This window comes from Mycobacterium sp. NGS63, from assembly GCF_059812295.1.
Genome location: NZ_JCALCJ010000009.1, coordinates 1 through 110,520, shown reverse-complemented (window position 1 = coordinate 110,520; position 110,520 = coordinate 1). Strand labels below are relative to the sequence as shown.

Here is a 110,520-nt window from a genome sequence, read left to right as displayed (position 1 = left end):
CCGAGCGTCGGCATCGCGGGTCTGGCGCTGGGCGGCGGGGTGGGCGCCGATTGCCGCCATGCCGGGCTGACGTGCGACGCGCTGCAGTCGGCCACCGTGGTGTTGCCCAGTGGTGACGTCGTCACCGCGTCCGCGACCGACCACCCGGACCTGTTCTGGGCGCTGCGCGGCGGGGGCGGCGGCAATTTCGGGGTGACGACTTCGATGACGTTCGCGACGTTCGCGACCGCCGACAGCGACGTGGTGCGGCTGGACTTCCCGCCGGCTTCGGCGGTGCAGGTGCTGGGCGGCTGGCAGTCGTGGCTCAGCGCCGCGGACCGAAACACCTGGGGGATAGTGCATCTCTCGATCGGCAACCAGCCGAACTGCCACGTGCTGGCGACCTGCCCGGCGGGCGCCGGCCCCGGTGTCGTCGACGCCATCAAGACCGCGGTCGGGGTCGCGCCCACGGCGGTGCAGAACAAGACGCTCGGCCACATGGACCTGGTGACGTATCTGGCCGGTGGCAGCTCGACGACCTCGCCCGTCGGGTTCGTGGCCGGCTCCGACGTGCTCACGACGATCAATTCCGCTGCGGCCCATGCCATCGCGACGGCGATCGGGCAGTGGCCGGCCTCGGCCGGCAAGGCGTCGGTGCTCGTCGACCCGCTGGACGGCGCCGTCGGCGACGTGGCGCCGGGCGACACGGCCTTCCCGTGGCGCAAGCAGTCGGCGCTGCTGCAGTGGTACGTCGAACCGGCGGCCAACCAGGTGCCCGCGGCGACGCAGTGGCTCAGCTCCGCACACCAAGCCGTGCAACAGTTCTCGGTGGGCGGCTACGTCAACTATCTGGAGGCCAACAGCGCGGCATCGCGGTACTTCGGCCCGAACCTGTCGCAGCTGACGGCGGTGCGCCAGAAGTACGATCCCAACCGCGTCATGTTCTCGGGATTGAACTTGTGAGCGCGCCGGGCTCCGGCTCGATGTGAGGGATCGTTCCTCGACTTTTCGTTTCTTTCGTTTTACTCTGGATTCCGTGACTGCCGCCCCAACCGTAGAAGAACGGACCGTATTGCCGCCCCCGGAGCCTACGGACCTAACCCCGCTGCTGGCGGCGCTTGCGTCGGGGCAGGTCTCGGTTTGTGCGGGTGATCGCGAGCCGATCATCCTTCCCGCGCCGGTACGTGAGGCGCTGTACAGCGTTGTCTGCGCGCTCGCTGACGGCAAGGGCATCACACTGGTGCCGCGTCAGCAGAAATTGACTACGCAAGAAGCGGCCGACCTCCTGAATATATCCCGTCCAACTTTGGTGAAACTGCTTGAGTCCGGCTTGATCCCATATGAGAAGCCGGGGCGACACCGCAAGGTCAGCCTCGATGCATTGCTGCAATACCAGCGGGAGACCAGGACTCGACGACGTGCAGCCCTGGACGACATGACCCGGGATTCTGCGGAAGAGATAGCTGCACTCCTCAAGGAACAGTAGGGATTCGGAGTATATGGCGTTTCCAGTTTTGTTGGACGCTTGTGTACTCGCCCCGTATCCACTTGCCGATGTTCTGCTCCGCCTGGCCGACGAGGGGATCTACCGGCCATTGTGGTCCGAAGACGTACTCAACGAGACTCGGCGCACCATGGTCGAGAAGTTGGGCGTATCTCCGAACAAGGCCGACAAACGCCTGCATGCGATGCGAAGCAACTTCATCGATGCCGAAGTCACCGGCTATCAAGAGCTGATTTCCGCCATGCGCAACAACGAGAAGGACCGACATGTGCTTGCCGCAGCGGTCCGCGAGCGTACCGAGGTAATCGTCACGACGGACAGGACCGGATTTCCCGCCGCGGCCGTCGCACCCTACAACATCGAAGTGCGGCACCCGGACGAGTTCCTGCTCGACCAGCTCGATCTCTATGAGGAGGCAACGCGCGCAGCGCTTTCTGGAATGATGGCAGCGTGGCGGAATCCGCCGTTCAGCGCACACCGGCTACTCGATGCGCTGGCGGCCAGCGGCGTTCCCAACTTCGCTGCCACAGCCCGCAGGCTATTGCCGCTGCACGGATTCGGAATAACTCCTCTGTGACGAACGCCGCCATAGCGCTTATGTCAAAAGTGGAATGACGAACGGGGCCGACAAGATGACCCGCGAAGCGTTCGGTGCGGAGTTCGTCGGCGCCGAAGGATTCCTCGACACGCCCACATTCGGGCTGCCGCCGCGGTTTACGACCGGGGCGCTGCGCGACTGCATCCGCGAATGGGAAGAGGGCGAGCTACAGATCGGCGCCTTCGACGAGCCGCTGCGCGCCAGCCGGGCGGCGTACGCGTCGCTGGTCGGCGCCGACACGCACCGGGTCGCGGTGGGGACCAGCGTGTCGTCGTCGATCGGCCTGGTCGCCGCGGCGATCCCCGACGACGCCCGGGTGGCGACCTTGCGCGGCGAGTTCGCCAGCGTCACCTTCCCGTTCGCCGCCCAGGCCGCACGCGGCGTCACCGTCACCGAGCTGGCACCCGGCCGGTTCGAGGCAGCGGCCGGCGATTTCGACGTCGTGGCGGCCAGCCTGGTCCAGTCCGCCGACGGCGCCGTGCTCGATCTCGAGGCCCTGCGGGCCAACGTCGCGGAATCGCGCACCATCACCGTGCTCGACGTGAGCCAGGCCCTGGGCTGGAAGAACGTCACGCTGCCGTGGGTCGACGTCACGGTCGCGGCGAGCTACAAATGGCTGCTCGGCCCGCGCGGGGTCGCGTGGATGTCGTTGAGCCAGCGCATGTTCGACGCGATGGTGCCGCACGCGGCCAACCCCTACGCGGCCGCCGACATGTGGGCGTCGCTGTACGGGCTGCCGATGCGGCTGGCCGGCGACGCACGGCGGTTCGACGCGTCGCCGGTGTGGTTCAGCGTGCTGGGCGCGGCGATCTCGTTGAGGTGGCTTGCCTCGATGGATCGGGCCGCGGTGCAGGCCCACACGCTGCGATTGGCCAACCGGCTGCGTGACGAACTGCGGTTGGCGGCATCCGAATCGGCGATCGTGGCCTTCCCCGCCGACCGCGCGACCGATGCCCTGCAGCGGGCCGGCATCCGGGCATCGCCGCGCGCGGGCGCGACCCGCGTCGGATTCCACCTGTACAACACCGACGAAGACCTCGACCGGCTTCTCGACGCGCTCCGGCCGTAGGTCCTCACCGCCTGCTGCGCCCAAAGTCACGCCTGGCGTCCCGGCCGCGAGTACCCTCACAGCCACCCGTGTTCGCTCCCGCAAAGAGGCGCCAGTGTCGTACGTCCTCGTAACACCCGAATGGTTGTCGGCTGCTGCGGAGGACTTGGGCGGCATCGGGTCCGCGGTCGACACGGCGAATGCGGCGGCTGCGAATGCCACGACGTCGCTGGTGCCCGCGGGCGCCGACGAGGTGTCTGCCTGCATCGCCGGGTTGTTCGGGGCGCATGGCCGGGAGTTCCAGGCGCTCACCGCCCAAGCGGCGCAGGCGCAGGAAATGTTCGTGCACACCGTGGCGGCGAACGCGAACACCTATCTGACCACCGATATCGCGACGGCCGAGACGCTGCTGGGGGGCCCGCCGGCCCCGGTCGCGGCGGCGGGTACGCGGATCACGGTTCCCGGCGCCGGACCGCTTTACTACCCGAACTTCATCACCGAGCTGCCCTACCTGGGGCAGTTGGTATATGCGGGCAGCATCCCGGGGCCGCTGTCCCTCTCGGTGCTGCAGGGCTACGACCTGCTCAACCACGCCATCGGGGAGAACTGGTTCCCGGGCACCACCGCTCAGGTGGTCAACTACCCGGCCAGCATCGGCATCGTGAGCGGTAGCCTGGCCGCTCCCGGCGTCAACGCCGCCGTGGCCATGGGGCAGCGGGCGCTCAACGACCAGATCATGAATGCGTTTCTGAACGGCAATGGTTCGCCGGTGCACATCGCCGCGCTGTCGGAGGGAACCATCGTCGTCAACCGCGAATTGGCTTACCTGGCAGCCGATCCGACCGCGCCACCGCGCAGCGCCCTGCAGTTCGCCGAGTTCAACGGCCCCGAGACCGGCCTGTTCCGCACGTATTTGCCGAATGGGTTTACCGTGCCTTTCGTCGACTACACGGCGCAGGGACTGCCGAACACCCAATACGACGTCAGCGTGGTGTTCGGGCAGTATGACTTCTTCGGCAATCCGCCCGACCGGCCGTGGGATCTGCCGGCCTGGGTGAACTCGCTGTTCGGCGGGATCTACCACCACAACACGACGTCGCTGGCCTCGCTCTCGGACGCGGTGGAGGTGTCCAGTACGACCACCTCGCTGGGCGGCACGGTCACCACGTACATGGTCCCGTCACCGACTTTGCCGATGTTGTTGCCGCTTCAGCAGCTCGGTGTCCCACAACCAATCGTCAACGACCTCAACGGGTTCCTGCGGCCGATCGTCGATTACGGCTATTCGTCCCTGACGCCGGGCGCCGGACCGTACTTCTCCCAAGGCGCACTGGTCGGCTTGCCCTAGACCGTCACCCCACCAGCGCCGCGCGGATGCAGACGGTGACATACGGCAGGGCCAAACCGGTCGAATTCGTCAGCGCCGGATGGGTGGCCAGCAACTCGCGCACCTGCTCGAGCGTCCGGGCGCGGACCTCGGTCGGCGAGGTGATGCAGTAGCTGCGCGAGGCCACCAGGTCGATCAGCGCTTGCGGCGTAAGGTAATTCGTCCACTCGACCTGATGCCGCTCCGGCAACGTGAACGACTCGGACAGGCTGACGTCGAAGCGGCCGTCGCCGTCGGAGCCGATGATCTCGCCCAGCTCGCGCACCCAGCCCAGCCGTTCGTCACGGGTGTTCCACACCAGCCCGAGCCGCCCGCCCGGCCGCAGCACCCGGGCCACCTCGGGAATCGCGCGCTCGGGATTGACCCAGTGCCACGCCTGCGCGACCAGCACGGCGTCAACGCTGTTGTCCTCCAACGGAATCTCCTCGGCGGTGCCCAGCAGGGCACGGGTTTCCGGCAGCGAGGCGCGCAGCACTTCCAGCATGTCGGGAATCGGGTCGACGGCCACCACGTCCAGGCCGCGCTCCACCAGCCGGGTGGTCAGCTTGCCGGTGCCCGCCCCCAGGTCGAGCACCTGGCGCGCCCCGCGCGGCAGCAGCCAGTCGATGGCCTCCGGCGGATAGGAGGGTCGGCCGCGCTCGTAGGCCGCGGCCGCCGAGCCGAACGACAGCGAGCGGTCTTGGCCGGCCCGGGTCACCGTGCGTCGGCCAATCCGAGAGTCTTGCGGATCAACTCGCCGACGGCCTCGGACTCCACCAAGAACCCGTCGTGCCCGCAGATCGACTCGACCACATGCAGTTCGGCGCAGCCCGGCAGCAGCTCGGCCAGCTCCTCCTGCAGGCGCAGCGGGTAGAGCCGGTCGGAGGTGATGCCGCCCACCACCACCGGCACCGGGCAGCCGCGCAGCGCCGCTTCGACGCCGCCGCGGCCGCGGCCGACGTCGTGGCTGTTCAGCGCCTCGGTCAGGATGACGTAGCTGCCGGCGTCGAAGCGGGCCAGCAGCTTGTCGCCCTGATGTTCCAGGTAGCTCTGCACGGCGTAGCGGCCTCCGTTCGCCGGGTCCTCGTCGCCCTGGCTGTCGTTGGCGAACCGGGTGTCCAGCTCGGCCTCGCCGCGATAGGTCAGGTGCGCGAACCGGCGCGCGATCGTCAGGCCGGCGGCCGGCGCCCTGCCCGTCTCGTAGTAGTCGCCGCCCTGCCAGTCGGGATCGGCCTTGATCGCCGCGATCTGCGTGGTCTGGGTGCCGATCTGGTCACCGGTGGCACGCGCGCCGACGGCCAGCAGCAGCCCGGCCCGCACCCGCTCGGGATGGCCGACGATCCACTCCAAAGCCCTTGCGCCGCCCATGGATCCGCCCACCACGGCGGCCACCTGGTCGATGCCCAGCGCGGCCAGCGCCGCGATGTCCGCCGCCACTTGGTCGCGCACCGAGATCAGCGGAAACCGTGAGCCCCAAGGCTTTCCGTCGCGCGCGAGCGAGCTGGGGCCGGTGGAGCCGCGGCAGCCGCCCAGCACGTTGGTGGCCACCGCGCACCAGCGCTCGGTGTCGATCGGCGCGCCGGGCCCGGCCACGCCGTCCCACCAGCCCGGCGTGGGGTGCCCGGGCCCGGCGGGCCCGGTGATGTGCGAGTCGCCGGTGAGCGCGTGCAGCACCACCACCACGTTGTCGCGCGTGGGCGACAGCTCGCCCCAGCGCTGGATGGCGATGCAGACATCGTCGATCACCTCACCGCTTTCCAGCCGCAGCGAGCCGATGTGGACAAACCCGACTTCGCCCTCAGCCGGCAGGGTCTGGGTTCCAACCTCGGAGATCGTCATGTCAGGTCCTCAGAACGCCGCCACGCTGTGCGAATCACCGCTGAACTTGCGTGCCGCCGCGAAACCGAGCTCCAGGTCGGCCAGGATGTCGTCGATGCCCTCGATGCCGACGGCCAGCCGCACCAGGCCGGGGCTGACTCCCGTCGTCAGCTGCTCCTCGGGGCTCAGCTGGGCATGGGTGGTCGACGCCGGGTGAATCACCAGCGAGCGCACGTCGCCGATGTTCGCGACGTGGCTGTGCAGCTGCAGCGCGTTGACGAACGCCTTGCCGGCGTCGACGCCGCCGGCCAGCTCGAACGCCAGCACGGCGCCGGTTCCCTTGGGCGCCAGCTTCTTTCCGCGTTCGTACCACGGCGAGCTGGGCAGCCCCGCGTAGTTCACGGACACCACCCCGTCGTGGCCGGCCAGGAATTCGGCGACCCGTCGGGCGTTGGCGACATGGCGCTCCATGCGCAGGCTCAGTGTCTCCAGACCGTGGGCCACCAAAAACGCGTTGAACGGCGACGCGGCCGAACCCAGGTCGCGCAGCAGCTGCACGCGGGCCTTCAGCGCGTACGCCGGCGGCCCCAGCTCGGCGTACACCACGCCGTGGTAACTGGGGTCGGGCGTGGTGAACCCGGGGAAGCGGCCCTGCGTCCAGTCGAACGTCCCGCCGTCGACGATGACGCCCGCGATCGCCGAGCCGTGCCCGCCCAGGTACTTGGTCGCCGAGTGCACGACGACGTCGGCGCCCTGGGTGAACGGCTGGATCAAATACGGCGTGGCGATGGTGTTGTCGACGATCAGCGGCACCCCGTTGGCGTGGGCCACCCCGGCGACCCCGGGGGTGTCCAGCACGTCGATCTGCGGGTTGGAGATGGTCTCGGCGAAAAACGCCTTGGTGTTCGGCCGGACGGCGGCCTGCCACGAATCGAGGTCGTCGGGATCGTCGACGAAGCTGACCTCGATGCCGAGCTTGGCCAGCGAGTAGTGGAACAGGTTGTACGTGCCGCCGTAGAGCCGCGGGCTGGAGACGATGTGATCCCCGGCACAGGCGAGGTTCAATATGGCGAATGTCTCAGCCGCCTGCCCGGAGCTCAGGAACAGCGCGGCGACCCCGCCTTCGAGCGCGGCGACGCGTTGCTCGACGACGTCGGTGGTCGGGTTGCCGATCCGCGTGTAGATGTTGCCGGGAACCTCGAGCCCGAACAGCGCTGCGGCGTGTGCGGTGTCGTCGAAGGTGTAGGAGGTGGTGGCGTAGATCGGCAGGGCGCGGGCGTGGGTGGTCGGGTCGGGCTGCTGGCCGGCGTGCACCTGCTTGGTCTCGAACGACCAATGCGCGGTCGGGTCGGTGGTATCGGTCTCGCTGTTCTCAGAGCTCACGTGCGGTGGTGCTTTCTTCTCGGAAGGGCATGAATTCGGGCATCGGAAGTGCGCGGTCGACTAGCGACGGCAGGCAAAACGCCGCGAATGAGCTTGATGAATGCACATCACGTTTCCCCTCTAGTCAGGGGGCCCGGTATGGCGGACCCGCGCTTGCCGCGCAGCCTGTGGCTACTAGACCTGGTCTTTCACCCGGGGCACCCCACCGCGGTTGGAGGGTTGCCGGCCAGCAAGCCGGGGCTTAGCGCTGGCGCTCATGACCGATGTGAAGCCTATCTCATAGCGGCGAGTCCCCGCCAACTCGAGCCGGCTCCGAGGGCCCGGCGTCCGCCGGTGCCGCAGTTCAGCGCGCTGGCCTGCGGTCGACACCTGTCCAAACACCCTTGATAACGTGGCAAGCAGAACGCTGAGCCCCATCGATATCTGATCAATGACGCCGGGAGAGATGGACCGTGTGCGCCGAACAGCCGACCGTCATCTACACGCTGACCGACGAGGCGCCGCTGCTGGCGACCTACGCTTTCCTGCCGATCGTGCGGGCCTTCGCCGAGCCGGCGGGCCTCAAGATCGAGACCGCTGACATCTCCCTGGCCGCCCGGATCCTGGCCGAATTTCCCGATCACCTGACCGAAGAGCAGCGGGTGCCGGACGACCTGGCGGAACTGGGCGCGCTGACGAAGCGGCCCGACACCAACATCATCAAGCTGCCGAACATCAGCGCCTCGGTGCCGCAGTTGATCGCCGCGGTCAAGGAGCTGCAGGCAAAGGGCTTCAAGGTCCCGGACTTTCCGCAGAATCCGAAGACCGACGAGGACAAGGCGATTCGTGAGCGCTACGCCAAATGCCTTGGCAGCGCGGTCAACCCGGTGCTGCGTGAGGGCAACTCCGACCGGCGCGCGCCCAAGGCCGTCAAGGAGTACGCGCGCAGGCACCCGCACAGCATGGGGGAGTTTTCGCCGGCGGCGCGCACCCACGTCGCGACCATGCGGCACGGCGACTTCTACCACGGGGAGAAGTCGATGACGCTGGATCACGCGCGCAACGTGAAGATGGTGCTGGAAACCAAAGGCGGCCGGACCCTCGAGCTCAAGGAAAAGGTCGAGCTGCGCGACGGCGACGTCATCGACAGCATGTTCATGAGCCGCAAGGCGCTCTGCGAGTTCTACGAGGAGCAGCTGCAGGACGCCTACGAGACCGGCGTGATGTTCTCACTCCACGTCAAGGCGACCATGATGAAGGTCTCTCATCCCATCGTCTTCGGCCACGCCGTGAAGATCTACTACAAGGACGCGTTCGCCAAGCACCAGGAGCTGTTCGACGAACTCGGCGTCAACGTCAACAACGGGTTGGTCGATCTCTACGACAAGATCGAGTCGCTGCCGGCGTCGCTGCACGAGGAGATCATTCGCGACCTGCACGCCTGCCACGAACACCGTCCCGAGCTGGCGATGGTCGATTCGGCCAAGGGCATCACCAACTTCCATTCGCCCAGCGACGTCATCGTGGATGCGTCGATGCCGGCGATGATCCGCGCCGGCGGCAAGATGTGGGGCGCCGACGGCCGGCAGAAGGACACCAAGGCCGTCAACCCCGAGTCGACCTTCTCCCGCATCTACCAGGAGATCATCAACTTCTGCAAAACCCACGGGCAGTTCGACCCGACGACGATGGGCACGGTGCCCAACGTCGGCCTGATGGCGCAGCAGGCCGAGGAATACGGCAGCCACGACAAGACATTCGAGATCCCCGAGGACGGCGTCGCCAACATCGTCGACCTCGACACCGGGGAGGTCCTGCTCAGCCAAAACGTGGAAGAGGGCGACATCTGGCGGATGCCCATCGTCACCGACGAGGCGATCCGCGACTGGGTCAAGCTGGCCGTCAACCGGGCGCGAAACTCGGGCATGACGGTGGTGTTCTGGCTGGACACCGAACGGCCGCACGAGGTCGAGCTGCGCAGGAAGGTCAAGGCGTACCTGAAGGAGCACGACACCGAGGGCCTGGAAATCCAGATCATGCCGCAGGTGTGGGCCATGAGGTACACGCTGGAGCGTGCGATGCGCGGGCAGGACACCATCGCCGCGACCGGGAACATCCTGCGCGACTACCTCACCGACCTGTTCCCGATCCTGGAGTTGGGCACCAGCGCCAAGATGCTGTCCATCGTCCCGCTGTTGTCCGGCGGCGCGATGTACGAGACGGGAGCCGGCGGTTCGGCACCGAAGCACGTCCACCAGCTCGTCGAGGAAAACCATCTGCGCTGGGATTCCCTCGGTGAGTTCCTTGCTCTGGGAGCGTGTTTCGAGGACGTCGGCATCAAGACCGGCAACGAGGGCGCCAAAATTTTGGGCAAGACGCTGGATGCGGCGATCGGCAAGCTGTTGGAGAACAACAAGAGCCCGTCGCGCAAGACCGGCGAACTCGACAATCGCGGCAGCCAGTTCTACCTGGCGCTGTACTGGGCCGAGGAACTCGCCGCGCAATCCGACGACGAACAGTTGCGCGAGCACTTCGCCGCGCTGGCCGACGAATTGAGCCGCAACGAGGACACGATCGTCGCCGAACTCGCGGCGGCGCAGGGCGAGGCGGTCGACATCGGTGGCTACTACCGCCCGGACACGGACAAGACGACTGCAGTGATGCGGCCGAGCAAGACGTTCAACGAAGCGCTGGCAGCTTCGCAAAACTAAGGGCCGCGAGAGGAAGTCGAGCTCGATATGACAGGCGAATCCAAGATCAAGGTCAAGGGCCCGGTAGTCGAGCTCGACGGTGACGAGATGACCCGCGTCATCTGGAAGCTCATCAAGGACATGCTGATCCTGCCTCATCTCGACATCAACCTGGAGTACTACGACCTGGGCATGGAGCACCGCGACCGCACCGACGACCAGGTGACGATCGACGCGGCCTATGCCATCAAGAAGCACGGCGTGGGCGTCAAGTGCGCCACCATCACCCCCGACGAGGCCCGCGTCGCCGAGTTCAACCTGAAGAAGATGTGGCTGTCGCCCAACGGGACCATCCGGAACATCCTGGGCGGCACCATCTTCCGCGAGCCGATCGTGATCTCCAATGTGCCGCGCCTGGTTCCGGGCTGGACCAAGCCGATTGTCATCGGCCGTCACGCTTTCGGCGACCAGTACCGGGCGACCAACTTCAAGGTCGACAAGCCCGGCACCGTCTCGCTGACGTTCACCCCCGCCGACGGCAGCGAGCCGATGGTGCACGAGATGGTGACCATCCCCGAGGACGGCGGCGTCGTGATGGGGATGTACAACTTCAAGCAGTCCATCCAGGACTTCGCGCGGGCGTCGTTCACCTACGGCCTGAACGCCAAATGGCCGGTGTACTTGTCCACCAAGAACACCATCCTCAAGGCCTACGACGGCATGTTCAAGGACGAGTTCCAGCGCATCTACGACGAGGAATTCAAGGAGCAGTTCGAGGCCGAGGGCCTGACCTACGAGCACCGGCTCATCGACGACATGGTGGCCGCCTGCCTCAAGTGGGAGGGCGGCTACGTGTGGGCCTGCAAGAACTACGACGGCGACGTGCAGTCCGACACCGTCGCGCAGGGCTACGGGTCACTGGGCCTGATGACGTCGGTGCTGATGACGGCCGACGGCAAGACGGTGGAGGCCGAGGCCGCGCACGGCACCGTCACCCGCCACTTCCGCCAGTACCAGGCCGGCAAGCCGACGTCGACCAACCCGATCGCCTCGATCTTCGCCTGGACGCGCGGGCTGCAGCACCGCGGCAAGCTGGACGACACCCCCGAGGTCACCGACTTCGCCCAGAAGCTGGAGGAGGTCGTGATCTCCACCGTCGAGGGCGGCAAGATGACCAAGGACCTCGCCATCCTGATCGGGCCCGATCAGGAGTATCAGAACAGCGAGGACTTTCTCAATTCGATCGCCGAGAACCTGGAGAAGGCGCTAGCCGGCTGACTCCCGGCGGGGCGCCTCGCCCTCGGTGCATCCGTCGAGGAAGTCGGTGATCACCCCGGCGACGCGCTCGGGTGCCTCCAGCATCGGGACATGACCGACGCCATCGAGCGTCGTCACCTTCGTTGACTTGGGCAGGAAATCGGTGAAATGCCGGCTGAACCGCTTGGGCGGGAAGATTCGATCCTTCTCGCACAGCACCAGGTGGGCCGGGACGGCCGTCTCGGCCAACTCCAGCAGCCCGGGCTGCGCCAGCGCCTTGACCATCAGCTGGAAGTAGGCCGGGCAGTGCCCGGCGTCGTCGACGATGCCGGACAGCTGGCGCTCGCTGACGCCGTCCGGCGATCCGCTCAACGGCAGGGTCGCCAGCCGACGGCTGAAGGGCAGCCGCAGCGCCCGTTGCCCGAGCAACCGAGACGCCAGCAGGATCGGCATCAAGGCGACGAACTTGCCGATCACCTGGAATTTGCCCGGGGTCCAGCGCGTCCACCCGCCGGCCGGCGCGATGCCGGTGATGCTGCGGGCGCGCCCGCGCCGCTCGAGTTCGAACGCGACCCAGCCGCCCAGCGAGTTGCCGACGATGTGCGCGGTCTTCCAGCCCAGCTCGTCCATCTGCCGCTCGACGCCGTCGGCCAGCACCGCGGAGCTCAGCAACCAGGTGCCGGCGTACGGGCCGCCGTTGTGACCGGCCATGGTGGGGGCGAACACCTCGTAGCGGCCGGTGTCGGCCACCCGCTGCGCCACGTCCTCCCACACGTTCTGGGACAGCAGGAAGGGGTGCAGGAACAACACCGGTTCCCCGGAGCCGAGGTGGATGGGCGCTCTAGACGTCATTCCCCGACAGTAAAGGCGGTACCGCCGGTACCGCAACAAGGGGTGACCAGTGGTCGAAGCCCGTGGTGCCCGTCGTGAAAAGATCAACGGCATCATGAGCACCGCTACCGGATCCAGCCGGATCTTCTCCGGCGTGCAGCCCACGTCCGACTCGCTTCACCTCGGCAACGCGTTGGGCGCGATCACGCAGTGGGTCGGGCTGCAGGACGACCACGACCCGTTCTTCTGCGTCGTCGACCTGCACGCGATCACGATTCCGCAGGACCCCGAGGCCCTGCGCCGCCGCACCCTGGTGACCGCCGCCCAGTACCTGGCGCTGGGCATCGACCCCGGCCGCAGCACCGTGTTCGTGCAGAGCCACGTGCCCGCCCACGCCCAGCTGGCGTGGGTGCTGGGCTGCTTCACCGGCTTCGGGCAGGCGTCGCGGATGACGCAGTTCAAGGACAAGTCGACGCGCCAGGGCAGCGACTCGACGACGGTGGGCCTGTTCACCTATCCCGTTCTGCAGGCCGCGGACGTGCTGGCCTACGACAGCGACCTGGTGCCGGTGGGGGAGGACCAGCGTCAGCACCTGGAGCTGGCGCGCGACATCGCGCAGCGGTTCAACGCCCGCTTCCCGGACACCTTCGTGGTTCCCGACGTGCTCATCCCGAAGGTCACCGCCAAGATCTACGACCTGCAGGATCCGACGTCGAAGATGAGCAAGTCGGCGGCCACCGACGCCGGGCTGATCAACCTGCTCGACGACCCGGCGTTGTCGGCCAAGAAGATTCGCTCCGCCGTGACCGACAGCGAGCGCGAGATCCGTTACGACACAGCGGCCAAGCCCGGTGTGTCGAACCTGCTGACCATCCAGTCGGCGGTCACCGGGGTCGGCATCGACAAGCTCGTCGAGGGCTACGCCGGGCGCGGCTACGGCGATTTGAAGAAGGACACCGCCGACGCCGTCGTCGAGTTCGTCGGGCCGATCAAGGCGCGTGTCGACGAATTGATGGCCGACCGCGCCGAATTGGAGTCGGTGCTCGCGGCGGGCGCGCAGCGCGCCGAGGATGTGGCCGGCAAAACCGTTCGGCGGGTTTACGATCGGTTGGGTTTTCTTCCGCTAGCCGAATAGGTTGACCATGAGCGCGCCGACCAAGCCGGGGATTCTCGACCGGCTGCGGGCCCGGTTCGGGTGGCTCGACCATGTCGTGCGCGCTTACCAGCGCTTCGGCGACCGCAACGGCGGCTTCTACGCGGCCGGCCTCTCGTACTACACGATCTTTGCGCTATTCCCGTTGCTGATGGTCGGTTTCGCGGCGTTCGGGTTCCTGCTGACGCGCCGCCCGCAGCTGCTGGCCACGATCGACGACCACATCCGGTCCGCGGTGACGGGCTCCCTTTCCCAACAGCTCGTGGACCTGATGAACTCGGCGATCGAGGCGCGGACCTCGGTCGGTGTGATCGGCCTGGCGACCGCGGCGTGGGCCGGCCTGGGCTGGATCTCGCATCTACGCGGGGCGGTGACCGAGATGTGGTGGTCTCAGCGCGTCGAGTCGCCGGGCTTTGTGCGCGAGAAGCTTTCGGACCTGCTGGCGATGGTGGGGACGTTCGTGGTGGCGCTGGCGACCGTCGTACTGACCGCGCTCGGGCACGCCGCTCCCATGGCCGCGGTGCTGAGATGGCTTGGAATACCCGAGTTTTCGGTGTTCGACTGGCTGTTCCGGCTGATCTCGATCCTGATCTCGCTGCTGGTGTCGTGGATGCTGTTCACCTGGATGATCGCGCGGCTGCCGCGGGAGAAGGTCAACGTCGCCGACTCGATGCGGGCCGGGCTGCTCGCGGCGGTCGGCTTCGAGGTGTTCAAGCAGGTGGCGTCGCTCTACCTCAAGACGGTGCTGCGCAGCCCCGCGGGCGCCACCTTCGGGCCGGTGCTGGGGCTGATGGTGTTCGCCTACATCACCGCGTATCTGGTCCTGTTCGCCGCCGCCTGGGCGGCCACCGCGTCCGACGATCCGCGCGCCGAGTCCGTCGAGCCCCCGCCGCCGGCGATCATCGCGCCGCGGGTGCAGGTGGACGAGGGGCTCAGCACGCGTCAGACGCTGACCGCGGTCGGCCTGGGGGCCGTTGGGGCGCTGGCATTTTCCCGGCTGGCCCGGCGGCTGCGTTAGCCTACGCGCCGAGGGCCGCGCGCATCTTTTCGGCGAACACGATCGCCGCCTTCAGCGGGCGCACCATCACCGTGATCTCGTCGATCAGGCCGTCGTCGCGGGTGTGCACGAAGTCGCAGCCCTGGATTCGCAGCCCGTCCACCGTGGCGCCGAACAGCAGCGCGTGATCGCGGCCCGCGGGCAGCTCCTTGTCGAAGCGAAAGCCCTCCAGCACCTCGCCGACCGCGGCGACGATGGCCGCGATCGCGCCGCGGCCGTGGTAGGGCCGGTGGGCGATCGGGCTGTTGAGCACCGCGTCCTCGGCGAACACGCGTCCGATGTCGGCGAGTTCACCGGACTCGACGGCGGCGCGGAAGGGGTGCGGGCTCACAGCCCGACCGCCCTGCCCACGGCCACCGTGACGGCGGCGACGAAGATCGCGACGTTCACCGCGACGCTGCGGGGTTCGCGCAGATGCGCGTGCGCGGCCATGGCGCCGACCATGACGATCGCGAGCCCGCCGGCGGCGGCCGGGATGAAGAACTCCGCGATGCCGACGAGCCGCGGCAGCACAAGCCCTATGGCGCCCAGCAGTTCACAGAACGCGGTGGCGCGCACCACCGGCATGGGGAAGGGCGCGATGCCCGTTTGTCCGGTCGCGAGCAGCCGGTCCCTCGGCATGCTGATCTTGGCCAGCCCGGAGGCGAGGAAGATCGCGGCGAGCAGGCCCTGCAACGTCCATAGCAACGTATTCATGTAAACCCTCCGTGGTCGATGGCGGTTCACAGGTATGACGAGGCGGCGGCGCGACATGTGACATGCCGCGCCGGGCTACCCGTCGGCCAGCCAGTCGCCCCTGGCCATGACGGCGGCCACGCGCAGATCGTCGTCGAGCACCACGAGGTTGGCGTCAAAGCCGGGTCGCAGCGCGCCCACGCCGTCCAGCCCGAGCGCCCGCGCCGGCGTCGCCGCGGTCATCCGCGCCGCGGCGGCCAACCCGGCCAGCCTCGCGATCGTGCGGAACAGCTCGTCCATGGTGGCGGTGCTGCCGGCGATCGTCGACGCCCCGCGCACCCGGGCCACACCGGATGCGACGTCGATCGGCACCGCGCCGAGCCGGAACGCCCCGTCGGCGCAGCCCGCGGCGGCGATCGCGTCGGTGACCAGGGCGACGCGGTCGGGTCCCGCGGCGCCGGTGACCGCGCGCACCACCTCGGGGTGCACGTGCACGCCGTCGTCGATGAGTTCGACGGTCACCCGCGGGTCCTGCAGCAACGCGAGCGCGGGCCCCGGCTCGCGGTGGTGCAGCGGCGGCATCGCGTTGAACAGATGGGTGCCGACGGTGGCGCCGATATCGATGGCCCGCCTCGTCTGCTCGTAGGTCGCGTCGGTATGCCCCAGGGCCACAACGACATCCGCGTCCAGGAAACGCCGGATCGCGTCCTCGGCGTCCGTTAGTTCGGGGGCGAGCGTGACCATCCGGATCGCGCCGCCGCCCGCGGCGAGGACGGCGTCGATCTCGGCGGGGTCCGGGTCGCGCATCCGGGCCGGGTCGTGCGCACCGCAGCGCGCCGCGCTCAGCCACGGCCCCTCCAGGTGGATGCCCGCCACGGTGCCCGCCCGCGTCGCCTCGGCCAGCGCCCGCACGCCGGCGATCAGTTCGTCCGGCGCGGCGGTGACCAGGCTGGCCAGCGTCGTGGTGGTGCCGTGCCGCCGGTGAAACGCGGCGGCCGCGGCGATCCCGTCGGCGTCGGTGTAGGAGGCGCCGCCCCCGCCGTGCACGTGCATGTCGACAAAGCCCGGAACCACAACGCAATCCGGGAATTCCCGGTCGGCCGGCCGGGGCGGCGGGCCGGCCTCGCAGGCGAGGATGCGCCCATCGGACGCCTCCAGCCATCCCGGCCGGGCGACCCGCCCGTCGAGGACCATGGTGCCCGCGGAGATCAGTCCCACCGGCCGCCGTTTTCCCAGAAGTGGCTGATCTCCTCGAGTTGGCGGCCCTTGGTCTCCGGCGCGTAGCGGTAGACGACGCCGGCGGAGATCACCGCGAGCACACCGAACAGCGCGAAAGTCCCTGCGCCGCCGAGGGAGTGCAGCAGGGTCAAGAAGACGGCGGCGACGATCGCGTTGGCCACCAGGTTGGAGGTGAGCATCGTGGAAGACCCGAGGGACCGCAGCCGCGACGGGAAGCTCTCGCTGGCGTACACCCAGCCCAGCGAGCCGAAGCCCATGGTGTAGCCGATGATGAACACCAGGATGCCGGCGAACCCGAATACCAGTCCGGCGCCGCCCAGGCCGGCGGCGAACACCACCGCCAACACGATGTCGGCGGCGATCATCATGGCGATGCCGCACAACAGGATTGGGCGGCGGCCCACCCGGTCGACGAGGAGCAGCGCGGCGCCCACGGCCCCCAGCCCGGCGACCTGAACCAGCGCGGGCAGCCCCAGCAGCGCGAAGTTGCCGGTGAAGCCCATGGCCTCGAAGATCCGGGGGCTGTAGTAGATGATCGCGTTGATGCCGGTGATCTGGATCAGGAAGCCGAGCGTGATCACGAACGCGGTGGCCCGCAGGTACGGCGGGCGCAGCATCTCGGAAAACCCGCCCCGGCCAGATCGGTCCGAGCCCAGGCCGCGTTGGATCTCGGCGAGCTCCGCGTCGACGTCCGCGTCCGGCTCCACGCGCAGCAACGCGCGGCGGGCGTCGTCGGCGCGGCCCTTCATCAGGTACCAGCGGGCGGTGTCGGGCAGCCGAATCGCCAACGGCAGCAACAGCATTGCGGGCACCACGGCCAGGCCCAGCATCCACCGCCAGCTGTGGGTGCCGGCCAGCAGGTAACCGGTCAGGTAACCGACGATCAGCGCGCCGACGATCGCCAGCTGATAGGCCGTCAGCAGCGACCCGCGCACCGCGGCCGGCGCCGATTCGGCCACGTAGACCGGGACGGCCACCACCGCCAGGCCCAGGGTCAGGCCCAGCAGGAAGCGCGCCGCGAGCAGCATCGGCAGCGACACCGACACCGCACCCAGCAGGGCGAAGGCCGCGTAGGCGGCGAGGATCAGCACCACCGAACGCTTGCGCCCGATCGCGTTGGCAAGCACCCCGGCGCCCAGCGCCCCGGCGATCTGGCCGATCACCACCATGGTCGTCAGCAGCTCCTGCTGCCGGGTGGACAGCCCGAAGTCCTCGGTGACGAACAGTTGCGCGCCGGCGATGATGGACAGGTCGTAGCCGTAGACGACGCCGACGCTGGCCGCGGTGAGCCCGACCAGCAGGCTGCGCCGCGAGACGGCGGGCCGCGACGTCAACGGTGTTGCGGTCGGCGGTTCATCGAGCGAGCGACCATGATCAAACTAAACACGATGATCGTTCCGATCACCGCGACACCCACCCGCACCGGCAGCGCGTCCGCGCTCGGCATCAGCCCGGCGGCCTGGGGCGCGGCGCCCGGCCGGTCGGCAGCGCCGTCGTGGCGCGTGCTGATCAGCGAGGGGTCGGGCTCGATCAGCGTGCCGACCTGGGTGCCCTGCGGCGTGGAAAAGCCGTAGTCCAGCAGGTGTGCGGCCTGCTCCCACGGGGCGATCGGCTGGCGCGTGCCGTGCAGCAGCACCGCCATCAGCCGTCGTCCGTCGTGGTTGGCCGCGCCGACGAAGGTCTGACCGGCGTCGTCGGTGTAGCCGGTCTTGCCGCCCATCGCGCCGGGATACTTGTAGAGCAGCTGGTTGTCGTTTTCCAGCTCGTAGCCGGGGTGGTCGCCGTGGCCGGGGAAGTCGAAGGTGCGCGTGGCGACGATGCCGGCGAAGGTGGGGTTGCCCCAGGCGTAGCGGTAGAACAGGCCGATGTCGTAGGCCGACGTGCTCATGCCGGGCCCGTCCAGCCCCGACGGCGTCGCCACCCGGGTGTCGCGGCCGCCGAGCTTGGCGGCCAGCACGTTGATCTTGTCCAGCGCCTGCTGCATGCCGCCGAGTTGCATGGCCAGCGCGTGGGCGGCGTCGTTGCCCGAGTGCATCAGCAGCCCGTGCAGCAGCTGGTTGACCGTGAAGACGCCGCCTTCGGTGACGCCGACCTTGGTGCCCTCGGCGGCCGCGTCGTCGGCGGTGCCCTCGACGGACTTGTTGAGCGGCAGCGCGTTGATGGACGCCATCGCGACCAGGACCTTGATGACGCTGGCCGGGCGGTGCCGGCCGTGCGGATCCTTGGCGGCGATGACGGCGCCGCTGTCCAGGTCGGCCACCACCCACGCGTCGGCGGACACGTCGCCCGGCAACGGCGGGGTGCCCGGCGCGACGACGATGCCGCAGCCGCCCAGCGCCTCCCCGCCGACGGGCTTGGGGGGCACCGCCAGCGGGATCGGCGGGTCGCCGGCCGCCGGGACCTCCGAGGAGTCCACCGCGGGCGGGGTGTTCACCTGGTACGGGCAGGCCGGCGGCCCCGCGTTGGGGCCGGCGCCGGGTTCGGCCCGAGCGACCGGGGCCAGAGCGACGAAAACGGCCGCGACCAGGCACGACATCGAACGTAGGAAGCTCATCGTGTGTGCAGACTAGGCGATCGGCCGCCCAATTCCGGGGAGCCGCGCTGTGGCCGGTGGGGCAGATGTGACAAACTCGCCGGTGCATTACGCTGACACCATCCAAAACAATCGATTCTTCTCGAGATGGCGGCGCGACGGTGATGGCTCGCGATCGCTGAATGATCTGCTCAAGCAGGTCGAGAAGGGGACCCAGGTGCGGCACCGCTCGGCCGACCGCGTGTTGGCCGAGCTCGAGCAGCATCGCGACGCCACCCCCGACGCCGACCTGCGCTCCGCGCTCACCTGGCTGTGCAACGCGCAATCGCGGCTGGCGAACAACCCGTCTCCCGCGCATTCCCGGGAGGTGTTGCTGGCCGTCTACGAGGTCAATCGGGTCCTCGCGGTCGGCTAGCACCGGCGCCGGTCAGAGGCGCGCCGACTCGTCGCTGAGCACGCCGCGCAACGCCGCCTCGATGGTGTCGAACTCGGCCTGGCCGCTGATCAGCGGCGGCGCCAGCTGGATGACGGAGTCGCCGCGGTCGTCGGTGCGGCAGTACAGGCCCGCCGCGAACAGCCCCGCCGACACCCGCCCGAGCAGCGCGCGGCGTTCGTCGTCGCCGAAGGTCTGCCTGCTGGCCTGGTCCCTGACCAGCTCCACGCTGTAGAAGTATCCCTCGCCGCGCACGTCGCCGACGATGGGCAGGTCGTAGAGCCGCTCCAGGGTGGCGCGGAACGCGGGCGCGTGTTGCCGGACGCGGTCGTTGAGCCCCTCGCGCTCGAAGATGTCGAGGTTGGCCAGCGCGACGGCGGCCGACACCGGGTGGCCGCCGAACGTATAGCCGTGCGGGAACATGGTTTTGCCGTCGTTGAACGGCTCGAACACTCGGTCGCTGGCGATCATCGCGCCCAGCGGTGAGTAGCCCGACGTCAGTCCCTTGGCGCAGGTGATCATGTCGGGCACGTAGCCGAAATCGGCACAGGCGAACATCGATCCGATCCGGCCGTACGCGCAGATCACCTCGTCGGAGACCAGCAGCACGTCGTACTCGTCGCAAATCTGGCGCACCCGTTCGAAATAGCCCGGGGGCGGGGGGATCGAGCCGCCCGCGTTTTGCACCGGTTCCAAAAAGACCGCGGCGACGGTTTGGGGTCCCTCGAACTCGATCGCCTCGGCGATGCGGTCGGCGGCCCACTGCCCGAAGGCTTTTGGGTCGTTGCGGAACGGCTCGGGCGCGCGGTAGAAGTTCGTGTTAGCGACCCGGAAGCCGCCGGGCGTCACGGGTTCGAACGGCGCCTTGTACAACGGCAGCCCGGTGATCGCCAGCGCCCCCTGGGTGGTGCCGTGGTAGGCGACCGCGCGCGAAATCACTTTGTGCTTACCGGGTTTGCCGGTCAGCTTGAAGTACTGCTTGGCCACCTTCCACGCGGTCTCGACGGCCTCGGTGCCGCCGGTGGTGAAGAAGACCCGGTTCAGATCGCCCGGGGCGTAGCGCGCGAGGCGCTCGGCGAGCTCGATCGCCGTCGGGGTGGCATACCCCCACAGGGGGAAGTAGGCCAGCGTGCCGGCCTGGCGCGCCGCGACCTCGGCGAGTTCGGTGCGGCCGTGCCCGACCTGCACGGTGAACAGACCGGACAGCGCGTCGAGGTAACTCTTGCCGCGGTCGTCGAAGATGGTGACGCCCTCGCCGCGGGTGATGATCGGCGGCGCGATGTCCGGCCCGTGCCGGGCGAAGTGCAACCACAGATTTCTCGACATTCTGCCCGCGAGCGTAACTAAGATCCTCAGCTACATGACACAACCACCGGGTTATCCGCAGCCGGACCCGCCGCAGCGCACCACCAGCGGCTGGGCGGTCGCGGGGTTCGTGCTCGGGCTGCTGAGTTGCGCGCCGCTGGGTGTGGTCTTCGGGATCATCGGGCTGGGCCAAACCAAGGGCGGGAGGCGGTCCGGGCGCGGGCTGGCCATCGCCGGCATCGTGCTCTCCGCCCTGTGGGTGGTGGCGGCCATCGTCGCGGCGGTGATCGGGTTGATGGGCAAACCGTTGGTCACCGGTACGGCCCAATCGTCGCCGCTGGTGCGGGTCGGTCAGTGTTTCGACCCCGACATCAACACCTCGGTCGGCTGCGATCAGCCGCATTCCGACGAGGTTTTCGCGGTGCTGACGCTGTCGCGCTTCCCGGACGGCGGCGGCGACGAGAACGCGCTGAAGGATCGCTGCAAGGCCGAGTTGCAGACGTATTCGCCGGCGGCCAGCCGCGACCCCAAGGTTCAGGTTGTCACGTGGGGACCGGGGACCGACTGGAAGTACATGAACAACCACACCACCGCGTGCGCCGCGCATTTCACGCCCGATCGGGTCGGATCGCTCAAGGGCTGACTCGTAAGCTGGCGTCATGACCGCCGCCCAGCGAGTCGACGAATTCGAGGCGCTGCGCTCCCAGCTGCTGTCGGTTGCCTACCGCCTGACCGGCACGTTCTCCGACGCCGAGGACATCGTGCAGGAGGCCTGGCTGCGCTGGGACGCCCACGACCAACCGATCGCCAATTTGCGGGCGTGGCTGACCACGGTGGTGAGCAGGCTGGGCCTGGACCGGTTGCGCTCGGCCGCGCACCGTCGCGAAACCTACACCGGCAACTGGCTGCCCGAGCCGGTCGTCACCGGCTTCGACCAGGCCGATCCGCTGTCGGCCGTGGTGGCCAGCGAGGACGCGCGGTTCGCGGCGATGGTGGTGCTCGAGCGCCTGTCGCCCGACCAGCGGGTCGCGTTCGTGTTGCACGACGGCTTCGCCGTGCCCTTCGCCGAAGTGGCCGAGGTGCTGGGGATCAACGAGGCCGCCGCGCGGCAGCTGGCGTCGCGGGCGCGCAAGGCCGTCGCCGCGCAACCCCCGCCGGAGCCCGACCCGTCGCACAACGAGGTGGTCGGCCGGCTGATGGCCGCCATGGCGGCAGGGGACATCGAGGCCGTGGTCGGGCTGCTGCACCCGGACGTGGTCTTCACCGGCGATTCAAATGGCAAGGCGCCCACCGCGGTTCACGTCATCAACGGGGCGGACAAGGTGGCGCGGTTCATCTTCGGCCTGGCGCGCCGGTACGGCCCGGCGTTCTTCACCGCCAACCAGCTGGGGCTGGTCAACGGCGAACTCGGCGTCTACACGGCCGGCAGCCCCGGCGATGGCGACCACCGCGAGATGCTGCCGCGGATCCTGGCGATGACGGTGCGCGACGGAAAGGTCTGCGCCCTATGGGATATCGCCAACCTCGACAAGTTCACCGGCTCCCCCTTGCGGCGCCGATCCTGACGCCAGGGCGAGGCCGAGGCGCAGCGCGGCGGCCGCCTCGGCGGCGGCTTCGGCGAACCGGCCGCCCAGCCCGACGAAGTTGAGGTAGGCGTGCGGCAGGTCGGATTGCAGGCTCGATACCACCGCTACGCCGCCGGCCCGCAGGGTGTCCGCGTAGGCCACGCCGTCGTCGCGCAGCGGATCGAAGCCGGCGATGCCGACGTACGCGGGCGGCCCGCCGGTCACGTCGCCGCGCAGCGGTGACAGGCGCGGGTCGCTCCGGTCGGTGCCCGACGGGAGGTAATTGTCCAGCGCCCATTGCAGGTTCCGGTCGGTGAAGGTCGAGGCCTCGGCGAACAGGTCGTGCGAAGGCCGGCGCGCGCTCAGGTCCGTCGCCGGGTACATCAGCAGCTGAAACGCGGGGACGGCGCCGCCTCGTCGCACCGCCTGTTGCGCGGTGACGGCCGCCAAGTTCCCGCCGGCGCTGTCGCCGCCGACCGCGACCCGGCCGGGTTCCGCGCCCAGCTCCGCGGCGTGGCGGTGCGCGTAGTCGAACGCGGCCATCGCGTCCTGCACGGGGGCGGGGAACGGGTGCTCGGGCGCGCGCCGGTACTCGACCGACAGCACGCGGACGTCCGCGTGGCCGGCCAGGTAGCGGGCGACGGGGTCGTGGCTGATTCGTGAGCCGACGCAGAAGCCGCCGCCGTGGAAATACACCAGCAGCCCCGGCGGCTCGGGCGGGTCCGCCGGGGTGTACAGGGTGGCCGGGATCTCGCCGTGGTCGGCGGGAATGACGACCTCGCGCGTCGCGACCGGGTTGGGTGGCTCGTATGCGATCAGCCGCGGCAGCTGCTCATAGCGCGCCCGCGCGTTGTCCACGGGGTCTGCGAAAACGTCGGAGCCCGAACGGTTTTTGAGACGGATCATCAGCTGGGCGTCGAGCGCCAGTTCCTGGCCGTCGATGCGCACCGGCGGGCCCGCCAAGAACCGTCGAACCGGCCCGGGCAGTGCGAACACGGCGCGGAGCGCGGCGGCCTGAGCGTGGATACCGAGCTGTGCTGCCATGTCCCCAGCGTGGGCCGGTCTCGGCCCGAACGCTTGTATGGATCCGTCAAACGGATTCGCGAACCGCCCGCGCGAGGTCGCGCGGGGCCGAACCCGTCATCTCCCAGCACACCCGGTTGGCGTGCGCGCCGTCGGCGAAGCCGGCCATGTGCGCCGCATCGGTGACCGAGCGACCCTCGATGAGGTGACCCATGGCCGTCACCAGCCGAGCCCAGCGGATCGTGGCGGACAGCGACACCCCGGTCTGCTGGCGGCACAGCCGCCCCAGGTAATCCGGCGACAGGGCGATGGCGTCCGCGACGGAGGCCACGTCGACGGGGCTCGGCACCCGGTCCGACACGACCTCGATCGCCCGCCGCAGCTGCGGGTGCATCGGCCGCGGGTCTGCGGTCCCACACAGCCCGTCGAGCAGGAGGTCGGCCGCGGCGCGCGGGCCGTCGGCGGCCAGCGCCCGCGCCGTGGCGGCGGCCAGTTCCCGCCCGTCGTCGACGATCCAGATGCCCCGACCGCGGTTGTGGCTCAACGCGTTCAGCGCGGCGCCGGGCGACGTCTGGGGGCCGAGGTACAGCGTCAGCGCCGCGGAATTTCGATCCGAGCGCACGGCGTGGCGGACCCCGCTGCCGACGACGACCAGCCGGGCCACGTCGCGGCGGCCGCCGTCGGCGGCGACCGTCAGCGGACCCCGACCGCCGACGGTGACCTGAACCGCGGGGTGATGGTGTACGGCGAGGTCGGAGAAGACACCGGCCACCATGAGCCGGCCGGGCCCCAAGTCCCAGACCTGCATGCCGCCACTCTAGCGCCGCGCCGCCTCGGCCCACGGAATCCGGCAGGCGTCACCGGAATTGAAGCCCTGCTCGGTGATGCCCAGCGCGGCGTTGACCCGCGCCCGCATGTTCTCCAGCCCGATCTGGTAGGTCAGCTCGAAGACGCCGGCGTCGCCGAACCGGGCCTGAAGGTCGGCGACCTGCTCGTCGGTGACGGTGTGCGGGTCGGTGGTGATCGCGGCGGCGTAGGCGATGGCCGCGCGCTCGTCGGCGCTGAAGGCCGTAGACGTGGCGTAATCGTCGATGTTCTTGAGCCGCTGGATGTCCAGGCCGTCGAGGCGCTGCAGCATCGACCCGAAGTCGACGCACCACGAGCAGCCGATCTGGCGCGCGGTCCAGTACACCGCGAGCTCGCGCACGCTGGGCGGCAGGGTCTTCGACGCCCGGTCGACCAGGGTTTCGTGGATGGCGCTGGCGATCATCAGTTTGCGATGGTGGGCGGCCACGGCGAACGGTTCGGGGACCTGGCCGTAGCGCCGCCTGGCGACGCGGTACATGGCCCGGGTCAGCAGCCCGGCGCGCTTGGGGGGCAGGGGTTCGAGGCGGGTTTTCTGTGTCATACCCGTCAGACGAGACAGGTCCCTGATGTGTGACGAGCAGACACAAAAGCACCCGGCGCGCCGAGGAAAATGGTGCTTTTGCGTCTGCTCGCGCCGGGAAATCAGCGCGAGAACATGATCGCGCGCTTGACCTCCTGGATCGCCTTGGTGACCTCGATGCCCCGCGGGCAGGATTCGGTGCAGTTGAACGTGGTGCGGCACCGCCACACGCCGTCGACCTCGTTGAGGATGTCGAGGCGCTCGGCGGCGGCCTCGTCGCGGCTGTCGAAGATGAAGCGGTGCGCGTTGACGATCGCGGCCGGCCCGTAGTAGCTGCCCTCGTGCCAAAACACCGGGCAGCTGGTGGTGCAGCACGCGCACAGGATGCACTTGGTGGTGTCGTCGTAGCGGGCGCGGTCGGTCGGGCTTTGGATGCGTTCCCGCGTCGGGGGATTGCCGGTGGTGATCAGGTAGGGCTTCACCGCCCGGTAGGCGTCGAAGAACGGCTCCATGTCGACCACCAGGTCCTTCTCCACCGGCAGCCCGCGGATCGGCTCGACGGTGATGGTGAGCGACTTGCCGGGTTTTTCGGGCAGCAGGTCGCGCATCAGCACCTTGCAGGCCAGCCGGTTGACGCCGTTGATGCGCATGGCGTCCGACCCGCACACCCCGTGGGCGCAGGAGCGCCGGAAGGTCAGCGTCCCGTCGAGGTAGCTCTTGATGTAGATGAGGAGGTTGAGCATCCGGTCGCTGGGCAGACACGGCACCCGGAAGCTTTGCCAGCCACCGGTTTCCGCGAACGCATCGGGCTGGTCGGGGTTGAACCGGGCGATCTTGACGGTCACCATCACCGCGCCGTCGGGGACCGGCGGCAGGGGCGGCTCCAAAGGTTCGACGTCCGGCTCGACCGACATCAGTACTTCCGTTCCTTGGGTTCGTAGCGGGTCTGCACGACGGGCTTGAAGTCCAGCGCGATGTCGCTGAGCAGGTCGGTGCCCTGCTTGTAGGCCATGGTGTGGCGCATGTAGTTCACGTCGTCGCGGTTGGGGTAGTCCTCGCGCGCGTGCCCGCCGCGCGACTCCTTGCGGTTCAGCGCGCCGACCACGGTGACCTCGGCCAGCTCCAGCAGGAAGCCGAGCTCGATGGCTTCCAGCAGGTCGCTGTTGAAGCGTTTCCCCTTGTCGTGCACGGTGATTCGGGAGTACCGCTCCTTCAACGCGTGGATGTCCGTCAACGCCTGTTTCAGCGTCTCCTCGGTGCGGAACACCGCGGCGTTGTTGTCCATGGTCTGCTGCAGGGCGCCGCGGATGTCGGCGACGCGCTCGTTGCCGTGCTCGGACAGGATGTCACCCACCCAGCCGACGACCATCGCCGCCGGCTCCGGCGGCATGTCGACGAAGTCGTGGCCCCGCGCGTACGCGGCGGCCGCGATGCCGGCGCGGCGGCCGAAGACGTTGATGTCCAGCAGCGAATTGGTGCCCAGCCGGTTGGCGCCGTGCACCGACACGCACGCGCACTCGCCGGCCGCGTACAGGCCCGGCACCGTGGACGTGTTGTCCCGCAACACCTGTCCGGTGACCGTGGTGGGGATGCCGCCCATCACGTAGTGACACGTCGGGTAGACCGGGACCAGCTCGTGCACCGGGTCCACGCCCAGGTAGGTGCGGGCGAACTCGGTGATGTCGGGCAGCTTGGCCTCCAGCACGTCCTCGCCGAGGTGGCGGACGTCGATGTACACGTAGTCCTTGTGCGGGCCGGCGCCGCGGCCCTCCAGCACCTCCAAAACCATTGAGCGGGCGACGATGTCGCGCGGCGCCAGGTCGACGATCGTCGGCGCGTAGCGCTCCATGAACCGCTCGCCCTCGCCGTTGAGCAGCCGGCCGCCCTCGCCGCGCACGGCCTCGGAGATCAGGATGCCCAGTCCGGCCAGACCCGTCGGATGGAACTGGTGAAACTCCATGTCCTCCAACGGAAGTCCCTTGCGGAAGACGATGCCGATGCCGTCGCCGGTCAGGGTGTGCGCGTTCGAGGTGGTCTTGTACATCCGGCCCGAGCCGCCGGTGGCGATGACGACGGCCTTGGCGTGAAACACGTGGATCTCGCCCGTCGCGAGCTCGTAGGCCACCACGCCGGTTGCCACCGGGCCGGTCGGGGTCTGCGTCAGCACCAGGTCCAGCGCGTAGAACTCGTTGAAGAACTGCACGTCGTGGCGCACGCAGTTCTGGTACAGCGTCTGCAGGATCATGTGGCCGGTGCGGTCCGCGGCGTAACAGGACCGGCGCACCGGGGCCTTGCCGTGGTCGCGGGTGTGCCCGCCGAAGCGGCGCTGGTCGATGCGGCCCTCGGGGGTGCGGTTGAACGGCATCCCCATCTTTTCCAGGTCGAGCACCGCGTCGATGGCTTCCTTGCACATGATCTCGACGGCGTCCTGGTCGGCGAGGTAGTCGCCGCCCTTGACGGTGTCGAAGGTGTGCCATTCCCAGTTGTCGTCCTCGACGTTGGCCAGCGCGGCGCACATGCCGCCCTGGGCGGCGCCGGTGTGGCTGCGGGTGGGGTAGAGCTTGGTCAGCACCGCGGTGCGGACGCGCGGACCCGCCTCTACCGCCGCGCGCATGCCGGCCCCGCCCGCGCCGACGATCACCACGTCGTATCGGTGTTCTTGGATCATGCTCATCCCGAGACGTTCGCGTCGAATGTCACCAGCACGTAGGTGCCCAGCACCAACGTGAACCCCATCGACAGCAGCAGCAGGCTGTTGAGCCAGAACCGGGTGGAGTTCTTGCGGCTGTAGTCGTCGATGATGGTGCGCAGGCCGTTGCCGCCGTGCAGCTGCGCCAGCCACAACAGCGCCATGTCCCAGATCTGCCAGAACGGCGAATGCCAGCGCGCCGCCACGTAGTTGAAGTCGATGCGGTACACGCCGTCGTCCCACATCAGCATGATGAACAGGTGCCCGATCGCCAGGAACACCAGCGCGATCCCGGAGAACCGCATGAACAGCCACGCGAACTTCTCGAAATTGGGGATGCCCGCCCGGCGGCGCGGCGAGCGGGGGTTGTCCAGGCTGGCGGGGCGGTCGTAGAAGCGCTGCCTGACCGGGGCCTGCTGGCCGCGACCGAGCTGCAGGTCGGGGCTCACCGGAAGTGCTCCAGGATGTGGATGGCGGTGACCACGCCGGCCGGCACCATCAGCAGCAAGAACACGATGCCGACGATCCAGAACATCAGCCGCTGGTAGCGGGGACCCTGTGACCAGAAGTCGATCAGGATGACCCGGATCCCGTTCAGCCCGTGGAAGAGCACCGCCGCGATCAGGCCGTATTCCATCAGCCCGACGATCGGGGTCTGGTAGTCACCGATCACGGCGTTGTAGGTCTGCGGATTGACCCGCAGCATGGCGGCGTCCAGGACGTGGACGAACAGGAAGAAGAAGATCGTCGCGCCGCTGATGCGGTGCAACACCCACGCCCACATGCCGGGATCGCCCCGGTACAGGGTCCGGGGTGGTCGCCGCTTGCGCGAAGGCGCCGGCGCCTGCGTGCTCACCAAGTCCTCACCCCTTCGGACGAACTCCAGCCAGCCGATTCAGCCTAACCCTGCCAGTGGCGGCCGCCGCCGAACAGTCCCGCAGGCGAATTGTCGTGTCAGGGTTAGGGTGGCTCTCACAACTGGGCCGATACGGTGAGGTGGTCGGTATGCCCGAAGTCGATTGGAATGCGCTGCGGGACAAGGCGATCCAGGCGGCGGCGGGGGCCTACGCACCCTACTCGCGATTCCCGGTGGGCGCGGCCGCACTGGTCGACGACGGGCGCGTCGTCACCGGCTGCAATGTGGAAAACATCTCATATGGCCTTGGTCTCTGCGCCGAATGCGGCGTGGTGAGCGCCCTGCACTCCACCGGCGGGGGCCGGCTGGTGGCGCTGGCGTGCGTGGGCGCGGACGGACGCCCGCTGATGCCGTGTGGGCGCTGCCGGCAGGTGCTGCTGGAGCACGGCGGCCCCGGGCTGCTCGTCGACCATCCGGCCGGGCCGCGCCGCCTCGGCGACCTGCTGCCCGACGCCTTCACCGCCGACCTGCCGCGGGAGCGCCCGTGAAATTCGATGCGCCGACGGTGATCCGGATCAAACGCGACGGCGGGCGGCTCTCCGACGCCGCCATCGACTGGGTCATCGACGCCTACACCGACGGCCGCGTCGCCGACGAACAGATGTCGGCGCTGCTGATGGCCATCGTGTGGCGCGGCCTGGACCGCGGCGAGCTGGCCCGATGGACGGCGGCGATGCTCGCCTCGGGGGACCGGCTGGACTTCGGCGACCTGGGCGTGCCCACCGTCGACAAGCACTCGACGGGCGGCGTGGGGGACAAGATCACCCTGCCGCTGGTGCCCCTCGTCGCCGCCTGCGGCGCCGCGGTGCCCCAGGCGTCGGGCCGCGGGCTGGGGCACACCGGCGGCACCCTGGACAAGCTGGAGTCGATAGCCGGGTTCACCGCACGGCTGTCCAACCGGCGGGTGCGCGACCAACTCGCCGGCGTCGGCGCGGCCATCTTCGCCGCCGGGGAGCTGGCCCCGGCCGACGCCAAGCTGTACGCGCTGCGCGACATCACCGCGACCGTCGAGTCGCTGCCGCTGATCGCCAGCTCGGTGATGAGCAAGAAGCTGGCCGAGGGGGCGGGCGCGCTGGTGCTCGACGTGAAGGTCGGCTCCGGGGCGCTGATGGCCTCCGAGGCGGCCAGCCGCGAGCTGGCCCACGCCATGGTGGAGCTGGGCGCCGCGCACGGGGTGCCCACCCGGGCGCTGCTGACCGACATGAACCGCCCGCTGGGCGCGACCGTCGGCAACGCGCTCGAGGTGGCCGAGGCGCTCGAGGTGCTGGCCGGCGGCGGCCCTCCCGACGTGGTCGAGCTGACTTTGCGACTGGCCGCCGAGATGCTCGAGCTGGCCGGGATCGGTGACCGCGATCCCGCCGCGGCGCTGCGCGACGGCACCGCGATGGACCGGTTCCGCCAGCTCATCGCCGCCCAGGGCGGCGACCTGTCGGTGCCGCTGCCGGTCGGTTCGTGTGCCGAGACCGTGACCGCCGCCCGGGGCGGCAGAATGGGCGATATCGACGCGATGGCGGTGGGGCTGGCGGCTTGGCGGCTCGGCGCGGGCAGGTCCCGTCCGGGCGATCCGGTGCAGCCGGGCGCGGGGATCCGGATCCACCGCCGCCCCGGGGACCCGGTCGCGGCCGGTGAGCCGCTGTTTACCCTCTACACCGACACCCCCGAACGCCTCGGCGCCGCGCTGGCCGAACTGGACGGCGGCTACAGCGTCGACCAGGAGCCCCCGGCCGCGCGGCCGCTGATCATCGATCGGATCGCCACGTGACATCACCACTGGACCTGAACCAGATCAAAAAAGCCCCCAAGGCGCTGCTGCACGACCACCTCGACGGCGGCCTGCGCCCGTCGACCGTGATCGACATCGCCGGCCAGACCGGCTACGACGGGCTGCCCGCCACCGAGGTCGACGAGCTCGCCAAGTGGTTCAGCACCCGCTCGCACAGCGGCTCGCTGGAGCGCTACCTGGAGCCGTTCTCGCACACCGTCGCGGTGATGCAGACGCCCGACGCGCTGTACCGCGTCGCCTACGAGTGCGTGGAAGACCTGGCCGACGACTCCGTCGTCTACGCCGAGGTCCGCTTCGCCCCGGAGCTGCACATCGACCGGGGCCTGTCCTTCGACGAGATCGTCGACGCCGTGCTGGACGGTTTCGCCGCCGGCGAGAAGGCGTGCGCCGCGGCCGGCCGCCCGATCAAGGTGCGGCTGCTGGTCACCGCGATGCGCCACGCCGCGGTGTCCCGCGAGATCGCCGAGCTGGCGATCCGGTTCCGGGACAAGGGCGTCGTCGGGTTCGACATCGCCGGCGCCGAGGCCGGCAACCCACCGACGCGGCACCTGGACGCCTTCGAATACATGCGAGACCACAACGCGCGCTTCACCATTCACGCCGGTGAGGCGTTCGGGCTGCCGTCCATCCACGAGGCGATCGCGTTCTGCGGCGCCGACCGGCTGGGCCACGGGGTGCGCATCGTCGACGACATCGAGGTCGCCGAAGACGGGCGGGTACGGCTGGGCCGGCAGGCATCGATCTTGCGGGACAAGCGAATTCCGCTGGAACTGTGTCCCAGCTCGAACGTGCAGACCGGCGCGGTCAACAGCATCGCCGAGCACCCGTTCGACCTGCTCGCCCGTACCCGGTTCCGCGTCACCGTCAACACCGACAACCGGCTGATCAGCGACACCACCATGAGCCTCGAAATGTCGCGGCTCGTCGAGGCTTTCGGCTACGGGTGGAGCGACCTCGAGCGGTTCACCATCAACGCGATGAAGTCGGCGTTCATCCCGTTCGACGAGCGGCTGGCGATCATCGACGAGGTGATCAAGCCGCGGTACGCGGTGCTGATCGGCTAGCGCGTCAACCGGGTGCCGGAACGGCGGCCCATCAGTGCCTCGTAGATCGCGATCAGCACGACCGCGGCGCCGACCCCGATGAAGAAGGGAATCCAGGCGATTCCGCCGTTGGCGTTGTGGTAACCGAACTGACCGGCCACAACCGAACCGATCAGCCCGCCGACGGCGCCGAGGAGGACCGTCATGATCATTCCGATGTCTTGCTTGCCTGGCATGACCAGACGCGCCACCACACCGATGATCGCGCCCACGATGATCGCCAGGATGATTGAGCCAATCATTGCTGCTCCCTTGCTGCTCCTGCTGTCGCGGCTCCCCGAGTGGGCGCCGTTACGACAGCGGGTTCCCCTAACCGCCGCGCTTGTAACACAATTCGGCCGGGCCCATGCGCCGCCGCCGGTTGACGAATAGGCTGACTCGACATGAGGCTGCCGCTGCTGGGCCCGGTGTCGCTGACCGGCTTCCAGAACGCCTGGTTCTTCCTGGTGTTGCTGGTCGTGTTGCTGGTGATCGGGATCTACGTCGCGGTGCAGTTCGCGCGGCGCCGCCGCGTGCTGCGGTTCGCCAACATGGAGGTGCTGGAACGGGTCGCGCCGCTGCGCTCCGGGCGGTGGCGCCACGTGCCGACGATCCTGCTGGCCACGTCGCTGGTGCTGCTGACCACCGCCATGGCGGGGCCGACGTCGGACATCCGGATTCCGCTCAACCGCGCGGTCGTGATGCTGGTGATCGACATCTCGGAATCCATGGCCTCCAACGACGTCGCCCCGACCCGGCTGGCCGCGGCGAAGGAGGCCGGCAAGAAGTTCGCCGACGAGCTGACCCCGGCCATCAACCTCGGGCTGGTCTCGTTCGCGGCCAACGCCTCGCTGCTGGTCTCCCCGACGACCAACCGCGGCGCGGTCAAGGCGGCGATCGACAGCCTCAAACCGATGCCGAAAACCGCGACGGGGGAAGGGATTTTCACCGCGCTGCAGGCGATCGCCACGGTCGGCTCGGTGATGGGCGGCGGCGAGGGGCCGCCCCCGGCGCGGATCGTGCTGGAGTCCGACGGCGCCGAGAACGTGCCGCTGGACCCCAACGCCCCGCAGGGCGCGTTCACCGCCGCGCGGGCGGCCAAGGCCGAGGAAGTGCAGATCTCGACGATCTCCTTCGGCACGCCGTACGGCACCGTCGAGTACGAGGGCGCCACGATTCCCGTCCCCGTCGACGACCAGACGCTGCAGGAGATCTGCAAGATCACCGACGGCCAGGCGTTCCATGCCGACAGCCTGGAATCGCTGGAGAGCGTGTATTCGACGCTGCAGCGCCAGATCGGCTACGAGACCGTCAAGGGCGACGCCAGCGCGGCCTGGATGCTGCTCGGGGCGGTGCTGCTGGCCGGTGCCGTCCTGGCCGGCCTGGCGCTGAACAGCAGGCTGCCGTCGTGAGCCTTGAGGCGTTGAGTCTGCGCTGACGGCGGGCCCCACTCGCACTTTTCCTGCGCGGGCGCAGAATCAACCGCAATCAAACGGGCAGGCGCCGGTTGATCAACAGGGCCAGCGCCGTGGCGATCAGCGCAGCGATCACCCCCAGGCGCAGCCACCCGGCGCTGCCGGGCCCGGGCACCACCCGAAACCCGATGTCGTTCTCGATGGCGTCGTAGCTCTTGTTGAGCTCGCCGAGGTTGGTGGCGGTGTAGGACTGGCCGCCGGAGAGCCGGGCGATCGTTTTCATCTGGTCCGTGGACACGGGAACGGCGACGCGCTGCCCGTCCATCTCGATCTCGCCGCCCTTGGTGCCGAACGAGATCGTCGAGATGGGCACGCCCTGGTCCTTGGCCAGCCGCGCGGCGGTGTAGGCGCCGTCGTGCGGGTCGCTGGGGTTGGTGGGCTTGTTCTCGCCGCCGTCGGACAGCAGCACGATGCGCGCCGGCGGCGGGGTGTCGCCGCCGGTGATGGCCGCGGCGCCGACGGCGTGCAGGGCGGTGAAGATCGCCTCGCCCGTGGCGGTCCCGTCGGCGAATTCGAGCTTCTTCAGCGCGTCGATCGTCGCCTGGTGCTGCGGGGTCGGGGGCACCAGCAGGTAGGGCGTGCCGGCGAAGCCGACCAGCCCGAGGTTGATGCCCGGCGTCAGCTGGTTGGCGAACTGGGTGGCCGCCTGCTCGGCCGCCTTGAGCCGGTTGGGTTCGACGTCGGTGGCCCGCATCGAGTTCGACATGTCGATGACCAGCACGATGCAGGCGCGGTTGCGCGGGATGCGCATGTCGTGGGTGGGGGTGGCCAGCGCGATGGTCAGCAGCAGCAGGGACAGCAGCGCGGCCGCGATCGGAAGGTGCCGCCACCACGACTGCGGCACCTCGGCCTCGGTGAACCGGCGCAGTCGGCGCAGGCGCCGGGCCTGGACCACGACGTAGAACGCGAGCAGCGCCACCGGGACGAGGGCGAACAGCAGCATGCCCGGGCGGTGAAACCCGTACAGCGGCAGTGGCCCGATCCCGGGAAGCGACACGTGCCTATTCCCGCCTGAGCCGACCCTCGACGAATTGCTCGAGCTTCTCCCACTCGCGGACCGCCGCCGCGTACGGCGGCGTGGGCTTGGCGACCTCATCAGGCTCCAGCACGTGGCCCACCAGCTTGCCCAGCGGCCGCCCGGCGTCCAGCGCCTTGTCGACCGCGGGATCCTCGGAGTAGTCGCCGATGTCGCGGAGCAGCTCGACGGCCAGGTCGAGCTGGTCGCGGTCCACGGCGTCGGGCCCGTCGGCGAAGTCGTCGGCCAGGCCGCTGAGCACGTAGATGTTGTCGTCGGTGACCTCGACGGCCAGCGAACCGTCCGTCGCGGCGGTGCGGATGTCGTCGTAGGTGCTCAGGTCGGCCAGGTCGTGGTCGTGCTCGTCGGCGAGGTAGCGCGCCAGCGCCCGCTCGGAGCTGAACACGCTGATCCTCCCGTTGCGGCCCAGGAAGATCGGACGGTCGTCCAGGTAGCAGCGCAGCGTGTGGAACGTCCCCGCGCTGGTCATGATCCGGATCGGGTCGATGCCCACCTGGACCCAGAAGTCCTCGTCGCTGCCCAGCACGACGGTGTCGCCGGCCGCGCGGGTCTCGTCTTCCTCGGGGTCCTCGTCGTCCGCGGCGTCCTCGGGTTCTGCCGCGGACTCCTCGACCGCCTCCTCGACTTCGTCTTCCTCGGGCTCTTCGGGGGGTTCTTCCGCCAGTTCCTCGGCGGCCTTGGCCGAGTACTCGACGTCGACCTCGGGGGAGCTGACCAGCTCGTCGATCGCGGCGAGCACGTCGTCCCAGCTGCGCCCGATGACCTCGGCGATCGCATTCCAGCGCTTCTGGCCCGCCTTCCCGGTGAAGGTGTCGATCCCGCCGGCCACCGTGCCCAGGTTGGGGTTGCCGTTGAAGAACTTCGCCACCGCCGGCAGCTCGCACACCGACCCGATCGACGACACGATGGACAGCGCGCCCGCCAGCGAGGTCACCGACTCCTCCGTCGGCTTCTCGGACACCAGCTCCTCCACGGCGACCAGGTCGAACTGCTTGTCCGCCGCGGGCTGGAAGGCGTGGGCGTGCGCCGACGTCAGGTCCGGCCACCCCGGGTGGTCGACCAGGTCGTTGTCGGTGTCGCGGCGCACGAATGCCACCAGATCGGCGATGGACTCGAAACCGTAGAGGTCCTCGTCCTTGCCCAAAAACGCCTCCCACTCGTCGCCGGCGTCGCGCCAACGGGGTGCCCACACGGTGTAGCGGTCACCGGCGGACAGGCTCAGGCGGATCGGCACGAGGTCAGCAGCCATGCGGCACAGAATAGCGACGGACGGCGAAGGTGCCCGGCTCGGCCATCACGGCGCCCGGTGTCAGGCGGCCCAGATCGTCGCGATCGGGGCCGCTCCGGCCGCGTAACCGATCTTGGGCAGCCCGTACATCTGCTCGAGCGTGGCCAGCACGCTGTAGTGGTTGATCTGCTCGGTGTAGGTGCCGGGCTGAACGTGCCCGCCGTAGATCAGCGTCGGGATCTGGTTGCGGGGGCTGCCGTCGTCCTCGTCCCACGTCACGATGAGCAGGCTGTTGTTGGCCGCCGCCCAGTTGGCGTACCCGGACAGCGCCCGGCCCAGCCACGCGTCGCCCTGCGCGATCGAGCCGTCGTGCATGTTGTTGTCGTTGTTGGGGATGACGAACGACACCGTTGGCAGGCTCGCGTAGTTGCCCATCGGGAAGGCCGAGAACGGCACCGAGGCGGCCGGCGGCACGTTGCTGAAGTTGGCCCAGGGCACGTGCTTGCGCGCGTACTTGCCCGCGCTGCACACCGGCGAGCCCACGGCGGGCAGGCTTTCGGCGTAGCCGACGAATGTGTAACCGGCGGAAAGCAATTGGGACGCCAGGTTGGGGGTCGCGCCGGCGTTGACCGGGCACACGTCCTTGGTCACCCCCAGCGTGCTGCCGGCGAACAGCGCCAGGTAGTTCGGCTCGCTCGGGTGCGTCTCGGCGAACGACTGCGCCATCATGGCCCCGTTTGCGGCCAGCGCGTTGAGGAACGGCGCCGACTTGTTGCCGACGATGTTGGTCTGGGAGCGGTTCTCCTCGATGACGATCACCACGTGCGCCGGATGCGGCAGCGCGGCCGCCCGCAACGCCACCCGCGGCGACATCGACACGAGGGTCACCAGCGCCGCCAGCGTGACCGCGCCGACCAGCCGCAGCGCACCCTCGATTCGGCTCAGCACGCGGGGAGTATATGGGCGCATTCGGCGCTGAGCCGGCGCCGACGCGAGCGTGTCCGCGCGGCTTTAGCCAACCGGGGCCGGATCGTTATATAGGGTCAAACCCCGTGGAGGTGCGCGTCGTCGATCACCCGCTGGCCCTCGCCCGGCTGACCACGCTGCGCGACGAACGCACTCCCAACGCCGCCTTCCGCGCCGCGTTGCGCGACCTGACCCGGATGCTGGTGTACGAGGCCACCCGCGACGCGGGCCGCGAGACCTTCCCGATCCGCACGCCGGTCGCCGAGACGCTCGGGGTGCGGCTGGCCAACCCGCCGCTGCTGGTGCCGGTGCTGCGCGCCGGGCTCGGCATGGTCGACGAGGCGCTCGAGCTGCTGCCGGAGGCGCGGGTGGGGTTCGTCGGGGTCGCCCGCGACGAGCAAACCCACCGGGCCACGGGCTATCTCGCGTCGCTGCCCGACGACCTGGCCGGCCTGCCGGTGATGGTGCTCGATCCGATGCTGGCCACCGGCGGGTCGATGACCCACACGATCGACCTGCTGCACCGCCGCGGCGCGTCGGGGATCGCCGTGTTGTGTGTGGTGGCCGCGCCGGAAGGCATTGCCGCCCTGGACAAAGCGGCGCCCGACGCGCGGCTGTTCACCGTGGCCGTCGACGACGGGCTCAACGAGATCGCTTACATCGTGCCCGGTCTCGGCGACGCGGGCGACCGCCAGTTCGGTCCGCGCTGACTCACCAGCGGCGCACCTCGGCCACCAGTGCGTCGCGCAGGGCGCGCGCCCTCGCCCGGGCCGCCGGCAGGTCGTCGGTCGGGGTGCGGCGAATCTCCAAGTAGCACTTCAGCTTCGGCTCGGTTCCCGACGGGCGCACCACCACCCGCGCCGACGTGTCGCCGTCGCCGCCGGTGAAGATCAGCGCGTCGCCGATGTCGTCGACGGTCGCGGGGAAGCCGGCCATGCTGTCCGGCGGGGCCGCCCGCAGCCGCCGCATCAGCTCGGCCGCCTCGGCGGGGTCGGCGACGCGGCGCGATACCGCGGCGACGTCGTGCACGCCGTGGATTCGCGCCAGCTCGTCGAGCCGGTCGGGCACCGAACTGCCGGCCCCGTGCAGCGCGGCCACCAGGTCGCACACCAGCACCGCGGCGCTGATGCCGTCCTTGTCGCGCACGGCGTCCGGGTCGGCGCAGTGGCCGATCGCCTCCTCGTAGGCGTAGACCAGGGTGCCGCCGGGCACTTCCGCGTCGGCGCGCGCCAGCCACTTGAAACCGGTGCGGGTCTCGACGTGGGTGGCGCCGTAGCGCGCGGCGATCGCGGCCAGCATCCGCGACGACACCACCGTGCTGGCGACTACCGGCGTCCCGAGTGGCTGCTGTTGCGACAGCAGGTAATCGCCCAGCAGCCAACCGGTTTCGTCGCCGGACAGCATCCGCCAGCGCGTGGCTTCGGGTATGCCGACCGCGCACCGGTCGGCGTCGGGGTCCAGCGCGATCGCGACGTCGGCGCGCACCTCGGCGGCCAGGGCCAGCAGCGCGTCGGTGGCCCCCGGTTCCTCGGGGTTGGGGAACGCGACGGTGGGGAAGTCGGGGTCGGGCGCGAACTGGGCGCCGACGGTGTGCACCTGCTCGAATCCCGCGCGGTGCAGGGCCTCGACGGCCACCTCGCCGCCCACCCCGTGCAGCGCGGTCAGCGCCACCCGCACCGATCCCGTCGCGCGGCGCACCGCGGCCGCGCGCGCGACGTAGCGCTCGACCAGGTCGCCGTCGGTGGGTGCGACGGGTGTGCGGGCGATCCGGTCGGCCGGGGGAGCGGCGGCCATCGCGGCCTCGATCCGGCGGTCGGTCGGGGAGACGATCTGGACGCCGCCATCGAAGTACACCTTGTAGCCGTTGTCGGCCGGCGGATTGTGCGACGCGGTGATCTGCACCCCGGCGGCCGCGCCGGTGTGGCGCACCGCGAACGCGACCACCGGCGTGGGCACCGGCCCCGGCAGCAGCAGGACGGAAAACCCTTCGGCGGCAAGCACTTCGGCGGTGACGGTGGCGAACGCCGCTGAGCCGTGCCGGGCGTCGCGGCCGACGATCACCGTCGCGCCGGCGTGGCCGTGCTCGGTGAGCACGCGGGCCACCGCCCACGTCGCGCGCGACACCACCGCGACGTTCATGGCGTCCGGCCCGCCGCGCACCGGGCCGCGCAACCCCGCCGTGCCGAACGTGAGCGGGCGGGCGAACCGCGCCGCGAGGTCCTCGGGGCCGCAGGCGGCCAGCTCGGCCGCCGTCCCGGGGTCCGGATCGTGTGCGATCCACTCCTCGGGGGTCACGTGCCTACAGCCGGCTCACGACGCCGGCCAGCAGTGCGCCCATCCGGCCGGCCGACGCGGTCCCGACGGCCAGCACGTCGGCGTGGGCCAACGGCTCTCCGGTGATCCCGGCGGCCAGGTTGGTCACCAGCGACACCCCCAGCACCTCGGCGCCGGCCTCGCGTGCCGCGATCGTCTCGTGCACCGTGGACATGCCGACCAGGTCGGCGCCCAGGACGCCCAGCATCCGGATCTCCGCGGGCGTCTCGTAGTGCGGGCCGGGCAGGCCGGCGTAGACGCCCTCGCTCAGCCGCGGGTCGGTCTCGCGCGCCAGGTCGCGCAGGCGCGGCGCGTAGGCGTCGGTCAGGTCCACGAAGCGCGGGCCGACCAGCGGCGAGCGGGCCGTGAGGTTGAGGTGGTCGCTGATCAGCACGGGCTCGCCGATGGCGAGGTCGGGGCGCAGCCCGCCCGCGGCGTTGGTGAGTACCACCGTGCGCACGCCGGCCGCGCAGGCCGCGCGGACCGCGTGCACAACGTGACACAGGTCGTGCCCCTCGTAGGCGTGCACCCTCCCGACCAGCACCAGCACCCGGTGCGCGCCGATGCGCATCGACAGCAGCTCGCCGGTGTGCCCGACGGCGGTCGGTGGCGCGAAGCCGGGCAGTTCGGCCTGGGGCAGGGCGGCGGTCGGGGATCCCAGGGACTCCACCGCCGGCCGCCAGCCGGACCCGAGAACGACGGCGACGTCGTGCTCGTCGACCCCGGTGCGTTCGGCGATCGCGACCGCCGCCCGCCGCGCCAGGTCGTAGGGGTCGCTCACACTGGGCGAGCTTAGTTGCCGAAGAAGCCCGCCAGCGCGTCGCGCAGGTTGGAGATGCCCGACGTGAAGCCGGTGGGCGCCGAGTTCAGCAGGCCGCTGATCGCGCCGAGGCCCGAGTTGAAGACGCCCGAGACGTAGTCGCCGGTGTTGCCGATCCCGGAGGCGTTGTCGCCGGAGTTGTCGAAGCCGGAGCTGCCCACGCCCGCGTTGCCGAAGCCCGAGCTGACGCCCGGCCCGGTGAACAGGTGGCCCACCCCGGTGTTCAGGTCGCCGGAGTTGAAGATCCCCGTGTTGATGCTGCCCGAGTTCCAGAAGCCGGTGTTGTAGTTGCCCGCGTTGAACGCGCCGGTGGCGTAGTCGCCCGAGTTGAACAGCCCCGTGTCCGTCGAGCCCGAGTTGAACAACCCCGTGGCGAAGTTGCCCGCGTTGGCGAGGCCCGAGTTGAACTGGCCCGAGTTGCCGATGCCGATGTTGCCCGTGCCCGAGTTGAAGAAGCCGATGTTGTTGGTGCCCGAGTTGCCGAACCCGATGTTGCCGACGCCGGAATTCAGGCCGCCGGCGAAGTTGATGCCGATCTGGTGGTCGCCGCTGAGCCCGATGCCGATGTTTCCGTTGCCGGTGTTGCCGAAGCCGAAGTTGCCGCTGCCGAGGTTGCCGAAGCCGAAGTTGTTGCCGCCGAAGTTGCCGAAGCCCAGGTTGTAGCTGCCGTTGTTGCCGCTGCCCAGGTTGTAGCCGCCGATGTTGCCGCTGCCGAAGTTCAGGTTGCCGATGTTGCCGCTGCCCAGGTTCCAGAAGCCGAAGTTGCCACTGCCCAGGTTGACGTCGCCGAGGTTGCCGCTGCCCAGGTTGAGCCAGCCGCCGTTGCCGCTGCCCAGGTTCCACGCGAGCTGGTTGCCGATGCCCAGGGTCAACAGCTTGAGGTTGCCGACGCCCCCGATGTTGATGCCCGGGATGTTGTCCAGCGGCCCGAAGAAGTTGTCCAGCATCTTCAGGGGCGGCCACGACGCGATCTGGTCGGCCGCCGCGGACGCGCCGGCGTGGTAGTCGACCATCGCGGCGATGTCCTGGGCCCACATCTGCTCGTACTCGGCCTCGGTGGCCGCGATCGCGGGGGCGTTCTGGCCGAACAGGTTCGACATCACCAGCGACACCAGTCCGCTGCGATTGGCGTCGACCACCGCCGGGTGCACGGTCGCCGCCAGCGCGGACTCGAACACCGCGGCCACCGACTGGGCCTGCGCGGCCGCGTTCTGGGCCTGGGCGGACGCCGCGCTCAAGAAGCCCGCGTACGGCGTGGCCGCCGCCATCATCGCCGCCGACGCCGGGCCCTGCCACGCCTGACCCGTCAGGCCGGAGGTCACCGACGCGAACGACGACGCCGCCGTCGCCAGCTCGGAGGCCAGCCCGTCCCAGGCCGCCGCGGCCTCCAGCATGGGTGCCGACCCCGCCCCGATGAACATGCGCAACGAGTTGACCTCGGGGGGCAGCACCAAAAAACTCATCGGGGATCCCTTCTGCTGGAGACCGGCTAATTGAACAGACGTCATATAGATAGCAGAATTACATACTTTCAGTCCACTCGAACGCGCTACAGCAGGTTGAACGGTTTGGTTGACCGGGCGGGATCGCGGCGGTGGGATACTGCGAGGGTGCCCACCGCCCCGATAGACCCCCTGGACACGGTCGAGGACCTCGTGCGGCGGCGTGGCGGCGATCTCGTCGAGTTGTCCCACGCCATCCACGCCGAGCCCGAGCTGGCGTTCGCCGAGCACCGCAGCTGCGCCAAGGCCCAGGCGCTGGTCGCCGAGCGCGGCTTCGAGGTCACCGCGCGGGCCGGCGGCCTGGACACCGCGTTTCGCGCCGACTTCGGCAGCGGGCCGCTTGTGGTCGGGGTGTGCGCCGAGTACGACGCGCTGCCGGAGATCGGGCATGCGTGCGGCCACAACATCATCGCGGCGTCGGCCGTGGGCGCCGCGCTGGCGCTGGCCGAGGTGGCCGACGAGCTGGGTCTGCGGGTGGCGCTGCTGGGCACCCCGGCCGAGGAAGCCGGCGGCGGCAAGGCGCTGCTGCTGCAGGCCGGGACCTTCGACGACGTCGCGGCGGCGGTGATGGTGCATCCGGGGCCGACCGACATCGCCGCGGCCCGCTCCCTGGCCCTGTCGGAAGTGGTGGTGGACTACCGTGGCAAGGAATCGCATGCCGCCGTCGCGCCGTTCCTGGGCGTCAACGCCGCCGACGCCGTGACCGTCGCGCAGGTGGCCATCGGGGTGCTGCGCCAGCAACTGGCGCCGGGCCAGCTGGCGCACGGGATCGTCACGAACGGCGGGCAGGCCGTCAACGTCATCCCCGGCCGCGCGACGTTGCAGTATGCGATGCGGGCCGTCGACTCGGATTCGCTGCGAGAGCTGGAGGGCAGGATGTTCGCGTGCTTTGCCGCTGGTGCGTTGGCGGCCGGCTGCGAATACGAAATCGACACCCCGGCACCGCCATACGCGGAACTTCGGCCCGACCCGTGGCTGGCCGGCGTTTGCCGCGACGAGATGCGCCGGCTCGGGCGCGAGCCGCTGGCCCCCGAGATCGAGGCCGGGATTCCGATGGGCAGCACCGACATGGGCAACGTGACGCACGTGCTGCCGGGGATCCACCCGGTGATCGGGGTCGACGCCGGCGGGGCCACCGTGCACCAGCGCGCCTTCGCCGCGGCGGCCGCCGGACCCAGCGCCGATCGCGCGGTCGTCGACGGCGCAATCATGTTGGCGCGCACCGTCGTTCACCTCGCCACGGATCCCGGCCAGCGCGACCGTGTTTTGGCGGCCCGCGAGCAACGGGCGGCGTCATGAGCCTCGTCGACACCGCCGAATCGTGGTTGGCCGCGCACCACGACGACCTGGTCTCGTGGCGCCGGCACATTCACCGCTATCCGGAGCTGGGCCGGCAGGAGTTCGCCACCACCCAGTTCGTCGCCGAGCGGTTGGCGGATGCGGGGCTCAACCCGAAGGTCCTGCCCGGCGGGACCGGGCTGATCTGCGACCTCGGCCCCGAGCACGAGCCGCGGATCGCGCTGCGCGCCGACATGGACGCGCTGCCCATGGCCGAGCGCACCGGCGCGCCGTACACCTCGACGATGCCCAACGTCGCGCACGCCTGCGGGCACGACGCGCATACCGCCATCCTGCTGGGCACGGCGCTGGCGCTGGCGTCGGTGCCGGAGCTGCCGGTCGGGGTGCGGCTGATCTTCCAGGCCGCCGAGGAGCTGATGCCCGGCGGGGCGATCGACGCCATCGCGGCCGGCGCGCTGGCCGGGGTGACGCGGATCTTCGCGCTGCACTGCGACCCCCGGCTCGAGGTGGGCAAGATCGCGGTGCGGCAGGGCCCGATCACCTCGGCGGCCGACCAGCTGGAGATCACGCTGTATTCGCCCGGCGGGCACACCTCGCGCCCGCACCTGACCGCCGACCTCGTCTACGGCCTGGGCACGCTGATCACCGGGCTGCCGGGGGTGCTGTCGCGCCGCATCGACCCGCGCAACGGCACGGTGTTGGTGTGGGGCGCGGTCAACGCCGGCGTGGCGCCCAACGCGATCCCGCAGACGGGCGTGCTGGCCGGCACCGTGCGCACCGCGAGCCGCCACACCTGGGTGGCGCTCGAGGAGATCATCCGCGAGACCGTGACGGCGCTGCTGTCGCCGCTGGCGATCGAACACACGCTGCAATACCGCCGCGGCGTGCCGCCGGTGGTCAACGAGGATGTGTCGACGCGCATCCTCACCCACGCGATCGAGGCCGTCAGTCCCGACGCGCTGGCCGACACCCGGCAGTCCGGCGGCGGCGAGGACTTCTCCTGGTACCTCGAGGAAATCCCCGGCGCGATGGCGCGGTTGGGCGTGTGGTCGGGCGTGGGGCCCCAGTTGGACCTGCACCAGCCGAACTTCGATCTCGACGAGCGGGCCCTGGCGATCGGCCTGCGCGCGCTGGTCAACATCGTCGAGCAAGCCGCGCTCTTCTAGCTCCTCTAATCCGCGAGCGTGCGCGTCTGTACGCGACACGCCGCGTGCGGGTGGCATTTTGGGGTCGCTCGGCGGGTGAATTGTGGGCGTTGACGTTTGGCTCGACCATTGCCGGCATGCATTCAGGGCTCGACCGATTACTCGATGCACAGGGCGGAGTGGTCACATCCGCCCAGTCGCTGGCGTTTGTCACCCGCCGCGAACTAGAGCAACTGCTGAAATGCGGTGTACTGCAAAAGGTTTGGCATGGCATTTACGGCCATGGCGAGGTTACCGTTGCGTTGCGATTGCGCGGGCTGGACCTTTCGACGCGCACGAGAGTCGCCGTATGCCTCTGCACCGCGGCGGCCGCTTACGGCTTCGATACCGAACGACCGGGGGAGTTGCACGTCCTCAATCCCGGCGGCCGCCACGTGCGATCCGCCGACGGGCTGTTCGTGCACCGGCGCGACGGGGCGCCGCTGACCCTGGTTGAAGGACGGCCGGCGACGACGCCCGCCTGGACGGCAATCGAAGTCGCCCGGGCCCTGCGCCGGCCCAGGGCGCTGGCGACGCTGGACGCCGCGCTGCGCAGTGGCACGTGCGACCGCCCGGCACTGACCCGGGCCGTCCGGCGGCAGTCCGGCCGGCGCGGGATCGTCATGGTCCGCGAATTGCTGGATCTGGCTTCGCCGCTGGCCGAGTCGCCGATGGAAAGTGAAGCGCGGCTGGTGATGATCGACGGCGGCCTGCCCCCGCCCGTTCTGCAGTACGAGGTGGTGGATTTGCGGGGGCGCGTCTGGCGGCTCGACTACGCGTGGCCGGAATATCGGGTCGCCGCCGAATACGACGGCGTGGATTGGCACAGCGGGCCGGAGGCGTTCCGGCGGGACCGGTTCCGGACGGCCGCGCTTCAGGAGCTGGGTTGGACGATTGTGCCGGTCGTTTTCGAGGATGTCCGTTACCGGCCCGACGAACTGGTGCAGCGGCTCGACGCGCAGTTGGGGCGTGCGAAGGTGGCCTGAGCGCCCGCAAAATGCCAGGCGCACCGGCGTGTCGGTGTACCGACACGGGCGCTCGCGCGAGCGGAGGCTAGGGCTGCCCGTTGGCGCCGAACAGCAGCCCGCCGGTGCCGCCGGGGCCCGGCGCGCCATCGGTTGCTCCGGTCCCAGCGACGCCCCCGTTGCCGCCGATGCCGATCAGTACGGCGTTGCCGCCCGGGCCGCCATTTCCTCCCATAAGCCCGCCGAATCCGCCCGCCCCGCCCGTGCCACCGCTGCCGATGAGCCCGGCCGTCCCGCCGGCCCCACCGATCCCGCCGAATGGGCCCAGGATGCTGAGCCCGCCGATACCTCCGGCTCCGCCGGAGCCGAAGAGCATGCCGCCGACGCCACCGTGTCCACCGGGGCCGCCGCTGCCGGTGCTGGAGACTCCGCCTGCACCGCCACCACCGCCCGAGCCGATCAGCCCGGCGGCGCCGCCGGCGCCGCCGGTGCCGCCCATGCCGGTGCCCGTCGCAACGCCCCCGTCACCACCGGTTCCGCCGGAGCCGTGCAGCAGGCCGCCGGCCCCGCCGATGCCGCCCGCGCCGGCGGTGCCGGTGCTGGACTGTCCGCCGGCCCCGGCGGCCCCGCCGTTGCCGAACAACACGGCGTTGCCGCCGGCTCCGCCCAGGCCGCCGCTGCCGCCCAGGGCGGCTATCCCGCCCGGCCCGCCAAGCCCGCCGTTGCCGAAGAGTCCCGCGTTGCCGCCCGGCCCGCCGGCCCCGGCGTTGCCGGGGCTGGCGCCGCCGGGCCCGCCGGGCCCGCCGTTGCCGACCAGCAGCCCACCGGCCCCGCCGGCGCCTCCCGTCCCGCCGACCCCGCCCGCCCCACCGGCGCCGCCGTTGCCGAACAGCCCGCCGGGCCCGCCGGCGCCGCCGGGCACCCCGGCCGAAGTGCTGGCGCCGCCGTTGCCGCCGTCGCCGTACAACAGACCCCCGGGGCCGCCGGCCTGGCCCACCCCGGCGACCGTCGTCCCGTTGGCGCCGTTGCCGATCAGCGGGCGTCCGAACAGGGCCTGAGTGGGCGCGTTCACCGCGCCCAGCAGCTCCTGCTCCAGGGCCTGCAGCGGCGACGCGTTGGCGGCCTCGGTGGCGGCATAGGCCCCCGCACCCGCGGTCAAGGCCTGCACGAACTGGCCGTGGAACGCCGCCGCCCCGGCGCTGATCGCCTGGTATTCGGCGGCGTGCGCGCCCAACAGCGCCGCGACGGCCTGGGACACCTCGTCGGCGGCCGCGGCCACCAGCCCCGTTGTCGGGGCCGCCGCCGCGGCGCTGGCCGTGGCGATCGTCGAACCGATGCCGGCCAGATCCGTCGCCGCCGACTCGACCATTCCGGGTGCCGCGAAAACAAACGACATGGCGTGGCCTCCGCTCTCGTCGCGCTTTAGCCGCCGGTGCCCGGGCCGATGTTGCGGGCCGGGCGCGTCCGCAGGCCGTGCACGTAATCCTCTGGCGCACCGGCAATTTCGGCCGCGTCGGCCATCACCCCGAGGTAACGCGCCGACGGCAGGCCGCCCTCCCAGGCGTCCAGCACGTACAGCCACGCCAGCACCGGGTCGGTGGTGGTGTCCGACGAGATGCGTTCCACCCGGCAGCGGATCTTCTTGTGCACCCCGAACTCCGAGCCCTCCCAGCGGTCGAGGTTGTACTCGTCGGCCGGCGTCATGTCGTAGAGCACGACGAACACCTTCGAACCCGGGTCCTCGACAATCGTGGCCAGCGCGCCTTCCCAGCCGATGTCCTCGCCGCCGAACGTCAATCGCCACCCGTGCAGCCACCCCGTACCGGCCATCGGCGAGTGCGGTGCGCGCTTGAGCATCTGCTCGGGATCCATGTTCGACCCGTACGCGGCGTAGAGCGGCACGGGGAAAGCTTAAACGCCGCGCGCCCGCGCGCTATTCACCCGAGGGTTTCGCGGCGTCCATTAGGTTGGGAAACGTGGTGACCCGCATCGTGATCCTCGGCGGGGGGCCGGCCGGTTACGAAGCCGCGCTGGTCGCCGCGACCTCGCATCCGGACACAACTCACGTGACCGTGATCGACTCGGAAGGCATCGGCGGGGCGGCCGTGCTGGACGACTGCGTGCCGTCGAAGACGTTCATCGCCTCCACCGGGCTGCGCACCGAGCTGCGCCGGGCGCCGCGGCTGGGCTTCGACATCGACATCGACGACGCCAAGATCTCGTTGCCGCAAATCCACGCCCGGGTCAAGACGCTGGCCGCCGAGCAGTCGGCCGACATCAAGGCCCAGCTGCTCGGCATGGGCGTGCACGTGGTCGACGGCCGGGGCGAGCTCGTCGACTCCACGCCCGGCCTGGCCCGCCACTGCGTCAAGGCCACCGCCCCCGACGGCACCACCAGCGAGCACGACGCCGACGTCGTGCTGATCGCCACCGGCGCCAGCCCGCGGATCCTGCCGTCGGCCGAGCCGGACGGCGAGCGGATCCTGACGTGGCGGCAGCTCTACGACCTCGAGGCGCTGCCCGAGCACCTCGTGGTGGTGGGCTCCGGGGTCACCGGCGCCGAATTCGTCAGCGCCTACACCGAGCTGGGCGTGCAGGTGACCGTGGCCGCCAGCCGGGACCGGGTGCTGCCCTACGAGGACGCCGACGCCGCCCGGGTGCTCGAGGAATCCTTCGCCGAACGCGGCGTCAGGCTGGTCAAGAACGCCCGGGCCGAGTCGGTCACCCGCACCGACGCCGGGGTCCTGGTCACCATGACCGACGGGCGCACCGTCGAGGGCAGCCACGCCCTGATGACGATCGGGTCGACCCCCAACACGAGCGGCCTGGGCCTGGAGCGGGTCGGCATCGAGCTGGGCCGCGGCAACTACCTGCGGGTGGACCGGGTGTCGCGGACGTCGGTGGCCGGCATCTACGCGGCGGGCGACTGCACCGGGCTGCTGCTGCTGGCGTCGGTGGCGGCCATGCAGGGCCGCATCGCGATGTATCACGCACTCGGCGAGGGCGTCAGCCCGATCCGGCTGCGCACGGTGGCGGCGACGGTGTTCACCCGGCCCGAGATCGCCGCCGTCGGGGTGCCGCAGTCGATGATCGACGACGGCTCGGTGCCCGCCCGCACGATCATGCTGCCGCTGCGCACCAACGCGCGGGCGAAGATGTCGGGCCTGCGGCAGGGCTTCGTCAAGGTCTTCTGCCGCAAGTCCACCGGCGTGGTGATCGGCGGCGTGGTGGTGGCGCCGATCGCCTCCGAGCTGATCCTGCCGATCGCCGTGGCCGTGCAAAACCGCATCACCGTCAACGAGCTGGCGCAGACGCTGGCCGTCTACCCGTCGCTGTCCGGTTCCATCACCGAGGCCGCGCGCCGGCTGATGGCCCACGACGATCTGGACTGAAAGCCGCCCGAAAACCAACTAGCCTGGGTGCAGCCTTGCTACCGACGAGTAACCGATAGGAGCCCTTCGTCGTGACCGATTTGCCTGACGCATCCATGCTGGGGCCCGCGCAGCGCGCGGCGGCGTGGGAGCGGCTGGGCGCCGACCAGTTCGACGTGGTGGTCGTCGGCGGCGGCGTCGTGGGCTCCGGGTGCGCGCTGGACGCCGCCACCCGCGGGCTCAAGGTGGCGCTCGTCGAGGCACGCGATTTCGCCTCGGGCACGTCGAGCCGCTCGTCGAAGATGTTCCACGGCGGGCTGCGCTACCTCGAGCAGCTGGAGTTCGGCCTGGTGCGCGAGGCGCTCTACGAGCGGGAGCTGTCGCTGACCAAGCTGGCGCCGCACCTGGTCAAGCCGATGCCGTTCCTGTTCCCGCTGACGCACCGGGTCTGGGAACGCCCCTACACCGCCGCCGGAATCTTCCTCTACGACCGCCTGGGCGGCGCGAAATCCGTTCCGGCGCAAAAGCATCTGACCCGCGCCGGCGCGTTGCGGTTGAGCCCGGGCCTGAAGCGGACTTCGCTGATCGGCGGGATCCGCTACTACGACACCGTCGTCGACGACGCCCGCCACACCATGACGGTCGCGCGCACGGCCGCCCACTACGGCGCGGTGGTGCGGTCGTCGACCCAGGTGGTCGCGCTGCTGCGCGAGGGCGACCGGGTGACCGGCGTGCGGGTCCGCGACTCCGAGGACGGCGCGATCACCGAGGTCCGCGGCCACGTCGTGGTCAATGCGACCGGGGTGTGGACCGACGAGATCCAGGCGCTGTCCAAGCAGCGCGGCCGGTTCCAGGTGCGCGCGTCCAAGGGCGTGCACGTGGTGGTGCCGCGCGACCGCATCGTCAGCGACGTCGCGATCATCCTGCGCACCGAGAAGTCGGTGATGTTCGTCATCCCGTGGGGCAGCCACTGGATCATCGGCACCACCGACACCGACTGGGACCTCGACCTGGCCCACCCCGCGGCCACCAAGGCCGACATCGACTACATCCTGGGGACCGTCAACACCGTGCTGGCCACGCCTTTGACGCACGCCGACATCGACGGCGTGTACGCCGGGCTGCGCCCGCTGCTGGCGGGCGAGAGCGAGGAGACGTCCAAGCTGTCCCGCGAGCACGCCGTGGCCGTGCCCGCGCCCGGCCTGGTCGCGATCGCCGGCGGCAAGTACACGACCTACCGGGTGATGGCCGCCGACGCCATCGACGCCGCCGCCCAGTTCGTGCCGGCCCGGGTGGCGCCGTCCATCACCGAGAAGGTCAGCCTGCTGGGCGCCGACGGCTACTTCGCGCTGGTCAACCAGGTCGAACACGTCGCCACGCTGCAGGGTCTGCACCCGTATCGCGTGCGGCACCTGCTGGACCGCTACGGCTCGCTGATCGACGACGTCCTGGGCCTGGCGTCCGACGCCCCGGACCTGCTCAGCCCCGTCAAGGAGGCGCCGGGCTACCTGCGGGTGGAGGCCCGCTACGCGGTCACCGCCGAGGGGGCCCTGCACCTGGAGGACATCCTGGCCCGCCGGATGCGCATCTCCATCGAGTACTCGCACCGCGGCGTCGACTGCGCCCGCGAGGTGGCCGACGTGGTGGCGCCGGTGCTGGGGTGGAGCGCCGAGGACGTCGACCGCGAGGTCGCCAACTACACCGCCCGGGTGGAGGCCGAGATCCTGTCGCAGGCCCAGCCCGACGACGTCTCGGCCGACGAATTGCGGGCCAGCGCGCCCGAGGCGCGCGCGGAAATCCTCGAGCCGGTCCCGCTGAGTTGAGGCCGGCGCCGCTCCCGGTGCGCGACGGGCTCGGACCCGCGCGGGTGCGGCTGCGCGGTGGGCCGGTACTGGCGGAGCTGAACGCGCGGTTCGGTGTGGCCGACCGCGAGGTCGTCGACGCCGACGGGGTCGTGGTCGACGAGGCGACGGTGCTGCCGGCCGGTTCGTTTGTCTACCTGTATCGCGAACTGCGCGACGAGGTTCCGGTGCCGTTCTCGATGCCGGTACTTCACCGCGACGACGACATCGTGGTCGTCGACAAGCCGCACTTTTTGGCCACCATGCCGCGGGGGCGCCACGTCGCGCAGACCGCGCTGGTGCGGCTGCGCCGGGAACTGGAGCTGCCCGAGCTTTCCCCGGCCCACCGGCTGGACCGGCTGACGGCCGGGGTGCTGCTGTTCACGGCGCGGCGCGAGGTGCGCGGCGCGTACCAGACGCTGTTCGCCCGCGGCCTGGTGTCGAAGACCTATCTGGCGCGGGCGGCGGTCGACCCTGCGCTGGTGCTGCCGCGGGTGGTACGCAGCCGCATCGTGAAGCGCCGCGGGGTTTTACAGGCCGTCACCGAGCCGGGTGCGCCCAACGCGGAAACGCTGGTGGAACTGGTTTCTGACGGCCTGTATCGGCTGACGCCGCGCACCGGGCGCACCCATCAGCTGCGGGTGCACATGGCCTCGCTCGGGATACCGATCGACGGAGACCCGTTGTATCCCAACGTCATTGACGTGGCCGCCGACGACTTCAGCACGCCGCTGGGGCTGCTGGCGCAGCGCATCGAGTTCGACGACCCGCTGACCGGCGCGCGCCGCGAATTCGTCAGCCGCCGCGCTTGTCCCTGAGTGAACCAGAATTTGGTCGCCGACGTCCGGGGTGATGTCCCGAATGCTGCCGGCGGCGAGTGTGGCTACTGCCCGGGAGCCAGCCCCACAGCGGCATCTTGCGCGGCGGTGCGTAGCCGTTGGTCCCACACGGCGAAAACGGTGTCGTCGACCCCTAGGGCGAGGACGCTGGCAAGGTGGACCGCATCGGCGCCACGCAGCGCGTGCGCTGTGGCTAAGTGCCCGGCGTGGTGGGCAATATTCTCCGTCAGCTCCACCGCCCGAGTGGCTGCCCAGTACTCTTCCCACATCGCCTGGGCGTGGTGTTGTTCCTCGGCGCCCAAGCGGCCTGCACGGCCTGCGGCCGCCAGCGCTGCGCACACCTCTGGGTACGCCAACCGAGAAGAGACCGCGGCGTCGCAGCCATCCCATAGTGCCGCGGCAATGTCGCTGTCGTCCTCCTCAACGAGGAGTTTGACGAACGCGCTGCTGTCGAAGTAAACGATCGGCACGGGTCAGCGGCGTTGATCGCTCACCAGGTCAGAGACCGATCCCCGAGCACGCACTCGTGTTGCCCTGCGAGCCGTGGGCCGGTCCGCTGATCGAGGTCGACTCAGTACACCCTGCCGCGTCAGCTGCTCCAGCAGCGGAGCGGTGTCCACAGCCACCAGCCGGACTACCGGCGTTCCCCGATCGGTGACGACGACTTCCTCGCCGGCGCGCACCCGCTCGATCCAGTCCGCTAGCTCGGCCCGCAACGTACTCACCGCCACATGCATAAGGGAAGTGTACAACGGCAACATAGTTACTTGTACGTCGATGCCTAAGCGTTCTGGTTGAGTCTGCGCCGCATCTCGGTATGCGCCAGTATTGGCGAGACCTTCAGAGCCTGGAGCGGTGGACCCGCTTCGAACCGCACAAGCTGCGGTGGCAGGGTTTTCTCAAAGACTCCGGCGGAACAGGCTTTTGGCATGAGACATACTTCATGAGCGGCGGCATGGAGGCGATCTACGACGATGTCGAGCCGCTGATTGGCTTCGCCCGTTTTGCTCCGAGCGAAACCGCTCGCGGCGCGATGTTCTCGGCGCGCCGGAGGGCAGGCCACGGGAAGCAGCCGACGGTTCAGCCGGTGATCCTCGAGGCGGACTACTACTCGAGCTAACGTTCCGTGGGTGGCGCGACCACGAACTGCCCAACGGCACCGTCATCTGGTCGCTGCCCGGCGGGCGTCCCTATGTCGCCACCTCGCAGCGCGATGATGCCCCGGCGCCTCAACGACCCAGCTACCGGCGTGAACACCGGGAAACCGGGTAGCCCGTCGCCATGGACATCACCGTGACCTTCGTCGGCAACGCCACCACGCTGATCGCCGCCGGCGGGCTGACGCTGTTGACCGATCCGAATTTCCTGCACCGCGGACAGCACGCCTACCTGGGCTATGGGCTGGTATCCAAGCGCCTCCACGAGCCGGCCCTGAGCATCGACGAGCTCCCGCCGCTCGACGCCGTGGTGCTGTCGCACATGCACGGCGACCATTGGGACCGGGTGTCGCAACGGGGCCTCGACCACGGCCTTCCGGTCGTCACCACCCCGCACGCGGCCAAGCGGCTGCACCACCGCGGCTTCGGCCAGGCGGTCGGCCTGCCGACCTGGCAGCGCCACACGATCATCAAGGGCACCACCACGCTGCACGTCACGTCACTGCCCGGGCGGCACGCGCCGGGGTGGGCGCAGCGGCTGCTGCCGCCGGTGATGGGCACCATGCTGGAATTCGTCTCCGCCGACGAGTCGGTCCGCCGCCTCTATGTCTCGGGCGACACCCTGCTCGTCGAGGAACTCCACGAGATTCCGGAGCGCTTCGACGCGATCGACGCGGGCGTGCTGCACCTCGGCGGGACCCGGCTGCCGGCCGGGCGGCGGCTTCCGTTCGGGCTGACGGTAACTATGGACGGACGGCAGGGCGCGGAACTGGTGGCGGCGCTCGCGTTGCCGGAGGTGATCCCGGTCCACTTCGACGACTACGGCGTCTTCGCCTCACCGCTGGCCGACTTCGTCGGCGAGATGCAGCGCCGCGGCCTGGCCGAGCGAATCGTCAAGCTGGAGCGCGGCGCCTCGGTCACCGTGTAAGGGTTCTCCCTGCTCAACGAAGCGTGCGTATCGCTTCGCCCGCCAGCGCCACCGGTATATCGTTCGTCTCATCCGTTACCAACGGGGGAAGGATCCGGTACGTGGGGCGCCGACGCGCAATGTTTTCGCTATTGTCGCGGCGCGGTCAACGCGACGTTCCGGGGTCGTTCCCCGCATAGGGGATGTGAGATGTCATGGATTTGCTAGCGCTGCCCCCGGAGGTGACCTCCACCCTCATGCACTCGGGGCCCGGAGCCGGCTCGCTGATCGAGGCGTCGGCCGCGTGGCAGCGCGTGGGCACCGAGTTGGAGAACACGGTCAGCACGTACACCTCGGTGGTGAACGCGCTGATGGAGTCGTGGAGCGGCCCCTCGTCGACGGCGATGCTGCAAGCCGTCCAGCCCTACATCACCTGGCTGCGCGGCACCGCGCAGCAGTCACAGCTGATGGCGTCCTCGGCGCAGGCCGCCGCGACGGCGTTCAACGCCGCGCGCTCGGCGGTGGTCCCGCCCGCCGCGGTCAGCGCCAACCGGACGCGGCTGTCCCAGTTGATCGCCACCAACCGGTTCGGCAGCAACCTTCCGGCCATCGCGGCGACCGAGGACGAGTACCAGGCCATGTGGGCGACCAACTCCGCGGCCCTGACGCGCTATCAGGCGGCCTCGACGCAGGCCACCGAGCTGCCGGGCTTCTCCTCGCCGCCGCCGATCGCCGACCCCGCCGCGACGGCCGCGCAAGCCACCGCCGCACCGGCCGCCGCCGCCCCGGCGGCATCGACCCCGATCGGGGACTTCCTGACGTCGGTCCTGAGCACCCCGTTGGGCTTCGACCCCAACCAGGGTTGGTTCGGGCTGGCGAATACCTATGCCAACCAGTTCATCTCGTCCGGCTTCCCCATCAACCTGCTCAGCTACGTCGCGCAGAGCACGTCGGCGCAGGCCCTGCAGAGCGTGGGCAGCGACGTCGGTCAGGGCCTGGCCGAGGGGGAGTCGGCGCTCGGGGCGTCGGAGATCGGCCTCGCCAGTGCGATCAAGGGCATGGGATCGGCGCCGGCCGCGTCGCTGGGCGTCGGCGTGTCCCTGGGAAAGCTGACCGCGCCGCCCGCCGTGGTGGGACTGTTACCGGCCGCCCAAACGCCGGTCCAGCTGGCGTCGGCGGCGTCACCGCTGGATGCCGGGGACGCCGGGTTCGGCATGCTCCCGCCGTTGATGCCGCCGCCCATCTCGGCGGGTAGTGGCTGGCGAAAGCGCAAGCAGCCCAAGGCCGAGGAACTCGAAATCGGCAAGCAGGTCAAGGGTTCGGTGATCCACCCGCCCCCGTCAGCAGGATAGAGCCGGCCCGACGTCATGGATTTTCAGACGTTGCCCCCCGAGGTCACCGCGGCGCTGATCCACTCGGGGCCGGGCGCGGGGTCGCTGATCGAGGCCTCCGCGGTGTGGCAGCGGCTGGGCATCGAGGTGGAGGACGCTCTGCCCAACTACGCAACGGTGCTGTCGTCGCTGACCGAGGCCTGGCAGGGCCCGTCCTCGCGGGCGATGATGGCGGCCGTCGACCCCTACGTCACCTGGCTGAGCACCACCGCGCACCAGTGCGAGCAGCTCGCCAACTCGATGCGTGTCGTCGCCACGGCATTCGAATTAGCCAGCCGCACAGTCGTTTTCCCCGTGCAGGTCAGCGCCAACCGGACCCGGCTGGCGCGGCTGATCGCCAGCAACTGGCTCGGGACCAACAGCGTGGCGATAGCCGAGACCGACGCCCAGTACGAAGGCATGTGGGTGAACAACTCGGCGGCGATGTATCGCTACGCGGCGACGTCGGCGCAGGCCACCCGGCTGCCGCAGTTCGCGTCGCCGCCGGCGATCGCCAATCCGGCTGCGGCGGGCGCGCAAGCCGGCGCCGCGTCCGCAGCCGCGGCCACCCCGGCGGCATCCACACCCCTGGGCGACTTCCTGACGTCGATCCTCGACAGCCCCGGCGGCTTCAACCCCCACGACGGCTGGTTCGGATTGGCCAATACCTACGCCAATCAGTTCATCGCCAGCGGGTTCCCCATCAACATGCTCAGCTACCTGGCGCAGAGCAATACCGCGCAGGCGCTGCAGAACGTCGGCAGTACCCTGGGCCAGGGCCTGAGCGAGGGCGCCTCGGCCCTGTCGGCGGCCGGCGCGGACCTGGCCGGCGCGGTCAGGTCCGTCGGCTCGGCGCCGACGGCGGCGGTGGGCGTCGGGGTTTCGATGGGCAGGCTGATCATGCCCCCCGCCGCGGTCGGGATGCTGACCGCTTCCCAGACGCCGGTGCAGCTCGCCTCGGCGGTATCCCCGCTCGCCGCAAGCGAATCCGGGTCGCCCTTCATGCCGCCGCCGATGATGCCGCCGGTGACGCCGCGCGACAAGCGCAAGCGCGAGGGCCGCGACTATGACGACATCGAATACGGGCTGGAGCTCAAGGGCACCTTCATGACCCGCCCGCCCTCGGCCGGTTGAAGCCGAAAGTCACTGCGTCAAGCGTTGAATCGAGTGGTGCTTAGGGTTGACGCACTAGCCCGCGGGTGCAACGATTGCCGTTGCAAGCACCTCGCTAGGTGAGGCGTCTGCACGGACACAGGCCACTGACCTCGAACGTCGAAAGACGCCCAGGGTCAGGACAGCTTTTCCCGGATTAAGGGTTGAGCCCAAGTGGCTTTCGGCTCCATCGAGCCGGATACGCCGTGTGGTGCCGAAGCTCTGACGAGAGGGGTGCGGCGCCCGGGCGTTGTCACCCGGGTCCTTCTCCCCGGCATGCACTGTATGGCATCCCCGTGTGCCCTGGCTGTAAGGAGGTGAGAGCGAAATGAGTCCCGACGACAGTCCGTATTCCAGATCGACCATTTCGTTGCGAACCGAACCAGGCACCGTTCCGGCAGCCTGAACGGCTCACCTCGACACCTCTCGTCCGCAAAGTAGTCGGCAGCTCGACGTCCGGTTGCGTTGCGGTCAGAAGCCCTATGTCGCTTTCGATTTCGTGGTCGCAGGCTTTGCCGCGCCCAATTTGTCAGGAGAACTCCCATGAATTTTGTCACCGCCCGGCCGGAATCGCTGGCCGCAGCCGCGACCCGCCTGCAGCAGATCGGCTCCACGCTGGCCGCCCAGCACGCCGCCACCGCGGCCCCGATGACCGGCGTAGTGCCCGCGGCCGCCGATGAGGTGTCGCTGGTGACCGCGGCTAAGTTCGCCGTGCACGCCCAGACGTTCCAGACACTGGGCGCTCAAGCCGCCGCGATGCACGAGCTGTTCGTCTCCACCTTGGAGACCAGCGCCGGATCGTATGCGGCCACCGAGGCGGTCAACGCCGCCGCGACCCGCTGAGCGCTCGAGGAGCGAGCGATGATCGACTTCGCGGCGCTGCCGCCGGAAATCAACTCGGCCAGAATGTATTCGGGGCCGGGATCGGCGCCGATATTGGCCGCCGCTTCGGCCTGGAACACCATGGCCGCCGAAATGCGTTCCGCCGCAGCTTCTTACGGCTCGGTGATCGCCGAGCTGACCGGCCAGGGCTGGTTCGGCCCGTCGTCGCTGTCGATGTTGGCGGCGGCTACACCGTACGTCGAGTGGCTGAGCAACACCGCCACCCAGGCCGAGCAGACTGGCACACAAGCCCACGCGGCCGCGACCGCGTACGAGGCGGCGTTCGCCATGACCGTGCCGCCCGTGGTCGTCGCGGCGAATCGCGCCCAGCTCGCGATGCTGGTCGCGACCAACGTCTTCGGGCAGAACACCCCCGCCATCGCGGCCACCGAGGCCCAGTACGCCGAGATGTGGGCGCAGGACGCCGCCGCGATGAACGGCTACGCCGGCGCCTCGGACGTCGCATCGGCGTTGTCACCGTTCAACACGCCACAGTCCGCCGCCAGCGCCGGTGGAATCGCCAACCAGGCCAACGCCGTTGCGCAGGCGGGCCAAACACCCGCGGGCACCGGCGGATCGGCGCTGTCGTGGCTGGAAAGCCTGCTCGCGACCGGTTCGGACCCGTCCTCCCCGTTCTACAACCTGGCGCAGTTGGTGAACGGAGGCTCCGGATCGTCGCTCTACAGCTTCTTCAATTCCAATTTCGTCAGCACCGGCATCGTCAACGGGGCGCTCGCCGGTGGCCCGTTCAACCCGGAATTCATCCTGCAGACCATCGCCGGGTTCAACTTCATGTTCGGCAAAGGAGCCGCTACCGCGGGCATGGCGGCGGCGAACGCCGCTGTCCCCGCCTCCGGCGTGCTGGCCTCCGCCGGGTTGCCCGGAGCGGGTGCCGCCGCGATGGGCCATGCGCGGCTGGTGGGGGCGCTGTCGGTGCCGGGAACCTGGGCGTCGGCGGCCAACGTGAGCCCCGCCGAAGCGGCGCTGCCGGCCACCGGCCTCGACATCGGCTCGGGCGGGCCCGGCGGGCCGGGGGCCTACACGCCGATCGTGGGCGCGGGCCGCAGGCTGCGCCGGGCCATCCCCAAATACGGGTTCCGCCCCGTCGTGATGCCGCGGCCGTCGGCCGCCGGATAAGAGACTCGAGGAAACCACCATGATCGACTTTGCGGTATTCCCACCGGAAATCAACTCCGCCCGGATGTACTCCGGTCCCGGCTCGGCGCCCATGCTGTCCGCGGCCGCCGCATGGAACACGATGGCCGCCGAAATGCGTTCGGCGGCCGCGGAATACGACGCGGTGATCGCCGGGCTGACCGGCGAAGGCTGGTTCGGTCCATCGGCGATGTCGATGGTGGCCGCGGTTGCGCCGTACCTCGAGTGGCTGAGCGCCACCGCCGCCCAGGCCGAGCAGGCCGGCTCCCAGGCCAACGCGGCCGCGGCCGCCTTCGAGCAGGCGTTCGCCGTGACGGTGCCCCCCGCGGCGATCACGGCCAACCGGGACCAACTGTCAAACTTGTTGGCCACCAACGTTTTCGGTCAAAACACCGCGGCGATCGCGGCCACCGAAGCCCAATACGGGGAAATGTGGGCCCAGGATGCCGCCGCGATGAACGGCTACGCCGGCGCCTCGAGCGCGGCGACACAGTTGACACCGTTGAGCGCGCCGAACTCCGGCGGCGCATCGGGCGGCGGTGCGGCCAAGCAGGCCAACGCGGTCAGCCAGGCGGCCACCACGCCGGCGGGCACCGCGCAGTCGACGGTGTCGTCGCCGTTTTCGAACGTGCTGGGTCAACTCGAAGAGGTGATCGCGCCGGGTTCGAACCAGGACAAGACCGGGCTGGCCGGGATCCTCAACGACCTCAGCGGGTCCAACGGCGCGCTGCTGGGGGGCTCGCTGTCCAATGCGTCGATCGGCAACTTCACCAACGCGTTCACCACCAGCGGCTTGCTGAACCCGACGTCGATGATCGACTCGGCAACCGCGTTCAGCTTCCTCGAGCCGGGGTCCAACGCGCTGGGCGGCGCGTCGGAGACGTCGAGCGTGGCCGCGCTCGGCCAGCCGGTGACGCTGGCTTCGGCGCGGATGGGGAGCGCAAACCTGGTCGGGGCCCTGTCGGTACCGCCGAGCTGGAGCGGTTCCGAGGCGGCGATCAGCCCGGCCTTTGCGACGACCCGCATCGGGGCGGGCGCCTACCAGAGCCTGAGCGGCACCGAAATGGTGATGCAGGACGTCGGACCGATGGGCATCCCGGGCGCGCCGTTGGGGGGGATGGCCGACGCGGCCGACGACGAGTTCAGCGCCCCCGTCTACGGATTCCGCCCCCGCGTCTTGGGCCGCCCGCCGGCCGCGGGTTGACCTGAATCGACGCCGAAAGTCACTGCGGCGCTTGGCCGGCCGGCACCCCGGACAGGCCGGCCGAAATGCCCCGGTCGATCTGGTCCGCGACGGAGGACCCGTCGCTGGAAACCGTTTGCGAGCAGGCGCAGCTCAATTCGTTGAAGACGCTGGGGTCGGCGCCGGCCGGTGCGGCCCCCGCCAGCGCGGCGCCGACCGCAAGGGCCGCGCCGACAAGGAGTTTCGGTGCCACCCCGAAATTTTAGGCAGCCGATTGTCGCGTCCCCGCAAGCGCGGCGTTGCGATTTCGTTAAGACGCGTGCTTCGGGCAGTACGCGCGGATGCTCGCGCCGACGAAGTAGCCGGCGTGGTAGCCGTCCAGATCGGTGTTGCCCATGACGGTCTGGGCGACTTGGCTCGGGGTCTTGCCGATGTCGAGTTCGTCGCAGACCTCGTGGCCGGCGACGACGGCCTGCTCCGGGGTGCCGAAGTGGATACCCTTGGCGTTCAACGCCGCCAGGAACGCGTCGTCGCTGGCGTCGGCGTGCGCGATCGGGACCACCGCCACCGCCAGGGGGGCGAGTGCGGCCGTCAGGACACGGGCGCTTCGCATGTCGCATCCTCCCTCGCGGCGCAGTCGGCACTCAGCTTCGCACAATGCGACCAGGGCTGAATTGCAATCGCGGCAACTGCCGCAAAGGGATGGGCGTTGAGCCGTTACGACGGGACGTCGGCGTACTGCGGGCAGTAGGCGCGCTCGGCGAGGGCGACGAAGAACCCGGAGTGGTCGCCGTCCAGGGTGCTGCTGTTCATCACGTCCAGCGCGATCTGATCCTGGGTCTTGCCCATGTCGAGCTGGTGGCAGACGAGGTGGCCGGCCGCGATCGCGGACGCCGGCGCCTCGTGGGCGATGCCGTTGGAGTGCAGCACCGAGATGAACGCGTCATCGGTGCCGTCGGCGTGAGCGGCCGGGGCCAGTGGACCAAGAAGCGCGACCGCCGGAACGAATCCGGCGGCCAACACCGACAACAGGGGGCGGAGCCTGCGCGTACGGGTGTTCGGCATGCCTGCAGACTCGCCCACAAAGGTTGCGAGCAGGTTACGGCTGTGCATCGTGTAATGGTCGCGGACGTTTCCAACACCGCAAATAATTAGAAACATCGCGACATTAAATCGGCGCGCGGTCTGCGCGATCGGCCCGCCTCCCGCGATCCACGGCCGCGCTCGGTAGCTTGACGGCATGCCGTATACGCGCTGGTTGTCGCTCGCCATGCTGGCGATGTGCCTGGTGGGGTGTGGTGCGCGTCACGTGGCGGCGGCCGGCGCCCGGGACCTGTCCGGCACGTTGCGGTCCGGCGGCATGGACCGCACCTACGCGCTGCACCTGCCGCCCGGCGATCCGGTCGGGCTGGTGCTCAGCCTGCACGGGGGCGGCGGCACCGGCAACGGCCAGCGCGGCCTGACCGACTTCGACACCGTGGCCGACGCCCACGGCCTGGTGGTGGCCTATCCCGACGGCTACGACAAGAGCTGGGCCGACGGGCGGGGGGCGTCGCCGGCCGACCGCCACCACGTCGACGACGTCGGGTTCCTGGTAGCGCTGGCGGGCAAGCTGCAAAGCGACTACCACATCGCGCCGGGGCATGTCTTCGCCACCGGGATGTCCAACGGGGGCTTCATGTCCAACCGGCTGGCGTGCGACCGCGCCGACGTCTTCGCCGCGATCGCGCCGGTGGCGGGCACGCTGGGCTCGGGCGTGGCCTGCCATCCGTCGCGCCCGGTGGCCGTGCTGGCCGCGCACGGAACCGCCGACCCGCTGGTGCCGTTCAACGGCGGGAAGGTGCGCGGCCGCGGCGGGGTCAGCCACGCGATCGCGGCCACCAGCATGGTGGACACGTGGCGCTCGGCCGACGGCTGCCAGGGCGACCCGTCGTCGCAGGTGTTACCCAACGTCGGGGACGGCACCGTCGTCCACCGCTTCGATTCCACCGCGTGCGCGGCGCCCACCGCGGTGGTCTTCTACCAAATCGACAACGGCGGGCACACCTGGCCGGGCGGCAAACAGTATCTGCCCCAGGCGATCATCGGGCGCACCTCGCGCGCCGTGGACGCCTCGGAGGTCATCGCCCAGTTCTTCCTCGCCCACGCCCGCGACTAGCGGTACGCGGGGCAGTACGCGGCGATGGCCGCGCCGACGAAGTACCCGGCGTGATAGCCGTCCAACTGGCTGTTGGTCATCACCTCGTTGGCGATGTCCGGCTTCTGCTTGCCCATGGCCAGTTCCTGGCAGACCTCATGCGCCGCGGTGAGCGCGGCCTGCGGCGATGAGAAGTCGATGCCCCGGGCCTTCATCGCGTTCAAAAAGGTGTTGTCCATGGCGTCGGCGTGCGCGGCCTGGCCGGGCCCTCCCGCGACGCCGAGCAGCGCCAGGGCCACGGCTAGGCCGGCCAGCAGCGCACGGGGGGTCACCCCGCGATCATCGCACGCCGGGCACCGGCGCGCGAAAGTTCGCTCAACGCTGGCACGACGGGCACCAGTACGTCACCCGCTCGCCGCCGTCGTCGTAGCGGATGCGGGTGCCGCAGCGACGGCAGGGCTGCCCGGCGCGCCCGTACACCCACAGCTGCCGGCCGTGCCGGGTGTCGCCGGTGGTGCAGCGGTTCCAGCGGAACCGGTTGACCCACAGCATGTCTCGGGCGCGGGACACCAGCCGGCGCGGATCGGTGACCTCGACGACCGGCGCGGTGGGCAGGTGGCCGGCGACGAAACACAGCTCGTTGCAGTAGACGTTGCCGATGCCGGCCAGCACCCGCTGGTCCAGCAGCGCCTCGCCGAGCGGGCGGTCCGGGCGCGCGGCCAGGTTGGCCGCGGCCCGCACCGGGTCCCAGTCCGGTCCGAGCAGGTCGGGCCCCAGGTGCGCGACGGCGTCGCCGTCGCGGTCGCGCTCGAGGATCTCCAGCACCCCCAGGTCGACGCCCACGGCGCGAACGCCGCTGGCTTCCAGCACGATCCGCGCCCGGTGGTCCACCTTCACCGGCCGCTTGCCGACCCGCCAGCTGCCGTCCATCTTCAGGTGCGAGTGGATGCTGGCCGGCCCGACGCGGATGAACAGGTGCTTGCCGCGGCTGAGCGCCTCGTCGACCACCTGCCCGGTCAGGTCGACGGTGGCGAACCGCGGCACCCGGACGTCGCAGCGCGTCAGCGTGCGCCCGGCCAGGTGTTGGCGCAACATGGCCGCGGTGTGCCAGACGGTGTCACCTTCGGGCATGGTTCACCGCAACCGCATCCCCCGTGGGGTCCGGGCGAATCCGGCTTCGGAAAGCGCGGTGAGCGCCGCCTGCGGCGCGCCCGGCTGCAGCGCCGGCGTCCCGTCGACGCGTTCGACCAAGATCGACGCGACCCGGCGGGTGGCGACCAGCTCGGCCAGCGCCCCCGCCGCCGCCCGGTCGGCGGCGGGGTCGTCGGTGAACGTCAGCAGCGAGCGCCCGCCCCGCTCCAAAAACCAGGCCAGCCCGCCGTCCACCAGCACCACGAGCGCGCCCGCCTTGCGGCCGGGCCGGGCCCCCGGGGCCTCGGTATCCCCGTTGGCTGCCGGCCAGGGCAGGGCGGCGCCGTACGGGTTGGCCGGGTCGGCGGCGGCCAGCGCGACGGCCCGGTACTCCGGTCGCTCCGGGTCGATCCCGTCGCTGTAGCTGCGCAGCCGGTCGACGGTGGACGCGACGGCGAACTGGGCGCCACCGAGCGACTCGACGAAATAGCCGCGCTGGCACCGGCCGGCCTCCTCGAAGGTGCTCAGCACCTTGTACAGGGTGGCGAAGCCGCCCGGCACGCCCTCGTTGGCCACGGCGCCCCTGGTGAGCACGCCGTGGCGGGCCAGCAGCAGCTCGGCCTGGTAGTGCGCGCGCACCGTGGAATCGGGCTCCGGGGCCGGCAGCGCCGACCACCGCCCGGCCACCGCCGGGTCGGCGCTGCGGTGCTGGGCGTGCGCGACGGCGTAGCGGCTCAGCCGCGGCGGCCGGTGCGTGCGGTGCGCCGGCTGGGACCGCTTGCGGGCGCCCGCGCCGGCCAGCACCGCGCGCACCGGCGCGAACGTGTCGCCGGTGACCCAGCCGGCCCAAATCAGTTCCCACAGCGCCTCTTTGAGCGCGGCTTCGGTGATGCCGTCCTGGCCGAGCTGGCGGAAGAAATACGCGCCGCCGCCGGCCAGCGTGTCCAGGATCGCGCGGTGCACGTCGGTGAGGTCGAGCGCGGCGGGCCCGGCGAGGGTCGGCGGCGCGGAGTCGCTGGCGTGCAGCGCGATCCAGCCGTCGCTGCCCGAGATCGATCCGGCGCCCGACCAGGTGACCTCGCCGCTGGCCAGCAGCTCGTCGAGCAGCGCGGGGGAGTAGTCGCGGACCCGCGGGGCCAGCACCAGCGGTTCGAGCGCCGACGCCGGCATCCGCACGCCGGCCAGCTGGTCGATCGCGGCGGCCAGGCCGTCGAGACCGGACGTGGCGCCGGCGCCCACGTGGTGCCAGGCCGGCAGGAACCGCCCGTAGGCGGCGGTGCTCACCGGCTCCACCTGCGCTCGCAGCGCCGCCAGCGACCGTCGCCGCAGGATGCGCAGCACGTCGGCGTCGCACCACTGCTCGCCCGCGCCCGGTTCGGCGCTGGCCTCGGCCGTCACGAAGTCGCCGCGCACCAGCCGGTCGTCGGCGGCGAGCCGGCCGAGCACGTCGGCCGTCACCCGCAGGCCCAGGCCGAACCTGCCGGCGGCCTCGGCCGTGGTGAACGGCGTGTGGGTGCGGGCGTAGCGGCCCAGCAGCTCGCCCAGTGGGTCGGCCACCGACTCGGTGAAGGCGGCCGGCACGCCCGGCGGGACCGCGGCGCCGACCCCGTCGCGCAGCCGCCCGATGTCCTCGACGGCCACCCACCAGCTGCGGCCGGCGAACGACACCGTCAGCGCGCGCCGGGCCGCGCGCAGCCCCTCCAGCCAGCCGCCGACCTCCGCGCCGGCGGCCCGCGCGGCGACCTCGTCCTCGGTCAGCGGGCCCAGCAGCCGCAGCAGGTCCGCGACGCCCTCGGCGTCGCGCGCGGCCCGGTCGTCGGACAGGTGCTGCAACTGCCGGCCCGTCGCGGCGATGACGTCCGGGTCGAGCAGCTCGCGCAGCTCCACCCGGCCGAGCAGCTCGGCGAGCAGCGTGCTGTCCAGCGACAGCGCCGCGGCCCGGCGCTCGGCCAGCGGGGTGTCGCCCTCGTACATGAACGCGCCGACGTAGCCGAACAGCAGCGACGCCGCGAACGGGGAGGGCCGCGCCGTCTCGGTCTCCACCACCCGCACCCGGCGCTGGGCGATGCCGGCCATCAGCCCGGCCAGCGCCGGGACGTCGTAGACGTCCTGCAGGCATTCGCGGATGGTCTCCAGCACGACCGGGAAGTCGGGGTACTTGCGCGCCACGTCCAGCAGCTGGGCCGCGCGCTGGCGTTGGTGCCACAGCGGCGAGCGCTTTCCCGGATGCCGCCGGGGCAGCAGCAGCGCGCGGGCCGCGCACTCGCGGAACCGCGACGCGAACAACGCCGAGCCGCCCACCTCGGCGGTGACGATCGGGTCGATCTCGTCGGCATCGAACACGAAAAGGTCCGCGCCAGGAGGGGACTCATCCAAAGTGTCGGGCAATCGCACCACGATGCCGTCGTCGGAGGCCGTCGGCTTTTCGTCGATGCCGTAGCGCTCGCGCAGCCGGCGGCCGACCGCCAGTGCGAGCGGCCCGTGCACGCGCAGGCCGTGCGGCGAGTGGAGGATCACCCGCCAGTCGCCCAGCTCGTCGCGGAACCGCTCGACCAGCAGCGTGGTGTCGGTCGGGACGACCCCGGCGGTGCCGCGCTGCTCGTCCAGCAGTCCCCACAGGTTGTCGGTGGCGTACGCGTCGAAACCCAAAGCGGCGCAACGCTTGTCGAACTCCTCGCGGTTCAGCGCGGCCAGCTCGCCGGTGAACGCGCCCAGCGCGGCGCCGAGCTCGGCGGGGCGGCCGACGTCGTCGCCGCGCCAGAACGGCAGGCGGGCCGGCTGCCCGGGCGCCGGGATCACCAGCACCCGGTCGTGGGTGATCTCGGTGATGCGCCAGCTGGTGGCGCCCAGCGATATCACGTCACCGGGCCGCGACTCGTAGACCATCTCCTCGTCGAGTTCGCCTACCCGCGAAGGCTTTTCGGAATCGGTGGCGAGGTAGACGGTGAACAGCCCGCGGTCGGGGATGGCGCCGCCGGAGGTGACGGCCAGCCGCTGCGCGCCGGGCCGCGCGGTCAGCGTCCCGGCATCGCGGTCGTAGACCAGGCGCGGACGCAGCTCGGCGAATTCGGTGGACGGGTACTTGCCGGACAGCAGGTCCAGGGTGGCCTCGTACACGCTGCGCGGCAGCGTCGCGAACGGGGCGGCGCGCCGCACGGTGTCGAACCACGCTTCGGCGTCCAGCGGCTCCAGGGCGGCCGCGGCCACGGTCTGTTGCGCCAGGATGTCCAGCGGGTTGGCGGGCACCCGCATCGTCTCGATCTGGCCGGCGAGCATGCGCTGCACCGTGACCGCGCACCCGATCAGGTCGGTGCGGTGCTTGGGGAACAGCACGCCCTGCGACACCTCGCCCACCTGGTGGCCGGCCCGCCCGATGCGTTGCAGGCCGCTGGCCACCGACGGCGGCGCCTCCACCTGGATCACCAGGTCCACGGCGCCCATATCGATGCCCAGTTCCAGGCTGGAGGTGGCCACCACCGCCTTGAGCAGCCCGCGCTTGAGGTCCTCCTCGACCAGGGCGCGCTGCTCCTTGCTGACCGAACCGTGGTGGGCGCGGGCCAGGATCGGCTCGGCGCCGTAGGTCTGGCCGCTGCCCATGAGGTGCGCGGGGGCGCCGCCGGCCACCTTCGGGTTGGCGTCGGTCGACAGCGCCACCCCGCAGCGTTCGGCGTGGATCTCGTTGAGCCGGGCGGTGAGCCGCTCGGCCAGCCGCCGCGAGTTGGCGAACACGATGGTCGAGCCGTGGGCTTCGATCAGGTCGACCAGGCGCGCCTCGACGTCGGGCCAGATCGAATTGTTGGCCAGGTTGGCCATGTCGGGCACCGGCACGGCGACCGCGAGCTCGATGGTCTCGGCCGACGGCGGCGCCACGATCGTGGTGGGCGACTGCCCCGAGAGGAACCGCGCCAGCTCCTCGGGCGGGCGCACCGTCGCCGACAGCCCGATGCGCTGCGCGGGCTTGCCCTCCCGCAACGCGTCCAGCCGCTCCAGCGACAGGGCCAGGTGCGCGCCGCGCTTACCGCCGGCGATGGCGTGGATCTCGTCGACGATGACGGTCTGCACGCCGGCGAGGGTCTCCCGCGCGGCCGAGGTGAGCATCAAGAACAGCGACTCGGGGGTGGTGATCAGCACGTCGGGCGGGTGGGCGATGAGCTGGCGGCGGGCCGCCGGCGGGGTGTCGCCGGAGCGGACGCCGACGCTGATGTCGGGCGGCGGCAGGCCACGGCGCTCGGCGATCCTGGTGAGCCCCGCCAGCGGGGTGCGCAGGTTGCGCTCGACGTCGACGGCCAGCGCCTTGAGCGGCGACACGTAGAGCACCCGGGTGCCCGACGGGCGCTCGCCCGCGCCGGCCAGACGATCCAGGGCCCAGAGGAACGCGGCGAGCGTCTTGCCGGACCCGGTGGGGGCGATCACCAGGGTGTTGGCGCCACCGGCGATGGCCTCCCACGCCTCGGCCTGCGCGGTGGTGGGGGCGGCGAAGGTGCCGCGGAACCACTCGCGGGTGACCGCGCTGAACCGGCCCAGCGGGTCAGGATTGCTCACGCAACCATGGTGCCAACGGGTACCGACATGCGCTCAGAGTTGCGCGGTGGCCATCGTCTCGGCGAGGTCCGGCGGGATGTTCGGGATGCGGACGATGGCGTCCAGCAGCGCGTGCGCGCAGGCGTCGGCGAGCCCGTCGGCGTCGGTCGTCGGGTCCATGATCCGCTGCCGGCAGATCTCGAAGGTCAACGCCAGCCAGCCGTGCAGGATCACCCGCAGGTGCCGTTCCACTTCGGGCCGAAGCTTCCGCTCCGGGGTCGAGCTCACCAATTCCTCGATGCGGCCCATGATGTGTTCCATCTGGCGGTTCTTGGCGTCGTCGCTGACCCCGAGCAGCACCGGGTCGGAACGGCCCAGGCCGACGTACGCCGCCCACGCGGACTCCGGGTGCTGTTGCTGGTAGGCCATGTAGGCCAGCACGCCCAGCTTGAGCTCCTCGAACATCGTCAAACCGGCGGGCCGCAGCTCGTTGGTGGCCTCGTGCAGCCGGTCGGCCTCGTCCTGCACCACCGCCGCGAAGAACGCCCGCTTGTCCGGGAAGTAGTGGTACATCAGGGCGCGGGACACCCCCGCCCGCTCGGCGATCTCGTCGATGCGGACGTCGTCGTACGGCCGCTTCCCGAAAACCTCCGCCCCCAGAGCTAGCAACTCGGCTCGGCGGTCCTCAGGGGATAACCGCCTCCTGGCTGTTGCCATGTGTCAGATAGTACTCACGGGGGACCGCGCGCAATTGAAACAGGGATTATCCACCGGATCGGCCCGCCGGACCCGGCGCGTCAGTCCGCTTTGATGCGGCGCACGCAATACCGGAATGCGTACCACGAGATCTCCGCCTGCAGGTTCGCCTTGTCCAGGTAGCCCTGCCAATCTTGGCGCCGAAAGCCCCGGGCGATCGAGATCATTCCGTCGGAACGGATGATGCGGTGCCAGCCCGCCAGCCGGGCGATGACGGGGAAGCCGTAATACGGGAACGAATGGCGGTGCAGGTCTGCGATGTGCCAGCCGTATACCGAATTCGTTTCGAACCAGGACAACAGCTCGACGACGTCCTTGTCGCCGAGGTGATGGGCGACCTGCGAGCTGACAATGAAATCCACCGGACGTTCCGGTTGGTAGGAAAAAACGTCGCCGGTCCGGTATTCGATCGCCATTTGCGGCGGCGTGGCGCCGCGCGCGGCGACGGCGCTTCGGGGATTCAGGTCGATGCCCGTCAGTTGCGCTTTGAGCCCGCGCCGGTCCGCCCACCGCGCAATGGCCCGCAGCAAATCGCCGTCCCCGTAGCCGACATCCAGCACGGAGAATTTCTCGCGGGGCGCCAGCGCCTTCGTTTGCCGTGCCAGCCAGCGCAAAGTGGGGCGGTGGGTGAAAGTCAGGCGATTGACGACGGCAAGTTCGGCCAGGCACCGCTGGTAATCGGCTAAGTCGACGTCGCCGTCGTCCAGCACTTCCGGCATTGTGCTGCGTATCGAGAGGTCCATTCGCCCTTCCCCGACCCTGAGCTCTCTCGATCCATGGTGCGGTATTCGTCAAGCTGCTGTCTTCGGCTTCGGCAAGTCCGGCCGGCGGTTACCGGGTCGGCAAGCCGCGCAATGGTATCGAAAACGTACCTTTTCCCGAAACCCCGGTCAGCCGAACCGCACACCTTGGGCCAGCGGCAGCGCGTCGGAGTAATTCACGGTGTTGGTGGCCCGGCGCATATAGGCCTTCCAGGCGTCCGAGCCGGACTCCCGCCCGCCGCCGGTCTGCTTCTCGCCGCCGAACGCGCCGCCGATCTCGGCGCCGGACGTGCCGATGTTGACGTTGGCGATGCCGCAGTCGGATCGGGCCAGGAAACGTTCGGCCTCCCGCAGGTCGGTGGTGAAGATCGCCGAGGACAGCCCCTGCGGCACCGCGTTGTTGAGTGCGATCGCCTCGTCCAGGTCGTCGTAGGTCAGCACGTAGAGGATCGGCGCGAACGTCTCGGTGGCCACGATCGCGGTTTGCGCCGGCATGCGGACGACGGCGGGTTCGACGTAGTAGGCGCTCGGGAGGTCCGGGACGTGGCGGCGCTCGCCGCCGACGACCTCGCCGCCGTCGGCGCGGGCCTGCTCGAGGGCGCCCACCATGTCGCGGTAGGCGGTCTCGTGGATGAGCGGACCGACCAACGTGCCGGGCGCCGACGGGTCGCCGATCGGCAGCTGCCGCAGAGCGCCGGCCACCCGCGTCACCACCGAGTCGGCGACCGACCGGTGCACGATCAGCCGCCGCAGGCTGGTGCAGCGCTGCCCGGCGGTGCCCGCGGCGGCGAACACGATGGCGCGCACGGCCAGGTCCAGGTCGGCCGACGGGGTCACGACGGCCGCGTTGTTGCCGCCCAGTTCCAGCAGCGCCCGCCCGAAGCGCGCCGCGACCCGCGGCCCGACGGCCTGGCCCATGCGCACCGATCCGGTCGCGGACACCAGCGCCACCCGGGCGTCGTCGACCAGCCGCTCGCCGATCTCCCGGTCGCCGAGGATCAGCCCGCTAACACGAGCCGACGACCCGACATCAGCGGCCGCCCGTTCGATCAGCGCGTGGCAGGCCAGCGCCGTCAGCGGCGTCAGCTCCGAGGGCTTCCACACCACGGGGTCCCCGCACACCAGCGCCACCGCGGCGTTCCACGCCCACACCGCGACGGGGAAGTTGAACGCGGTGATCACGCCGACCACGCCGAGGGGATGCCAGGTCTCCAGCAGCCGATGCCCCGGGCGCTCGGAGGCGATGGTGCGGCCGTAGAGCTGGCGCGACAGGCCCACGGCGAACTGGCAGATGTCGATCATCTCCCGCACCTCGCCCAGCGCCTCGGATCCGGTCTTGCCCACCTCGACGGTCACCAGCGCCGCCAGGTCGTCCTGGTGTCGCGTGAGCAGCTCGCCGAGGCGGGCCACCAGCGCGCCGCGCGCCGGGGCCGGCGTGTCGCGCCACGCCGAAAAGGCCTGCGCCGCAGCGCCGATCGCCTCGTCCGCCTCCTCGGGCATGGTGGGCGCGACGCTGAACAGCACCTCCCCGGTGATCGGGGTGCCCGCCGGCAGCGCGTGTTCGCCCGGTTCGCCGAGGGGGACGTCGACGCCGATCGCCTCGCACGCGTGCCGCGCCCGGGCCCGCAGCTGCTCAGTACTCATCTGGATGCCTCCTCGTAGAGCGCGTACGGGTCATGGATGTCGCGGCCCATGGCCCCGGCCAGCCACTGCGCGTCGTAGCCCGAGTCGTCGCAGCCGTCGGCCTGCCCGGTGTCGGAGTCGAGGTTGGAGCGGAAGATGCCCGCCGCCGAGGCGGGCAGGAAGTCTTCGTAGACAACGGGTTTGGCGGGGTCGCCGCCGCGGTAGTAGGCCAGCCCGTCCGCGGCCATCCGCGCGTCGGTCGACGGGAAGTAGCGGCCCCACACCGCCGCGGGATCGGGGGCGGCCATCACGGCGTCGTAGCGCGCGCGCCCGCGCGGCGTCAGCGCCACCCCGCGCGCCTCGACCTCGCCGAAGCGCACCCTCAGGTGTCCCGGGCGGACGGTGCCGTCGCGGTCGCGGAACAGGCACGGCTCGGCGCGGGCGCGAAAAGAGGTCTGCCGCAACAGCACCGCGGGGCCGCCGGTGGCGGGCGGGCCCTGGATGGCGTCGATCATGGTGATGCCGCGCCCGCTCATCCGCCGGTACAGCTCGTCGATGTCGAGCACCCGCGGCGTCAGGTGGTTGAGGTGGGTCGAGCACACCCCGGCGATGTCGGCCGCCACCGCCGACACCCGCGACAACTCGTCGTACCACGCCTTGTCGATCGGCTCGCGGGACAGCGCGAACGCCGACACGGCCGCCGCGACGAATTCCGTCGCCTCCCCGGCGCCGCAGCCGCCCTCGGCCGCGATCGCTCGCGCCCGCGCCAGCAGGGCGGGGTCGAACAGTTGCCGGCGCTCGACGAACGTCTGCACGCGGGCGCGCAGCCCGGGCCGGAAGTAGCGCTCGTCGCGGATGGCCAGCATCGACGTGAACATCCGAAACGGGTTGCGCGCCAGCTCGTTCGGATCGGTGGGCCGAAACGCGGTCGACACCACCGGGACCGGCGGCGCGGCGTTGCGCAGGTCGTAGTAGCCCACCGGGAACATGCCGAACGCGGCGAACAGGTCGGCTACCGCGGCCAGCTCGGCCGGGCCGCCCACCCGGATGGCGCCGTGGCGCTCGGCGGTCACCCGCCGCAGCGGGCCATAGCGTTCGGCGCCCGGATGGCGCGCCACGTGGTCGGCGTTGACCCGCTCGCTGACCTCGACCAGCGTGGCGTAGGCGGGCACCTCGGCGGCGTACCTGGCCGACAGCCCCGCGGCGAACCGCGCCCGCAGCCGCCAGGGCTCCACCCGTTCGGCCGGTCTCACGGCGCGCCTCGCGGTGGGGCCGGCTGCGATACCCTCCGGTGAATGAGTGAGTCGCTCGACGACATCGACCGGATCCTGGTGCGCGAACTGGTCGCGGACGGGCGCGCCACGCTGGCGGAGCTGGCCGCGAGCGCCGGGCTGTCGGTGTCGGCGGTCCAGTCGCGGGTGCGCCGGCTGGAGTCGCGCGGCGTCGTGGCCGGGTACTCGGCGCGGATCGACCCCGAGGCGGTCGGGCACCTGCTGTCGGCGTTCGTGGCGATCACCCCTCTGGATCCGTCCCAACCCGATGATGCGCCCGCCCGGCTGGAACACATCGGGGAGATCGAGTCGTGTCACTCGGTGGCCGGTGAGGAGAGCTACGTCCTGTTGGTGCGGGTGGCCTCCGCGCGGGCGCTCGAGGACCTGCTGCTGCGGATCCGCACCACCGCCAACGTTCAGACCCGCAGCACGATCATCCTCAATACTTTCTACAGCGATAGGCAATACATACCATAACTTTTCCGATATCTACGTCATAAGTTCGTAAAAGCCTCGCTATCATGGGCGCCATGACCGCCGCCGTGAACGCGCTCGCGCCCGCCGGCCCGCTGACGGACCCCGGCCGGGTGCACGAGGTGCTGGCGCGCAGCATCCTGGCCGACGGCTTCGACCTGGTGCTCGATCTGACGCGCTCGTCCGGGTCGTATCTGGTCGACGCCCGCGACGGCCGGCGCTACCTCGACATGTTTACGTTCTTCGCCTCGTCGGCGCTGGGGATGAACCATCCGGCGCTGGCCGGCGACGACGACTTCCGGACCGAGCTGCTCGACGCCGCGCTGAACAAGCCCAGCAACTCCGACGTGTACACGGTCGCGATGGCCGCCTTCGTCGAGACCTTCGCGCGGGTGCTGGGCGACCCGGCGCTGCCGCACCTGTTCTTCGTCGACGGCGGCGCGCTGGCGGTGGAGAACGCCCTCAAGGCGGCGTTCGACTGGAAGAGCCGGCACAACGAAAAGCGCGGCCTCGACCCGGGCCTCGGGGCCCGCGTGCTGCACCTGCGCGGCGCGTTCCACGGGCGCAGCGGCTACACCCTGTCGCTGACCAACACCAATCCCGTTGCCGTGGACCGCTTCCCGAAGTTCGACTGGCCGCGCATCGACGCCCCCTACCTGCGGCCCGGAGCCGACATGGACGCGTTGGAGGCCGAGTCGCTGCGCCAGGCCCGCGCGGCGTTCGACGCCCACCCGCACGACATCGCGTGCTTCATCGCCGAACCGATTCAGGGGGAGGGCGGGGACCGGCACTTCCGGCCGTCGTTCTTCGCCGCGATGCGCGAGCTGTGCGACGAGCACGACGCGCTGCTGATCTTCGACGAGGTGCAGACCGGCTGCGGGCTCACCGGAACCCCTTGGGCCTACCAGCAATTGGGCGTCGCGCCCGACGTGGTGGCGTTCGGCAAGAAGACGCAGGTGTGCGGCGTGATGGCCGGCCGGCGGGTCGACGAGATCGGCGACCACGTCTTCGCGGTCACCTCCCGCATCAACTCGACGTGGGGCGGCAACCTGGCCGACATGGTGCGCGCCCGCCGCATCCTGGAGGTGATCGAGGCCGACGGGCTCTTCGACCGGGCCGCCGACCGGGGGCGCTACCTGCGCCATCGGCTCGACGAACTCGCCGGCGAGTTTCCCGGGCTCGTCCTCGACCCGCGCGGGCGCGGCCTGATGTGCGCGTTCAGCCTGCCGGGCACCGCCGACCGCGACGAGGTGGTCCGCGGGCTGTGGCGGCGCGGCGTGATCGCGCTGCCCTCGGGCGCCGACGGCGTGCGGTTCCGCCCCGCGCTGACGGTTTCGCGCGCCGAGATCGACGCGGCGGTGTCCGCGGTGCGCGCCGCCGTGGCCGCCCTGGCCCGCGCGGGGCGCTGATGGGCCGGCCAACGACCGTTTACCGGGGTGTGGCGTCGGGTATCTGTTGCCATGCGCACTGCGCGTAACTAATCCGGGGCGACGAACGATGGATTAAGGGCAGGCCGATGCAGGACACGAGGGGCACAGGGATGCATAAAGCCGATCAGCGGTCACCCGGCGACCGCTTGGGGCAGGAGGACCGCGAGGTGCACGCGGCCATCCGGTTCGCCGTCCTCGCCGCCGCGGCCGGGGTCGGATTCGTGATCCTCGCCGCGTTGTGGGTCAGCACCTGCCCGGGAACCGGCGTCGACACGGTGGCCTGCGGCGCGCCCCAGCGCACGATGCTCGCCTTCGGCGGTCCGCTGATCCTGCTGGCGGGCGGTCTGTGGTCGTTTCTGCGCACCTACCGCGTGTGGAAGGCGCACGGCACGTGGTGGGGATGGCACGGCGCGGGCTGGTTTCTGCTCACCCTGATGGTGGTGACGCTCGGACTGGCGGTGGCGCCCATCGCCGGCCCGGTGCTGGCCCTCTGACCCGACCGGGTCGCCTTCAGTGCGTGGTCGGCTGTTTGCTCACGACGTGCTGGGGCGGCGCGTGGTCGGCGTCGGCCACCAGGCCCCAGCGCTCGTCGATCGAGTTCACGCGGCGATGCTCCATCACGAACCACAGGGCCGCGGCGATCACCCCGAGCACCGCGACCAGGACGGTCGTGGGCAGCCACTCGTAGTGCCGGTAGGCGGCGGCGGCCGTCGTGCTGATCATCCCGCCCACCGACACGGCCATCAGGATGAACCCGGGCCAGTAGAGGTTGTCCTTCATCGTGAAGCCGGCGTGCGGTTGCGTGGTCCGGAAATGGTCGGTCGGATCACGGTGCCTGTCGCCCATCGCGCTCCCTCCCTCGTCGGACGGGATAACAAAATGCTACTCACTCGGCCGAGCGGGCGGAACTCACAACGTCGCCCGCTGGCCGGCGGCTGATCCGATCAGGTCGAGCCGGCCGGCTCCCGAACCAGCGCCTCGGGCAGCGCGATCGCGCCGACCGTCGTCACCAGCCACACGACGATCGTGGTCGCCAGCCACGATGCGGCGCCGTGGATGGACAGCCCGTGGGTGAACGCCGAGGCCAGGCCCAGCGCGACGAGGGTCAACACCAGGCCCGCGGCGCCGAGGAGCAGCGACGCATACGCGCGGGGCAACCTCAGGATGAACCACGACAGGCTCGCCTGCGCCACCGAGAACAGCACCACGGCGACGACGAACCCCGACGCCGACACCGCCACACCGGGGACGATCCAGGCCGCCACCAGCAGTCCGATCGCCCACGGTGCCAGCAGCACAACCGCCCGCAACATGGTTTGCTTCATGGCATCAAGTCTAGGTCTCATGCTGGGTTATCCGGGGGGTCAAGTGGGTATCAGTCGTAGACCATGATGAGAGCCGGAAGTGTTGCGCTAGCGAACGATCAGTGTGAGGGGGCGCTCCGTTGCGGGCGACTCGGGGGCGCCAGGACCCGGCGGCTATCGTGACTAACCGATTGGAACCTACGGTCGATGGCGGCCTGCACAGCAGTAGTACTGTCAATCGGACGTTGCCGGGAGACCACATGACCGATGCGGGATTGCGCGCCAACAAGCGTCAACGCGGCCACCGGGCCGTGGAACTGCACGTTGCCGCGCGCCTGGAGAACCTCGCGATGCTGCGCACGCTCGTCGGCGCCATCGGCACCTTCGAGGACCTGGATTTCGATGCCGTCGCCGACCTGCGGCTCGCGGTCGACGAAGTGTGCACCCGGTTGATCCGCTCGGCCACCCCGGACGCGACGCTGATCGTCGTGGTCGACCCGCACGACGACGAGTTGGTGGTCGAGGCCTCCGCCGCGTGCGACACCCACGACGTGGTGGCGCCCGGCAGCTTCAGCTGGCATGTCCTGACGTCGCTGGCCGACGACGTCCAGACCTTCCACGACGGTCGCGAGCCCAACGAAACCGGCAGCGTCTTCGGCATCACGCTGACGGCGCGACGGGCGGCCTCTAGCAGGTGACCTCCCGAGCTTCCGGTGGTTCGGTGTCGCGGCCGAACGAGTACGCCGATGTCCCGGACATGTTCCGCGAGTTGGCGACCATCGCCGCCGACTCGATGGAATTCCAGCGTCATCGGGACAAGATCGTGGAGCGGTGCCTGCCGCTGGCCGACCACATCGCCCGCCGCTTCGAGGGCCGCGGCGAACCGCGCGACGACCTGGTTCAGGTGGCGCGGGTGGGGCTGGTCAACGCGGTGGTCCGCTTCGACGTCGAGACCGGTTCGGACTTCGTGTCGTTCGCGGTGCCCACGATCATGGGCGAGGTGCGCCGCCACTTCCGCGACAACAGCTGGTCGGTCAAGGTCCCGCGGCGCCTGAAGGAACTCCACTTGCGGCTGGGCGCCGCGACGGCCGACCTGTCCCAGCGGCTCGGGCGGGCGCCCACCGCAACCGAACTCGCCGCCGAACTCGGCATGAAGCGCGACGAGGTGGTCGAGGGCCTGGTGGCCGGCAGCTCCTACAACACGCTCTCGATCGACACCGGCGGCGGCAGCGACGACGACGACGCCCGCGCCATCTCCGACACCCTGGGCGACGTGGACGCCGGCCTGGATCGCATCGAGGACCGCGAGGCGCTGCGGCCCCTGCTCGAGGCGCTGCCCGAGCGGGAGCGAATGGTGTTGGTGCTCAGGTTCTTTGAGTCGATGACGCAGACACAGATCGCCGAGCGGGTCGGGATCTCACAGATGCACGTGTCCCGGCTGCTGGCCAAGTCGCTAACGCGGCTGCGGGACCAGTTGCAGTAGCGGCCGCGAGCCGCCGTCCTGGGGGCCGCGGGACGAGCGCAGCAGCGGCTCGGCCCGCGGCGTCGTGACCGGCAGGGTGCCGTCGGGGTCGCAGATGCGCAGCAGCCGCGACACCGCCGGGCTGGGCACCATGGCCCAGTGGGCCTGGGCGCCCGAGCACGCGACGTTGATGCGGTGCAGGGCCGAAAAGCCGGCCGTGCCAATGAATTCCAGGCCGCGGAGGTCCAAAATCACCCGCCGGGAACGGCGGACGGTGCGTTGCACGTAGGCCTCGAGCTGATCGGCGTTGGCGGCGTCGAGCTCGCCGTCGACGGTGACCACCGAGCCCGTCGCGCCCCAGCGCGCGGTGAACTGCGCGGTGCGGCTTTGTTGCCACGATTGAGCCACAGACATGCTTCTCTCCAGTGTTGGGAGGGTCGTGCTGTGGATGACGTCGGATGAGCCAGCGGCCCCGACGTTATCCGGGCGGCTGTGAACTCAACCTGAACTGAACCCTACCCGCGGGGCGCGGGACCGACAACCGATGGCGCGGCTATTTGATCTCGGCGAGCACCGTGCCCTGGGTGATGGCCGCGCCGGCCTCGACCGCCAGGCCGGTGATGGTGCCGTCCTTGTGTGCGGTGACGGGGTTCTCCATCTTCATCGCCTCGAGGACCACCACCAGGTCGCCGGCGGACACTTCCTGTCCCTCGGAGACCGCGACCTTGACCACGGTGCCCTGCATGGGCGCGGTGACCGCGTCGCCGGAGGCCGCCGCGCCGCCGTGCGATCCGCGCTTGCGCGGCTTGGGCTTCTTGCGGATGACGCCGGCGTCGCCGCCGCCGGCAGACCCATTGCCCAGCGCCAGGTCACCGGGCAGCGACACCTCGAGCCGGCGCCCGCCCACCTCGACGACCACCTTCTGCCGCGGCCGGGCGTCCTCTTCGTCCAGGGGCTCGCCGCCGGTGAACGGTTCGACGGTGTTGTTCCACTCGGTCTCGATCCAGCGGGTGTGCACCGTGAAGCCGTCGTCGTCGCCGATGAACGCCGGGTCACTCACCACGGCGCGGTGGAACGGGATCACCGTGGCCAGGCCCTCGACCTCGAACTCGGCCAGCGCGCGGCGGGCGCGCGCCAGGGCCTCCTGGCGGTTGGCGCCGTACACGATCAGCTTGGCCAGCATCGAGTCGAACTGTCCGCCGATCACCGACCCGGTCTCGACGCCGGAGTCCAGCCGCACGCCGGGGCCGGTGGGCGGGTGGAACTTGCTGACCGGCCCGGGCGCGGGCAGGAAGTTGCGCCCGGCGTCCTCGCCGTTGATGCGGAACTCGATGGCGTGCCCGCGCGGGGTGGGGTCCTCGGTGATGTCGAGTTTCTCGCCGTTGGCGATCTTGAACTGTTGCAGCACCAGGTCGATGCCCGCGGTCTCCTCGGTGACGGGGTGCTCGACCTGCAGGCGTGTGTTGACCTCGAGGAACGAGATCAGGCCGTCCTGGCCGACCAGGTACTCGACGGTTCCGGCGCCGTAGTAGTGGGCCTCCTTGCAGATCCGCTTGGCCGACTCGTGGATCTCCTTGCGCTGCGCGTCGGTCAGGTACGGCGCCGGGGCCTCCTCCACGAGCTTCTGGAAGCGGCGCTGCAGCGAGCAGTCGCGGGTGCCGGCCACCACCACGTTGCCGTGCTGGTCGGCGATCACCTGCGCCTCGACGTGGCGCGGCTTGTCCAGGTACCGCTCGACGAAGCACTCGCCGCGGCCGAACGCCGACACCGCCTCGCGGACGGCCGACTCGTAGAGCTCGGGGATCTCCTCGAGGGTGCGGGCCACCTTCATGCCCTTGCCGCCGCCGCCGAAGGCGGCCTTGATCGCGATCGGCACGCCGTACTCCTTGGCGAAGGCCACCACCTCGTCGGCGTCCTTGACCGGGTCGGGGGTGCCGGGCACCAGCGGGGCCTGCGCGCGGGCGGCGATGTGGCGGGCGGTGACCTTGTCGCCGAGGTCGCGGATCGACTGGGGGCTGGGCCCGATCCAGATCAGGCCGGCGTCGATGACCGCCTGCGCGAAGTCGGCGTTCTCCGACAGGAAGCCGTAGCCGGGGTGGATGGCGTTGGCGCCGGACTTGGCCGCCGCGTCGAGCAGCTTGGCGAAGTCCAGGTAGGACTCCGCGGAGGTCTGGCCGCCCAGCGCGAACGCCTCGTCGGCCAGGCGCACGTGGGGCGCGTCGGCGTCGGGCTCGGCGTACACCGCCACGCTGGGCAGGCCCGCGTCGCGGGCCGCGCGGATCACCCGGACAGCGATCTCACCGCGGTTGGCGACGAGCACTTTGGCGATCCTCGAGCTGGCGTGACTAGCCACTGCGCCTCCTGTTTGGCGTGACGTCTCTTTGTGTCTAAGAGATTTTCTTACAAGTCTTTCCGGGGAAGTTTAAGCGCCGCGCCGTAGGGCCGGTCACTCGGTTCCCCATTCAGGCCGCCTCGCGCAGTCGGCGCTTGATGCGGGCCAGCATCGCCGACATCCCGCGCAGCCGCAGCGGGCTGATCAGAGCGGCCAGACCCAGATCGGTGTAGAAATCCTCGGGCACCGCCAGGATGTCGGCCGCGGGCTGCTCGTCCAGGCCGGCGGCCAGGATCGAGGCGAACCCGCGGGTGGTCGGCGCCTCGGCGGGCGCGCTGAAGTGCAGCCGCACCCGGTTCGGGTCGCTGGCGTCGACGTGCAAGAACAGCGGCGACTGGCACTCGGGCACCGGCTCCATCGCCGCCTCTTCCAAATCCGGCGGCAGCGCAGGCAGGTCGTTGGCGAACTCCAGCAGCAGCGCCAGCTTGTCCTGGCCCTGGACTTCGGCGAAGTCGGACACCACCTCGGCCAGTGGCGCGGGCATGCTCATCAGACCGGCACGACTCCCGGCTGTTCACCCGCGACGATCGGCACCCGTACGGTGTTGCCCCACTCGGTCCAGGACCCGTCGTAGTTACGCACGCCGGGCTTGCCCAGCAAATGGGTCAGCACGAACCAGGTGTGGCTGGACCGCTCGCCGATGCGGCAGTACACGACGGTCTTGTCGTCCGGCTCGATGAACCCGTAGAGCTCCTCGAGCTCGGCGCGGGGGCGGAATCGGCCGCTCTCCTCGACGGCCTTGCCCCACGGGATCGACCGGGCGGTGGGGATGTGCCCGGCGCGCAGGGCGCCCTCCTCGGGGTAGTCGGGCATGTGGGTGCGCTTGCCCGTGTACTCGTCGGGGGAGCGCACGTCGATGAGCGGCTGGCTGCCGAGGACGGCCAGCACGTCGTCCTTGTAGGCGCGGATGGGCGCATCGTTGCGCTGTACGACGGGATAGCCCGACGACGTCTTCGTCGGGACGTCCAGGGTGGTCTCGCGGCGCTCGGCCAGCCACAGGTCGCGGCCCCCGTTGAGCAGGCGCACGTCGGGGTGGCCGAACAGCGTGAACACCCACAGCGCGTAGGCGGCCCACCAGTTGCTCTTGTCGCCGTAGATCACCACGGTGTCGTCGCGCGCGATGCCCTTGCGGTCCATCAACTCGGCGAACTGCTGGCCGTCGATGTAGTCGCGGACCCGCGGGTCGTTGAGGTCGGTGTGCCAGTCGATCTTGACCGCGCCGGGAATGTGGCCGACGTCGTAGAGCAGCACGTCCTCGTCGGACTCGACGATCGCCAGGCCGGGGGCGCCCATGTTGGCGGACAGCCATTCGGCGGTGACCAGTCGTTCGGGGTGGGCGTACTCGGTCAGGGAGGGGTGGGGGTCGGGGGGTAGTGACACGACTTCGAGCCTACTCAACCCCTTTCATCGCGCCCAACGTCGACTTGTCGTCGGCAATTTCGGGTTTTCGGCGCAACAACTCGACGTTGGGCGTCAGTTAGCGTCCCACAGCGCGGCCACCGACAGGCCCGCCCGCGCCAACAGGGCGCGCAGCAGCGGCAGGCTCACGCCGATCACGTTGGACGGGTCGCCCTCGATCCCGTCGACGAACCAGCCGCCCAGCCCGTCGAGGGTGAATCCCCCGGCCACCCCCAGCGGCTCGCCGCCGGCGACATACGCCCGCAGATCGGCGTCGTCCGGCGCGGCGAAATGCACTGTGGTGCAACCCGATTGAACCTCGCGGTGGGTGACCGCGCCGTCGCTCAGGCGCAGCAGGCAGTGCCCGGTGTGCAGCTGGCCGGAGCGCCCGCCCATCGACCGCCACTGGTCCGCGGCGGCCTCGGGGGACGGCGGCTTGCCGCACAGCCGCCCGTCGACCTCGAGCATCGAATCACAGCCCAGCACAACGCAATCCGCGGCGACGGAGGGCTCCAGCGTGCCGGCGACCGCGGCGGCCTTGGCCGTCGCCAGCGCGCACACCACCTCGGTGGGCGAGGCGGCGGGACCCAGGCCCGCGATGACCGCGTCCTCGTCGACGCCGGACACCACGACCACCGGCTCGACGCCGGCCCCGCGCAGCACCTTGAGCCGGCCCGACGAGGCCGACCCCAGCACCAGGCGGGTCACTGCTTCATGTGCGTCATTTGCTGCAGGGTGAGGCGCTGGTAGTTGGACATCGCGTAGCGCAGCCGGTCCACCGGCAGCCCCCACCGGGTGCGCTCGGGCTGGGCCGGCTCGGCGGCGGCGCCGCCGGCGCAGCCCAGCACGGCGACCAGCGCGGCCACCTCCTCGGTGGTCGGGTGGCCTTTGAGGATGTGGATGTGCGGCTCGTGCGAGACGTCGTCGGTCATAGCGGAATGTTCCCGTGCTTCTTGGGGGGCAGGTGGGCGATCTTGCGTTCCAGCAGGCGCAGCGCCGTGCCGATGTAGCCGCGGGTGTACGACGGCGGGATCACCGCGTCGACGTAGCCGCGCTCGGCCGCGACGTAGGGGTTGACGAGGGTGTCCTCGTACTCCTGCTGCAGCTGTAGGCGAAGCGCCTCGACGTCCTCGCCCTTCTCGGCCGCCTCCTTCAGCTGCTGGCGGTAGACGAAGCCCACCGCGCCGGAGGCGCCCATCACCGCGATCTGGGCCGTCGGCCAGGCCAGGTTGACGTCGCAGCCCATGTCCTTGGAGCCCATGACGCAGTAGGCGCCGCCGTAGGCCTTGCGGGTGATGACCGTGATCTTGGGCACGGTCGCCTCGCCGTAGGCGAACAGCAGCTTGGCCCCGCGCCGGATGATGCCGTTGTACTCCTGGCCGGTGCCCGGGAGGAAGCCCGGGACGTCGACCAGCATGACGATCGGGATGTTGAAGCAGTCGCAGGTCCGCACGAAGCGGGCCGCCTTCTCCGAGGCGTCGATGTCCAGGCAGCCGGCGAAGTGGGTCGGCTGGTTGGCCACGATCCCGACCGGCCGGCCCTCGATGCGGCCGAACCCGACCACGATGTTCTGGGCGTAGCCGGCCTGGACCTCGAGGAACTCGTCCTCGTCGAGGATGCGGGTGATCACCTCGTGCATGTCGTAGGGCTGGTTGGGCGAGTCGGGGATCAGGGTGTCCAGCTCGAGGTCCTCGGCGGTGAGGTTCTCCTCGATGGCCCCCTCGGGGGCCGCCTCGGCGTAGCGCGGGGCGTCGGTGGCGTTGTTGGGCGGCAGGTAGCTCAGCAGGTCGCGCACCCAGTCGAAGGCGTCCTGCTCGCCCGAGGCGACGTAGTGCAGGGTGCCCGACTTCGACATGTGGGTGTGGGCGCCGCCGAGCTCCTCCATCGTGACGTCCTCACCGGTGACCGTCTTGATGACGTCGGGGCCGGTGATGAACATCTGGCTGGTCTGGTCGACCATGACCACGAAGTCGGTCAGCGCGGGGGAGTAGACGTGCCCGCCGGCGGCCGCGCCCATGATCAGCGAGATCTGCGGGATGACCCCGGACGCGATGATGTTGTTGCGGAAGATGCGGCTGTACAGGCCCAGCGAGACGACGCCCTCCTGGATCCGTGCGCCCGCGCCGTCGTTGATGCCGATCAGCGGGCGGCCGGTCTTGAGCGCCAGCTCCTGCACCTTGACGATCTTCTCGCCGTACACCTCGCCGAGGCTGCCGCCGAACACGGTGGCGTCCTGGCTGAAGATGCACACGTCGCGGCCCTCGATGGTGCCGTAGCCGGTGATCACGCCGTCGCCCAGCGGGCGGTTCTTCTCCAGGCCGAAGTTGCTGCTGCGGTGCCGGGCCAGCGCGTCGAGCTCGACGAACGAGTCCTCGTCGAGCAGGGCGAGGATGCGCTCGCGGGCGGTCAGCTTGCCCTTGGCGTGCACCTTCTCGACGGCGGTCTCACCCACCGGGTGCAGCGACTCCTCGCGCCGCTTGTGCAGCTCGGCCAGCTTGCCGGCGGTGGTGTGGATGTCGACGGTGTGCTCGGCCGCGGGCTCGGCGGTGTGGTCGGTAACGCTTGTCATGGGACCCGATGTTATCGGCAGGCCTCGCCGCCGAGTTTTAGGCTGGGCGGGTATGGACTCACCGCTGGATCCGACCGCGCTGCGCGCCGAGCTGATCGGGACCGGGCTGGGCTGGCGCCAGCTCGACGTCGTCGAGCAGACCGGATCCACCAACGCCGACCTGCTGGCGCGCGCGGCCGCGGGCGACGACGTCGCCGGCGCGGTGCTGATCGCCGAGCACCAGACCGCCGGGCGCGGGCGCCACGGGCGCGGCTGGTCGGCCAGCCCCCGGGACCAGATCACGATGTCGGTGGGCGTCAGCGTCGTCGACGTGCCGACCGAGGGGTGGGGCTGGCTGTCGCTGGCCACCGGGGTGGCGATCGTCGACGCGGTCAACCCGGTGCTCGAGGCGACCGGGCGCCGGGCGGGCCTCAAGTGGCCCAACGATGTGCTGGCCGACGGGGGCAAGCTGGCGGGCATCCTCGCCGAGGTGTCCCGGCCGGTGGTGGTAATCGGCTTGGGGCTCAACGTGTTTGCGGCCCCCGCGGACATCGACGGCGCGACGTCGCTGGCCGACCTGGGCGTGCCGGGGCCCGACCGCGGCGCGCTGGTCTGCGCGGTGCTGCGGGAGCTGGGCCGCCGCATCGTGGCCTGGCGCGCGGCGCGCGGCGCCGACTGGGCGCTGGCGGCCGACTACCGCGCGCGCAGCCTGACCATCGGCGCCCCCGTGCGCGCCGAGCTGCCCGGTGGCCGGGAAGTGGTCGGGACCGCGAGCGCCGTCGACGACCACGGCAGGCTGTGTCTGGACGCCGGCGGGCAAACCGTCGTGGTTTCCGCCGGTGACGTGGTGCATTTGCGGTGAATCGCAGCGCCTGGAGAGCTACCGTCACAAGGTGAGCTATCCGGACAACGCCCTGGCCGCGGGCGAGCAGGTCGTCCTGCACCGGCATCCGCACTGGAAGGGCCTGATCTGGCCCGTCGTCGTCCTCGTCCTGGCCACCGCGCTGGCCGCGTTCGGCTCGGGCTACCTGAACTCGACGCACTGGGAGCAGGTCGCCAAGAACATCCTGCACGGCGTCATCTGGGGGATCTGGCTGGTGATCGTCGGCTGGCTGACGCTGTGGCCGTTTTTGACCTGGCTCACCACGCATTTCGTGGTCACCAGCCGGCGGGTGATGTACCGCCACGGGGTGCTGACCCGCACCGGGATCGACATTCCCCTGGCACGGATCAACAGCGTGGAATTCCGGGACAGGATATGGGAGCGGATGTTTCGGACCGGGACGCTGGTCATCGAGTCGGCGTCACAAGATCCGTTGTCGTTCCCCAACATTCCGCGCCTGCGCGAGGTGCAGGCGCTGCTGTATCACGAGGTTTTCGACACCCTGGGTTCCGCTGAACCCGACGCGTCGCCGGGCTGACCGAACCGGCTCGCTTTCTTCCGCCAGGACCGCAACAGCGTCACGTTGCCAACCTCGAGCTCGTCCTCCAGGACCTCCGCGAAACCCCCTGCGGTAAGCGCGGATTCGAGCGCCTTGTCGGGGTTGCGCGCGAACTGGTCGGGGAACACCCAGCGCCGGAACGCCCAGAACCGGAACGCCATCTGCAGCAGGTTGCCGATGATGTAGGCCGAGATGAAGTCGGCGATGTTCTCCACGGTCAGCGACACCGTCGGCACCCGCAGCTGCAGGACGTAGCTCGAGATCCACAGCGGCGCCATGGACAGCAGCACCCCCACGCCGCTGAACGCGAAGAACAGCAGCGCCTCGTGATGGCGCTCGCGGCCCCCGCGGTCGCGGAAGCTCCACTCCCGGTTCAGGACGTAGGACGCGATGACCGCGACGATGCCCGCGATGACCTTGGCGGTGACCGGCTTGGGCTCCAGGATCGTCAGCTTCAGCGTGTAGAAAATCGCCGAGTCGATGATGAACGTGGTGCCGCCGACGATGGCGAATTTGATCAGTTCATGATGGCGCTGCGCATAGGGCTGGATCACCTGCGGCAAACGCGCGATTGTGGCTTCGGCGAAGGACACAACACGTCAGTGTACGGACGGAGGCGAAAGCGACGCAAAATGTCTTTGCCGACCGACCGTGACACCATGATGGCCGTGCCGAATACTCGCCCAGCCCAGGTCGCCATGGTCGGTGGCGGCCAACTCGCCAGGATGACCCACCAGGCCGCGATCGCGCTGGGGCAGACGCTGCGGGTGCTGGCCACCGCCCCCGACGAATCGGCCGCCCAGGTCACCCCGGACGTGATGATCGGCTCGCACACCGACCTCGAGGACCTGCGCCGGGTGGCGGCCGGGGCCGACGTGCTGACGTTCGACCACGAGCACGTGCCGGGCGAGCTGCTGGACAAGCTGGTGGCCGAGGGCGTCAAGGTGGCCCCGCCGCCGCAGGCGCTGGTGCACGCCCAGGACAAGCTGGTCATGCGGCGGCGGCTGGAGGCCCTGGCCGTCCCGGTGCCCCGATATGCCGAGATCCGGAGCGTCGGCGAACTCGACGCCTTCGCCCAGCGCATCGCCGGCCCCGTCGTCGTCAAGGCGATCCGCGGCGGCTACGACGGGCGCGGGGTGCGGATGGCCCGCGATCCGGAGCACGCCCGCGAGATCGCCGCCGCCTTCCTGGCCGACGGCGTGCCGGTGATGGCCGAGGAGCAGGTGGACCTGCGCCGCGAGCTGTCGGCGCTGGTGGCGCGCTCGCCGTTCGGGCAGGGCGCGGCGTGGCCGGTCGTGGAGACCGTGCAGCGCGACGGGATCTGCGTGCAGGTGATCGCCCCCGCGCCGGACCTGCCCGACGAGGTCGCCGCGACGGCCCAGCGGCTGGCGTTGCGGTTGGCCGGCGAGCTCGGGGTGGTCGGCGTGCTCGCCGTCGAGCTGTTCGAGACGCGCGACGGGGACCTGCTGGTCAACGAGCTCGCGATGCGACCGCACAACTCCGGGCACTGGACCATGGACGGGGCCCGCACCAGCCAGTTCGAACAGCACATCCGCGCGGTGCTGGACTATCCGCTCGGCGACACCGACGCCGTCGCGCCGGTCACGGTGATGGCCAACGTCCTGGGCGCCGGGCAGCCGCCGGCCATGGCGATGGACGAACGGCTGCACCACCTGTTCGCGCGGATGCCCGACGCCCGGGTCCACCTCTACGGCAAGACCGAAAAGCCCGGGCGCAAGATCGGGCACATCAACTTCGTCGGCACCGGGGCGGACCTGAAAGACCCGGCCGGGCTGCGGGAACGGGCCGCGCTGGCGGCACACTGGTTGTCACACGGGCAGTGGACGGACGGATGGGATCCACATGACTAGTACCGCTCGCGTCGCGGTGATCATGGGCAGCGACAGCGACTGGTCGGTGATGTCCGATGCCGCCGACGCGCTGGACGAGTTCGACATCCCCACCGAGGTGCGGGTCGTCTCGGCACACCGCACCCCCGACGTGATGTTCGACTATGCCCGCGGCGCGGCCGACCGGGGCCTCGAGGTGATCATCGCGGGTGCGGGCGGCGCCGCCCACCTGCCCGGGATGGTCGCCTCGGCGACGCCGCTGCCGGTGATCGGCGTGCCGGTGCCGCTGGCGCGCCTCGACGGCCTGGACTCGCTGCTGTCGATCGTCCAGATGCCGGCCGGCGTCCCGGTGGCGACGGTCTCGATCGGCGGCGCCCGCAACGCCGGCCTGCTGGCCGTGCGCATCCTGGGATCCTCGGACCCGGCGCTGCGCGCGCGGATCGTCGCCTTCCAGGAGGAGCTGGCCGCCAGCGTGCGCGCCAAGGATGCGGCGCTGCGGGAGCGTCGGGGTAAAGTTACCGACGAGTAGGAAGAGGAGGCTCGCGATGGCTGGATGGGCCGGAAACCCGTCGTTCGATCTGTACCAACTTCCCGAGGAGCACCGGGAGCTGCGGGCGGCGATCCGGGCGCTGGCGGAGAAGGAAATCGCCCCGCACGCCGGCGACGTGGACGAGAACGCCCGGTTCCCGCAGGAGGCGCTGGACGCGCTGAACGCGTCGGGCTTCAACGCCGTGCACGTGCCCGAGGAGTACGGCGGGCAGGGCGCGGACTCGGTGGCGGCGTGCATCGTCATCGAGGAGGTGGCGCGCGTCGACGCGTCGGCGTCGCTGATCCCGGCGGTGAACAAGCTGGGCACCATGGGCCTGATTTTGCGGGGCTCCGACGAGCTCAAGAAGCAGGTGCTGCCCCAGATCGCCGGGGGTGCGATGGCGTCGTACGCGCTGTCCGAGCGCGAGGCCGGCAGCGACGCGGCGTCGATGCGCACGCGGGCCAAGGCCGACGGGGACGACTGGATCCTCAACGGCGCCAAGTGCTGGATCACCAACGGCGGCCAGTCGAGCTGGTACACGGTGATGGCGGTGACCCACCCGGACAAGGGCGCCAACGGCATCTCGTCGTTCATGGTGCACTCCGACGACGAGGGCTTTTCGGTGGGTCCCAAGGAGAAGAAACTCGGCATCAAGGGCTCGCCGACCACGGAGCTGTACTTCGAGAACTGCCGCATCCCGGGCGACCGGATCATCGGCGAGCCGGGCACCGGCTTCAAGACCGCGCTGGCGACGCTGGACCACACCCGCCCCACCATCGGCGCCCAGGCCGTGGGCATCGCGCAGGGCGCGGTGGACGCCGCGATCGCCTACACCAAGGACCGCAAGCAGTTCGGGGAGTCGATCAGCAGCTTCCAGGCGGTGCAGTTCATGCTGGCCGACATGGCGATGAAGGTCGAGGCCGCGCGGATGCTGGTCTACCAGGCCGCCGCCCGCGCCGAGCGCGGCGAGGGCGACCTGGGCTTCATCTCGGCGGCGTCGAAGTGCTTCGCGTCCGACGTCGCGATGGAGGTGACCACCGACGCCGTGCAGCTGTTCGGCGGCGCCGGCTACACAACCGACTTCCCGGTGGAGCGGATGATGCGCGATGCCAAGATCACCCAGATCTACGAGGGCACCAACCAGATTCAGCGCGTGGTGATGTCGCGGGCGCTGTTGCGCTGATTCGCACGTTCGGTTGCGAAAAGCCCGGCCGCTGCGCATAGGATCTGCATTCGGTGTGTCCGATCCACACGTCGAGTCGGTAAGAAGTCACCGGCTGTCCCGTCCGACCGCGACCCAGGGGTCTCCCAGTGCCCAACGTGACTTCCCATGCCGGTCCACAGATGGCCGGGACTTGATACCGGCGCGCGCTTTGGAAACACCGGCCGCGCCGCGGCAGTCGCTCAAGCCGTTGTCGTTGCTGCTGGTCGAGGACGACCGCGGCGACGCGGTGCTCGTCGAGGACCTGATCGCCGACGCGGTCGCCGACATCCGGGTGACCTGGGCGCAGTCGATGGCGCACGCCGAGCGCGAGCTCGCGGCGGCCCGGCCGGACTGTGTGCTGCTGGACCTGCACCTGCCCGACGCCAGCGGCATGGACGCCCTGGCCCGCATCGCCGAGCAGGACGCCACCGTCCCGATCGTCGTGCTGACCGGCCTGAACGACGAGTACTTCGGGGCCTCCGCGGTCGCGGCCGGGGCCCAGGACTACCTGGTCAAGGGCCGCGTCGAGCCCGAGATGCTGCGCCGCGCGCTGCTGTATGCGATCGAGCGCAAACGGGCCGAGCTGATCTCCGCCGACCTGCACGCGAGCCAGCTGCGCGCGCGCGAGAATGCGCTGCTGGAGCGCGGCCTGTTGCCGTCCCCGCTGCTGCTCGACGAGCCCGGCGTGGACATCGTCGCCCGGTACCGGCCCAGCCGCGAGGACGCGCTGCTGTGCGGGGACTTCTACGACGTGGTGCAGACGCCCGACCGGGTGGTGCACGTGTTGATCGGCGACGTGGCCGGGCACGGGCCGCACGAGGCTGCGCTGGGCGCGGCGCTGCGCATCGCGTTTCGCGCGCTCACCTTCGCCGGCGTCCACGGCGTCGGGTTGATGCGCCAGCTGGAACGGGTGCTGCACTCCGAGCGCACGGCCACCGGGATCTTCGCGACCGTGCTCAGCCTCGCGATCCACCCGGACAGCACCCGGGTCACCGCCGTCCGCGCCGGGCACCCCGGGATGCTGCTGCAGGACGGCGCGAGCGTGCGGTGGATCGAGCCGCCGGCCGGGCCTGCGCTGGGCCTGCGCGCCGAGGACTGGCCGCAGCACGACCTGGAGCTGCCCCCGGGCTGCGGGCTGCTGCTGCTGACCGACGGCCTGTTCGAGGGGTATTCGGGGCGCGGCAGCGAGCGGCTGGGTGAGGACGGCCTGCTCGCGCTGGCGCAGCGGCACGCGCAGCGGCCGGGCCCGGAGTTCGTCGACGCGCTCATCGACGGCGCGCAGCAACTCGCCGAACCGCGCGGTGGGCTCACCGACGACATCGCCGTGCTGCGCGTCGAGCGGACGACGGCGTGACCCCGGCGTGGCGGGCGCCGCGCCTGGCGCCCCTCACCGTGCGCGGCTGGCAGGCGTTGCTGCTGGCCACCATGGGCGTGATGGTGCTGGCCGGCGCCGTGGTTGGCGCGGTGTTGCTGAACCACAACGACGAGACGTCGCGCTGGCTGACCGACGGGATCCAGCCGGCGCGGGTGGCGGCCTTCCAGCTGCAGTCCGCGCTGCGCGACCAGGAGACGGGCATTCGCGGCTACCTGATCACCGACGACCGGCAGTTCCTCACCCCGTACTACGACGGGCAACACGCCGAAGGTGCTGCGGCCGAAGAGATCCGGCGGCGGCTGGGCGAGCGCCCGGACCTGACCGCCGATGTGGACGCGATCGAAAAGGCCGCCGCCAACTGGCGCACCACCTATGCCGAGCCGGTGCTCGCCACCGTGGACCCCAACGGCCGCAACGTCATGAACCGGCCGGCCGCCGAACGCGGCAAGGCCGAATTCGACCACCTGCGGGCGCTTTTCGAGACGCAGAACGCGCACCTGGCCGCGGCGTGGGCGCGCGCGGACGACGACCTCAAGCGCACCGACGCGTGGCGCGACCGCGTGCTGGGCGCGATGGTGCTGGTGTTCTTCGGCACCGCCGCCGCGCTGGGCCTGTTGATGCGCGACGCGGTCACCCGCCCGCTGGCGGCGCTGGCCGCGGCGTGCCGGCGGATCACCAAGGGCGACTTCGGCGACAGGATTGTGGCGCCGAAGCGGCCCCGCGACATCCGCAGCATGGCCATCGACGTGGAGAACATGCGGGAGCGGCTCGTGGAGGAGCTTGAGGTATCGCGTTCCGCGCGAGGGCTTTTGGACGAGCAGGCGCTCGAATTGCGGCGCTCGAACGCCGAGCTCGAGCAGTTCGCTTACGTCGCGTCGCACGACCTGCAGGAGCCGCTGCGCAAGGTCGCGTCGTTCTGCCAGCTGCTGGAACGGCGCTACGGCGACCAACTCGACGAGCGCGGAATCGAATACATCGGCTTCGCCGTCGACGGGGCCAAGCGGATGCAGGTGCTGATCAACGACCTGCTCACCTTCTCCCGCGTCGGCCGGCTGGGGACCTCGGAAACCGAGGTCGCCCTCGACGACGCGCTGGACGCCGGCCTGTCCAACCTGGCGGTGGCCATCGAGGAGGCCGACGCCGAGGTCGTGCGCCCGTCGCGGCCGCTGCCGCGGGTCATCGGGGATCCCACGCTGCTGACGATGCTGTGGCAGAACCTGGTCGGCAACTCGGTGAAGTTCCGCCGCGAGGACCGCCGGCCCCGCGTCGTCATCGAGTGCGAGGAGGGCTCCGGTGACCGCGCGGGCGAATGGTTGTTCAGCGTGTCGGACAACGGAATCGGCATCGCCGAGGAGTTCACCGAGAAGGTCTTCGTGATCTTCCAGCGCCTGCACGGCCGGGAGGTGTACTCCGGAACCGGCATGGGTCTTGCGCTGGCCAAGAAGATCGTCGAGCACCACGGAGGCACCATCTGGGTCGACACGTCCTATCACGACGGAACCCGGTTGCGGTTCACCCTGCCGATTCCCGCGCCGGTGCGCGCGACCGAACAAAGCCCGGCCACACTCGAAGGAGCCACCTGATGACACCAGCCGGCCGAGCGATCGAAATCCTGCTCGTCGAAGACGATCCCGGTGACGAGCTGATCACCCGGGAAGCGTTCGAACACAACAAGGTCAACAACAACCTGCACGTCGCCCACGACGGTGAGGAGGGCCTGGACTTCCTCTACCAGCGGGGGGAGTTCGCGGACGCGCCGCGGCCCGACCTCGTCCTGTTGGACCTGAACCTGCCGAAATACGATGGGCGCCAACTGCTTCAGCAGGTCAAGTCCGACCCGGACCTCTCCCGCATCCCGATCGTCGTACTCACCACCTCCTCGGCCGAGGAGGACATCGTGCGCAGCTACGAACTGCACGCGAACGCCTACGTCACCAAGCCCGTCGACCTCGACCAGTTCATGAGCGCCGTGCGGCAGATCGACGAGTTCTTCGTTCAGGTCGTGCGGTTGCCCGGCGTCTGAGAGCGGCTACCGGGATTCCGAGTGGCGCTGCGCGAACCAGGTGATCAGCCGGCCGAGGATGATCAGCAGCAGCACGAAGACGATCAGCAGGAACGCCGCGTCGTAGGACAACGCCCGCGCCGCCTTCGACGGCAGGTTGTAGAACGTCCAGATCGGGTAGGTCAGGTAGCCGACGGGTGAGCCGGTGAGCTTTCCGGTCGGGGCGGAATTCGACCAGCCCGCCGTGTAGAGCATCGGCGCCGTCTCGCCGACCGCGAGCGCCAGCGCCACCAGCAGGCCGGTGACGATCCCCGGGATCGCGGACTTGAGCACGATCTTGCGCAGGGTCCAGCCGAGCGGCAACCCGAGGGCTTCGGCGCCCTCCCGGTAGGACGTGGGCACCTGGGCGAGCGCGGATTCGGTGGCCTTGGCGATGTAGGGGATGCTCATGGCCGACAGCGTCAGCACCCCCGCCGCCAGCGAAAAACCCCACTGGAACTTCACCACCAGCGCCAGGTAGCCGACGTAGCCGAGCACGATGGACGGGATGCCGGCCAGCACCTCGTAGGCGCCGCGCAGGATGGATCGCGTTCTGCCGCCGGCGAATTCGGACAGGTAGATCCCGGTCAGGACGCTGACCGAGCCGCCCACCAGCATGACTCCGAGGCCCACGACGACGGTGCCGATGATGGCGTTGCGCAGCCCGCCGCCGTTGCCGCGGGTGTTGTCGGTCAGCACGCGCCAGCTGAACACCGGCAACGCGCGGGAGACGACTTCGACCAGCATCCACAGCGTCGGCACGACCACCACCGCCAGGCAGCACCCGCAGGCGACCCAGAACAGCGCGTTGACGATCTTGCGGCGGGTACCGACCACGTCAGACCCCCCGTCCCACCGGCAGGGCGGTGCCCGACACCCGGCGCACCAGGGCGCGGGCCGCCACGTTGGTCAGCAGCGTGATCAGCATCAGCACCAGCGAAACCTCGGCGAGGGTCTTCACCGCGAAGTCGGTGAAATCGGTCATCGCCGAATCCAGTTGCGACACAACGGTGGCGGCGATGGTGGTCATCGTCGCGTAGATGTTGGCGGGCATCGCGCCCAGCACCGCACCCGAGACCATGGCCACGGCCATCGTCTCGCCCAGCGCGCGTCCCAGCCCGAGCACCACGGCGCCGATGATGCCGCTGGACACCCACGGCAGCGTGACCCTGCGGGCGCACTCGAAGTCGGTCATCCCCAGCGCGACCGCGCCCTCGCGGGGCAGCACCGGCACCTGCCGGATCAGGTCGCGGCTGGTGCTGGCGATGATGGGAATGACCATCACCGCCAGCACCAGGCCGGACACCAACATGCCCTCCCCGTTGCCGGGGTTGCCGCGGAAGTAGCCGAGCACCGGCACGTCCGGGGCGTTGCGGGCGATCACGGGCGCGACGTGATGGGCGATGAACGGCCCGAAAGTCATTGCGCCCCAAAGGCCGACGATGACGCTCGGGATGCCGGCGAGCAGCTCGAGCACCATACCGATGGCCGACGCCAGACGCCTGGGCAGCCGCTCCACGATCACCAGCGCCGCGCCGATCGACACCGGCACCGCGATGATCAACGCGATCGCCGAGGTGGCCAGGGTCCCCACGATCAGCGGCAGCGCGCCGTAGTAGGCACCGACCGGGTGCTGGACTCCGCGGGTGACGACGGCGTCGCCGTAGGTGTTGCCGGGGTTCCAGTCGGTGGCGGTGAAGAAGTGCAGCCCGTTGACCCGGATTGCGGGCAGCGCCTCGAGGAGCAGCGTCGCCAGCACGAACACGAGCGCGAGCAGCGGCACCACCGCACCCACCGCGCCGAGGGAGCGGATGGCCAGACCCGGGCGGGCCGCGCGGCGGATTCGCTGGATGCGGTCCAGCGCGCCCCCGATCGCGATGTCTGTCACGACATCCCTACTGGCCGCTGATCTTGGCGATCTGGGCGTCCGACGACTTCACCACCTCGGCCGGCAGCGGCTGGAAGTGCACCTTGTCCAGGAACGAGGCGTTGTTGCCGTCGGTGATCGCCCAGTGCAGGAAGGCCTGCAGCGTCTGGGCGGTGGCGCCGTCCTTCTGGTTGCTGTTGACGATGGCGTACTCGTAGTTGATGATCGGGTACCCGTCGGCGGCCGGGCCGTTGATCAGCGAAATCGCCTGGTTCGCCGGGGTTTTCGAGGCGAAGCCGGCGGCCGCGGCCTGGATGCTCTGGGCGTCGGGCAGCAGGTACTTGTCGGCGGCGTTGGCCAGCTGCGCCTCGCCGAGCCCCTTCTGCTGGGCCTGATCGAGGAAGCTGATGCCGATGTAGGCCACGCAGCCCGGGGTGTCCGCGCAGCCAGTCACCATGCCGCCGTTTCCGTTCTCGCCGAGCGCGCCGGGCACCGTCGGGAAGGCGACGGTGGTGCCGAACCCGGGCGACTTGCCCCAGCCGTCGGGGTCCTGCTTGGACAGGTACTGGGTGAACAGGAAGGTGTCACCGGACCCGTCGGAGCGGTGCAGCGGAACCACCGGGGTGGCGGGCAGGTTCACGCCGAGGTTCAGACCCGTGATCTGCGGGTCGTTCCAGGTCTTCACGGTGCCGTTGTACATGGCGGCCAGCACCTTGCCGTTCAGCTTGATGTGCTCGGTGACGCCGGGCAGGTTGTAGTTGACCTGCTGCGCGGAGATGGCCAGCGCGACGTTCATCAGGCCCTTGTGCGCGGACATGTCGCCCTCGGACAGGTAGGCGTCGGAGGCGCCGATGGCGACCGCCCCCGCCGCGGCCTGGGAGATCCCGGTGCCGGAGCCGGTGCCCTGGGTGGTGATCGTGACGTTGGAGTACTTGTCGTGATAGGCGGGGCCCCACAGGTTGAACAGCGGGTAGAGCAGCGTGCTGCCCGTCTCGGCCAGTGTCACCGGCGAGGACGCCGGCGTGGTTGCTACCGGGCCGCCGGCCCCCTGATTCGACGATCCGTTCGTCGAGTTCGAACCGCAGGCACCCGCGGCCAACACCAGTGGCGCGGCGGCCGCCAGCACCAAGTACCTACACCAACGTGTCTTCACGATCTGTCACCTTTCGTTGCTGATCCCTTGCTTCACTTACCTTTTCGCTCAGCCGCGGATTTTCGCGATCTGGGCGAGTGACGTCTTGACCACCGGGTCCGGCAGCGGCTGGAAGTGGACCTTGTCCAAAAACGCGGGGGCGTTGCCGTCGGTGACCGCCCAGTGCAAAAACGCCTGCAGCGTCTGGGCGGTGGCGGCGTCGGGCTGGTTGCCGTTGACGATGGCGTACTCGTAGTTGACGATCGGATAACCGTCGGCGGCCGGGCCGTTGATCAGCGAGATCGCCTGGCTCGCGGGGGTATTCCCGGCGAAGCCGGCGGCCGCGGCCTGAATGCTCTTGGCTTTGGGCAGCAGGTACTTGCCGGAGGCGTTGCCCAGCTTGGCCTCCCCGAGCCCCTGCTCGTCGGCCGCGTCCAGCGACCCGATGCTGGTGTAGGCGACGCAGCCGGGGTTGGCCGCGCAGCCGGTCACCATGGCGCCGTCGCCGTTCTCGCCCAGCGCGCCGGGCACCGCCGGGAAGTCGACGGTGGTGCCGAAGCCGGGGGTCTTGCCCCAGCCGTCGGGGTCCTGCTTGGACAGGTACTGGGTGAACTGGAACGTGCTGCCCGAACCGTCGGAGCGGTGCAGCGGGACCACCGGGGTGTCCGGCAGCTGCAGGCCGGGGTTGAGGGCGGCCAGCGCCGGGTCGCTCCAGGTCTTGATCGTGCCGCGGTACATGGCGGCCAGCACCTTGCCGTTGAGCTTGAGGTGCTGATGGACGCCGGGCAGGTTGTAGTTGACCTGCTGTGCCGCGACGGCCAGCGCGATGTTCATCAGCCCGGGGTGGGCGGCCATGTCGCCGTCGGACAGGTAGGCGTCGGAGGCGCCGATGGTGACCGCCCGGGCCGCCGCCTGGGAGATGCCGGCGCCCGAACCGCTGCCCTGGGTGGTGATGGCGACGTTCGGATACTTCGCGTGATAGGCGGAGCCCCACTCGCTGAACAGTGGGTAGAGCAGCGTGCTGCCGGTCTCGGAGAGCTCGATCGTGGACGTCGCGGGCGCGGTGGCGACGCTCGTGGTCCCCCCGGCGTTCGGTGCGCCGGTTGGCGCATGCGAGCCGCAGGCGGCGACGCCCAGGGCCGTCGCCAGCCCCAGCAGCGCATCCCACCGACTCTTCACGTCCTCGCTTCCTCGGGCCGTCCCGCCTGGGCCGGCCGGAACGGGGCGAAGTAGCGGGCGGTTTCCTCGTGTTTCGGCGAGACGAACAGCTGCTTGGTGGGCCCCTCCTCGACCAGCCGGCCCTCGAAGAAGAAGGCGGTCCGGTCGCCGGTGCGGGCGGCCTGGGCGAGGTCATGAGTGACCATGACCACGGTCAGCCGGTCGGCGAGTGACCGGATGAGGCCCTCGATCTTCTCGGTCGTGGTGGGGTCCAGCGAGGAGGTGGGCTCGTCGAGCAGCAGCACCTCGGGGCCGACCGCCAGCGCGCGGGCCAGGCACAGCAACTGTTGCTGGCCGCCGGAGAGCCGGAACGGGGAGTCCCCGAGCCGATCCTTGACCGCGTCCCACAGGCCGACCTCGGTGAGCCGGGCCTCGGCGACGTTCTTGAATTCCTTGCGCGGCACCATCTTGTGGGCGCGCACGCCGGCGACCACGTTGTCCATGATCGACATCGGGAATGGGTTGGGGCGCTGGAACAGCATGCCGACGCTGCGGCGAAACTCCATCAGGTCGCGCCCGGAGAAGATGCTGCGCCCGCCCATCAGGACGTCGCCGCTGTGCCGGAAGCCGGAGACCTTGTCGTTCATCCGGTTCAGCGTCCGCAAAAACGTCGTCTTCCCGGAGCCGGTGGGTCCCAGCAACGACGTGACCGCCCGCGCCGGAAACTCCAGGCTCACCCGGTCGAGCACGGTCTTGGCGCCGAAGCCCAACGTGAGGTCCACCGCCGCCATGGCCGGAGGTGCCCCGGGGTCGGCCCCGGTGTCGGCGAGCTGTTCACGGCTCATCAAGGCCCGATGCTACTGCCAGTCACCGGCCGGACACCCGCCCGTAAACAGATACTCAGCGACCTACAAGGTGCCGCTAATCCCACACCCATCTTCAAAGGTTTGTATATTCACGATGGGTTCACGTGTGTGTCACCTACGTCGCTGCGTGTGCCGCGCACGGTCCCAACGCTACGGAGGAGTTGCGTGAGGTTCATCCGATCCGGCACCGCGCTGAGTTTGCTCGCCGTCAGCGCGCTGGTGCTGGCCGGATGCGGTGGCAACTCGAACAATCCGTCCGGGACCAGTGCCAAGCCGATCCCGGTGAACTGCGGCGGCAAGAAGCTGCTCCATGCGAGCGGCTCGACCGCGCAACAGAACGCCGTCGAGCAGTTCGTCTACGCCTACGTCCGCGCGTGCCCGGGCTACACGCTGGACTACAACGCGAACGGCTCCGGCGCCGGCGTCGAGCAGTTCGTCAACAACGAAACCGACCTGGCGGGCTCCGACGTCCCGCTGGATCCGTCGACGGGCCAGCCCGACCGGGCCGCGGCCCGGTGCGGTTCGCCGGCGTGGGACCTGCCGACGGTGTTCGGCCCGATCGCCATCACCTACAACGTCAACGGCGTGGGCACGCTGAACCTGGACGGGCCCACCGCGGCAAAGATCTTCAACGGCGCCATCACCAAATGGGACGACCCGGCCATCAAGGCCCTCAACGGCGGCGCCAGCTTCCCCTCGACACCGATTCACGTCGTGTTCCGCAGCGACAAGTCCGGGACCACCGCCAACTTCCAGAAGTACCTCGACGGCGCGTCCGACGGCGCGTGGGGCAAGGGCACCGGCGAGAAATTCAACGGCGGCGTCGGGGACGGCGCCAGCGGGAACAACGGCACCTCGGCGGCGCTGCAGAGCACCGACGGGTCGATCACCTACAACGAGTGGTCGTTCGCAGTGGGTAAGCAGTTACACATGGCGCAGATCATCACCTCGGCGGGCCCGGACCCGGTGTCGATCACCACCGACTCCGTCGGCAAGACCATCGCCGGCGCCCGATTCCAGGGTCAGGGCAACGACCTGGTGCTGGACACGTCGTCGTTCTACAAGCCCACCCAGGCCGGCGCCTACCCGATCGTGCTGGCGACCTACGAGATCGTCTGCTCGAACTACCCGGACAAGGCGACCGGGCAGGCAGTCAAGGCGTTCATGCAAGCGGCCATCGGTCCGGGGCAAGATGGTCTTGAACAGTACGGATCGATCCCGATGCCGAGCTCGTTCCAGTCGAAGCTGGCGGGCGCGGTGAACGCGATCTCGTGAACGGACGAAGGGAGCCTCCATGGTGAGCGCGCCGAGTTCGCGAATGGGGTCGCAATTCGGGCCCTACCGGTTGCTGCGGCTGCTGGGCAGCGGCGGCATGGGCGAGGTCTTCGAGGCCGAGGACACCCGCAAGCGCCGGGTGGTGGCGCTGAAGCTGATCTCCGAGCAATTCTCCGGCGACCCGATGTTTCGCGCGCGCATGCAGCGCGAGTCCGACGCCGCGGGCCGGTTGACCGAGCCGCACGTGGTGCCGATCCACGACTACGGCGAGATCGACGGGCGCCTCTACCTGGACATGCGCCTGATCGACGGCGCCGACCTGGCCACCATCCTCAAACGCGCCGGGCCGCTGAGCCCGGCGCGGGCGGTGGCCATCGTGAGCCAGATCGCCGCGGCGCTGGACGCCGCACACGCCAGCGGTGTGACGCACCGCGACGTCAAGCCGGAGAACATCCTGGTCACCAACAGCGACTTCGCCTACCTGGTGGACTTCGGGATCGCCCGCGCCGCCGCCGACCCGGGGCTGACCCAGACCGGGACCGCGATGGGAACCTGCAAGTACATGGCCCCGGAGCGGTTCACCAGCGACGACGTCACCTACCGCGCCGACATCTATTCGCTGGCCTGCGTGCTGGGTGAGTGCCTGACCGGGTCGCCGCCGTACCGGGCCGACAGCATGGAGCGGTTGATCGCCGCGCACCTGCTCGAGCCGCCCCCGCGGCCCAGCCAGCTGATGCCCGGGCGGGTTCCGGCGGCGCTGGACGACGTGATCGCCAAGGGCATGGCCAAGAACCCCGAGGAGCGCTACCGCACGGCCGGCGAGCTGGCCGCCGCGGCGCACGACGCCCTGAACGTCTCCGAGCAGCACCAGGCCGTCGCGATCATGCAGCACAACCAGCTGGCGGCCCGCCCGATCGGCGACATCGAGACGCAGGCCCGGCCCGTGGTGCCCAACGGCGGCGCCAGCTGGCCGGGGCCGGTGGCCGCCACCGGCGGTGGTGGCGGGACCTCGCCGCCCGGCGGCGTCACCGGGTGGCGCAGCCAATCGATGCCCGCGTCGTATCCACGGCCGCAGGCGGCCCCGCCACGGTCCGACTACTGGCGTGGCGGGCCCGACGCGGACCGACGGCGCAAGTGGTGGATCGCCGGCGGCGTGCTCGCGGTGGCGCTCATCGCCGTCATCGCGCTGGTCGTCGTCCTCCTGCGCGGGTCGAACCCGTCGCCGAAGGAGCCCTCCGGGCAGAGCGTGTTGCCGTTCAACGGCATCGACTTCCGCCTCTCCCCAGGCGGGGTGGCCCTGGACAAGGCCGGCAACGTCTACGTGACCAGCGAGGGCATGTACGGGCGGGTGGTGGAGCTGCCGACCGGCACGAGCTCCCCGCGGGTGCTGCCGTTCAACGGGCTCTACCAGCCGCAGGGGCTGGCGGTGGACGAGGCCGGCACGGTCTACGTCGCCGACTTCAACAACCGGGTGGTGAAGCTGGCGTCCGGCTCGAACAACCAGACGGTGCTGCCGTTCAACGGGCTGAACTACCCCGAGGGCGTCGCGGTGGACGCCCAGGGCGCGGTCTACGTCGCCGACCGGGGCAACAGCCGGGTGGTGAAGTTGCCGGCCGGGTCGAACGCCCAAACCGTGCTGCCGTTCAACGGCCTGAAGAACCCCGACGGCGTGGCGGTGGACCCCGCCGGCAACGTCTACGTCGCCGACACCGACAACAACCGGGTGCTGAAGCTGGACGTCGGGACGAACGCCCAGACCGAGCTGCCGTTCGCGGGCGTGTCGGTGCCGTGGGGCATCGCGGTGGACCCCGCCGGCGACGTGTTCATCACCGAGCACGACAGCAGCCAGGTCAAGAAGCTGCCGGCCGGATCGAACGTTTCGACCGTGCTGCCGTTCACCGGGCTCAACACGCCGCTGGCCGTGGCGGTGGAATCCGGCGGCAACGACTCCAAGGGAGCCGGGAACGTCTACGTCGCCGACCGCGGCAACAACAGGGTAGTCAAGCTGGTTCCCTGACCAGGAATTCGTCGTTGTGCTGCCCCGGGGTGGGCGGCGGAGCGGCGGCCACCGCGTCGAAGCTGGCGTAGCGCGCCGGCATCCGGACGACGGTGATTGCCCCGTCGCCGCTGCCCACGTGCAGCGCCAACTCGTTCTCGGCGAACAGCGGCGTGCTCACCACCTGCTTCCAGGTGTAGGCCAGGCAGGCCATCAGGCCGCCCTCCTGCAGCAGCTCGACCCACTCGGCCGCGGTCTTGGCGGCCAGCGCCGACTCGAGTTCCTCGGTCAACTCGTGGTAGTTCAGCGCGCGCGAACGCTGGGTGGCGAACCGCTCGTCGTCCTTCAGATCCGGGCGGCCGATGATCTGGCACAGCTTGGCCCAGTGCTTGGGCACGTAGGCGCTGATCACCAGGTAGCCGTCGGACGCCTTGAATGCGTCCGACGGCTGGGTGGCGAAGCCAACGCCCTTGCGTTTCTTGGGTTTTGGGTCGGCGTCGGGCTTGGGCGCCTCGCTCGGCTTGTTCAGGTGGATGGTCAGCTGGCTGGCCTGCAGGTTGACCGCGACGTCGTACATGGCGACCCGCACGGTCTCGGCCACCCCGTGGCGCTCCCGGTTGAGCAGCGCGGCGAGCACCGCCTGCGCCAGCACGTGGCCGCTGGCGGCGTCGACGAGCTGGAACGGGATGATCTGCGGCTTGCCGGTCGGGGTGGGCATCCCGGTGCTCATGCCCGACTCGGCGGCGACCATCAGGTCGACGCCCGGCCTGCTGCCGTGCGGGCCGTTGCCGCCGTAGGCCGAGAGCCGCGCGTAGATGAGCCGGGGATTGCGGGCCCGCAGGTCGTCGGGGCCGAGCCCCAGGCGTTCCATCACCCCGGGCCGAAACCCTTCCAGGACAACGTCGGCGGTGTCGGCGAGCCGCAGGATCTGCTCTTTGTTCTCGTCGGCGGTCAGGTCCACCGCAACCGACTTCTTGCCGCGGTTGTGCGGCAGGAACAGCGTAGGCAGGGGAGGGCGTCCGGGCAGCACCGCGGTGATCTGCCGGGCCGCCTCGCCGCCGGGCGCCTCGACCTTGATGACCTCGGCGCCCAGGTCGGCCAGCACCTGCCCGGCCAGCGGCCCGGCGATGTTCTGGGTGAAATCGAGCACCCGGTAGCCGTCAAGGGGCTTGGGGGCCTTGCTGTTTGGCATTCTGGCCGTCTCCTTAAACTGGCTTGTGCAGCACCGCGGTGCAGTAGTGATTCCTACCGAAAGGCCCATCGGGGTCGCTGGACTGCAGCGGAAATCCGTTGTCGCCCAACAACTTATTAAGCGGCGTGCGCGCCGGGCGCCAGCCGCGATCTTCCAGATAGGCCGCCACGTCGTTGCGCTCCCCGGGGAAGCCCAGTTCGCCCAGCGCGATGTCGAGGCCGTTCTCCCGCCACTTGTCGCAGGCGGCGTTGAGCGCGTCACCGCTGACCCCCGTGTTGAGGAACACCTCGGCCACCAACCTGCTGCCGTCGGCGCTGAGGGCGGTGATCTGGTCCAGCAGCCGGTCCTGGGCGTCGGCCGGGAGGAACCCGAGCAGGCCCTCCGCCGCCCAGGCGGCCGGGCGGCTCGCGTCGAACCCGGCCTGCCGCAGCGCCGCCGGCCAGTCGTCGCGCAGGTCGATCGACACGTTTCGCAACCCGGCCGTAGGCGTGGCGCCGAGCTCGGCGATGGTGGCGGCCTTGAACGCGATGACCTCGGGCTGGTCGATTTCGTACACCGTGGTGCCGGTCGCCCACGGCAGCCGGTAGGCCCGCGCGTCCAGGCCCGAGGCGAGGATGACGACCTGGTCGACACCGGCTTGCTGGGCTTCGGCGAAGAACGCGTCGATGTAGCGGGTGCGGGCGGCCATCATGTCGGTCATGCGCTGCATGCCCCACGGCGCGCCCGGGACGTCGACGTCCGCGGAGCTGAATTCACCTGCGGCCCAGCGTGTCATGAAGTCGATACCCACGGCGCGCACCAGCGGCTCGGCGAACGGATCGTCGATCAGCCCCGCCCGGGTGGCGCGGGCCCGACCCGCCGCGACCATGGTGGCCGTGGCTCCCACGCTGGTGGCCAGGTCCCACGTGTCGTCGTCGCTGCGCGCCATCGGATGGTCCTTCCGCGGTTTCTCGGCTGGTTAGACAGAATAACGATACGGTCTCCCGGCCGTTGCGCGTCCCGGCGTCGGGCCCGTCCCGCCCTACCATGGCCGGATGCAAATGGTGCTCTCGGCCGCCGGGTCACCGTGTTCGACGGCGGTCGCGCGGGACGCCGGCTGGCGGCGCAGCGCCCACGCGGCGCGGCGGCTGGCCTGGATCAGCCTGGCCGTGGTGCTCGTCGAGGGCGTCGTCGGGCTGTGGCAGGGGCTGGCGGTCGGATCCGTCGCGCTGACCGGGTGGGCGCTGGGCGGCGGGGCCGAGGCGCTGGGCAGCGGGATGGTGGTGTGGCGGTTTTCCGGGTCCCGGACCCTGTCGGCGACGGCCGAGCGGCGCGCGCAGCGCGGCGTGGCGGTGTCGTTCTGGCTGACGGCCCCCTACGTCGCCGCCGAATCGCTGCGCGACCTGACCGACGCGCACCACGCCGACACGTCGCTGATCGGCATCGCGCTGACGGCCGTCGCCCCGGCGCTGATGCTGACGCTGGGCTGGGCCAACCATCGGCTCGGCGCGCGGCTGGACTCGGGGGCGACCCGCGGCGAGGGCACCCAGAACTATCTGTGCGCCGCGCAGGCGCTTGGGGTGCTGGCGGGCCTGGCCGTCACCGCGCTGTGGTCCGGCGGTTGGTGGGTCGACCCCACGATCGGGCTGGCAATCGCCGGCATCGCGGTCTATGAGGGCATCCAGTCCTGGCGCGGTCACGCCTGCTGCTGAGGCCCGTCAGTCCGGGTCGGCTTTTCCCTTTGCTCGCCTTTCGCGCTGACCGCGACACATAAACGTCTGCGACGACACGCCGAAACCCGTCGCAGCGGTTTATGTCTCGCGGAACAGGGCGGTGTGCATATTTACTTATTTGCGCGGGTCCGGTTCCCACGTCCCGGGCAGCATCGGCGCGCGCGCCGGCGCCGTCGCCAGCCCCGCCGCCGCAGTGCCTTTGGCGGCGGTTCCGGTGAAGCCCACGGTCCCCGCCGGGGTGGGGTCCATGTATTCGTAGCCGCGGCCCAGCTGGGTGAGCTTGGCCCGGCGGCGCCGCTGCGCCGTTGACGGCTCCTCGGGAGCCGCCGCGGCCGCCGGGGCGTCGGCGTCCTCGGGTTCGGGCGCCCTCTTGCGGGCGCCGGTGCCCGCCGCCCGGCGGGCATCCGCGCCCAGGCCGCCGACCAGGTAGGCGTAGCCGTCCATGCCCGCGGCCAGGCTCGCGCCGGTCAGCGTCGGCGGAGCGGTGCCCGGCGGCGGCGCCGGTGCGGGCGCTGGGGCGACCGCGGCCGCCGGGGCCGGCGCGGGGACCGGGGCGGGCGGCGGCGGGGTGGGGGCCGGCGCCGGGACGCTCGGGGCGAGCGCCACCAGGGGCGGCATGGTCGGCGGCAGCGCCGGCGGCACCACCACGAGCAGGCCTTTGATGCCGGCCAGACCCGACAGGCCGCCCAGCGTCGCGGGCACGGCGGCCAACGGCGCCAGCGACGCGGTGATCACCGGCAGCAAAACCACGAGCAGCGCGATGTTCTGTTCCAGCAGCGTCTTGAGCAACGCGATGGTGTCGGTGATGACCGTGCCGATGGCCTCGACGGTGACGAACACCAAAGTCCAGCCGATGACCGTCGGGTTGCCCGACGCGAACGCCGCGGCGACGTCCGCGCCGATGAACGCGAAGGTCTCCGACAGGAACAGGGAGTACGACGCGAAGTCCATCGGGTAGCCCAGGGCGAACGCGATGTTGAACGGGCTGAGGAAGCTCAGCGGGTTGCCGAGCACGGGCAGCCACGGATCGAACCCGGAGAACAGCGCCGCAAAGAACGGGTTGCTGGCCACCGAGTCGATCAAGGGCTGCAGGGACTGGTAGTAGAAGTCGGTAAACCCGTTGCGCTGCAACCAGTCCAGGATGTCGTTTTGCCGGTCGGGGGGTAACGGCTGCGCCGCGGCGGCGGCCGTCACGATCTGCGGCGCGGCGGTGGTCCGTGGCGCCGCCGTCACCGCCGCCGCGGCGACGGCCTGATAGGTGCTCATCACGGTGGCCGCCTGGACCCACATCCGTGCGTAGTCGGCCTCGTTGGCCGCGAGCGGGATCGCGTTGACGCCAAAGAAATTCGTCGCGAGCAGCACCGCGTGGGTGGCGTGGTTGTCGGCCAGCTCCGCCAGGGTCGGCATCGCGGCCAGCGCGGCGGTGTAGGCGGCGGCGGCGGTTTCGTGCTGGGCGGCCGTCGCGGCGCTGTTCGCGCCGGCCTGTGCCAGCCACCCGAGATGGGGGGCATGGGCGGCCGCGTAGGCGTCGGCCGTCGGGCCGTCCCACGACCCCGCCCGCGCCGCGGCCAGCAGCGCCTCGAGTTCCTGGGCGGCTTGGGCGTATTCGGTGCTCAGGGAGCTCCACGCCGCCGCGGCGGCCAGCAAGGCGCCGGGGCCGGGGCCGGCGCTCAGCAGCGCCGAATGCACCTCCGGGGGCGACGCCATCCAAATGGGGGCGATCATGGGATGAGCCAGCTCTCTCGGGGTACACCGCCCCGGGTCGCAGGATGCGACGACGCGAGTGTCCTGGCTCTCGGATCGCTGCTCGCCTCGCCTTCCAACTCATGTCGAGCCGTGGCTAGTGAGGGTCGCTCCCCGATGACAGTGGCGGGACCGCGCCGGATTCGCACCGGCTTCCTGCATCGTCATCGCCTTACGCGCCGTATTGTCGCACGCTTTCGTTTGCTGCGCCGAGCGTCGATTAGTTGGGCGGAAAGCCGCACATCTGACGCAACAACTCGACGCTGGCCATCGCGCTAGTTCAGTCGGTACCTGATCAGCCGGGAGCTGTTGGCCACCACCGCCACCGACGACGCGTTGTGCAGGATTGCGGCCAGCACGGGGGACAGGGCGCCACCGGCGCCGATGATCAGCCCGGCGGCGTTGACGGCGATGGACATGCCGTAGTTCTCGCGGATGACGTCGACGGCGCGGGCGCCCAGGTCGCGCACGTCGAGCAGCCGGTGCAGGTCGTCGTTCGCCAGCGCCACATCGGCGGTCTCGACGGCGACGTCGGTGCCGGCCAGCCCCATGGCGATCCCGATGTCGGCGGCGGCCAGCGCCGGCGCGTCGTTGATGCCGTCGCCGACCATGCCGACCACGAAGCCGTCGTTTTGCAGCTCGCGCACCACCTCGAGCTTGTCCTCCGGCATGACCTCGGCGCGCCACTCGTCGATGCCCAGTTCGGCCGCGACCACCTCGGCGATCTCGGGATGGTCGCCGGTGAGCATGACGATGCGTCGAATCCCGTTGGCGCGCAACTTCTTCAGCACCTCGGCGGCTTCGGGCCGCACCTCGTCGCGCAGGCTGATCAGCCCCACCAGTTTGCCGTCCACCGCGAGCAGCAGCGGCGTCTCGGCCCGGCGCCGCAGCTTGTCCACCCACTCCGACGCCTTCTTGGTCACCCGCACCTTTTCCGCGCGCAGCAGCGACGGGCTGCCCAGCAGCAGGGTGCGGCCGTCGGCCCAGGTCCGCATGCCCAGTCCCACCAACACCTCGCACTCCTCGTGCGGCGGGATGCTGATGTGACGTTCCTCGGTGGAGCGGATCACCGCCTCGGCCAGCGGGTGGCGGGAGTGGATCTCCGAGCTGGCCGCGTACGCCAGCACCTGCTCGGGCTCCCAATCCTTCTGCAAGGAAACGATGTTGGTGACCACCGGGCGCCCGACGGTCAGCGTGCCGGTCTTGTCGAACACGATCGCGTCGACCTGGCCCGCCTGCTCGAGGTGGGAGCCGCCCTTGATCAGGATGCCGCGGCGCGCGCCGTTGCCGATCGCGGCGCTGATCGCGGTCGGGGTGGCCAGGCCCACCGCGCAGGGGCACGCGATCAGCAGCATGGTCATCGCCCGCCGGACGTCCCCGGTGACGGCCAGGGTGATCGCCGAGACGATGAACGAGGTGGGAACGAAACGGCGGGAGAAGTTTTCGCCGACCGTCTGAATCGGGGCGCGGTCGTGCTGCGCCTCCTCGACGCGGGTGATGATGCGCCCGATCGTGGTCTGGTTGCCCACGGCGTGGGCGCGCACCACGACGCGCCCGCGCACCACCACCGAGCCGGCGTGCACGCGCGCGCCGACCACGACGCTGACCGGCAGGTTCTCGCCGGTGATCGCGGACTGGTCGACGATCGCCTCGCCGTCGACCACCTCGCCGTCCACCGGGATCGCGACGTGGTCGTGCACCACCACCTCGTCGCCGATCTGCACGGTGTCGATCGGCACCTGCACCTCATTACCGTCGTCGAGCCGGATCCACGCGGTGTCCTGGCTGCCGCGCAACAGCTCCGAGATGGCGCGGCGGGTGCGGCGCAGGGTCAGGTCCTGCAGGTACTCGCCGATGTTGAGCAGCCACAGCACGGTGAGGGCGACGACGTTCTCGCGCAGGATCAGGCTGGCCACGGTCGCCGCCGACACCAGCGCGTCGGTGCCGGCGCGGCCCGAGCGCAGCGAGCGCAGGGCGCCGCGCAAGAACGGGTAGCCGGTGAAGACGGTGACGCCGGTGGCGAACAGCCGGCCGCTCGGGCCGAGCAGCGGCGGCCGCGCGAACACGTAGCGGCGCACCCCGAGCAGGGCCAGCGCCGCGCCGCCGATGACCATGCGCAGCACGTCGGTGTTGCGGATCTCCGACGAGTGCGGCGCGCGCGCCGGGATCAGCTCGGCGGCAACGTGCGCGGCGGAGCCGATCGCCGCCAAAACCGCGGCGCGGTCGCAGCGCCGCGGCGAGTACCAGACGACCACCGAGCCGGTGCGCGGGTAGGCGTGCACGGCGCGCACGCCCTGCTCCTTGGCGACGGCCTCCTCGACCGCGACCGCCCGCCGCGAATCGCTGCGTACCCAGCCGACCGACACCCGCATGCGCCCGGCCGCATCCGAAAGTACTTGCAGGGCAGGGTCTTCGGCGGTAAGGACGGGCATGTCCGCCCGGTCAGTGCTCGTGCGGGTGGGTGTCGGTGATGGACGGCGTGGGCGCTTCCTCGCCGATGCGCTCGCGGGCCTCGGCCATGACGTCGGCGAGCTTCAGCCGCGCCGACTCGGCCGCCTCCTCGGCCTTGCGGGTGCCGCGCAGCCCCAGTTCCGCGGCCGACACGGCGGTCTCGTGCAGTGGCGCCTTGGCCATGGCCTTGCGCACCACCTCGTAGGCCGTCACGCCGACGAGGCCGGTGACGACCGTCGATGCCGCTTTCGCCAAGAGCCCGTACGCCGCCATCGCTCGAAACCTTCCTGGGTTGTGTGTGCCGGTTTCGCCCGACATTAACATTGAAATATTGCGATATCAATATGAGTCGTCAGAGGACGCGGGTCACCTTTTCGGTCGCGATGCGCCGCGGCAGCGCGCCCGGATCGGGGTTGGCCACCTGCACCAGCGACGCGCCGACGGCCAGGATCGCCAGCAGGCCGTCCACCACCTCGTCCGGCGTCGTCCACGCCGCGCTGGACAGCACCCGGTCGCCCGACGCCAAACCCCGTGCCGCGGCCGAGCTTTCGCAGTCGGACAGGACCGCTTCGACCGACCGCCCGGCCAGCGCGGGACCGGGGTGGCGTTCGGGAACGATCTGGTCGCCGTGCACCCGCACGGCGGTGGCGTAGTCGGTGACGCCGATCGGCACGTCGGGTGCGGGACGGCCGAACGGATCGAGCGACAGCACGGCCACCTCGCCCCCGCCGGCGGCCTGGTCGGCCTCGTCCAGCCGGTCGGCGGTGCACAGCGCCAGGTCGGCCTCGCCATCGAGCACCGCCTCGGCGCCGATCCACCACACCCCGAACAGCACCGCCGCGGTCTGCCAGTGCGCGGGCAGCAGGATCGCGACCCGGCTACCCGGCCCGGCGCCCAGCTCGTCGCGCAACAGGTTGCCGGTCTTGGCGGCCCAGTTGGCCAGCGTCGCCGCGGACAACTCGATGCGCTCACCTGTGCCGTCGTCGTAGTAGGTGATGCGCGGGCCGACGGCGTCGGTCCGCAGCATGGGGTCCAGGATCGCCCCGGCGAGCGTGTTCGATTGGTGCACCGGGTGGTTAGTTTATGCACTCCGGCTTGTCGGAGCCCGCGGTCAGGATCGGCGACGGCGCGGGCACGTTCGGGTCGGCCCCCTGTCCTGGCGAGGCGCCGGCGTTGGACACCCGCGCGGACGTCAGCGACGGGCCACCCGACAGGCCCGAGCCGGGCCCGGTGTAATCGTTGGCCAGCACCACGCGCACCGAGCCGGCCGGGATGGACGAATCGGCGACGACGGGCAGCCCGCCCAGCTCCTTGGAGATCTCCTGGGCGCCCAGGTCGTCGGTCTTGGCGGCGCGCACCTGGCTGCCCTTCACGTGGCCGCCGTCGTTGTTGCCGACGGTGCCGGTGGCAAACCCCTTGGAGCTCAACACATCCGACACCGCTGCGGCCAGCCCGTTGATGTCGGTGTCGTTGACCACGTTGGCCGTGGTCTTGGCCGGTGTGTAGGCCAGTTCCTCGGTCTTGCCCTCGGCCTGGCCCTCCAGCAGGCCCGCCACCCATTGCTGGACCTGGTGGGGGTCCACCCGCACCACGCTCTGCATCCCGTCGTCGCTCCAGCCGGCGCCGTCGAGCACCGGGATCGTGGCGAAGGCGACGTTGCCGCCGGCCAGCTTCTGCATCTGCTGCACGAAATCCATGACGTCCCAACCCGAGGAGATCACCACCGAGCGCTGGACGGCGGACTGCAGCCGCTTGAGCGTGGTGGGGCTGGACAGCGTCTGCCCGGAGATGACCCGGTGGGCCAGCGAGGCCATCACCACCTGCTGGCGCACGACGCGGTCCAGGTCGCCGCGCGGCAGGTCGTGGCGCTGGCGCACGAAACTGAGCGCCTCCGGGCCGTCGAGCCGTTGCCGGCCGGCGGGGAAGTCGGCGCCCGAAAGCGGTTCGTACACCGCCTCTTTGAGGCAGACGTCGACGCCGCCGAGCGCGTCGGTGATCAGGGCGAACCCGAGCAGCCCGATCTCGGCGTAGTGGTCGACGGTGACGCCGGTGAGGTCGGCGACGGTCTTGATCAGCGCCTCGCGGCCGGCCTCGGTGCCCTGGGCCGCCGCGTCCTTGGCGGAGTCGCCGGCCTTGACGAGGCTGGCCCGCTTGGCCTCGCGGGTCTGGCCGTAGACGCCGTTGATCTTCGTCTTGCCCAGGCCGGGCGCCTGGACGTAGGAGTCGCGCGGGATCGAGATCGCCGTCGCCGACTTTCCGTTGTTCGGTATCCGGATCAGGATGATCGTGTCGGTGTTGGTGGCCTCCTCGTCGCCGGCGCGCAGGGTGTCGAGCTCCTCCTGCGACAGCGGGTTGCCGTGCGCGTCGGTGCGGCTGTCCAGGCCGACCAGCAGGATGTCGATCGCGCCGTCGTCGCCGCCCTTGCCCAGCGACGGTGCCGACATGTGGAAGATGCCGTCCTCGAAGGACCGGACGTTGCTCCAGGCGAGGCCGGTACCGAGGACCACAACCAGGGTCAGCACAGTGGCGACCACACGAACCACACGTTGCACAGGCATCACACTAGGTTACTTGCGACACAGCGGCTTCTCGGTTAGCCGACCCCGGTGTGCCCAAGGCGTTCCGGCACCGTGCCAGACTCGACACATGTCGGACAGACTCGTGATCACCGGAGCCGGGGGACAGCTCGGCAGCTGCCTGGCGGCGCTGGCCACCGCGCAGGGCCGCGACGTGCTGGCGCTGACGTCGTCGCAGTGGGACATCACCGATGCCGCCATGGCCGAGCGGACCATCCGCGCCGGCGACGTGGTGGTCAACTGCGCGGCCTACACCGACGTCGACGGTGCCGAGAGCGACGAGGCCGGGGCGTACGCGGTCAACGCCACCGGGCCGGAACACCTGGCGCGGGCCTGCGCGCGCGCCGGCGCCCGGCTGATCCACGTGTCGACCGACTACATGTTCACCGGCGAGCCGGCGACCGACCCGCCGCGCCCCTACGAGCCCAGCGACGAACCCGACCCGCGGGGGGTGTACGCGCTGAGCAAGCTCGCCGGGGAGCGGGCGGTGCTGGCGGCGCTGCCGGAGGCGGTCATCGTGCGGACCGCCTGGCTCTACACCGGCGCGACCGGCAAGGACTTCGTCGCCGTCATGCGCCGGCTGGCCGCCGGCGACGGCCCGGTGACCGTGGTCGACGACCAGGCCGGCTCGCCGACCTACGTCGGCGACCTGGCCGTCGCGCTGCTGCAGGTCATCGACGACCGGGTGCCCGGGCCCATCCTGCACGCCGCCAACGAGGGCGCGGTGTCCCGCTTCGAGCAGGCGATCGCGGTGTTCGAGGAGTGCGGCGCCGACCCGGCGCGGGTGCGGCCGGTGCGCACCGACGAGTTCCCGCGGCCCGCCCCGCGCCCGACCTACTCCGCGCTGGGCAGCCGGGAGTCCGCCGCGCTGGGCCTGACGCCGCTAAGGCCCTGGCGCCCTGCGCTTGTCGCGGCGCTGGCCGCATCGCCTAGTGAGCGCCCGGTACCCTCTACGCGTGACTGACGTCCTGCCGGTCGTGACGGTGACCTACTCACCGGGCCCGCACCTGGAGCGGTTTTTGGCCTCCCTGTCGCTGGCCACCGAGCGCCCGGTCAGCGTGGTGCTGGCCGACAACGGCTCCACCGACGGCACCCCGCAGGCGGCGGTCGAGCGCTACCCGAACGTGCGGCTGTTCGACACCGGCGCCAACCTCGGCTACGGGACCGCGGTCAATCGCGCCGTCGCGCAGCTCGACCAGGAACACGACTGGCTGATCGTGGCCAACCCCGACGTGCAGTGGGGTCCGGCCAGCATCGACGCGCTGCTCGACGCCGCCGCCCGCTGGCCGCGCGCCGGCGCGCTGGGCCCGCTCATCCGGGACCCCGACGGGTCGGTGTACCCGTCGGCGCGGCACCTGCCCAGCCTGATCCGCGGCGGCATGCACGCGGTGGTCGGGCCGTTCTGGAAGCGAAACCCGTGGACGGCGGCCTACCGCCAGGAACGCCAGGAGCCCAGCGAGCGGGCGGTGGGCTGGCTGTCGGGATCGTGCCTGCTGGTGCGCCGCTCGGCTTTCCGCCAGGTCGGCGGTTTCGACGAGCGCTACTTCATGTACATGGAGGACGTCGACCTCGGCGACCGGCTGGGCAAGGCGGGCTGGCTTTCCGTCTACGTGCCGTCGGCCGAGGTCCTGCACCACAAGGGCCATTCCACCGGCGGCGACCCGGCCAGCCACCTGGCCGCGCATCACCGCAGCACCTACACCTTCCTGGCCGATCGGCATTCCGGCTGGTGGCGCGCGCCGCTGCGCTGGACGTTTCGGGGGTCGCTGGCGGTGCGGTCGCGCCTGATGGTGCGCAGCTCGCTGCGCAGCCGCAGACGCAACCTGGCGGGACGGCGCTGACGTGGGAGCCGCTCAGGTCGACGCGGTGGTCCTGGTCGGGGGCAAGGGCACCCGGCTGCGGCCGCTGACGCTCTCGGCGCCCAAGCCGATGTTGCCCACCGCCGGGCTGCCGTTTCTGACCCATCTGCTGTCGCGGATCGCCGCGGCCGGCATCGAGCACGTGATCCTGAGCACGTCGTATCAGGCCCAGGTGTTCGAGGCCGAGTTCGGCGACGGCTCCAAGCTGGGCCTGCAGATCCAGTACGTCACCGAGGAATCGCCGCTGGGAACCGGCGGCGGCATCGCCAACGTCGCCGGGCACCTCCGCCACGACACCGCGATGGTGTTCAACGGCGACGTGCTGTCCGGCGCCGACCTGGGCCAGCTGCTGGAGTTCCACCGCACCAACGCCGCCGACGTCACCCTGCACCTCGTGCGGGTCGGTGACCCGCGGGCCTTCGGCTGCGTGACCACCGACGAAAACGGAAGGGTCACAGCGTTTTTGGAAAAGACGCAGGACCCGCCGACCGACCAGATCAACGCCGGCTGCTACGTCTTCGAACGCGCGATCATCGACCGGATCCCGCGGGGTCGCGAGGTTTCGGTGGAGCGCGAGGTGTTCCCGGCGCTGCTGTCCGACCCCGGCGTCAAGGTCTGCGGCTACGTCGACGCCACCTACTGGCGCGACATGGGCACCCCCGAGGACTTCGTCCGCGGGTCGGCGGACCTGGTCCGCGGGATCGCACCGTCGCCGGCGCTGCACGGCCACCGCGGCGAGCAGCTGGTGCACGACGGCGCGGCGGTGTCGCCGGGGGCGGTGCTGATCGGTGGCACGGTCGTCGGGCGCGGTGCCGAGATCGGGCCCGGTGTCCGCCTGGACGGCGCGGTCGTCTTCGACGGCGCCAGGGTCGAGGCCGGCAGCGTGATCGAACGCTCGATCATCGGCTTCGGTGTGCGCATCGGCCCGCGGGCGCTGATCCGCGACGGGGTGATCGGCGACGGCGCCGACATCGGCGCGCGCTGCGAGTTGCTGCGCGGCGCCCGGGTGTGGCCCGGCGTAGCCATTCCCGACGGCGGGATCCGCTACTCGTCCGACGTGTAGTCATTGCGCCGAGCTGGGGGCACCTCCCGCTTGCGGGGGAACA

At 70.4% G+C, this 110,520-nt stretch carries 110 protein-coding genes and 3 riboswitches (1 of these 113 only partly in view); of the genes, 50 read left to right on the top strand and 60 right to left on the bottom strand.

The window, feature by feature from the left end; all coding sequences use genetic code 11:
- From AC5Y4Z_RS21675 to AC5Y4Z_RS21655, 5 genes are all read left to right on the top strand, one after another.
- On the top strand, positions 1–942 hold the 3' portion of the coding sequence (locus AC5Y4Z_RS21675) for an FAD-dependent oxidoreductase (protein ID WP_499967111.1). 492 nt of this gene lie to the left of the window's left edge; 942 of the gene's 1,434 nt are visible here — the last part of the coding sequence; its start codon lies off the left edge, out of view; it ends in the stop codon at positions 940–942.
- A 73-nt stretch (positions 943–1,015) separates the two neighbouring features.
- Complete coding sequence (locus AC5Y4Z_RS21670) at positions 1,016–1,465, top strand: helix-turn-helix domain-containing protein (RefSeq protein WP_499966891.1); 450 nt, start codon at positions 1,016–1,018, stop codon at positions 1,463–1,465.
- 13 nt (positions 1,466–1,478) lie between these two features.
- Positions 1,479–2,060, top strand: a complete 582-nt coding sequence (locus AC5Y4Z_RS21665; protein ID WP_499966889.1) for a VapC50 family PIN domain-containing toxin — start codon at positions 1,479–1,481, stop codon at positions 2,058–2,060.
- A gap of 55 nt (positions 2,061–2,115) precedes the next feature.
- Positions 2,116–3,150: an aminotransferase class V-fold PLP-dependent enzyme gene (locus tag AC5Y4Z_RS21660; protein WP_499967109.1), complete on the top strand. Its 1,035-nt coding sequence runs from the start codon at positions 2,116–2,118 to the stop codon at positions 3,148–3,150.
- Between the two features lie 94 nt (positions 3,151–3,244).
- On the top strand, positions 3,245–4,477 hold the full coding sequence (locus tag AC5Y4Z_RS21655) for a PE-PPE domain-containing protein (RefSeq protein ID WP_499966888.1): 1,233 nt from the start codon (positions 3,245–3,247) through the stop codon (positions 4,475–4,477).
- A gap of 4 nt (positions 4,478–4,481) precedes the next feature.
- Here AC5Y4Z_RS21655 and AC5Y4Z_RS21650 read toward each other — a convergent pair whose 3' ends face one another.
- From AC5Y4Z_RS21650 to AC5Y4Z_RS21640, 3 genes are read right to left on the bottom strand one after another with little or no spacing between them, the layout of a single operon-like run.
- Positions 4,482–5,213 (bottom strand): class I SAM-dependent methyltransferase, encoded by a 732-nt coding sequence (locus AC5Y4Z_RS21650; RefSeq protein ID WP_499966886.1) that lies wholly within the window; start codon positions 5,211–5,213, stop codon positions 4,482–4,484.
- Entirely contained in the window at positions 5,210–6,334 is a 1,125-nt protein-coding gene (metX, locus tag AC5Y4Z_RS21645; protein WP_499966885.1) for a homoserine O-acetyltransferase MetX, read from the bottom strand. The genes AC5Y4Z_RS21650 and metX overlap by 4 nt, the downstream gene beginning before the upstream one ends.
- 9 nt (positions 6,335–6,343) lie before the next feature.
- A complete protein-coding gene (locus AC5Y4Z_RS21640; RefSeq protein ID WP_499966883.1) occupies positions 6,344–7,696 on the bottom strand; it encodes a bifunctional o-acetylhomoserine/o-acetylserine sulfhydrylase in 1,353 nt (450 codons plus the stop codon).
- 144 nt (positions 7,697–7,840) lie between these two features.
- Positions 7,841–7,958: riboswitch (SAM riboswitch) on the bottom strand.
- Between the two features lie 190 nt (positions 7,959–8,148).
- Between AC5Y4Z_RS21640 and AC5Y4Z_RS21635 the strand changes: the two genes are divergently transcribed.
- Together AC5Y4Z_RS21635 and AC5Y4Z_RS21630 are read left to right on the top strand one after the other, a co-directional pair.
- The gene (locus AC5Y4Z_RS21635; protein ID WP_499966882.1) at positions 8,149–10,386 is read left to right on the top strand and encodes an NADP-dependent isocitrate dehydrogenase; all 2,238 of its coding nucleotides are present in this window, start codon (positions 8,149–8,151) and stop codon (positions 10,384–10,386) included.
- 27 nt (positions 10,387–10,413) lie between these two features.
- The gene (locus AC5Y4Z_RS21630; RefSeq protein ID WP_499966881.1) at positions 10,414–11,643 is read left to right on the top strand and encodes an NADP-dependent isocitrate dehydrogenase; all 1,230 of its coding nucleotides are present in this window, start codon (positions 10,414–10,416) and stop codon (positions 11,641–11,643) included.
- Here AC5Y4Z_RS21630 and ephH read toward each other — a convergent pair.
- Positions 11,632–12,429 carry an epoxide hydrolase EphH gene (ephH, locus tag AC5Y4Z_RS21625; protein WP_499967108.1) on the bottom strand — a complete coding sequence of 266 codons (798 nt, stop codon included), beginning with the start codon at positions 12,427–12,429 and terminating at the stop codon, positions 11,632–11,634. The two genes, AC5Y4Z_RS21630 and ephH, sit on opposite strands and share 12 nt — an antisense overlap.
- 139 nt (positions 12,430–12,568) lie before the next feature.
- Here ephH and trpS point away from each other — a divergent pair, with 139 nt between their 5' ends.
- Together trpS and yhjD are read left to right on the top strand one after the other, a co-directional pair.
- Positions 12,569–13,588: a tryptophan--tRNA ligase gene (trpS, locus tag AC5Y4Z_RS21620; protein ID WP_499966880.1), complete on the top strand. Its 1,020-nt coding sequence runs from the start codon at positions 12,569–12,571 to the stop codon at positions 13,586–13,588.
- A gap of 7 nt (positions 13,589–13,595) precedes the next feature.
- Entirely contained in the window at positions 13,596–14,624 is a 1,029-nt protein-coding gene (gene yhjD / locus AC5Y4Z_RS21615; RefSeq protein ID WP_499966878.1) for an inner membrane protein YhjD, read from the top strand.
- 1 nt (position 14,625) lies between these two features.
- Here the strand turns inward: yhjD and AC5Y4Z_RS21610 are convergent, their stop codons facing one another.
- The 5 genes from AC5Y4Z_RS21610 to dacB1 form a co-directional block, all read right to left on the bottom strand.
- Positions 14,626–14,994, bottom strand: coding sequence for a nuclear transport factor 2 family protein (locus AC5Y4Z_RS21610; protein ID WP_499966877.1), 369 nt, complete (start codon positions 14,992–14,994; stop codon positions 14,626–14,628).
- Positions 14,991–15,359 (bottom strand): DoxX family protein, encoded by a 369-nt coding sequence (locus AC5Y4Z_RS21605; protein WP_499966876.1) that lies wholly within the window; start codon positions 15,357–15,359, stop codon positions 14,991–14,993. Before AC5Y4Z_RS21605 ends, AC5Y4Z_RS21610 begins: the two co-directional genes overlap by 4 nt.
- Positions 15,360–15,434: 75 nt before the next feature.
- On the bottom strand, positions 15,435–16,532 hold the full coding sequence (gene nagA / locus AC5Y4Z_RS21600; protein WP_499967106.1) for an N-acetylglucosamine-6-phosphate deacetylase: 1,098 nt from the start codon (positions 16,530–16,532) through the stop codon (positions 15,435–15,437).
- Between the two features lie 14 nt (positions 16,533–16,546).
- Positions 16,547–17,911, bottom strand: a complete 1,365-nt coding sequence (locus tag AC5Y4Z_RS21595) for a sugar porter family MFS transporter (RefSeq protein ID WP_499966875.1) — start codon at positions 17,909–17,911, stop codon at positions 16,547–16,549.
- The gene (gene dacB1, locus AC5Y4Z_RS21590; RefSeq protein WP_499966874.1) at positions 17,908–19,131 is read right to left on the bottom strand and encodes a D-alanyl-D-alanine carboxypeptidase DacB1; all 1,224 of its coding nucleotides are present in this window, start codon (positions 19,129–19,131) and stop codon (positions 17,908–17,910) included. The genes AC5Y4Z_RS21595 and dacB1 overlap by 4 nt, the downstream gene beginning before the upstream one ends.
- Before the next feature lie 157 nt (positions 19,132–19,288).
- Between dacB1 and AC5Y4Z_RS21585 the strand changes: the two genes are divergently transcribed.
- Positions 19,289–19,525, top strand: a complete 237-nt coding sequence (locus AC5Y4Z_RS21585; protein WP_499967104.1) for a hypothetical protein — start codon at positions 19,289–19,291, stop codon at positions 19,523–19,525.
- A 12-nt stretch (positions 19,526–19,537) separates the two neighbouring features.
- Here AC5Y4Z_RS21585 and AC5Y4Z_RS21580 read toward each other — a convergent pair whose 3' ends face one another.
- A complete protein-coding gene (locus AC5Y4Z_RS21580; RefSeq protein WP_499966873.1) occupies positions 19,538–20,869 on the bottom strand; it encodes an aspartate aminotransferase family protein in 1,332 nt (443 codons plus the stop codon).
- A gap of 34 nt (positions 20,870–20,903) precedes the next feature.
- Here AC5Y4Z_RS21580 and AC5Y4Z_RS21575 point away from each other — a divergent pair, with 34 nt between their 5' ends.
- Both AC5Y4Z_RS21575 and AC5Y4Z_RS21570 read left to right on the top strand, forming a co-directional pair.
- Positions 20,904–21,491 carry a DUF4190 domain-containing protein gene (locus AC5Y4Z_RS21575; RefSeq protein WP_499966871.1) on the top strand — a complete coding sequence of 196 codons (588 nt, stop codon included), beginning with the start codon at positions 20,904–20,906 and terminating at the stop codon, positions 21,489–21,491.
- 16 nt (positions 21,492–21,507) lie between these two features.
- The gene (locus AC5Y4Z_RS21570) at positions 21,508–22,413 is read left to right on the top strand and encodes a sigma-70 family RNA polymerase sigma factor (protein ID WP_499966869.1); all 906 of its coding nucleotides are present in this window, start codon (positions 21,508–21,510) and stop codon (positions 22,411–22,413) included.
- Here the strand turns inward: AC5Y4Z_RS21570 and AC5Y4Z_RS21565 are convergent.
- The 7 genes from AC5Y4Z_RS21565 to sdhC all read right to left on the bottom strand — a co-directional run bounded on the left by AC5Y4Z_RS21565 (position 22,354) and on the right by sdhC (position 28,296).
- Entirely contained in the window at positions 22,354–23,457 is a 1,104-nt protein-coding gene (locus tag AC5Y4Z_RS21565) for an alpha/beta hydrolase (protein WP_499966868.1), read from the bottom strand. The two genes, AC5Y4Z_RS21570 and AC5Y4Z_RS21565, sit on opposite strands and share 60 nt — an antisense overlap.
- 46 nt (positions 23,458–23,503) lie before the next feature.
- Positions 23,504–24,244, bottom strand: a complete 741-nt coding sequence (locus tag AC5Y4Z_RS21560) for a helix-turn-helix transcriptional regulator (RefSeq protein ID WP_499966867.1) — start codon at positions 24,242–24,244, stop codon at positions 23,504–23,506.
- A gap of 9 nt (positions 24,245–24,253) precedes the next feature.
- A complete protein-coding gene (locus AC5Y4Z_RS21555; protein WP_499966866.1) occupies positions 24,254–24,844 on the bottom strand; it encodes a carboxymuconolactone decarboxylase family protein in 591 nt (196 codons plus the stop codon).
- Between the two features lie 101 nt (positions 24,845–24,945).
- Complete coding sequence (locus tag AC5Y4Z_RS21550) at positions 24,946–25,737, bottom strand: succinate dehydrogenase iron-sulfur subunit (RefSeq protein WP_499966865.1); 792 nt, start codon at positions 25,735–25,737, stop codon at positions 24,946–24,948.
- Positions 25,737–27,491 carry a succinate dehydrogenase flavoprotein subunit gene (gene sdhA / locus AC5Y4Z_RS21545; protein WP_499967102.1) on the bottom strand — a complete coding sequence of 585 codons (1,755 nt, stop codon included), beginning with the start codon at positions 27,489–27,491 and terminating at the stop codon, positions 25,737–25,739. The genes AC5Y4Z_RS21550 and sdhA overlap by 1 nt, the downstream gene beginning before the upstream one ends.
- Positions 27,492–27,493: 2 nt before the next feature.
- Complete coding sequence (locus AC5Y4Z_RS21540; protein ID WP_499967100.1) at positions 27,494–27,949, bottom strand: succinate dehydrogenase hydrophobic membrane anchor subunit; 456 nt, start codon at positions 27,947–27,949, stop codon at positions 27,494–27,496.
- 8 nt (positions 27,950–27,957) lie between these two features.
- The gene (gene sdhC / locus AC5Y4Z_RS21535; RefSeq protein ID WP_499967098.1) at positions 27,958–28,296 is read right to left on the bottom strand and encodes a succinate dehydrogenase, cytochrome b556 subunit; all 339 of its coding nucleotides are present in this window, start codon (positions 28,294–28,296) and stop codon (positions 27,958–27,960) included.
- Positions 28,297–28,517: 221 nt separating this feature from the next.
- Here sdhC and AC5Y4Z_RS21530 point away from each other — a divergent pair, with 221 nt between their 5' ends.
- Genes AC5Y4Z_RS21530 through AC5Y4Z_RS21520 form a run of 3 tightly spaced genes read left to right on the top strand, consistent with a single transcriptional unit; the run spans position 28,518 to position 31,275 of the window.
- Entirely contained in the window at positions 28,518–28,916 is a 399-nt protein-coding gene (locus AC5Y4Z_RS21530) for a cytidine deaminase (protein ID WP_499966863.1), read from the top strand.
- Positions 28,913–30,190: a thymidine phosphorylase gene (locus AC5Y4Z_RS21525; RefSeq protein WP_499966862.1), complete on the top strand. Its 1,278-nt coding sequence runs from the start codon at positions 28,913–28,915 to the stop codon at positions 30,188–30,190. The genes AC5Y4Z_RS21530 and AC5Y4Z_RS21525 overlap by 4 nt, the downstream gene beginning before the upstream one ends.
- Complete coding sequence (locus AC5Y4Z_RS21520; RefSeq protein WP_499966860.1) at positions 30,187–31,275, top strand: adenosine deaminase; 1,089 nt, start codon at positions 30,187–30,189, stop codon at positions 31,273–31,275. The genes AC5Y4Z_RS21525 and AC5Y4Z_RS21520 overlap by 4 nt, the downstream gene beginning before the upstream one ends.
- Here AC5Y4Z_RS21520 and AC5Y4Z_RS21515 read toward each other — a convergent pair.
- Positions 31,272–31,556 carry a GlsB/YeaQ/YmgE family stress response membrane protein gene (locus tag AC5Y4Z_RS21515; RefSeq protein WP_499966858.1) on the bottom strand — a complete coding sequence of 95 codons (285 nt, stop codon included), beginning with the start codon at positions 31,554–31,556 and terminating at the stop codon, positions 31,272–31,274. The genes AC5Y4Z_RS21520 and AC5Y4Z_RS21515 overlap by 4 nt on opposite strands.
- A gap of 141 nt (positions 31,557–31,697) precedes the next feature.
- Between AC5Y4Z_RS21515 and AC5Y4Z_RS21510 the strand changes: the two genes are divergently transcribed.
- Positions 31,698–32,705 (top strand): VWA domain-containing protein, encoded by a 1,008-nt coding sequence (locus tag AC5Y4Z_RS21510; protein WP_499966856.1) that lies wholly within the window; start codon positions 31,698–31,700, stop codon positions 32,703–32,705.
- A 76-nt stretch (positions 32,706–32,781) separates the two neighbouring features.
- Here the strand turns inward: AC5Y4Z_RS21510 and AC5Y4Z_RS21505 are convergent, their stop codons facing one another.
- The 3 genes from AC5Y4Z_RS21505 to AC5Y4Z_RS21495 are packed head-to-tail and all read right to left on the bottom strand — an operon-like array spanning position 32,782 to position 36,001.
- Positions 32,782–33,765: a VWA domain-containing protein gene (locus AC5Y4Z_RS21505; RefSeq protein WP_499966854.1), complete on the bottom strand. Its 984-nt coding sequence runs from the start codon at positions 33,763–33,765 to the stop codon at positions 32,782–32,784.
- Positions 33,766–33,769: 4 nt separating this feature from the next.
- Positions 33,770–35,053, bottom strand: a complete 1,284-nt coding sequence (gene satS, locus AC5Y4Z_RS21500) for a protein export chaperone SatS (RefSeq protein ID WP_499966852.1) — start codon at positions 35,051–35,053, stop codon at positions 33,770–33,772.
- A 60-nt stretch (positions 35,054–35,113) separates the two neighbouring features.
- Positions 35,114–36,001 carry an alkaline phosphatase family protein gene (locus AC5Y4Z_RS21495; protein WP_499966850.1) on the bottom strand — a complete coding sequence of 296 codons (888 nt, stop codon included), beginning with the start codon at positions 35,999–36,001 and terminating at the stop codon, positions 35,114–35,116.
- Positions 36,002–36,084: 83 nt separating this feature from the next.
- On the opposite strand from AC5Y4Z_RS21495, the gene upp reads away from it, so the two are divergent.
- Positions 36,085–36,708 (top strand): uracil phosphoribosyltransferase, encoded by a 624-nt coding sequence (gene upp / locus AC5Y4Z_RS21490; RefSeq protein WP_499966848.1) that lies wholly within the window; start codon positions 36,085–36,087, stop codon positions 36,706–36,708.
- Position 36,709: 1 nt separating this feature from the next.
- Here the strand turns inward: upp and AC5Y4Z_RS21485 are convergent, their stop codons facing one another.
- The 3 genes from AC5Y4Z_RS21485 to AC5Y4Z_RS21475 are packed head-to-tail and all read right to left on the bottom strand — an operon-like array spanning position 36,710 to position 40,594.
- The gene (locus AC5Y4Z_RS21485) at positions 36,710–38,293 is read right to left on the bottom strand and encodes a phospho-sugar mutase (protein ID WP_499966846.1); all 1,584 of its coding nucleotides are present in this window, start codon (positions 38,291–38,293) and stop codon (positions 36,710–36,712) included.
- Between the two features lie 4 nt (positions 38,294–38,297).
- Positions 38,298–39,092: a purine-nucleoside phosphorylase gene (locus AC5Y4Z_RS21480; RefSeq protein ID WP_499966844.1), complete on the bottom strand. Its 795-nt coding sequence runs from the start codon at positions 39,090–39,092 to the stop codon at positions 38,298–38,300.
- A gap of 11 nt (positions 39,093–39,103) precedes the next feature.
- Positions 39,104–40,594, bottom strand: a complete 1,491-nt coding sequence (locus AC5Y4Z_RS21475) for a PPE family protein (RefSeq protein ID WP_499966843.1) — start codon at positions 40,592–40,594, stop codon at positions 39,104–39,106.
- Positions 40,595–40,756: 162 nt separating this feature from the next.
- Between AC5Y4Z_RS21475 and AC5Y4Z_RS21470 the strand changes: the two genes are divergently transcribed.
- From AC5Y4Z_RS21470 to AC5Y4Z_RS21460, 3 genes are all read left to right on the top strand, one after another.
- The gene (locus tag AC5Y4Z_RS21470) at positions 40,757–41,932 is read left to right on the top strand and encodes an amidohydrolase (RefSeq protein WP_499967096.1); all 1,176 of its coding nucleotides are present in this window, start codon (positions 40,757–40,759) and stop codon (positions 41,930–41,932) included.
- Complete coding sequence (locus AC5Y4Z_RS21465; RefSeq protein ID WP_499966842.1) at positions 41,929–43,098, top strand: M20 family metallopeptidase; 1,170 nt, start codon at positions 41,929–41,931, stop codon at positions 43,096–43,098. The genes AC5Y4Z_RS21470 and AC5Y4Z_RS21465 overlap by 4 nt, the downstream gene beginning before the upstream one ends.
- A gap of 116 nt (positions 43,099–43,214) precedes the next feature.
- Positions 43,215–44,102 (top strand): type IV toxin-antitoxin system AbiEi family antitoxin, encoded by an 888-nt coding sequence (locus tag AC5Y4Z_RS21460; protein ID WP_499966841.1) that lies wholly within the window; start codon positions 43,215–43,217, stop codon positions 44,100–44,102.
- Between the two features lie 67 nt (positions 44,103–44,169).
- Here AC5Y4Z_RS21460 and AC5Y4Z_RS21455 read toward each other — a convergent pair whose 3' ends face one another.
- Both AC5Y4Z_RS21455 and AC5Y4Z_RS21450 read right to left on the bottom strand, forming a co-directional pair.
- Positions 44,170–45,477 carry a PE family protein gene (locus AC5Y4Z_RS21455; protein WP_499966840.1) on the bottom strand — a complete coding sequence of 436 codons (1,308 nt, stop codon included), beginning with the start codon at positions 45,475–45,477 and terminating at the stop codon, positions 44,170–44,172.
- Positions 45,478–45,503: 26 nt separating this feature from the next.
- Entirely contained in the window at positions 45,504–45,983 is a 480-nt protein-coding gene (locus AC5Y4Z_RS21450; protein WP_499966839.1) for a gamma-glutamylcyclotransferase family protein, read from the bottom strand.
- Positions 45,984–46,057: 74 nt separating this feature from the next.
- Between AC5Y4Z_RS21450 and AC5Y4Z_RS21445 the strand changes: the two genes are divergently transcribed.
- The 3 genes from AC5Y4Z_RS21445 to AC5Y4Z_RS21435 all read left to right on the top strand — a co-directional run bounded on the left by AC5Y4Z_RS21445 (position 46,058) and on the right by AC5Y4Z_RS21435 (position 50,111).
- On the top strand, positions 46,058–47,473 hold the full coding sequence (locus tag AC5Y4Z_RS21445; RefSeq protein ID WP_499966838.1) for an NAD(P)H-quinone dehydrogenase: 1,416 nt from the start codon (positions 46,058–46,060) through the stop codon (positions 47,471–47,473).
- A gap of 95 nt (positions 47,474–47,568) precedes the next feature.
- Positions 47,569–49,275, top strand: a complete 1,707-nt coding sequence (locus AC5Y4Z_RS21440) for a glycerol-3-phosphate dehydrogenase/oxidase (RefSeq protein WP_499967094.1) — start codon at positions 47,569–47,571, stop codon at positions 49,273–49,275.
- Positions 49,272–50,111, top strand: coding sequence for a pseudouridine synthase (locus tag AC5Y4Z_RS21435; protein ID WP_499966836.1), 840 nt, complete (start codon positions 49,272–49,274; stop codon positions 50,109–50,111). The genes AC5Y4Z_RS21440 and AC5Y4Z_RS21435 overlap by 4 nt, the downstream gene beginning before the upstream one ends.
- Before the next feature lie 65 nt (positions 50,112–50,176).
- On the opposite strand, the gene AC5Y4Z_RS21430 is transcribed toward AC5Y4Z_RS21435, so the two are convergent.
- Both AC5Y4Z_RS21430 and AC5Y4Z_RS21425 read right to left on the bottom strand, forming a co-directional pair.
- Complete coding sequence (locus AC5Y4Z_RS21430) at positions 50,177–50,602, bottom strand: type II toxin-antitoxin system VapC family toxin (RefSeq protein WP_499966834.1); 426 nt, start codon at positions 50,600–50,602, stop codon at positions 50,177–50,179.
- Between the two features lie 3 nt (positions 50,603–50,605).
- Positions 50,606–50,869: a type II toxin-antitoxin system Phd/YefM family antitoxin gene (locus AC5Y4Z_RS21425; protein ID WP_499966832.1), complete on the bottom strand. Its 264-nt coding sequence runs from the start codon at positions 50,867–50,869 to the stop codon at positions 50,606–50,608.
- Between the two features lie 53 nt (positions 50,870–50,922).
- Between AC5Y4Z_RS21425 and AC5Y4Z_RS21420 the strand changes: the two genes are divergently transcribed.
- From AC5Y4Z_RS21420 to AC5Y4Z_RS21390, 7 genes are all read left to right on the top strand, one after another.
- Positions 50,923–51,252, top strand: coding sequence for a monooxygenase family protein (locus AC5Y4Z_RS21420; protein WP_499967093.1), 330 nt, complete (start codon positions 50,923–50,925; stop codon positions 51,250–51,252).
- A 161-nt stretch (positions 51,253–51,413) separates the two neighbouring features.
- Positions 51,414–52,217 carry an MBL fold metallo-hydrolase gene (locus tag AC5Y4Z_RS21415; RefSeq protein ID WP_499966830.1) on the top strand — a complete coding sequence of 268 codons (804 nt, stop codon included), beginning with the start codon at positions 51,414–51,416 and terminating at the stop codon, positions 52,215–52,217.
- Between the two features lie 194 nt (positions 52,218–52,411).
- Positions 52,412–53,548 carry a PPE family protein gene (locus tag AC5Y4Z_RS21410; protein WP_499966829.1) on the top strand — a complete coding sequence of 379 codons (1,137 nt, stop codon included), beginning with the start codon at positions 52,412–52,414 and terminating at the stop codon, positions 53,546–53,548.
- Between the two features lie 15 nt (positions 53,549–53,563).
- Positions 53,564–54,700 (top strand): PPE family protein, encoded by a 1,137-nt coding sequence (locus AC5Y4Z_RS21405; RefSeq protein ID WP_499966828.1) that lies wholly within the window; start codon positions 53,564–53,566, stop codon positions 54,698–54,700.
- Positions 54,701–54,783: 83 nt separating this feature from the next.
- A riboswitch (M-box (ykoK) riboswitch) is annotated at positions 54,784–54,959 on the top strand.
- 302 nt (positions 54,960–55,261) lie between these two features.
- Positions 55,262–55,561: a PE family protein gene (locus tag AC5Y4Z_RS21400; RefSeq protein WP_499966827.1), complete on the top strand. Its 300-nt coding sequence runs from the start codon at positions 55,262–55,264 to the stop codon at positions 55,559–55,561.
- Between the two features lie 18 nt (positions 55,562–55,579).
- Positions 55,580–56,737: a PPE family protein gene (locus tag AC5Y4Z_RS21395; RefSeq protein ID WP_499966826.1), complete on the top strand. Its 1,158-nt coding sequence runs from the start codon at positions 55,580–55,582 to the stop codon at positions 56,735–56,737.
- A gap of 19 nt (positions 56,738–56,756) precedes the next feature.
- Positions 56,757–57,959 (top strand): PPE family protein, encoded by a 1,203-nt coding sequence (locus AC5Y4Z_RS21390; RefSeq protein WP_499966825.1) that lies wholly within the window; start codon positions 56,757–56,759, stop codon positions 57,957–57,959.
- A gap of 19 nt (positions 57,960–57,978) precedes the next feature.
- On the opposite strand, the gene AC5Y4Z_RS21385 is transcribed toward AC5Y4Z_RS21390, so the two are convergent.
- The 3 genes from AC5Y4Z_RS21385 to AC5Y4Z_RS21375 all read right to left on the bottom strand — a co-directional run bounded on the left by AC5Y4Z_RS21385 (position 57,979) and on the right by AC5Y4Z_RS21375 (position 59,003).
- Positions 57,979–58,191 carry a hypothetical protein gene (locus AC5Y4Z_RS21385; protein WP_499966823.1) on the bottom strand — a complete coding sequence of 71 codons (213 nt, stop codon included), beginning with the start codon at positions 58,189–58,191 and terminating at the stop codon, positions 57,979–57,981.
- A 57-nt stretch (positions 58,192–58,248) separates the two neighbouring features.
- Positions 58,249–58,551, bottom strand: a complete 303-nt coding sequence (locus tag AC5Y4Z_RS21380) for a DUF732 domain-containing protein (protein WP_499966822.1) — start codon at positions 58,549–58,551, stop codon at positions 58,249–58,251.
- A 104-nt stretch (positions 58,552–58,655) separates the two neighbouring features.
- Complete coding sequence (locus tag AC5Y4Z_RS21375) at positions 58,656–59,003, bottom strand: DUF732 domain-containing protein (RefSeq protein ID WP_499966821.1); 348 nt, start codon at positions 59,001–59,003, stop codon at positions 58,656–58,658.
- Between the two features lie 175 nt (positions 59,004–59,178).
- Here AC5Y4Z_RS21375 and AC5Y4Z_RS21370 point away from each other — a divergent pair, with 175 nt between their 5' ends.
- Positions 59,179–60,096, top strand: coding sequence for an extracellular catalytic domain type 1 short-chain-length polyhydroxyalkanoate depolymerase (locus tag AC5Y4Z_RS21370; protein ID WP_499966819.1), 918 nt, complete (start codon positions 59,179–59,181; stop codon positions 60,094–60,096).
- On the opposite strand, the gene AC5Y4Z_RS21365 is transcribed toward AC5Y4Z_RS21370, so the two are convergent.
- From AC5Y4Z_RS21365 to hglS, 7 genes are all read right to left on the bottom strand, one after another.
- A complete protein-coding gene (locus AC5Y4Z_RS21365; RefSeq protein ID WP_499966818.1) occupies positions 60,093–60,407 on the bottom strand; it encodes a DUF732 domain-containing protein in 315 nt (104 codons plus the stop codon). The genes AC5Y4Z_RS21370 and AC5Y4Z_RS21365 overlap by 4 nt on opposite strands.
- A gap of 43 nt (positions 60,408–60,450) precedes the next feature.
- The gene (gene nei2 / locus AC5Y4Z_RS21360) at positions 60,451–61,206 is read right to left on the bottom strand and encodes an endonuclease VIII Nei2 (protein ID WP_499966817.1); all 756 of its coding nucleotides are present in this window, start codon (positions 61,204–61,206) and stop codon (positions 60,451–60,453) included.
- A 3-nt stretch (positions 61,207–61,209) separates the two neighbouring features.
- A complete protein-coding gene (locus AC5Y4Z_RS21355) occupies positions 61,210–65,748 on the bottom strand; it encodes an ATP-dependent helicase (protein WP_499966815.1) in 4,539 nt (1,512 codons plus the stop codon).
- A gap of 33 nt (positions 65,749–65,781) precedes the next feature.
- A complete protein-coding gene (locus AC5Y4Z_RS21350; RefSeq protein ID WP_499966814.1) occupies positions 65,782–66,444 on the bottom strand; it encodes a TetR/AcrR family transcriptional regulator in 663 nt (220 codons plus the stop codon).
- 80 nt (positions 66,445–66,524) lie between these two features.
- On the bottom strand, positions 66,525–67,193 hold the full coding sequence (locus AC5Y4Z_RS21345) for a methyltransferase domain-containing protein (RefSeq protein WP_499966813.1): 669 nt from the start codon (positions 67,191–67,193) through the stop codon (positions 66,525–66,527).
- A gap of 180 nt (positions 67,194–67,373) precedes the next feature.
- On the bottom strand, positions 67,374–68,888 hold the full coding sequence (amaB, locus tag AC5Y4Z_RS21340) for an L-piperidine-6-carboxylate dehydrogenase (protein WP_499966812.1): 1,515 nt from the start codon (positions 68,886–68,888) through the stop codon (positions 67,374–67,376).
- Complete coding sequence (gene hglS / locus AC5Y4Z_RS21335) at positions 68,885–70,120, bottom strand: 2-oxoadipate dioxygenase/decarboxylase (RefSeq protein WP_499966811.1); 1,236 nt, start codon at positions 70,118–70,120, stop codon at positions 68,885–68,887. The genes amaB and hglS overlap by 4 nt, the downstream gene beginning before the upstream one ends.
- 42 nt (positions 70,121–70,162) lie before the next feature.
- Between hglS and AC5Y4Z_RS21330 the strand changes: the two genes are divergently transcribed.
- The 3 genes from AC5Y4Z_RS21330 (at position 70,163) to AC5Y4Z_RS21320 (ending at position 72,536) form a co-directional block, all read left to right on the top strand.
- The gene (locus tag AC5Y4Z_RS21330) at positions 70,163–70,615 is read left to right on the top strand and encodes an Lrp/AsnC family transcriptional regulator (protein ID WP_499966810.1); all 453 of its coding nucleotides are present in this window, start codon (positions 70,163–70,165) and stop codon (positions 70,613–70,615) included.
- A 53-nt stretch (positions 70,616–70,668) separates the two neighbouring features.
- A complete protein-coding gene (lat, locus tag AC5Y4Z_RS21325; protein ID WP_499966809.1) occupies positions 70,669–72,021 on the top strand; it encodes an L-lysine 6-transaminase in 1,353 nt (450 codons plus the stop codon).
- A gap of 131 nt (positions 72,022–72,152) precedes the next feature.
- A complete protein-coding gene (locus AC5Y4Z_RS21320) occupies positions 72,153–72,536 on the top strand; it encodes a hypothetical protein (protein WP_499966808.1) in 384 nt (127 codons plus the stop codon).
- A gap of 16 nt (positions 72,537–72,552) precedes the next feature.
- On the opposite strand, the gene usfY is transcribed toward AC5Y4Z_RS21320, so the two are convergent.
- Together usfY and AC5Y4Z_RS21310 are read right to left on the bottom strand one after the other, a co-directional pair.
- Positions 72,553–72,888: a protein UsfY gene (usfY, locus tag AC5Y4Z_RS21315; RefSeq protein WP_499966807.1), complete on the bottom strand. Its 336-nt coding sequence runs from the start codon at positions 72,886–72,888 to the stop codon at positions 72,553–72,555.
- Between the two features lie 98 nt (positions 72,889–72,986).
- Complete coding sequence (locus AC5Y4Z_RS21310; RefSeq protein WP_499966806.1) at positions 72,987–73,367, bottom strand: hypothetical protein; 381 nt, start codon at positions 73,365–73,367, stop codon at positions 72,987–72,989.
- Between the two features lie 239 nt (positions 73,368–73,606).
- Here AC5Y4Z_RS21310 and AC5Y4Z_RS21305 point away from each other — a divergent pair, with 239 nt between their 5' ends.
- Together AC5Y4Z_RS21305 and AC5Y4Z_RS21300 are read left to right on the top strand one after the other, a co-directional pair.
- The gene (locus tag AC5Y4Z_RS21305) at positions 73,607–74,044 is read left to right on the top strand and encodes an ATP-binding protein (protein ID WP_499966804.1); all 438 of its coding nucleotides are present in this window, start codon (positions 73,607–73,609) and stop codon (positions 74,042–74,044) included.
- On the top strand, positions 74,041–74,829 hold the full coding sequence (locus tag AC5Y4Z_RS21300; protein ID WP_499966802.1) for an RNA polymerase sigma factor SigF: 789 nt from the start codon (positions 74,041–74,043) through the stop codon (positions 74,827–74,829). Before AC5Y4Z_RS21305 ends, AC5Y4Z_RS21300 begins: the two co-directional genes overlap by 4 nt.
- Here the strand turns inward: AC5Y4Z_RS21300 and AC5Y4Z_RS21295 are convergent.
- The 7 genes from AC5Y4Z_RS21295 to AC5Y4Z_RS21265 form a co-directional block, all read right to left on the bottom strand.
- Positions 74,800–75,222 (bottom strand): STAS domain-containing protein, encoded by a 423-nt coding sequence (locus tag AC5Y4Z_RS21295; RefSeq protein WP_499966800.1) that lies wholly within the window; start codon positions 75,220–75,222, stop codon positions 74,800–74,802. The genes AC5Y4Z_RS21300 and AC5Y4Z_RS21295 overlap by 30 nt on opposite strands.
- Before the next feature lie 139 nt (positions 75,223–75,361).
- Positions 75,362–77,161, bottom strand: coding sequence for an acetyl/propionyl/methylcrotonyl-CoA carboxylase subunit alpha (locus tag AC5Y4Z_RS21290; RefSeq protein WP_499966798.1), 1,800 nt, complete (start codon positions 77,159–77,161; stop codon positions 75,362–75,364).
- Positions 77,162–77,270: 109 nt separating this feature from the next.
- A complete protein-coding gene (locus AC5Y4Z_RS21285) occupies positions 77,271–77,690 on the bottom strand; it encodes a SufE family protein (RefSeq protein WP_499966797.1) in 420 nt (139 codons plus the stop codon).
- Positions 77,690–78,580 carry a sulfurtransferase gene (locus tag AC5Y4Z_RS21280; RefSeq protein ID WP_499966795.1) on the bottom strand — a complete coding sequence of 297 codons (891 nt, stop codon included), beginning with the start codon at positions 78,578–78,580 and terminating at the stop codon, positions 77,690–77,692. The genes AC5Y4Z_RS21285 and AC5Y4Z_RS21280 overlap by 1 nt, the downstream gene beginning before the upstream one ends.
- A 93-nt stretch (positions 78,581–78,673) precedes the next feature.
- Positions 78,674–79,306: a Maf family nucleotide pyrophosphatase gene (locus AC5Y4Z_RS21275; protein ID WP_499966794.1), complete on the bottom strand. Its 633-nt coding sequence runs from the start codon at positions 79,304–79,306 to the stop codon at positions 78,674–78,676.
- A complete protein-coding gene (locus tag AC5Y4Z_RS21270) occupies positions 79,303–79,530 on the bottom strand; it encodes an acyl-CoA carboxylase subunit epsilon (protein ID WP_499966793.1) in 228 nt (75 codons plus the stop codon). The genes AC5Y4Z_RS21275 and AC5Y4Z_RS21270 overlap by 4 nt, the downstream gene beginning before the upstream one ends.
- Positions 79,527–81,167, bottom strand: coding sequence for an acyl-CoA carboxylase subunit beta (locus tag AC5Y4Z_RS21265; protein ID WP_499966792.1), 1,641 nt, complete (start codon positions 81,165–81,167; stop codon positions 79,527–79,529). Before AC5Y4Z_RS21265 ends, AC5Y4Z_RS21270 begins: the two co-directional genes overlap by 4 nt.
- Before the next feature lie 52 nt (positions 81,168–81,219).
- Here AC5Y4Z_RS21265 and AC5Y4Z_RS21260 point away from each other — a divergent pair, with 52 nt between their 5' ends.
- Together AC5Y4Z_RS21260 and AC5Y4Z_RS21255 are read left to right on the top strand one after the other, a co-directional pair.
- A complete protein-coding gene (locus AC5Y4Z_RS21260; protein WP_499966791.1) occupies positions 81,220–82,008 on the top strand; it encodes a biotin--[acetyl-CoA-carboxylase] ligase in 789 nt (262 codons plus the stop codon).
- 31 nt (positions 82,009–82,039) lie between these two features.
- On the top strand, positions 82,040–82,567 hold the full coding sequence (locus AC5Y4Z_RS21255) for a PH domain-containing protein (protein WP_499966790.1): 528 nt from the start codon (positions 82,040–82,042) through the stop codon (positions 82,565–82,567).
- On the opposite strand, the gene AC5Y4Z_RS21250 is transcribed toward AC5Y4Z_RS21255, so the two are convergent.
- The gene (locus AC5Y4Z_RS21250) at positions 82,513–83,181 is read right to left on the bottom strand and encodes a GtrA family protein (protein ID WP_499966789.1); all 669 of its coding nucleotides are present in this window, start codon (positions 83,179–83,181) and stop codon (positions 82,513–82,515) included. The two genes, AC5Y4Z_RS21255 and AC5Y4Z_RS21250, sit on opposite strands and share 55 nt — an antisense overlap.
- A gap of 66 nt (positions 83,182–83,247) precedes the next feature.
- Between AC5Y4Z_RS21250 and AC5Y4Z_RS21245 the strand changes: the two genes are divergently transcribed.
- From AC5Y4Z_RS21245 to AC5Y4Z_RS21220, 6 genes are all read left to right on the top strand, one after another.
- Entirely contained in the window at positions 83,248–84,459 is a 1,212-nt protein-coding gene (locus tag AC5Y4Z_RS21245; protein WP_499967091.1) for a 5-(carboxyamino)imidazole ribonucleotide synthase, read from the top strand.
- Positions 84,452–84,967 (top strand): 5-(carboxyamino)imidazole ribonucleotide mutase, encoded by a 516-nt coding sequence (purE, locus tag AC5Y4Z_RS21240; RefSeq protein ID WP_499966788.1) that lies wholly within the window; start codon positions 84,452–84,454, stop codon positions 84,965–84,967. Before AC5Y4Z_RS21245 ends, purE begins: the two co-directional genes overlap by 8 nt.
- Before the next feature lie 16 nt (positions 84,968–84,983).
- The gene (locus tag AC5Y4Z_RS21235) at positions 84,984–86,150 is read left to right on the top strand and encodes an acyl-CoA dehydrogenase (RefSeq protein ID WP_499966787.1); all 1,167 of its coding nucleotides are present in this window, start codon (positions 84,984–84,986) and stop codon (positions 86,148–86,150) included.
- A gap of 229 nt (positions 86,151–86,379) precedes the next feature.
- On the top strand, positions 86,380–87,525 hold the full coding sequence (locus tag AC5Y4Z_RS21230) for a PP2C family protein-serine/threonine phosphatase (RefSeq protein WP_499967090.1): 1,146 nt from the start codon (positions 86,380–86,382) through the stop codon (positions 87,523–87,525).
- Between the two features lie 71 nt (positions 87,526–87,596).
- Positions 87,597–89,129 carry a sensor histidine kinase gene (locus tag AC5Y4Z_RS21225; RefSeq protein ID WP_499967089.1) on the top strand — a complete coding sequence of 511 codons (1,533 nt, stop codon included), beginning with the start codon at positions 87,597–87,599 and terminating at the stop codon, positions 89,127–89,129.
- Positions 89,129–89,569: a response regulator gene (locus AC5Y4Z_RS21220; RefSeq protein WP_499966786.1), complete on the top strand. Its 441-nt coding sequence runs from the start codon at positions 89,129–89,131 to the stop codon at positions 89,567–89,569. The genes AC5Y4Z_RS21225 and AC5Y4Z_RS21220 overlap by 1 nt, the downstream gene beginning before the upstream one ends.
- A gap of 6 nt (positions 89,570–89,575) precedes the next feature.
- Here the strand turns inward: AC5Y4Z_RS21220 and pstA are convergent, their stop codons facing one another.
- Genes pstA through AC5Y4Z_RS21195 form a run of 5 tightly spaced genes read right to left on the bottom strand, consistent with a single transcriptional unit; the run spans position 89,576 to position 94,589 of the window.
- Complete coding sequence (gene pstA, locus AC5Y4Z_RS21215; protein ID WP_499966785.1) at positions 89,576–90,424, bottom strand: phosphate ABC transporter permease PstA; 849 nt, start codon at positions 90,422–90,424, stop codon at positions 89,576–89,578.
- 1 nt (position 90,425) lies between these two features.
- Entirely contained in the window at positions 90,426–91,439 is a 1,014-nt protein-coding gene (gene pstC / locus AC5Y4Z_RS21210; protein WP_499967087.1) for a phosphate ABC transporter permease subunit PstC, read from the bottom strand.
- A gap of 43 nt (positions 91,440–91,482) precedes the next feature.
- Positions 91,483–92,607: a phosphate ABC transporter substrate-binding protein PstS gene (pstS, locus tag AC5Y4Z_RS21205; protein WP_499966783.1), complete on the bottom strand. Its 1,125-nt coding sequence runs from the start codon at positions 92,605–92,607 to the stop codon at positions 91,483–91,485.
- A 48-nt stretch (positions 92,608–92,655) separates the two neighbouring features.
- Positions 92,656–93,765 carry a phosphate ABC transporter substrate-binding protein PstS gene (gene pstS, locus AC5Y4Z_RS21200; RefSeq protein ID WP_499966782.1) on the bottom strand — a complete coding sequence of 370 codons (1,110 nt, stop codon included), beginning with the start codon at positions 93,763–93,765 and terminating at the stop codon, positions 92,656–92,658.
- Positions 93,762–94,589 carry an ATP-binding cassette domain-containing protein gene (locus AC5Y4Z_RS21195; protein WP_499966781.1) on the bottom strand — a complete coding sequence of 276 codons (828 nt, stop codon included), beginning with the start codon at positions 94,587–94,589 and terminating at the stop codon, positions 93,762–93,764. Before AC5Y4Z_RS21195 ends, pstS (AC5Y4Z_RS21200) begins: the two co-directional genes overlap by 4 nt.
- 186 nt (positions 94,590–94,775) lie before the next feature.
- Between AC5Y4Z_RS21195 and pstS (AC5Y4Z_RS21190) the strand changes: the two genes are divergently transcribed.
- The gene (gene pstS / locus AC5Y4Z_RS21190; RefSeq protein ID WP_499966780.1) at positions 94,776–95,885 is read left to right on the top strand and encodes a phosphate ABC transporter substrate-binding protein PstS; all 1,110 of its coding nucleotides are present in this window, start codon (positions 94,776–94,778) and stop codon (positions 95,883–95,885) included.
- A gap of 19 nt (positions 95,886–95,904) precedes the next feature.
- Complete coding sequence (locus tag AC5Y4Z_RS21185) at positions 95,905–97,902, top strand: serine/threonine-protein kinase PknD (RefSeq protein WP_499966779.1); 1,998 nt, start codon at positions 95,905–95,907, stop codon at positions 97,900–97,902.
- Here the strand turns inward: AC5Y4Z_RS21185 and AC5Y4Z_RS21180 are convergent.
- Positions 97,886–99,073, bottom strand: a complete 1,188-nt coding sequence (locus tag AC5Y4Z_RS21180) for a CoA transferase (protein ID WP_499966778.1) — start codon at positions 99,071–99,073, stop codon at positions 97,886–97,888. The two genes, AC5Y4Z_RS21185 and AC5Y4Z_RS21180, sit on opposite strands and share 17 nt — an antisense overlap.
- A gap of 13 nt (positions 99,074–99,086) precedes the next feature.
- Complete coding sequence (locus AC5Y4Z_RS21175; protein ID WP_499966777.1) at positions 99,087–100,001, bottom strand: class I SAM-dependent methyltransferase; 915 nt, start codon at positions 99,999–100,001, stop codon at positions 99,087–99,089.
- 112 nt (positions 100,002–100,113) lie between these two features.
- On the opposite strand from AC5Y4Z_RS21175, the gene AC5Y4Z_RS21170 reads away from it, so the two are divergent.
- Positions 100,114–100,764, top strand: coding sequence for a cation efflux transmembrane domain-containing protein (locus AC5Y4Z_RS21170; RefSeq protein WP_499967085.1), 651 nt, complete (start codon positions 100,114–100,116; stop codon positions 100,762–100,764).
- A 135-nt stretch (positions 100,765–100,899) separates the two neighbouring features.
- On the opposite strand, the gene AC5Y4Z_RS21165 is transcribed toward AC5Y4Z_RS21170, so the two are convergent.
- The 5 genes from AC5Y4Z_RS21165 to AC5Y4Z_RS21145 form a co-directional block, all read right to left on the bottom strand.
- Positions 100,900–102,510, bottom strand: a complete 1,611-nt coding sequence (locus AC5Y4Z_RS21165) for a PPE family protein (RefSeq protein WP_499966776.1) — start codon at positions 102,508–102,510, stop codon at positions 100,900–100,902.
- Positions 102,511–102,544: 34 nt separating this feature from the next.
- Positions 102,545–102,732, bottom strand: a riboswitch (cobalamin riboswitch).
- 71 nt (positions 102,733–102,803) lie between these two features.
- On the bottom strand, positions 102,804–104,960 hold the full coding sequence (gene ctpC / locus AC5Y4Z_RS21160; protein WP_499966774.1) for a manganese-exporting P-type ATPase CtpC: 2,157 nt from the start codon (positions 104,958–104,960) through the stop codon (positions 102,804–102,806).
- Between the two features lie 10 nt (positions 104,961–104,970).
- Entirely contained in the window at positions 104,971–105,252 is a 282-nt protein-coding gene (locus tag AC5Y4Z_RS21155; RefSeq protein WP_499966772.1) for a DUF1490 family protein, read from the bottom strand.
- A 79-nt stretch (positions 105,253–105,331) separates the two neighbouring features.
- Positions 105,332–106,048, bottom strand: coding sequence for a TIGR03089 family protein (locus tag AC5Y4Z_RS21150; protein WP_499966770.1), 717 nt, complete (start codon positions 106,046–106,048; stop codon positions 105,332–105,334).
- Between the two features lie 7 nt (positions 106,049–106,055).
- Positions 106,056–107,540 (bottom strand): LCP family protein, encoded by a 1,485-nt coding sequence (locus AC5Y4Z_RS21145; protein ID WP_499966769.1) that lies wholly within the window; start codon positions 107,538–107,540, stop codon positions 106,056–106,058.
- An 85-nt stretch (positions 107,541–107,625) separates the two neighbouring features.
- Here AC5Y4Z_RS21145 and rfbD point away from each other — a divergent pair, with 85 nt between their 5' ends.
- Genes rfbD through manB form a run of 3 tightly spaced genes read left to right on the top strand, consistent with a single transcriptional unit; the run spans position 107,626 to position 110,477 of the window.
- Positions 107,626–108,519 carry a dTDP-4-dehydrorhamnose reductase gene (rfbD, locus tag AC5Y4Z_RS21140; protein ID WP_499966768.1) on the top strand — a complete coding sequence of 298 codons (894 nt, stop codon included), beginning with the start codon at positions 107,626–107,628 and terminating at the stop codon, positions 108,517–108,519.
- Positions 108,512–109,396 carry a glycosyltransferase family 2 protein gene (locus tag AC5Y4Z_RS21135; protein ID WP_499966766.1) on the top strand — a complete coding sequence of 295 codons (885 nt, stop codon included), beginning with the start codon at positions 108,512–108,514 and terminating at the stop codon, positions 109,394–109,396. Before rfbD ends, AC5Y4Z_RS21135 begins: the two co-directional genes overlap by 8 nt.
- A 1-nt stretch (position 109,397) precedes the next feature.
- Positions 109,398–110,477: a mannose-1-phosphate guanylyltransferase gene (manB, locus tag AC5Y4Z_RS21130; RefSeq protein WP_499966764.1), complete on the top strand. Its 1,080-nt coding sequence runs from the start codon at positions 109,398–109,400 to the stop codon at positions 110,475–110,477.
- The last annotated feature ends 43 nt before the right edge of the window (positions 110,478–110,520 follow it).

What these genes read in the sequence shown, in the direction of transcription:
- AC5Y4Z_RS21310 (WP_499966806.1), bottom strand. Translation starts at nt 73,367, where the DNA reads ATGAAGCAAACCATGTTGCGGGCGGTTGTGCTGCTGGCACCGTGGGCG.
- AC5Y4Z_RS21380 (WP_499966822.1), bottom strand. Translation starts at nt 58,551, where the DNA reads ATGCGAAGCGCCCGTGTCCTGACGGCCGCACTCGCCCCCCTGGCGGTG.
- AC5Y4Z_RS21455 (WP_499966840.1), bottom strand. Translation starts at nt 45,477, where the DNA reads ATGTCGTTTGTTTTCGCGGCACCCGGAATGGTCGAGTCGGCGGCGACG.
- AC5Y4Z_RS21320 (WP_499966808.1), top strand. Translation starts at nt 72,153, where the DNA reads ATGCATAAAGCCGATCAGCGGTCACCCGGCGACCGCTTGGGGCAGGAG.
- AC5Y4Z_RS21235 (WP_499966787.1), top strand. Translation starts at nt 84,984, where the DNA reads ATGGCTGGATGGGCCGGAAACCCGTCGTTCGATCTGTACCAACTTCCC.
- AC5Y4Z_RS21415 (WP_499966830.1), top strand. Translation starts at nt 51,414, where the DNA reads ATGGACATCACCGTGACCTTCGTCGGCAACGCCACCACGCTGATCGCC.
- AC5Y4Z_RS21245 (WP_499967091.1), top strand. Translation starts at nt 83,248, where the DNA reads ATGATGGCCGTGCCGAATACTCGCCCAGCCCAGGTCGCCATGGTCGGT.
- AC5Y4Z_RS21155 (WP_499966772.1), bottom strand. Translation starts at nt 105,252, where the DNA reads ATGGCGGCGTACGGGCTCTTGGCGAAAGCGGCATCGACGGTCGTCACC.
- AC5Y4Z_RS21295 (WP_499966800.1), bottom strand. Translation starts at nt 75,222, where the DNA reads ATGTCTGTGGCTCAATCGTGGCAACAAAGCCGCACCGCGCAGTTCACC.
- AC5Y4Z_RS21175 (WP_499966777.1), bottom strand. Translation starts at nt 100,001, where the DNA reads ATGGCGCGCAGCGACGACGACACGTGGGACCTGGCCACCAGCGTGGGA.
- dacB1 (WP_499966874.1), bottom strand. Translation starts at nt 19,131, where the DNA reads ATGAGCTTCCTACGTTCGATGTCGTGCCTGGTCGCGGCCGTTTTCGTC.
- AC5Y4Z_RS21165 (WP_499966776.1), bottom strand. Translation starts at nt 102,510, where the DNA reads ATGATCGCCCCCATTTGGATGGCGTCGCCCCCGGAGGTGCATTCGGCG.
- sdhA (WP_499967102.1), bottom strand. Translation starts at nt 27,491, where the DNA reads ATGATCCAAGAACACCGATACGACGTGGTGATCGTCGGCGCGGGCGGG.
- AC5Y4Z_RS21660 (WP_499967109.1), top strand. Translation starts at nt 2,116, where the DNA reads ATGACCCGCGAAGCGTTCGGTGCGGAGTTCGTCGGCGCCGAAGGATTC.
- lat (WP_499966809.1), top strand. Translation starts at nt 70,669, where the DNA reads ATGACCGCCGCCGTGAACGCGCTCGCGCCCGCCGGCCCGCTGACGGAC.
- AC5Y4Z_RS21225 (WP_499967089.1), top strand. Translation starts at nt 87,597, where the DNA reads ATGGGCGTGATGGTGCTGGCCGGCGCCGTGGTTGGCGCGGTGTTGCTG.
- AC5Y4Z_RS21475 (WP_499966843.1), bottom strand. Translation starts at nt 40,594, where the DNA reads ATGAGTTTTTTGGTGCTGCCCCCCGAGGTCAACTCGTTGCGCATGTTC.
- AC5Y4Z_RS21350 (WP_499966814.1), bottom strand. Translation starts at nt 66,444, where the DNA reads ATGGCAACAGCCAGGAGGCGGTTATCCCCTGAGGACCGCCGAGCCGAG.
- amaB (WP_499966812.1), bottom strand. Translation starts at nt 68,888, where the DNA reads ATGAGTACTGAGCAGCTGCGGGCCCGGGCGCGGCACGCGTGCGAGGCG.
- AC5Y4Z_RS21550 (WP_499966865.1), bottom strand. Translation starts at nt 25,737, where the DNA reads ATGTCGGTCGAGCCGGACGTCGAACCTTTGGAGCCGCCCCTGCCGCCG.
- nei2 (WP_499966817.1), bottom strand. Translation starts at nt 61,206, where the DNA reads ATGCCCGAAGGTGACACCGTCTGGCACACCGCGGCCATGTTGCGCCAA.
- AC5Y4Z_RS21510 (WP_499966856.1), top strand. Translation starts at nt 31,698, where the DNA reads ATGAGGCTGCCGCTGCTGGGCCCGGTGTCGCTGACCGGCTTCCAGAAC.
- AC5Y4Z_RS21515 (WP_499966858.1), bottom strand. Translation starts at nt 31,556, where the DNA reads ATGATTGGCTCAATCATCCTGGCGATCATCGTGGGCGCGATCATCGGT.
- AC5Y4Z_RS21630 (WP_499966881.1), top strand. Translation starts at nt 10,414, where the DNA reads ATGACAGGCGAATCCAAGATCAAGGTCAAGGGCCCGGTAGTCGAGCTC.
- nagA (WP_499967106.1), bottom strand. Translation starts at nt 16,532, where the DNA reads ATGGTCCTCGACGGGCGGGTCGCCCGGCCGGGATGGCTGGAGGCGTCC.
- AC5Y4Z_RS21375 (WP_499966821.1), bottom strand. Translation starts at nt 59,003, where the DNA reads ATGCCGAACACCCGTACGCGCAGGCTCCGCCCCCTGTTGTCGGTGTTG.
- AC5Y4Z_RS21260 (WP_499966791.1), top strand. Translation starts at nt 81,220, where the DNA reads ATGGACTCACCGCTGGATCCGACCGCGCTGCGCGCCGAGCTGATCGGG.
- AC5Y4Z_RS21565 (WP_499966868.1), bottom strand. Translation starts at nt 23,457, where the DNA reads ATGGCAGCACAGCTCGGTATCCACGCTCAGGCCGCCGCGCTCCGCGCC.
- sdhC (WP_499967098.1), bottom strand. Translation starts at nt 28,296, where the DNA reads ATGTGGGCGTGGGTGTTGCACCGCATCAGCGGCGCGACGATCTTCTTC.
- AC5Y4Z_RS21530 (WP_499966863.1), top strand. Translation starts at nt 28,518, where the DNA reads ATGCCCGAAGTCGATTGGAATGCGCTGCGGGACAAGGCGATCCAGGCG.
- AC5Y4Z_RS21665 (WP_499966889.1), top strand. Translation starts at nt 1,479, where the DNA reads ATGGCGTTTCCAGTTTTGTTGGACGCTTGTGTACTCGCCCCGTATCCA.
- trpS (WP_499966880.1), top strand. Translation starts at nt 12,569, where the DNA reads ATGAGCACCGCTACCGGATCCAGCCGGATCTTCTCCGGCGTGCAGCCC.
- metX (WP_499966885.1), bottom strand. Translation starts at nt 6,334, where the DNA reads ATGACGATCTCCGAGGTTGGAACCCAGACCCTGCCGGCTGAGGGCGAA.
- yhjD (WP_499966878.1), top strand. Translation starts at nt 13,596, where the DNA reads ATGAGCGCGCCGACCAAGCCGGGGATTCTCGACCGGCTGCGGGCCCGG.
- AC5Y4Z_RS21370 (WP_499966819.1), top strand. Translation starts at nt 59,179, where the DNA reads ATGCCGTATACGCGCTGGTTGTCGCTCGCCATGCTGGCGATGTGCCTG.
- rfbD (WP_499966768.1), top strand. Translation starts at nt 107,626, where the DNA reads ATGTCGGACAGACTCGTGATCACCGGAGCCGGGGGACAGCTCGGCAGC.
- satS (WP_499966852.1), bottom strand. Translation starts at nt 35,053, where the DNA reads ATGGCTGCTGACCTCGTGCCGATCCGCCTGAGCCTGTCCGCCGGTGAC.
- usfY (WP_499966807.1), bottom strand. Translation starts at nt 72,888, where the DNA reads ATGGGCGACAGGCACCGTGATCCGACCGACCATTTCCGGACCACGCAA.
- AC5Y4Z_RS21575 (WP_499966871.1), top strand. Translation starts at nt 20,904, where the DNA reads ATGACACAACCACCGGGTTATCCGCAGCCGGACCCGCCGCAGCGCACC.
- AC5Y4Z_RS21330 (WP_499966810.1), top strand. Translation starts at nt 70,163, where the DNA reads ATGAGTGAGTCGCTCGACGACATCGACCGGATCCTGGTGCGCGAACTG.
- AC5Y4Z_RS21170 (WP_499967085.1), top strand. Translation starts at nt 100,114, where the DNA reads ATGGTGCTCTCGGCCGCCGGGTCACCGTGTTCGACGGCGGTCGCGCGG.
- AC5Y4Z_RS21495 (WP_499966850.1), bottom strand. Translation starts at nt 36,001, where the DNA reads ATGCGCCCATATACTCCCCGCGTGCTGAGCCGAATCGAGGGTGCGCTG.
- AC5Y4Z_RS21570 (WP_499966869.1), top strand. Translation starts at nt 21,508, where the DNA reads ATGACCGCCGCCCAGCGAGTCGACGAATTCGAGGCGCTGCGCTCCCAG.
- AC5Y4Z_RS21465 (WP_499966842.1), top strand. Translation starts at nt 41,929, where the DNA reads ATGAGCCTCGTCGACACCGCCGAATCGTGGTTGGCCGCGCACCACGAC.
- AC5Y4Z_RS21185 (WP_499966779.1), top strand. Translation starts at nt 95,905, where the DNA reads ATGGTGAGCGCGCCGAGTTCGCGAATGGGGTCGCAATTCGGGCCCTAC.
- AC5Y4Z_RS21400 (WP_499966827.1), top strand. Translation starts at nt 55,262, where the DNA reads ATGAATTTTGTCACCGCCCGGCCGGAATCGCTGGCCGCAGCCGCGACC.
- AC5Y4Z_RS21440 (WP_499967094.1), top strand. Translation starts at nt 47,569, where the DNA reads ATGCTGGGGCCCGCGCAGCGCGCGGCGGCGTGGGAGCGGCTGGGCGCC.
- AC5Y4Z_RS21220 (WP_499966786.1), top strand. Translation starts at nt 89,129, where the DNA reads ATGACACCAGCCGGCCGAGCGATCGAAATCCTGCTCGTCGAAGACGAT.
- purE (WP_499966788.1), top strand. Translation starts at nt 84,452, where the DNA reads ATGACTAGTACCGCTCGCGTCGCGGTGATCATGGGCAGCGACAGCGAC.
- AC5Y4Z_RS21195 (WP_499966781.1), bottom strand. Translation starts at nt 94,589, where the DNA reads ATGAGCCGTGAACAGCTCGCCGACACCGGGGCCGACCCCGGGGCACCT.
- AC5Y4Z_RS21285 (WP_499966797.1), bottom strand. Translation starts at nt 77,690, where the DNA reads ATGAGCATGCCCGCGCCACTGGCCGAGGTGGTGTCCGACTTCGCCGAA.
- AC5Y4Z_RS21460 (WP_499966841.1), top strand. Translation starts at nt 43,215, where the DNA reads ATGCATTCAGGGCTCGACCGATTACTCGATGCACAGGGCGGAGTGGTC.
- AC5Y4Z_RS21605 (WP_499966876.1), bottom strand. Translation starts at nt 15,359, where the DNA reads ATGAATACGTTGCTATGGACGTTGCAGGGCCTGCTCGCCGCGATCTTC.
- AC5Y4Z_RS21305 (WP_499966804.1), top strand. Translation starts at nt 73,607, where the DNA reads ATGACCGATGCGGGATTGCGCGCCAACAAGCGTCAACGCGGCCACCGG.
- AC5Y4Z_RS21265 (WP_499966792.1), bottom strand. Translation starts at nt 81,167, where the DNA reads ATGACAAGCGTTACCGACCACACCGCCGAGCCCGCGGCCGAGCACACC.
- AC5Y4Z_RS21395 (WP_499966826.1), top strand. Translation starts at nt 55,580, where the DNA reads ATGATCGACTTCGCGGCGCTGCCGCCGGAAATCAACTCGGCCAGAATG.
- AC5Y4Z_RS21410 (WP_499966829.1), top strand. Translation starts at nt 52,412, where the DNA reads ATGGATTTGCTAGCGCTGCCCCCGGAGGTGACCTCCACCCTCATGCAC.
- AC5Y4Z_RS21390 (WP_499966825.1), top strand. Translation starts at nt 56,757, where the DNA reads ATGATCGACTTTGCGGTATTCCCACCGGAAATCAACTCCGCCCGGATG.
- AC5Y4Z_RS21560 (WP_499966867.1), bottom strand. Translation starts at nt 24,244, where the DNA reads ATGCAGGTCTGGGACTTGGGGCCCGGCCGGCTCATGGTGGCCGGTGTC.
- AC5Y4Z_RS21270 (WP_499966793.1), bottom strand. Translation starts at nt 79,530, where the DNA reads ATGACCGACGACGTCTCGCACGAGCCGCACATCCACATCCTCAAAGGC.
- AC5Y4Z_RS21180 (WP_499966778.1), bottom strand. Translation starts at nt 99,073, where the DNA reads ATGCCAAACAGCAAGGCCCCCAAGCCCCTTGACGGCTACCGGGTGCTC.
- AC5Y4Z_RS21580 (WP_499966873.1), bottom strand. Translation starts at nt 20,869, where the DNA reads ATGTCGAGAAATCTGTGGTTGCACTTCGCCCGGCACGGGCCGGACATC.
- AC5Y4Z_RS21405 (WP_499966828.1), top strand. Translation starts at nt 53,564, where the DNA reads ATGGATTTTCAGACGTTGCCCCCCGAGGTCACCGCGGCGCTGATCCAC.
- AC5Y4Z_RS21555 (WP_499966866.1), bottom strand. Translation starts at nt 24,844, where the DNA reads ATGACACAGAAAACCCGCCTCGAACCCCTGCCCCCCAAGCGCGCCGGG.
- ctpC (WP_499966774.1), bottom strand. Translation starts at nt 104,960, where the DNA reads ATGCCCGTCCTTACCGCCGAAGACCCTGCCCTGCAAGTACTTTCGGAT.
- AC5Y4Z_RS21425 (WP_499966832.1), bottom strand. Translation starts at nt 50,869, where the DNA reads ATGCATGTGGCGGTGAGTACGTTGCGGGCCGAGCTAGCGGACTGGATC.